This is a genomic window from Nocardia miyunensis NBRC 108239 (genome assembly GCF_001613065.1).
GTDB classification, from domain to species: domain Bacteria; phylum Actinomycetota; class Actinomycetes; order Mycobacteriales; family Mycobacteriaceae; genus Nocardia; species Nocardia miyunensis.
The window spans coordinates 1-115,343 of record NZ_BDBQ01000014.1; the positions used below are offsets into that span (position 1 = coordinate 1).

Annotated in this window: 105 protein-coding genes and 1 pseudogene (1 of these 106 running past the window's edge); 48 read left to right on the plus strand and 58 right to left on the minus strand. The window is 68.2% G+C overall.

Translation table 11 applies throughout. The features are described 5' to 3' along the window. The 3 genes from NM2_RS08070 to NM2_RS08080 form a co-directional block, all read left to right on the plus strand. Nucleotides 1–498 (plus strand): AIR synthase-related protein (locus NM2_RS08070; protein ID WP_245717902.1); only part of this gene is annotated, 498 nt, incomplete at its 5' end. Nucleotides 499–540: 42 nt separating this feature from the next. Next, nucleotides 541–1,389 carry a carbon-nitrogen hydrolase family protein gene (locus NM2_RS08075; RefSeq protein ID WP_067666218.1) on the plus strand — a complete coding sequence of 283 codons (849 nt, stop codon included), beginning with the start codon at nt 541–543 and terminating at the stop codon, nt 1,387–1,389. A gap of 31 nt (nt 1,390–1,420) precedes the next feature. Further along, a complete protein-coding gene (locus tag NM2_RS08080; protein ID WP_067666220.1) occupies nt 1,421–2,554 on the plus strand; it encodes an MSMEG_0565 family glycosyltransferase in 1,134 nt (377 codons plus the stop codon). 79 nt (nt 2,555–2,633) lie between these two features. On the opposite strand, the gene NM2_RS08085 is transcribed toward NM2_RS08080, so the two are convergent. From NM2_RS08085 to NM2_RS52525, 4 genes are all read right to left on the minus strand, one after another. Beyond that, entirely contained in the window at nt 2,634–4,301 is a 1,668-nt protein-coding gene (locus NM2_RS08085; protein WP_067666221.1) for a substrate-binding domain-containing protein, read from the minus strand. Between the two features lie 113 nt (nt 4,302–4,414). Continuing rightward, nucleotides 4,415–4,675: a WhiB family transcriptional regulator gene (locus NM2_RS08090; protein WP_067666222.1), complete on the minus strand. Its 261-nt coding sequence runs from the start codon at nt 4,673–4,675 to the stop codon at nt 4,415–4,417. Between the two features lie 25 nt (nt 4,676–4,700). Then, a complete protein-coding gene (locus tag NM2_RS08095; protein ID WP_067666389.1) occupies nt 4,701–5,267 on the minus strand; it encodes an HNH endonuclease in 567 nt (188 codons plus the stop codon). Nucleotides 5,268–5,327: 60 nt separating this feature from the next. Next, on the minus strand, nt 5,328–5,450 hold the full coding sequence (locus tag NM2_RS52525) for a hypothetical protein (protein ID WP_281182418.1): 123 nt from the start codon (nt 5,448–5,450) through the stop codon (nt 5,328–5,330). A gap of 459 nt (nt 5,451–5,909) precedes the next feature. Here NM2_RS52525 and NM2_RS08100 point away from each other — a divergent pair, with 459 nt between their 5' ends. The 4 genes from NM2_RS08100 (at nt 5,910) to NM2_RS51430 (ending at nt 9,270) form a co-directional block, all read left to right on the plus strand. Next, complete coding sequence (locus NM2_RS08100; protein ID WP_245717903.1) at nt 5,910–7,202, plus strand: lipase family protein; 1,293 nt, start codon at nt 5,910–5,912, stop codon at nt 7,200–7,202. A gap of 267 nt (nt 7,203–7,469) precedes the next feature. Then, on the plus strand, nt 7,470–8,669 hold the full coding sequence (locus NM2_RS08105; protein WP_067666223.1) for an inorganic phosphate transporter: 1,200 nt from the start codon (nt 7,470–7,472) through the stop codon (nt 8,667–8,669). An 11-nt stretch (nt 8,670–8,680) separates the two neighbouring features. After that, entirely contained in the window at nt 8,681–8,974 is a 294-nt protein-coding gene (locus tag NM2_RS08110) for a hypothetical protein (RefSeq protein WP_067666225.1), read from the plus strand. Nucleotides 8,975–9,099: 125 nt separating this feature from the next. Beyond that, complete coding sequence (locus NM2_RS51430; protein WP_245717904.1) at nt 9,100–9,270, plus strand: DUF3349 domain-containing protein; 171 nt, start codon at nt 9,100–9,102, stop codon at nt 9,268–9,270. A gap of 182 nt (nt 9,271–9,452) precedes the next feature. Here NM2_RS51430 and NM2_RS08120 read toward each other — a convergent pair whose 3' ends face one another. Both NM2_RS08120 and NM2_RS52920 read right to left on the minus strand, forming a co-directional pair. Then, nucleotides 9,453–10,172, minus strand: coding sequence for a LysR substrate-binding domain-containing protein (locus tag NM2_RS08120; RefSeq protein WP_218025875.1), 720 nt, complete (start codon nt 10,170–10,172; stop codon nt 9,453–9,455). Nucleotides 10,173–10,245: 73 nt separating this feature from the next. Further along, a pseudogene (locus tag NM2_RS52920) lies at nt 10,246–10,395 on the minus strand (LysR family transcriptional regulator); the annotation flags it as partial. Between the two features lie 53 nt (nt 10,396–10,448). Here NM2_RS52920 and NM2_RS08125 point away from each other — a divergent pair. Next, nucleotides 10,449–11,297 (plus strand): SDR family NAD(P)-dependent oxidoreductase, encoded by an 849-nt coding sequence (locus NM2_RS08125; protein WP_067666228.1) that lies wholly within the window; start codon nt 10,449–10,451, stop codon nt 11,295–11,297. 97 nt (nt 11,298–11,394) lie between these two features. On the opposite strand, the gene NM2_RS08130 is transcribed toward NM2_RS08125, so the two are convergent. The 4 genes from NM2_RS08130 to NM2_RS08145 form a co-directional block, all read right to left on the minus strand. Continuing rightward, the gene (locus NM2_RS08130; protein WP_067666229.1) at nt 11,395–13,578 is read right to left on the minus strand and encodes a malate synthase G; all 2,184 of its coding nucleotides are present in this window, start codon (nt 13,576–13,578) and stop codon (nt 11,395–11,397) included. 347 nt (nt 13,579–13,925) lie between these two features. Beyond that, complete coding sequence (locus tag NM2_RS08135; protein WP_067666231.1) at nt 13,926–14,618, minus strand: DUF305 domain-containing protein; 693 nt, start codon at nt 14,616–14,618, stop codon at nt 13,926–13,928. Continuing rightward, nucleotides 14,618–16,195 carry an LVIVD repeat-containing protein gene (locus NM2_RS08140; RefSeq protein ID WP_067666233.1) on the minus strand — a complete coding sequence of 526 codons (1,578 nt, stop codon included), beginning with the start codon at nt 16,193–16,195 and terminating at the stop codon, nt 14,618–14,620. The genes NM2_RS08135 and NM2_RS08140 overlap by 1 nt, the downstream gene beginning before the upstream one ends. 356 nt (nt 16,196–16,551) lie before the next feature. Beyond that, nucleotides 16,552–16,959, minus strand: coding sequence for a VOC family protein (locus tag NM2_RS08145; RefSeq protein ID WP_067666235.1), 408 nt, complete (start codon nt 16,957–16,959; stop codon nt 16,552–16,554). A gap of 125 nt (nt 16,960–17,084) precedes the next feature. On the opposite strand from NM2_RS08145, the gene NM2_RS08150 reads away from it, so the two are divergent. Next, a complete protein-coding gene (locus NM2_RS08150; RefSeq protein ID WP_067666237.1) occupies nt 17,085–17,864 on the plus strand; it encodes an acyl-[acyl-carrier-protein] thioesterase in 780 nt (259 codons plus the stop codon). 182 nt (nt 17,865–18,046) lie between these two features. Here the strand turns inward: NM2_RS08150 and NM2_RS08155 are convergent, their stop codons facing one another. Continuing rightward, nucleotides 18,047–19,048, minus strand: a complete 1,002-nt coding sequence (locus NM2_RS08155) for a LysR family transcriptional regulator (RefSeq protein WP_084530605.1) — start codon at nt 19,046–19,048, stop codon at nt 18,047–18,049. A gap of 240 nt (nt 19,049–19,288) precedes the next feature. Here NM2_RS08155 and NM2_RS08160 point away from each other — a divergent pair, with 240 nt between their 5' ends. After that, complete coding sequence (locus tag NM2_RS08160; protein ID WP_439956851.1) at nt 19,289–20,545, plus strand: glutamate dehydrogenase; 1,257 nt, start codon at nt 19,289–19,291, stop codon at nt 20,543–20,545. A 110-nt stretch (nt 20,546–20,655) separates the two neighbouring features. On the opposite strand, the gene NM2_RS08165 is transcribed toward NM2_RS08160, so the two are convergent. Beyond that, nucleotides 20,656–21,678, minus strand: coding sequence for an aldo/keto reductase (locus tag NM2_RS08165; RefSeq protein ID WP_067666239.1), 1,023 nt, complete (start codon nt 21,676–21,678; stop codon nt 20,656–20,658). A gap of 128 nt (nt 21,679–21,806) precedes the next feature. Here NM2_RS08165 and NM2_RS08170 point away from each other — a divergent pair, with 128 nt between their 5' ends. Next, complete coding sequence (locus NM2_RS08170; protein WP_245717905.1) at nt 21,807–22,418, plus strand: TetR/AcrR family transcriptional regulator; 612 nt, start codon at nt 21,807–21,809, stop codon at nt 22,416–22,418. Between the two features lie 112 nt (nt 22,419–22,530). Here the strand turns inward: NM2_RS08170 and NM2_RS08175 are convergent, their stop codons facing one another. After that, the gene (locus NM2_RS08175) at nt 22,531–22,962 is read right to left on the minus strand and encodes a nitroreductase family deazaflavin-dependent oxidoreductase (protein WP_067666241.1); all 432 of its coding nucleotides are present in this window, start codon (nt 22,960–22,962) and stop codon (nt 22,531–22,533) included. Nucleotides 22,963–23,162: 200 nt separating this feature from the next. On the opposite strand from NM2_RS08175, the gene NM2_RS08180 reads away from it, so the two are divergent. Next, nucleotides 23,163–23,882, plus strand: a complete 720-nt coding sequence (locus NM2_RS08180; RefSeq protein ID WP_067666242.1) for a hypothetical protein — start codon at nt 23,163–23,165, stop codon at nt 23,880–23,882. 131 nt (nt 23,883–24,013) lie between these two features. Here the strand turns inward: NM2_RS08180 and NM2_RS08185 are convergent, their stop codons facing one another. The 8 genes from NM2_RS08185 to NM2_RS08220 all read right to left on the minus strand — a co-directional run bounded on the left by NM2_RS08185 (nt 24,014) and on the right by NM2_RS08220 (nt 32,777). Next, nucleotides 24,014–24,964, minus strand: coding sequence for a 3-methyladenine DNA glycosylase (locus NM2_RS08185; RefSeq protein ID WP_439956852.1), 951 nt, complete (start codon nt 24,962–24,964; stop codon nt 24,014–24,016). Between the two features lie 8 nt (nt 24,965–24,972). After that, nucleotides 24,973–26,037 (minus strand): hemolysin family protein, encoded by a 1,065-nt coding sequence (locus tag NM2_RS08190; protein ID WP_067666244.1) that lies wholly within the window; start codon nt 26,035–26,037, stop codon nt 24,973–24,975. Continuing rightward, nucleotides 26,030–27,409 (minus strand): hemolysin family protein, encoded by a 1,380-nt coding sequence (locus tag NM2_RS08195; protein WP_067666246.1) that lies wholly within the window; start codon nt 27,407–27,409, stop codon nt 26,030–26,032. The genes NM2_RS08190 and NM2_RS08195 overlap by 8 nt, the downstream gene beginning before the upstream one ends. Nucleotides 27,410–27,690: 281 nt before the next feature. After that, on the minus strand, nt 27,691–29,127 hold the full coding sequence (locus NM2_RS08200; protein WP_067666248.1) for a GuaB1 family IMP dehydrogenase-related protein: 1,437 nt from the start codon (nt 29,125–29,127) through the stop codon (nt 27,691–27,693). A gap of 93 nt (nt 29,128–29,220) precedes the next feature. Beyond that, nucleotides 29,221–29,718, minus strand: a complete 498-nt coding sequence (locus NM2_RS08205) for a DnaJ family domain-containing protein (protein ID WP_067666249.1) — start codon at nt 29,716–29,718, stop codon at nt 29,221–29,223. A gap of 202 nt (nt 29,719–29,920) precedes the next feature. Further along, complete coding sequence (locus NM2_RS08210; protein WP_067666251.1) at nt 29,921–31,339, minus strand: DEAD/DEAH box helicase; 1,419 nt, start codon at nt 31,337–31,339, stop codon at nt 29,921–29,923. Continuing rightward, complete coding sequence (locus NM2_RS08215) at nt 31,332–32,276, minus strand: M56 family metallopeptidase (protein ID WP_067666253.1); 945 nt, start codon at nt 32,274–32,276, stop codon at nt 31,332–31,334. The genes NM2_RS08210 and NM2_RS08215 overlap by 8 nt, the downstream gene beginning before the upstream one ends. A gap of 63 nt (nt 32,277–32,339) precedes the next feature. After that, the gene (locus NM2_RS08220) at nt 32,340–32,777 is read right to left on the minus strand and encodes a BlaI/MecI/CopY family transcriptional regulator (RefSeq protein ID WP_067666255.1); all 438 of its coding nucleotides are present in this window, start codon (nt 32,775–32,777) and stop codon (nt 32,340–32,342) included. Nucleotides 32,778–32,976: 199 nt separating this feature from the next. Here NM2_RS08220 and NM2_RS08225 point away from each other — a divergent pair, with 199 nt between their 5' ends. The 6 genes from NM2_RS08225 to NM2_RS08250 all read left to right on the plus strand — a co-directional run bounded on the left by NM2_RS08225 (nt 32,977) and on the right by NM2_RS08250 (nt 37,533). Beyond that, complete coding sequence (locus NM2_RS08225) at nt 32,977–33,684, plus strand: hypothetical protein (RefSeq protein ID WP_067666257.1); 708 nt, start codon at nt 32,977–32,979, stop codon at nt 33,682–33,684. Nucleotides 33,685–33,939: 255 nt separating this feature from the next. Beyond that, a complete protein-coding gene (locus tag NM2_RS08230; RefSeq protein WP_067666397.1) occupies nt 33,940–34,329 on the plus strand; it encodes a PaaI family thioesterase in 390 nt (129 codons plus the stop codon). Between the two features lie 91 nt (nt 34,330–34,420). After that, nucleotides 34,421–34,723 (plus strand): urease subunit gamma, encoded by a 303-nt coding sequence (locus NM2_RS08235; RefSeq protein ID WP_067666259.1) that lies wholly within the window; start codon nt 34,421–34,423, stop codon nt 34,721–34,723. Between the two features lie 49 nt (nt 34,724–34,772). Next, a complete protein-coding gene (locus tag NM2_RS08240; RefSeq protein WP_067666399.1) occupies nt 34,773–35,084 on the plus strand; it encodes an urease subunit beta in 312 nt (103 codons plus the stop codon). Beyond that, a complete protein-coding gene (locus NM2_RS08245; protein WP_067666261.1) occupies nt 35,084–36,805 on the plus strand; it encodes an urease subunit alpha in 1,722 nt (573 codons plus the stop codon). Before NM2_RS08240 ends, NM2_RS08245 begins: the two co-directional genes overlap by 1 nt. A gap of 65 nt (nt 36,806–36,870) precedes the next feature. Next, on the plus strand, nt 36,871–37,533 hold the full coding sequence (locus NM2_RS08250; protein WP_067666401.1) for an O-methyltransferase: 663 nt from the start codon (nt 36,871–36,873) through the stop codon (nt 37,531–37,533). Between the two features lie 124 nt (nt 37,534–37,657). Here the strand turns inward: NM2_RS08250 and NM2_RS08255 are convergent, their stop codons facing one another. Beyond that, on the minus strand, nt 37,658–38,323 hold the full coding sequence (locus tag NM2_RS08255; protein ID WP_067666263.1) for a TetR/AcrR family transcriptional regulator: 666 nt from the start codon (nt 38,321–38,323) through the stop codon (nt 37,658–37,660). Between the two features lie 90 nt (nt 38,324–38,413). On the opposite strand from NM2_RS08255, the gene NM2_RS08260 reads away from it, so the two are divergent. From NM2_RS08260 to NM2_RS08280, 5 genes are all read left to right on the plus strand, one after another. Then, nucleotides 38,414–39,919, plus strand: a complete 1,506-nt coding sequence (locus tag NM2_RS08260; protein ID WP_067666265.1) for an MFS transporter — start codon at nt 38,414–38,416, stop codon at nt 39,917–39,919. A gap of 231 nt (nt 39,920–40,150) precedes the next feature. Next, nucleotides 40,151–41,017 (plus strand): SDR family NAD(P)-dependent oxidoreductase, encoded by an 867-nt coding sequence (locus NM2_RS08265; RefSeq protein WP_245717906.1) that lies wholly within the window; start codon nt 40,151–40,153, stop codon nt 41,015–41,017. Nucleotides 41,018–41,339: 322 nt separating this feature from the next. Continuing rightward, a complete protein-coding gene (locus NM2_RS08270; protein WP_067666266.1) occupies nt 41,340–41,972 on the plus strand; it encodes an urease accessory protein UreF in 633 nt (210 codons plus the stop codon). Nucleotides 41,973–42,018: 46 nt separating this feature from the next. Beyond that, on the plus strand, nt 42,019–42,732 hold the full coding sequence (gene ureG / locus NM2_RS08275) for an urease accessory protein UreG (RefSeq protein ID WP_067666268.1): 714 nt from the start codon (nt 42,019–42,021) through the stop codon (nt 42,730–42,732). Next, on the plus strand, nt 42,722–43,411 hold the full coding sequence (locus tag NM2_RS08280; protein WP_067666405.1) for an urease accessory protein UreD: 690 nt from the start codon (nt 42,722–42,724) through the stop codon (nt 43,409–43,411). The genes ureG and NM2_RS08280 overlap by 11 nt, the downstream gene beginning before the upstream one ends. A gap of 199 nt (nt 43,412–43,610) precedes the next feature. Here NM2_RS08280 and NM2_RS08285 read toward each other — a convergent pair whose 3' ends face one another. The 4 genes from NM2_RS08285 to NM2_RS08300 form a co-directional block, all read right to left on the minus strand. Beyond that, the gene (locus NM2_RS08285; protein WP_067666270.1) at nt 43,611–44,474 is read right to left on the minus strand and encodes an SMP-30/gluconolactonase/LRE family protein; all 864 of its coding nucleotides are present in this window, start codon (nt 44,472–44,474) and stop codon (nt 43,611–43,613) included. Then, a complete protein-coding gene (locus NM2_RS08290) occupies nt 44,471–45,466 on the minus strand; it encodes a zinc-dependent alcohol dehydrogenase (RefSeq protein WP_067666272.1) in 996 nt (331 codons plus the stop codon). Before NM2_RS08290 ends, NM2_RS08285 begins: the two co-directional genes overlap by 4 nt. Before the next feature lie 130 nt (nt 45,467–45,596). Continuing rightward, nucleotides 45,597–46,547: a U32 family peptidase gene (locus NM2_RS08295; RefSeq protein ID WP_067666273.1), complete on the minus strand. Its 951-nt coding sequence runs from the start codon at nt 46,545–46,547 to the stop codon at nt 45,597–45,599. Beyond that, nucleotides 46,547–47,272 carry a FadR/GntR family transcriptional regulator gene (locus tag NM2_RS08300; protein WP_067666275.1) on the minus strand — a complete coding sequence of 242 codons (726 nt, stop codon included), beginning with the start codon at nt 47,270–47,272 and terminating at the stop codon, nt 46,547–46,549. Before NM2_RS08300 ends, NM2_RS08295 begins: the two co-directional genes overlap by 1 nt. A gap of 75 nt (nt 47,273–47,347) precedes the next feature. Between NM2_RS08300 and NM2_RS08305 the strand changes: the two genes are divergently transcribed. The 5 genes from NM2_RS08305 to NM2_RS08325 all read left to right on the plus strand — a co-directional run bounded on the left by NM2_RS08305 (nt 47,348) and on the right by NM2_RS08325 (nt 53,296). After that, nucleotides 47,348–48,502 (plus strand): mandelate racemase/muconate lactonizing enzyme family protein, encoded by a 1,155-nt coding sequence (locus NM2_RS08305; RefSeq protein WP_067666277.1) that lies wholly within the window; start codon nt 47,348–47,350, stop codon nt 48,500–48,502. A 63-nt stretch (nt 48,503–48,565) separates the two neighbouring features. Then, nucleotides 48,566–49,678, plus strand: a complete 1,113-nt coding sequence (locus NM2_RS08310) for a substrate-binding domain-containing protein (protein WP_067666279.1) — start codon at nt 48,566–48,568, stop codon at nt 49,676–49,678. Next, nucleotides 49,675–50,652, plus strand: coding sequence for an ABC transporter permease (locus NM2_RS08315; protein ID WP_067666280.1), 978 nt, complete (start codon nt 49,675–49,677; stop codon nt 50,650–50,652). Before NM2_RS08310 ends, NM2_RS08315 begins: the two co-directional genes overlap by 4 nt. Next, a complete protein-coding gene (locus tag NM2_RS08320; RefSeq protein WP_067666283.1) occupies nt 50,649–51,428 on the plus strand; it encodes an ATP-binding cassette domain-containing protein in 780 nt (259 codons plus the stop codon). The genes NM2_RS08315 and NM2_RS08320 overlap by 4 nt, the downstream gene beginning before the upstream one ends. Before the next feature lie 299 nt (nt 51,429–51,727). Beyond that, nucleotides 51,728–53,296, plus strand: coding sequence for an alpha/beta fold hydrolase (locus NM2_RS08325; RefSeq protein WP_218025877.1), 1,569 nt, complete (start codon nt 51,728–51,730; stop codon nt 53,294–53,296). A gap of 8 nt (nt 53,297–53,304) precedes the next feature. Here NM2_RS08325 and NM2_RS08330 read toward each other — a convergent pair whose 3' ends face one another. The 10 genes from NM2_RS08330 to NM2_RS08375 form a co-directional block, all read right to left on the minus strand. Continuing rightward, nucleotides 53,305–54,594, minus strand: a complete 1,290-nt coding sequence (locus NM2_RS08330; RefSeq protein ID WP_067666409.1) for a KamA family radical SAM protein — start codon at nt 54,592–54,594, stop codon at nt 53,305–53,307. A gap of 23 nt (nt 54,595–54,617) precedes the next feature. After that, nucleotides 54,618–55,859 carry an ATP-grasp domain-containing protein gene (locus NM2_RS08335; RefSeq protein ID WP_067666285.1) on the minus strand — a complete coding sequence of 414 codons (1,242 nt, stop codon included), beginning with the start codon at nt 55,857–55,859 and terminating at the stop codon, nt 54,618–54,620. Then, a complete protein-coding gene (locus NM2_RS08340; protein ID WP_067666287.1) occupies nt 55,838–57,121 on the minus strand; it encodes an MFS transporter in 1,284 nt (427 codons plus the stop codon). Before NM2_RS08340 ends, NM2_RS08335 begins: the two co-directional genes overlap by 22 nt. Next, entirely contained in the window at nt 57,111–58,169 is a 1,059-nt protein-coding gene (locus tag NM2_RS08345; protein WP_084530609.1) for a GNAT family N-acetyltransferase, read from the minus strand. Before NM2_RS08345 ends, NM2_RS08340 begins: the two co-directional genes overlap by 11 nt. A 342-nt stretch (nt 58,170–58,511) precedes the next feature. Beyond that, nucleotides 58,512–58,916 carry a glycine cleavage system protein GcvH gene (gene gcvH / locus NM2_RS08350; RefSeq protein WP_067666292.1) on the minus strand — a complete coding sequence of 135 codons (405 nt, stop codon included), beginning with the start codon at nt 58,914–58,916 and terminating at the stop codon, nt 58,512–58,514. Next, nucleotides 58,901–59,884: a glycine cleavage system aminomethyltransferase GcvT gene (gene gcvT / locus NM2_RS08355; protein ID WP_157120974.1), complete on the minus strand. Its 984-nt coding sequence runs from the start codon at nt 59,882–59,884 to the stop codon at nt 58,901–58,903. The genes gcvH and gcvT overlap by 16 nt, the downstream gene beginning before the upstream one ends. Before the next feature lie 42 nt (nt 59,885–59,926). Continuing rightward, complete coding sequence (locus tag NM2_RS08360; RefSeq protein WP_067666293.1) at nt 59,927–61,126, minus strand: aldose epimerase family protein; 1,200 nt, start codon at nt 61,124–61,126, stop codon at nt 59,927–59,929. A gap of 204 nt (nt 61,127–61,330) precedes the next feature. Continuing rightward, entirely contained in the window at nt 61,331–62,107 is a 777-nt protein-coding gene (locus NM2_RS08365) for a DUF456 domain-containing protein (RefSeq protein ID WP_067666295.1), read from the minus strand. A gap of 141 nt (nt 62,108–62,248) precedes the next feature. Beyond that, the gene (locus NM2_RS08370) at nt 62,249–63,673 is read right to left on the minus strand and encodes an NAD(P)/FAD-dependent oxidoreductase (protein ID WP_067666297.1); all 1,425 of its coding nucleotides are present in this window, start codon (nt 63,671–63,673) and stop codon (nt 62,249–62,251) included. 104 nt (nt 63,674–63,777) lie between these two features. After that, entirely contained in the window at nt 63,778–64,509 is a 732-nt protein-coding gene (locus NM2_RS08375; RefSeq protein ID WP_067666299.1) for a TetR/AcrR family transcriptional regulator, read from the minus strand. A gap of 53 nt (nt 64,510–64,562) precedes the next feature. Between NM2_RS08375 and NM2_RS08380 the strand changes: the two genes are divergently transcribed. Next, entirely contained in the window at nt 64,563–66,020 is a 1,458-nt protein-coding gene (locus NM2_RS08380) for a cytochrome P450 (protein WP_067666301.1), read from the plus strand. Here NM2_RS08380 and NM2_RS08385 read toward each other — a convergent pair. Both NM2_RS08385 and NM2_RS08390 read right to left on the minus strand, forming a co-directional pair. Further along, nucleotides 66,017–66,907, minus strand: coding sequence for a serine hydrolase (locus tag NM2_RS08385; protein WP_245717907.1), 891 nt, complete (start codon nt 66,905–66,907; stop codon nt 66,017–66,019). The two genes, NM2_RS08380 and NM2_RS08385, sit on opposite strands and share 4 nt — an antisense overlap. Nucleotides 66,908–67,044: 137 nt before the next feature. Next, nucleotides 67,045–67,197, minus strand: coding sequence for a hypothetical protein (locus tag NM2_RS08390; RefSeq protein ID WP_245717908.1), 153 nt, complete (start codon nt 67,195–67,197; stop codon nt 67,045–67,047). A 578-nt stretch (nt 67,198–67,775) separates the two neighbouring features. On the opposite strand from NM2_RS08390, the gene recC reads away from it, so the two are divergent. From recC to recD, 3 genes are all read left to right on the plus strand, one after another. Continuing rightward, nucleotides 67,776–71,162 (plus strand): exodeoxyribonuclease V subunit gamma, encoded by a 3,387-nt coding sequence (recC, locus tag NM2_RS08395; RefSeq protein ID WP_067666306.1) that lies wholly within the window; start codon nt 67,776–67,778, stop codon nt 71,160–71,162. 827 nt (nt 71,163–71,989) lie between these two features. Beyond that, nucleotides 71,990–75,259, plus strand: a complete 3,270-nt coding sequence (locus tag NM2_RS08400) for a UvrD-helicase domain-containing protein (protein ID WP_067666411.1) — start codon at nt 71,990–71,992, stop codon at nt 75,257–75,259. Further along, nucleotides 75,256–77,157 carry an exodeoxyribonuclease V subunit alpha gene (gene recD, locus NM2_RS08405; RefSeq protein ID WP_067666413.1) on the plus strand — a complete coding sequence of 634 codons (1,902 nt, stop codon included), beginning with the start codon at nt 75,256–75,258 and terminating at the stop codon, nt 77,155–77,157. Before NM2_RS08400 ends, recD begins: the two co-directional genes overlap by 4 nt. A 265-nt stretch (nt 77,158–77,422) precedes the next feature. On the opposite strand, the gene NM2_RS08410 is transcribed toward recD, so the two are convergent. Further along, nucleotides 77,423–78,121, minus strand: coding sequence for a TetR/AcrR family transcriptional regulator (locus tag NM2_RS08410; RefSeq protein WP_067666307.1), 699 nt, complete (start codon nt 78,119–78,121; stop codon nt 77,423–77,425). A 131-nt stretch (nt 78,122–78,252) separates the two neighbouring features. On the opposite strand from NM2_RS08410, the gene NM2_RS08415 reads away from it, so the two are divergent. From NM2_RS08415 to NM2_RS08440, 6 genes are all read left to right on the plus strand, one after another. Then, on the plus strand, nt 78,253–79,821 hold the full coding sequence (locus NM2_RS08415) for a succinic semialdehyde dehydrogenase (protein ID WP_067666309.1): 1,569 nt from the start codon (nt 78,253–78,255) through the stop codon (nt 79,819–79,821). A 45-nt stretch (nt 79,822–79,866) separates the two neighbouring features. Next, entirely contained in the window at nt 79,867–80,694 is an 828-nt protein-coding gene (locus NM2_RS08420) for an SDR family NAD(P)-dependent oxidoreductase (protein ID WP_067666316.1), read from the plus strand. 256 nt (nt 80,695–80,950) lie between these two features. Next, nucleotides 80,951–82,147 (plus strand): SPFH domain-containing protein, encoded by a 1,197-nt coding sequence (locus NM2_RS08425; RefSeq protein WP_067666318.1) that lies wholly within the window; start codon nt 80,951–80,953, stop codon nt 82,145–82,147. A 550-nt stretch (nt 82,148–82,697) separates the two neighbouring features. Next, nucleotides 82,698–83,090 (plus strand): hypothetical protein, encoded by a 393-nt coding sequence (locus tag NM2_RS08430; protein ID WP_067666320.1) that lies wholly within the window; start codon nt 82,698–82,700, stop codon nt 83,088–83,090. Nucleotides 83,091–83,173: 83 nt separating this feature from the next. Further along, on the plus strand, nt 83,174–84,331 hold the full coding sequence (locus tag NM2_RS08435) for a TFIIB-type zinc ribbon-containing protein (protein WP_174575613.1): 1,158 nt from the start codon (nt 83,174–83,176) through the stop codon (nt 84,329–84,331). A 3-nt stretch (nt 84,332–84,334) separates the two neighbouring features. After that, a complete protein-coding gene (locus NM2_RS08440) occupies nt 84,335–85,174 on the plus strand; it encodes a hypothetical protein (RefSeq protein ID WP_067666325.1) in 840 nt (279 codons plus the stop codon). A 292-nt stretch (nt 85,175–85,466) separates the two neighbouring features. On the opposite strand, the gene NM2_RS08445 is transcribed toward NM2_RS08440, so the two are convergent. Next, nucleotides 85,467–86,264, minus strand: coding sequence for a putative protein N(5)-glutamine methyltransferase (locus tag NM2_RS08445; protein WP_067666327.1), 798 nt, complete (start codon nt 86,262–86,264; stop codon nt 85,467–85,469). Between the two features lie 27 nt (nt 86,265–86,291). Then, nucleotides 86,292–87,167: a YdcF family protein gene (locus NM2_RS08450; RefSeq protein ID WP_245717909.1), complete on the minus strand. Its 876-nt coding sequence runs from the start codon at nt 87,165–87,167 to the stop codon at nt 86,292–86,294. A gap of 227 nt (nt 87,168–87,394) precedes the next feature. Between NM2_RS08450 and NM2_RS08455 the strand changes: the two genes are divergently transcribed. Beyond that, entirely contained in the window at nt 87,395–88,246 is an 852-nt protein-coding gene (locus NM2_RS08455) for a bifunctional 5,10-methylenetetrahydrofolate dehydrogenase/5,10-methenyltetrahydrofolate cyclohydrolase (RefSeq protein WP_067666333.1), read from the plus strand. A 55-nt stretch (nt 88,247–88,301) separates the two neighbouring features. Here NM2_RS08455 and NM2_RS08460 read toward each other — a convergent pair whose 3' ends face one another. Together NM2_RS08460 and NM2_RS08465 are read right to left on the minus strand one after the other, a co-directional pair. Beyond that, complete coding sequence (locus NM2_RS08460; RefSeq protein WP_067666334.1) at nt 88,302–89,054, minus strand: L,D-transpeptidase; 753 nt, start codon at nt 89,052–89,054, stop codon at nt 88,302–88,304. Between the two features lie 218 nt (nt 89,055–89,272). After that, nucleotides 89,273–89,929: a cyclodeaminase/cyclohydrolase family protein gene (locus tag NM2_RS08465; protein ID WP_067666336.1), complete on the minus strand. Its 657-nt coding sequence runs from the start codon at nt 89,927–89,929 to the stop codon at nt 89,273–89,275. A gap of 168 nt (nt 89,930–90,097) precedes the next feature. Between NM2_RS08465 and NM2_RS08470 the strand changes: the two genes are divergently transcribed. Further along, nucleotides 90,098–91,135, plus strand: a complete 1,038-nt coding sequence (locus tag NM2_RS08470; protein WP_067666337.1) for an LLM class F420-dependent oxidoreductase — start codon at nt 90,098–90,100, stop codon at nt 91,133–91,135. A 57-nt stretch (nt 91,136–91,192) separates the two neighbouring features. Here NM2_RS08470 and NM2_RS08475 read toward each other — a convergent pair whose 3' ends face one another. The 7 genes from NM2_RS08475 to NM2_RS08505 form a co-directional block, all read right to left on the minus strand. Then, nucleotides 91,193–91,573 (minus strand): STAS domain-containing protein, encoded by a 381-nt coding sequence (locus tag NM2_RS08475; protein ID WP_245717910.1) that lies wholly within the window; start codon nt 91,571–91,573, stop codon nt 91,193–91,195. 179 nt (nt 91,574–91,752) lie between these two features. Then, on the minus strand, nt 91,753–94,023 hold the full coding sequence (locus NM2_RS08480) for a SpoIIE family protein phosphatase (protein WP_067666342.1): 2,271 nt from the start codon (nt 94,021–94,023) through the stop codon (nt 91,753–91,755). A gap of 67 nt (nt 94,024–94,090) precedes the next feature. Continuing rightward, nucleotides 94,091–94,723, minus strand: a complete 633-nt coding sequence (locus tag NM2_RS08485) for a SpoIIE family protein phosphatase (protein ID WP_067666344.1) — start codon at nt 94,721–94,723, stop codon at nt 94,091–94,093. Then, nucleotides 94,716–95,138, minus strand: coding sequence for an anti-sigma regulatory factor (locus NM2_RS08490; RefSeq protein WP_067666347.1), 423 nt, complete (start codon nt 95,136–95,138; stop codon nt 94,716–94,718). The genes NM2_RS08485 and NM2_RS08490 overlap by 8 nt, the downstream gene beginning before the upstream one ends. Continuing rightward, nucleotides 95,116–95,505 (minus strand): STAS domain-containing protein, encoded by a 390-nt coding sequence (locus tag NM2_RS08495; protein WP_067666349.1) that lies wholly within the window; start codon nt 95,503–95,505, stop codon nt 95,116–95,118. The genes NM2_RS08490 and NM2_RS08495 overlap by 23 nt, the downstream gene beginning before the upstream one ends. Before the next feature lie 14 nt (nt 95,506–95,519). Then, a complete protein-coding gene (locus NM2_RS08500; protein WP_067666351.1) occupies nt 95,520–96,413 on the minus strand; it encodes an STAS domain-containing protein in 894 nt (297 codons plus the stop codon). A 145-nt stretch (nt 96,414–96,558) separates the two neighbouring features. Beyond that, nucleotides 96,559–97,113 (minus strand): MarR family winged helix-turn-helix transcriptional regulator, encoded by a 555-nt coding sequence (locus NM2_RS08505; RefSeq protein WP_084530612.1) that lies wholly within the window; start codon nt 97,111–97,113, stop codon nt 96,559–96,561. Nucleotides 97,114–97,329: 216 nt separating this feature from the next. On the opposite strand from NM2_RS08505, the gene NM2_RS08510 reads away from it, so the two are divergent. Further along, nucleotides 97,330–99,006 (plus strand): fumarate hydratase, encoded by a 1,677-nt coding sequence (locus NM2_RS08510; RefSeq protein WP_157120975.1) that lies wholly within the window; start codon nt 97,330–97,332, stop codon nt 99,004–99,006. A gap of 21 nt (nt 99,007–99,027) precedes the next feature. On the opposite strand, the gene NM2_RS08515 is transcribed toward NM2_RS08510, so the two are convergent. Continuing rightward, nucleotides 99,028–100,455, minus strand: coding sequence for an FAD-binding oxidoreductase (locus tag NM2_RS08515; RefSeq protein WP_169816135.1), 1,428 nt, complete (start codon nt 100,453–100,455; stop codon nt 99,028–99,030). Next, nucleotides 100,442–100,633 carry a hypothetical protein gene (locus NM2_RS50125; RefSeq protein WP_169816136.1) on the minus strand — a complete coding sequence of 64 codons (192 nt, stop codon included), beginning with the start codon at nt 100,631–100,633 and terminating at the stop codon, nt 100,442–100,444. The genes NM2_RS08515 and NM2_RS50125 overlap by 14 nt, the downstream gene beginning before the upstream one ends. 536 nt (nt 100,634–101,169) lie before the next feature. On the opposite strand from NM2_RS50125, the gene NM2_RS48830 reads away from it, so the two are divergent. Further along, nucleotides 101,170–101,460 (plus strand): hypothetical protein, encoded by a 291-nt coding sequence (locus tag NM2_RS48830; protein ID WP_157120977.1) that lies wholly within the window; start codon nt 101,170–101,172, stop codon nt 101,458–101,460. 171 nt (nt 101,461–101,631) lie between these two features. Here the strand turns inward: NM2_RS48830 and NM2_RS08525 are convergent, their stop codons facing one another. From NM2_RS08525 to NM2_RS08540, 4 genes are all read right to left on the minus strand, one after another. Then, nucleotides 101,632–102,009 carry a nuclear transport factor 2 family protein gene (locus NM2_RS08525; protein WP_067666361.1) on the minus strand — a complete coding sequence of 126 codons (378 nt, stop codon included), beginning with the start codon at nt 102,007–102,009 and terminating at the stop codon, nt 101,632–101,634. A gap of 61 nt (nt 102,010–102,070) precedes the next feature. Further along, nucleotides 102,071–103,048 (minus strand): zinc-binding dehydrogenase, encoded by a 978-nt coding sequence (locus NM2_RS08530; protein WP_067666363.1) that lies wholly within the window; start codon nt 103,046–103,048, stop codon nt 102,071–102,073. Between the two features lie 64 nt (nt 103,049–103,112). Next, on the minus strand, nt 103,113–104,114 hold the full coding sequence (locus NM2_RS08535) for a class I SAM-dependent methyltransferase (protein WP_067666365.1): 1,002 nt from the start codon (nt 104,112–104,114) through the stop codon (nt 103,113–103,115). Between the two features lie 280 nt (nt 104,115–104,394). Then, complete coding sequence (locus tag NM2_RS08540) at nt 104,395–105,573, minus strand: MFS transporter (RefSeq protein WP_067666367.1); 1,179 nt, start codon at nt 105,571–105,573, stop codon at nt 104,395–104,397. Between the two features lie 268 nt (nt 105,574–105,841). Between NM2_RS08540 and NM2_RS08545 the strand changes: the two genes are divergently transcribed. Then, entirely contained in the window at nt 105,842–106,924 is a 1,083-nt protein-coding gene (locus tag NM2_RS08545) for a histidinol-phosphate transaminase (RefSeq protein WP_067666369.1), read from the plus strand. 9 nt (nt 106,925–106,933) lie between these two features. Here NM2_RS08545 and NM2_RS08550 read toward each other — a convergent pair whose 3' ends face one another. After that, nucleotides 106,934–107,548 carry a TetR/AcrR family transcriptional regulator gene (locus NM2_RS08550; protein ID WP_067666371.1) on the minus strand — a complete coding sequence of 205 codons (615 nt, stop codon included), beginning with the start codon at nt 107,546–107,548 and terminating at the stop codon, nt 106,934–106,936. Nucleotides 107,549–107,943: 395 nt separating this feature from the next. Between NM2_RS08550 and NM2_RS08555 the strand changes: the two genes are divergently transcribed. From NM2_RS08555 to NM2_RS08570, 4 genes are read left to right on the plus strand one after another with little or no spacing between them, the layout of a single operon-like run. Continuing rightward, entirely contained in the window at nt 107,944–109,431 is a 1,488-nt protein-coding gene (locus tag NM2_RS08555; RefSeq protein ID WP_084530614.1) for an amino acid permease, read from the plus strand. Then, a complete protein-coding gene (locus NM2_RS08560) occupies nt 109,428–110,519 on the plus strand; it encodes an alpha-hydroxy acid oxidase (RefSeq protein WP_067666373.1) in 1,092 nt (363 codons plus the stop codon). The genes NM2_RS08555 and NM2_RS08560 overlap by 4 nt, the downstream gene beginning before the upstream one ends. Beyond that, entirely contained in the window at nt 110,516–110,896 is a 381-nt protein-coding gene (locus tag NM2_RS08565; protein ID WP_067666375.1) for a RidA family protein, read from the plus strand. Before NM2_RS08560 ends, NM2_RS08565 begins: the two co-directional genes overlap by 4 nt. Before the next feature lie 12 nt (nt 110,897–110,908). After that, a complete protein-coding gene (locus tag NM2_RS08570) occupies nt 110,909–111,811 on the plus strand; it encodes a ParB and winged helix-turn-helix domain-containing protein (protein ID WP_084530615.1) in 903 nt (300 codons plus the stop codon). 31 nt (nt 111,812–111,842) lie between these two features. Here the strand turns inward: NM2_RS08570 and NM2_RS08575 are convergent, their stop codons facing one another. Beyond that, complete coding sequence (locus NM2_RS08575; RefSeq protein ID WP_067666377.1) at nt 111,843–112,847, minus strand: methyltransferase; 1,005 nt, start codon at nt 112,845–112,847, stop codon at nt 111,843–111,845. Nucleotides 112,848–113,171: 324 nt separating this feature from the next. On the opposite strand from NM2_RS08575, the gene NM2_RS08580 reads away from it, so the two are divergent. Continuing rightward, on the plus strand, nt 113,172–115,343 hold the 5' portion of the coding sequence (locus NM2_RS08580; protein ID WP_157120978.1) for an amino acid adenylation domain-containing protein. It continues 1,206 nt past the right edge of the window; only the first 2,172 of its 3,378 coding nucleotides appear in the window; the start codon lies at nt 113,172–113,174; its stop codon lies off the right edge, out of view.

Sequence of the window (115,343 nt, forward strand, 5' to 3'; positions counted from 1 at the left end):
GGCGCCACCTCGACGCCGGTGCGCGCGGGCGGCGGCGCGATCGGGGACCGGGTCTCGGTGATCGCCGATCTCGGCGGCGACTGGCGGCCCGGATACCGAGATCGACAGTGGGACAGCACGAGCCGGCGTGGCGGGACCGAGCTGCGAGGTATGGCGGAGGTGATCGCCCGGCTACGTCCGGCCGCGGCGAAGGACGTCAGCATGGCGGGCCTGGCCGGGACACTGGGAATGCTCGCCGAAGCCTCCGGTACCGGGGCCGAACTGGACGTCGCGGCGATACCGCGGCCCGCCGGAGCCTCGATGGGGGCGTGGCTGGGCTGTTTCCCGGGCTTCGCCATGGTCGTCGCCGATCCCGAACCGGTGCATACGGTCCCGGCCCCGCTCACCGCGGCACCGTGCGGGCGTTTGACGGCCGAGCCGGGTGTCAGGTTGCGTTGGCCGGACGGAACGATCACGGTGGCGGTCGGCTCCGGCGTGACCGGTCTCGGGACCGCCTGACACACAGCCGGGCAATCGACGCGGCCGGATAGGGAGTGCGGAATGACGATGGTGACACTGGGCGCGGTCGCGGGCCATTTCGGCCGTGACCTGGAACGCGGACTGGACAAGGCGCTCGGGCTGATCGACGCGGCGGTGCGCGACGGCGTCGACCTGCTGGTCTTCCCCGACGCGGCGCTCGGCGGGTACATCGGCGATCTGCGCAGTCCGTCACCGGACGATCTGCCCCCGGCGCTCGATCCGAACGGCCCCCAGATCGCCGCGCTGATCGCGGCGGCCGGTCCGGTCACGGTGTGCATCGGATATGCCGAAGCGGCCGGTGACCTGCGGTACAACACCGCGATCTGCCTGTGTGGCGACGGCGTCCTCGGTACGCATCGCAAGGTTCACCAGCCCGCCGGTGAACATCTGGCCTATGCGGCGGGTGACACGTTCGGCGCGTTCGACACCCCCGTCGGCCGGCTCGGGATGCTGATCGACTACGACAAGACCTTCCCGGAGTCCGCGCGGTCCCTGGCTCTGGACGGCGCTACCGTCATCGCGGCGCTGTCGGCGTGGCCGGCCAGCGTCACCGATCGCGCGGCCCGGCTGCCCGCCGATCGTCAATCCCGGCTGTTCGACCTGTACGACTGCGCACGAGCCGCGGAGAACCAGGTCTTCGTGGTGTCCTCGAATCAGACCGGGGTGCAGGGCGAGCTGAGGTTCCTCGGTCAGGCGAAGGTCGTCGGACCGGGCGGGGACACGCTCGCCACCACCAGATCCAAGGGCGGGCTGGCTGTGGCCACCGTCGACGTGGAGGCCGAGATCGCCCGGGCCCGCCGGGTGCTCGATCACCTCGCGGAGCGCCGGGCCGACACTTATCTGATCGAATTACCCTCCCGTACAAGATGATTCACTGTTCCGAGCGCACCGGAGGCGTGCCGTGCGAGTGGCCCTGCTGACCTATTCCACCAAACCGCGCGGCGGTGTGGTGCACACCCTGAACCTGGCCGAGGCGCTGACCGATCTCGGTGTCCAGGTGACAGTCTGGTCGCTGGCGCGCGGCGGTGACGAGGGGTTCTTCCGGACGGTCGACGGCCGGGTGCGGCTGCGGCTGGTGCCGTTCGCGGACGTGCCGGATGAACCGGTCGCGGACCGGATCGTCCGGTCCATCGAGGCGCTGCGGGACAATTTCTCCGCCGCCGAGTACGACGTGGTGCACGCCCAGGACTGCATCAGCGCGAACGCGGTCGGCCCGTGCGTGCGCACCATTCACCATCTCGACCACTTCACCACCCCGGTGCTCGCGCAGTGCCACGAGCGGGCGATCCGCACGCCGTACGCGCGGATCTGCGTCTCCCGGGCGGTTGCCGAAGAGGTCAGGGCCGGATGGGGTTTCGCGCCGACGGTGATTCCGAACGGGGTGCGGGCCGAGCGGTTCGCGGCGGCCGCGGCATCGACGCCGCGGGCTGCCGCGGACCGGCAGCGGTGGCGAGATCGACTGGGCCCCTACATCCTCGCCGTCGGCGGGATCGAACCGCGCAAGGGCAGTATCGATCTGCTCGAGGCATACCGGCTGCTGCGCCGACGGCGACCCGACCTGTCCCTGGTCTTCGCGGGCGGTGAGACCCTGTTCGACTACCGCGACTATCGCGCCGAATTCGAGCGCCGCCGTGCCGAATTCGGACTCGAACCGATCGTGCTCGGCTCCGTCCCCGACGACGACCTGCCCGCGCTGGTCGCCGCCTGCGACGTGTTCGCCTTCCCGTCCGTGCGGGAAGGGTTCGGCCTCGCCGCGATGGAGGCGCTCGCGGCTCGCCGTCCCGTGGTCGCGCGCGATCTACCCGTCCTGCGTGAGGTGTTCGGCGACACCGTCGGCTATGCCGCGGACGTCGCCGATCTCGCGGATCGGCTGGCGGACGCCCTGGCCGCCGATTCGGCCCGTGCCGCAACCGGTTTCGCGCTCGCGGCAGCCCACACCTGGGATGCCGCGGCCCGTGCGCATCTCGACTTCTACCGCTCGCACTCGCTGTCCGCGCCTTCCGAGACCACAGCCGCGCCCGATCGCCGGAGGTGACCGGCACGCCCGGAAGGCAACTCGGTACTCACCGTCGTCCGTCCGGGAGCCGCCTCGCACCGAACGGTTGTGGGCGTGGTCAGGGCGTGGTCAGGGCCTTGTTGACGGCCGTCCCGAAGGCCAGATCGTCGGAGGTGGTGACCTTCGTGTAGGTGCCGCCGGTCTTCTGGGCGACGGTTTGCAGGGTCGACGCGCCTTGGCCGCCGATCACGATGACGTCGACCCGGACGTGGTGGGAGGTGTCGGCGGTGAGGTCGGAGATCAGCTGCTGGCTGGTGACCGAGGAATTGTCGTTGGGGCCGCCGGTGATCAGCAGGACGGAATTGGTTCGGCCCGTGGCGAATCCGCTCACCGCGCTCTTGTACGCCGCCTCCAGCGCAGGGTAGGTCTGGTCCGACTGGGAGCCGGTGGCCGAGATATTGCCCAGTGCCTGAGCCAGTTCGGAGCGATGCTGATCGGTCAGCGGCCCGGTCTTGGAGACGATCCGATAGGGATTGCCGCCGGTTCCACCGGCGTAGGTCCACACGCCGACGCCGAAGTCGGCGGGCATGGTGTCGAGGGTGGACTCCACGGCTCCGATGGTGTTGTTCAGCCGCGTCATCGTGCCGTCGTTGGTGGCCATCGACGCCGAGGTGTCGATCAGTACGGTCGATTGCACGCCGAGCACCGGGTTGGCCAGCACCGAATGAACCTGGTCGAGAACGGATTTGGCCGGAACCTGCGCGGGTTGCGGTGGCGCGGAGCCGAATCCGGCGGCGGTGAACAGCTGCTGCTGCGCCGGGGCGCGCAGATAGTCGGCGAACATCCCGGCGACCACCTGTTGCGTCTGATCCACCCACGAACCGGTCAGCAATGCGGCCGGGAAGTCGGCGACCGGTGCGGAGCCGCTGGGGCGGTATTCGGCAAGGCCGCCATTGGATTTGAGTTGCTGCTCGGTAACCGCAACGGCGTGGATGGGTGCGGCGGCGACATTGTTCGCGGAGGTGGCCACGGTGTTCATCGCACTCGCGACGTCGGCGGACTGCGGTGCGCCCTGGGCCAGGCGGGAGATCGCCGAGATCACCTGCCCGGAATGCGCGGAATCGTCGGTCAGCGGATCCGAACCCGACAACGCCGCCCCGACTGCGGTGGCCGCGGCGAGCGAGCCGTCCCCGCCCGGGAGGGCCATCTTCAGCCCGCCCCAGCTGCCCAGGCCGAGTTTGCTCATCGAGCCCTGCTGCAATGTGGGTAGATCGGACCAGGCGGTCTTGGCGGTGGCGAGGGCCTGACGCAGCTGATCCGGGACGGCCAGCACGATGGGGCTCACCGCGACAGGTTCCGGTGTGCCCTCGATCACACCCGGGATGCGCATGGATTGCACCGAGCGCGAGGAGTCCGGAATCCACAGCGCGGGCGGCGCGCCGAGTTTGGTGTCCCAGGACTTGGCGGTGAATCCGGTGACCATGGCCGCGGAGGGCTGCGTGTTCACCGCGATGGTGACGCAGTGGTCGCGAACGTGGGGTTTGGTGGCGTTGAACCGGTCGGCGGCGCTGCGCACCGGCGCGGCGACGGCCGGATCGACGGTTACGGCCAGGGTTGCGGGGCCCTCGACGCATTCGGCGGCGGCATTGCGATTCTGGTCCGCGGAGTGGCGGCCCAGCCAGAACCAGCCGACGACGGCGACCGCGAATAACAGCACCGCTACCACGGAAATAACCAAACCTTTGCTGATGCCTCGTGATCCGCCGATGCTGCGATGTGTACCCACGCCGCTCAGTGTATGAGCACGCGATATCCGCCGCTCAGCGCGCCCGAACGTGATCGAGGCGGGTAGTGGCGCAGGTCACAGCCCCGGCATCGCACGATGCCGGGGCGGGCCGGTCACTCCCGGATCAGGCGGCCGCGATCGTACTCGTGACCACCCCAAACACCGGTCTGGCCGGTGCGGGTGGCGAAGTCGCCGCAGGCGCGCCGGATCGGGCACCCGGCGCAGATGCCGCGCGCGTACGCGAAATCCTGCGACGGGTACGGGAACCACGCGTCGTGGTTCGGATCACCCCGGCAGGCTGCGGCCTGCCAGTCCTTGGCGTCCGAGAGCGGGAACAGGTCGATCAGGGTCGACTCCCGCACTGCGTTGGTCATAGCGGAACTCCTCGTGTGCGCTGTGTCATGTGGTGGTGGTCGTCGTCGGGTGGGTCGTCGCCAGGCTCTTCCAGATCTGCCGCTGGGCGCGGACCATGTCGCGGGGAGCCCTGGGTTCCCACAGCAGCCGCATGCCCGCCTCGGCGGGCGTGCGATCGGCCTTGCGGGTGTTGCAGTCCGAGCACGCGGCGACCAGGTTGGACCAGGTGTTCGGGCCACCCCGGCTGCGCGGGAGGATGTGGTCGACGGTCCGGGCCCATCCCGCGCAATACCCGCACCGGTGCTCATCACGCCGCAGCACGCCCACGAGAGTGGCGCGGCTCTCGTCGTGCACCAGCGCCCGGCGCTCGAGATAGATGTAGCGACGCAGCCGAATCGTTTCCGGCAGTGCGATTTCCACGTGCTGCGAGCGGATCGGGAAGTGCGGCGCACGTTCGACGACGGTCTCCGCGGCCTCGCTGATCAGCAGGACCACGGCGCGGTCGGCGCCGATCTCGGTGAGCGCCTCGTACGAGGCGTTGAGCACCAGCACTTCGGTGTGTATCCAATTGTCCGAATCGAGGGCCGCGGCGGCGGCACGGCGGAATGGCATGGGCGTCACCATGTTTCGTGAAAATGCGGATTTCGGATCGGGATCGGGGAGGGGCGGCGGTCAGGCCGCGACGGGGAGGCGGCCGAGCGCGAGACCCATGTGCGCATCGCGCGACGGGATATTCGACGATCGCGCCGGATGCACGCAGAACGACTGCGGTACAACGGTATTCATCGAAGACATCGGCCACCTCCTCTCCGTATTCGCCGAAAGTCGCGCCTCGGCCGTACAGGAGCCGAGGCGGTTGTTACATCGTCCTCATGGTGACACAGCGTTACCGGCGCTGTCGGGTCATTTTTCGCCCCCGCGACGGATACGTGCCGCCGAGTTCAACCGGTTCGGCTGCGGAAGTATTCCCGCACCGGTTTCCGGCTCCGATCCGGTCACGGTGTCGCTGAACCTCGGACTTCTCGCACCTGGGGAGCGATACGATCGGCTACATAATTCGCGGCGGTGGCACGGGGTTGGAAGCTGGTGCTACCGCCGTCGTTTCGGTACGCGTGGATTGCGTGGATTGTGGGGTGTCTCGTGTGGGCTCGGTGTGTCGTCGTTCTGGCCGTTGTCATTTCCTGCGGCGGTGTCGCCGCTGTCGCGCGGGCACAGCCGCCCGCGCCGAATCCTCCTGCGTTACCGTCGGTTCCGGTGCCGCACGGGATCGGTATAGCCGATCTGCAACAGTGGATCGATGCGGTGGTGCCGCGCCCGGACATCGCGGAGCCCGCGCCGGGTCCGAAGGCGTCCGCAGAGGCCCGCTCTCCCGGTCCCGCAACGGATCTGGCGCGTCTGCGCACCGCGGTGCTGCCCTCGGACATCGGCGATCCGATGTTCGATGCGCGGCCGCCGGGCCTGGCGAGCCTCGCGCCCGGTGACGTCGTGGAGACACGCGATGTCACCGCGACGGCGGCGCCGCTGCTGACGGCGCCGGTGCGCCGGGTGGTGCAGTTGAAATTCCGCACCACCGGCGCGCACGGTGAGCCGAGTTTCGCGACGGCCTCGCTGGTGCTGCCCGCCGCGGCGTGGACCGGGCCGGGCGATCGGCCGATGCTGGTGAACAATCTGGCGATCGATGGACTCGGGCGGCAATGTACGCCGAGTTACACTCTGGCGCACGGATATTCGGCCAACACCAACAGCGCGGACTTCTTCCCGCCGCTGACCCAGCTGGCCGTGCTGCGCGGATACGCGGTGCTGATCCCAGATCACGAGGGACCGGATATGGCCTACGCCGAACCCTATGTGGCCGGTCACGCGGTGCTGGACGCCATTCGCGGTGCGCGTGAGCTGCTTCCGGGTGAACTCGGCTCGAGCCGATTCGCGATGACGGGGTACTCCGGCGGCGCGATCGCGACGCGGGCCGCGGCGGTGCTGATGTCCGAGTACGCACCGGAATTGGCCGCATCGGCGGTCGGTGCTGCGGTCGGTGGTGTGCCCGCCGACTACCGCATGCTCGCGACCACGATGAACGCCAACCTCGCCACCGGCGTCTTCATGGCGGCGGTATTCGGTATCGGGCGGGAACATCCGGAGGTCCTCGCCTCGATGAACAACCTCGCCCAGCAGGTGACGACCTCCTCGCTGAGGAACGTGTGCATGAACCTGATCGAGGTGCCGGGGGTGATCACTCCGCCGATCGATATCGCCGCCAACATCTCCGATCCGCTGCACAGTGCGATGGCGCAGAAGGTATTCGAGGCCACCGACGTCTCGGCGCGCAAATCGGCCATGCCCCTGCTGGTGTACAACGGCGCCCAGGATTTCTGGATTCCGGCCGCCGGAGCCCGGGAGCTGTACCACCAGCAGTGCGCCCTGGGTGCGACCGCGATCTACCGCGACGTTCCCGGTGAGCATTTCCTGGCGGGCGACACCGGCTGGCCGGGGTTGATCGCCTGGCTGGACCAGCGTCTGCAAGGAGTGCCCGCACCGGACGAATGCTGAACGCGTCGTGTGAATCTCGTGCCGGGCGCCCGGCAGACCGGCGCGCTCTGCCCGAGATCCGTTGGCGAAGCCGCGATCCCGGCGCGAACACATTGCCGAACACGAGGTGATGCGGATCTTCGGAAGGTGAACGCCGCACGTCACCTTGATATGTCACGTGACCTGTGGCCCCCCGCCGTATCACCGGAAGTGAATGTTCAGCTGAACGTCAGGTGAACAGCTTGTTGTGTGGTGGTCACGGGGGCTTGTCAGGATGAGACTGTTCAAGTGAGCGCAGAACTCATTGTCCTTCTCATAGTTATAGTTACGGCGTTGGCGTTCGATTTCACGAACGGCTTCCATGACACCGCGAATGCGATGGCGACCTCGATCGCCACGGGTGCGTTGGGTCCGCGTACGGCCGTGGCGATGTCCGGTGTGCTGAATTTGATCGGCGCCTTCCTCTCGGTGGAGGTCGCCAAAACGGTCTCCTCCGGTTTGCTACGAATCGACAACGTGCACGGTATGGCGTTGTTGCAGATTGTTTTCGCCGGTCTGGTCGGCGGCATCCTGTGGAATCTGATCACGTGGCTGTTCGGTATCCCGTCCAGCTCCACGCACGCGCTGTTCGGCGGGTTGATCGGTTCCGCGATGGCCGCCCTCGGCGTCAGCGGGGTGATCTGGACCGGCAACGAGAAAACCGGCCTGATCAACAAGGTCGTCGTACCGGCCGTCCTGGCACCCGTCGTCGCGGCGATCGTCGCCGGACTCGGGACCTATCTCGTCTACCGGCTGACCAGAGCCTCGGACGAGGCCAAGACGCGCAAGAGCTTCCGCATCGGCCAGATCGGCTCGGCCGCACTGGTCTCGCTGGCACACGGCACCAACGATGCGCAGAAGACCATGGGCGTCATCTTCATGGCCCTGGTCGCGCACGGCGTCTACACCAACAACGACGACATCCCGCTGTGGGTGAAGATCTGCTGTGCGCTGGCCATCGCGCTGGGCACCTACCTGGGCGGCTGGCGGATCATCCGCACCCTGGGCAAGGGTCTGGTGGAGATCGACGCACCGCAGGGTTTCGCGGCCGAGGCGTCCTCGGCGGCGATCATCCTCACCTCGGCGCAGTTCGGTCTGCCGCTGTCCACCACGCACGCCGCGACCGGCTCCATCCTGGGCACCGGCCTGGGTAAGCCGGGTGCGGAGGTGCGCTGGGGCGTGCTCGGCCGGATGGGCGTCGCGTGGATCATCACCCTGCCGCTGGCCGCTGTGGTCGGCGCGGTGTGCTGGGGTATCACCGATCTGGTGCCCGGCCTGGGCGGCGTGCTGATCGACCTGGTTATCCTGATCGCCGCGTCGGCCTACATCTACCTGCGTTCGCGCCGGAACAAGGTCGACACCAGCAACGTCAACGAGGACTGGGACGGTGGGCTCACCCCGCCGTCCGAAGTCGCCGCCCCGGCCGACAAGGCCACCACGGCCGCCTGAGGAGGGAACCGATGCATACTGTCAACGCCATTGCGACCTCGCTCGGCGAGGTGACGCTGATCGCGCTCATCCTCGGTGCGGGACTGCCGCTGATCTTCGCGATCGGGGTGCGGTTCTGGTCGATGGAGACCGCCACCGTGAACGGCGCGCCCGGCGGCGGGCGCAATACCGTCGCTCAGACTGTCGCGTACGTGTGCTTCGCGATCGTGCTGATCGCGGTGCTCCTCGGAATCCTCTACATCGCAAAGGATTTCATCAGCCACACCTTCGACATCCAGCTGTTCGGCGCAAAAAAGAAGAAGTGAGCGATTCCGGGCGAGCCGACTCGCCCGGAATCGAAGAGTCTGTCGTTCCGACCGGCCGGGGCACACCGCATTCGGTGTGCCCCGGCCGGAATCGTGACCAGACGAAGGCGTCCCCGGCCCGACAGGTGACCGACGCGCTCATCGAAGCGGGGGCGCTGCCCGCCGATCGGGTCGACGCCGGAGTCGTGATCACCGAGATCACCGACGAACTGCCCCGCGAATCCGATCTCGACCGCGTCCGCACATACCTGGTCGCCAACGGCTGGCCGATCGACGACGACTGGTCCGAGAGGTAACTCTCCCTTCGGGATCAGCTCGATTGCCCCGCTGGCCAGGGTATCCGGTTTCGCGGCGACGGCCCCTCCCAATCTGAGATAGGCGCCAAGTCGGTGACGTGGTCGAGGGGCGCGCGGTGTCGGTTCCGGGACGGTGCACGGGCCGTCTCATCGAACCCGTTGTGCGCCAACGTCTGCGCTGGCTAGAGCATCGCGTGGGTCTCGATCGCGGCGGTGCGCAGTGCGGCGGCGAGGCGGGCGGCGGGCTCGGGCAGGGGGTGGGGAAGGTGGGCGAGCAGGACGCGGCGTTGTTCGGCGGGGCCGCCGCGGACCGGCAGGATGCGCACACCGTCGGGGGCCGCGGAGGCCAGGGCGGTGGGCACGGTGGTGATGCCGCAACCCGCGGCGACCAGATGCAGTTTCGCCAGCCAGTCGCGGGCGGTGTGCGCGATCGTGGGCCGTTCGTCCAGGCCGGGCCAGACGCCGAGTCCGCCGTCCGGCCCCGAGACCGAACCGGCGATCCACTGCTGACCATGTAGGTCGGCCACGTCGATGAACTCGCCCCGGGCGAGTGGGTGACCGGCTGGCACGGCGATGCAGAGGTCGCGTTCGGCGAGCGTTCGCATGCGCAGCGCCGGGGTTTCGGTGTCCGGCGGGCGAAATGGCGGGACCGAAGCCAAGAGGGCGAGATCCACTGTGCCCGCGCGCAATGCGCGCGCCAAGGCCGGGGTGCTGCCCTCGCGCGTGATCACCGCGATGGACGGATGGGTGCGGCGCAGCGCGGCCAGCGCCCTGGGGATCAGCACGGCCCCGGCGCTGGTGAACCAGCCCAGCCGCACCGTTGCGGGCTCGTCGGGTAGACCGGCGAGTTCCCTTGCGGTGGTGTCGATCTGGTCGATCACCAGGGCGGCGCGGCGCAGCACGATCCGCCCGGCGGGGGGTCAGGCGTACGCCGTCGTGGTGGCGTTCGAGCAGTTGCGTGCCCGCCGCGCGTTCCAGTGCGGCGATCTGGCGGGAGACCGCCGATTGGGTGTAGCCGAGTGCGGCGGCCGCGGCGGTGAGCGTGCCCCGCTCGGCCACCTGCCGGAACACGCGCAGCGCGACGAGCGAAGCGTCGGAGAATGCCATGACATTTACGCATACCATGGTTGAGTTTTTCTCGCTGGTGACATGTCGGACCGATGCCTAGCGTGAGTGTCATGACATCGAAGATCGCTCTGGTCACCGGCGCTACCCAGGGGCTGGGGCTGGCCCTCGTCGAGGGCCTGGCCCAGCGCCTGACCCCGGCGGACACCGTCTACCTCACCGGCCGTGACATCGACCGGGTCAACCAGGCCGTCGCCGCCCTGCCCGGCGGCGGGGCCCGGGTTCGCGGCGAAATTCTCGACGTGGCCCGGCCCGAGGCCGTCGACCGACTCGCCGCGCAGCTGGCGGACCGGCACGGCGGGGTGGACATCGTGTTCAACAACGCGGTCATGCGGGTCGGCCCCGACGACGACCCGCGTGCGATCGTGCACGCCTACACCGAGGTCAACAATTTCGGCACCACCCGGGTGCTGCGGGCCTTCGCTCCGCTGCTGCGGGACGACGGCAGGCTGATCGTGGTGGCCAGTGCGCTGGGCACCCTGCACCACCTCGCACCCGTCCTGCACGACCGGTTCGCGCGACCGCGGACACTGGCGGAGGTCGACGAGCAGGTCGCAGCGTGGCGCGATGCGGTCGCCGACGGCAGCGCCCGAGCCGGGGCCTGGCCCGGTTTCGTCAACATCCCGTCCAAGATCGGTCAGGTCGCCGCCGTTCGCGCACTCGCACATCAGCGTCGCGAGCAGGATCTCGGCCGCGGCATCCTGCTCGCCGCCGTCTGCCCCGGCATGATGAACACCCCGACCTCCGCCCTGTGGTGGGACGTGAGCGATGCCCCCACCCCGGCCCAGGCCGCGGGCGCACTACTGGACCTCGCATTCGACCCGGCCGACCCGGAGCATTACGGCCAACTCGTGCGCTACGGCGAGGTTCTGCCCTGGACACCCGAACCTACGGCGGTATGACCCCGCAAACCAACGATCCCCCGGCCGAACGACGTTCGGCCAGGGGACCGGCGGGGTTGTGCCCCTGTTGGGGCTGGATCGGTGCCCGTTTCGAGACTCAGCCCTTGGCGGCCAGCGCCTTGGCCTCGCGACGACGACGGTGCAGGATCGGCTCGGTGTAGCCGTTGGGCTGGTCGCAGCCGGACAGGATGAGCTCCTTCGCGGCCTGGAAGGCGACGCTGGCGGCGAAGTCCGGAGCCATCGGCCGGTAGCTCGCGTCCCCGGCGTTCTGCCGGTCCACCACGGGAGCCATCCGCTCCAGGCTGGCCACGACCTGATCGGCGGAGACGATGCCGTGCCGCAGCCAGTTCGCCATCAGCTGGCTCGAAATACGCAGGGTCGCACGGTCTTCCATCAGCGCGACATCGTTGATGTCCGGCACCTTCGAGCAGCCGACGCCCTGATCGATCCAGCGGACCACGTAGCCGAGGATGGACTGGGAGTTGTTGTCCAGCTCGTTGGCGATCTCCTCGGCGGACCAGTTCGGGTTCGCGGACAGCGGGATCTCCAGGATCTGATCGACGGTGGCGCGCGCGCCGCCGCGGGCGATCTCGGCCTGCCGCTTGAACACGTCCACCTGGTGGTAGTGGGTGGCGTGCAGGGTGGCCGCGGTCGGGGAGGGCACCCAGGCGGTGGTCGCGCCCGAACGCGGGTGGCCGATCTTCTGCTCGAGCATGTCGTGCATCAGATCCGGCATCGCCCACATGCCCTTGCCGATCTGGGCCTTGTGCGGCAGCGCGGTGGTCAGGCCGACATCGACGTTCTGGTCCTCGTAGGAGGCGATCCACTGCTGCTTCTTCATATCGGCCTTGCGGACCATCGGCCCGGCCACCATGGAGGTGTGGATCTCGTCGCCGGTGCGGTCCAGGAATCCGGTGTTGATGAAGACCACGCGGTCGCGGGCGGCATCGATACACGCCTTGAGGTTCACCGTGGTGCGGCGCTCCTCGTCCATGATGCCGACCTTGAGGGTGTTGGCGGGCAGGCCCAGCACACCCTCGACGCGGGCGAACAGCTCGTTGGTGAAGGCCACCTCGTCCGGGCCGTGCATCTTCGGCTTGACGATGTAGACCGACCCGGTGCGCGAGTTGGTGAGCTTGACATCGGCGCGCAGGCTGTGAAGCGCGGTCAGGGAGGTGAACAGCGCGTCCAGGATGCCCTCGGGCACCTCGTCGCCGTTGGCGTCCAGGATCGCGTCGCTGGTCATCAGGTGACCGACGTTGCGCACGAACAGCAGCGAACGCCCGTGCAGCACAACGTCCGTTCCGTCCAGGCCGGTGTAGACCCGGTCGGGGTTCATGGTGCGGGTGAAGGTCTTGCCGCCCTTGGTGACCTCTTCGGCCAGGTCGCCCTTCATCAGGCCCAGCCAGTTGGTGTAGCCGAGCACCTTGTCCTCGGCGTCGACCGCGGCGACCGAATCCTCGAAGTCCATGATCGTGGTGACCGCGGACTCGAGCACGACGTCCTTGACCCCGGCGCTGTCGGTGCTGCCGATCGGGGAGGACGGGTCGATCTGGATATCGATGTGCAAACCGTTGTGGCGCAACAGGATCGAGCTCGGCGCTGCCGGATCGCCCAGGTAGCCGACGAGGGCCGACGCGTCGGCCAGGCCGATGTCGGTGCCGTCCTCGAGGGTCACCTCGAGTTCACCGTCGACGATCTTGTACGCCTTGGAGCCGATGTGCGAGCCGGTGATCAGCGGCACCGCGTCGTCGAGGAAGTTGCGGGCCCACTCGATGACCTTGTCGCCGCGAACCCTGTTGTAGCCGGCGCCCTTCTCCGCGCCGCCGGTCTCGGGGATGGCATCGGTGCCGTACAGCGCGTCGTAGAGCGAACCCCAGCGGGCGTTGGCGGCGTTGATCGCGAAGCGCGCGTTCATCACCGGCACCACCAGCTGCGGGCCCGCGGTGGTGGCGATCTCGTCGTCCACGTTCTGGGTGCCGATGGCGAAGTCGGCGGGTTCGGGACGCAGGTAGCCGATCTCGGTCAGGAACTGCTTGTAGGCGGTCTTGTCGTACCCGGCGCCGGGGTTCTCGGCGTGCCAGGCGTCGAGCTTGCCCTGGATCTCGTCGCGTTCGGCCAGCAGGGCACGGTTGCGCGGGGCGAGGTCGTTGATGACCTGCTCGGCACCGGTCCAGAACGCGGCGGAATCTACGCCGGTGCCGGGGAGCGCCTCGTTCTGCACGAAGTCGTGCAGAACACTTGCCACCTGAAGCCCGCCGATCTGAATCCGCTCTGTCATCTACTGCCTCATTTCGAGAAAGCCGGATGGAAAAAGTACGACCGTCATGTTACTCGGCGGTAATAGCTCATCGGTACCTGCCCCGGCCGGGTGCGTCCCGCGGCTCGCGTCCTTGCCGCCGCTGAAGGGGATGGCTGTGACCCTTCCGTTACCATGGGGACCGCAAACCGATAACTCGATGTTAGGAATTTGATGGGCAGCACCGCCATCGATCTGGTCAGTGTGCTTCTGGCGCATGCCTCCGCGTTCTGGAACTGGTTCTCCACGGGATCTTCCGGCTTTCCGCCGGTGTAACCCGCCATGACGATGCCCGCCGGGAAATCCGGCGGGCATCGTTGTTTTCGAGGTCAGGGCAGTGGCTGCGCGCCCAGTTGCTGAAGCATGAGCGCGATGATTCCGGCCTCCTGGCTCTGCGCGGTGAGCATCGCGCGGGCCTGCTCCTTGACCGCGCCGGAGTGCAGGGCGTTGTCGGCGGCGCGCGCCATGGTGATGCCGCCCAGATGATGTCGATACATCAACTGCAGGAACAGGACTGCCGCGTCGTGGCCGCGGGCGGCGGCGAGGGCGTCGAGCTGGGCCTGGGATGCCATGCCGGGCATGGTGATCGCGGCGGGAACGGTCGCGGTGTTCATCGACATGCCGGAATGTGCCGGCGCGGTAGTGGTTCCGGTATGCGTCCAGGCCATCGGATGGTCGGACATGGGCGAGGCGCCGGCCAGGCGCAGCCAGCCCAGCATGGTGCCGATCTCCACGCGCTGGGACTGATCGATCTGCTGCGCGAGCCGCAGGACCGTCGGGTCCACGCCGGGATCCAGGCGCTGCACCATGAACAGGGCCTGTTCGTGGTGGGCGATCATGTCCTGGGCGAAGCCGATCTCGATATCGCTGAGAATCGGAGTGGGCGTGGGATGTTCGGGCAGGATCACCGGGCGCAGCGCCGCGCCGAGCACCAGCAGGATCAGCGCCGTGGCGGCGGAGGCGGCGATACGGTAGGCCCGCCCGCTCAGTCGCGCCCAGGATGCCCGAAGCCGTGGGTCCATCAGGACCCCACGATCGAATGTTGGTTCGCGGGAGGCGAATACACGCGGTTGTCCAGCTGCAGGACCATGAATCCGTTGTCGTTGCAGGTCGTCCAGAGCTGACTGCCGTGCCACTCCGGCGGTGCGAAACACCAGTCCGTGGACAGGTCGCCCAGGGCCAGCATCCCCGATCGCGGCGAAAGCGCCTGGGCCGGATCGAATTTCCCGTCCAGCACCGCGCGGGCCATCGAGAAGCCCTCCAGCGCGGGCGGTCCGATCAGTGAGGCGAGCGCATGCGGGGAGTTCCACAGATTCACGTTCTGGCCGGTCCGTGCGGGCGGGTTGTAGTAGGCGATCTCCCGGGCGTGGAACGGATCTCGCACATCGAATACCCGGATGCCCGAGGATTCCCAGCCGCAGGCCAGCGCGGTCGGGTTGTCCGGCCGGTCGGCCGCGCAGTAGTGCGGATCATAGGAGAACACCGAACCGCCCATCGAGGAGGCGAGCTGGCTGTCCAGATGGTCGGGCAGATTGATCTCCAGCTTGATCTTGTTCACCACGTGCGGATTTCGCTCGTCCGATATGTCCACGAGCTTCACCCCGCCCGCGCCCGCCTCGTCGACGGTGAACAGATACGGTGTGCCGCCGTAGGTGACCGGGATGCTGTGCTGGGTGGCCCAGCCGTCCGTCCAGAACACCCGGCCGATGTGGTCCACCCGCGGGTTCGGATCGCGTCGCTGGACCGCGCTGATATCGAGCACGGTGAATCCGGCCAGTGCCGACAGATACATCCGGTTGCCGTCGGGGCTGATGCCGAACCCGTGCGCCTCGATACCGGTCATGCCCTGCCAGATCACATGTGGATTCGAGGGATCGGTGAGATCGACGGCGCTGATGAAACCGGGCGCGATGCCCGAGGCCCAGTAGGTCCGGCCATCGGGGGAGAAACCGCCCTCGTGCGTCGTGATGGGCAGCGGCATCGCCAGATCGGTGCCCGGACCGGGATTGAGCAGCCGAGGATGCGCGCAGTCGGAGATGTCGTAGACCGTCAGGAGTCCAGCGCCTTCCAGGAACGGAACGCCGGTGCCCACCAGCAACTTTCGCGCGACGTTGACCTTCAGGCTCTCCCAGGTCCCCGCCAGCATGGCCGGTTCGGTGAGGGTGGCCGTGAGCGCCGGATGCGCCGGATCGGACACGTCGAGGACCTGCACGCCCTGCGCCGGGCCCAGGATGTCGCCGGGGAAGAACGAGCCGGTGTAGGAGCAGTGATCGAAGGTGGTGGAGGTGATGCCCGCGCCGCGCCCGGTGTAGCCGCCGACCATCGAGACGTTGCAGCGATAGCCCAGTCTGCTGCGGCCGCTGTTGCGGTCCGCGGCCGAAACGTCGCCCTGCATACCGGTTTCCGGCAGCGAGCCCGGTCCGCAGTTCGCGCGCGGGACCGATGTCGTTCCGACGTCGAGGAATTGCTGAACCTGCGAGGCGATATCGGATTGCAGATCGGCCGACGCCCCGCCCAGCGGCAGTGTGGCCGCCGCGAGCAGCGCCGCCAGCACCACCAGAACCGGTTTGGACCGCCGAATTCCCGTGAACCGCCGCATCGCGGAACCCCCAACCTCTCAGCCGGTATTACACCTGGTGTGTGCAATGAAGCCCACTCACCTCGACAACCCGGAACGGTAACTCACGTAACTGGCCAGTAGGTTAGTTTTCGCGGAATCACTTCCGCAGCTCGTGGGCATATTCGTCCCTTTTTCGGGCCGCTGCGGTATGCGGATTCATCGGTCACCTGTGCCGCCGCCGGGCGATCCGGGCGCCAGGCGCCGCCACCGGCCGAACCGAGTCCGTAGTGCGTCTACGGCGGTAGTCCGAACATGTCGGCCATGGAGTGGAGATTCTCGTCCCGCAGGTCGAGATCCGTTACGGCGATCCGCTTTACGAAGAAGGGACGGGAATTCTAGGACAACACAACGGGTTTCGGCACGAGCACTACCCGCCACCCGTCCGGGTCCTCGAACGTCAGCGCGCCCACGCCTGCCCAGTAGGGGTTTTCCGCGTCCACCGGCTCGTGGCCCGCCGCGGCGAGATGTTCCACGACCTCGAACATGCGCGCGTCGCCATGGAAATACAGCACCAGCAGATTGTCCCGCGTAGGGGCGGGACACGGGCTGCCGTGCTCATGCGAGGTGAATTCGAGGTGGCACCCGTCCTCGGGCAGACCCAACATCAGACCGCTGTAACCGGCATGGTTCTCGAAGCGGTAGAGCACCGGAAGTCCGAGGCCTTTCGCGTAGAACTCCTCGACCTGGCCGAGCTTGTCCGTGGGACGCGCGATCCGCACCTGCGCGATGCCGAGTCCAGCCATGACGCGGAGCGTAGAACCTGAACTGCGCTCGAGGTCAAGGGCCGGCTCGCGGAAGGTGCCGTGCCGGGTGTGTGCTCATCGGGTTCGGTCGGTACGCTCGCCTTCGACCTGCGAAAGGAGCGTTCATGAGTGCGGATGCTGCTGTAGACCGGTCCGCGGACATCGCATTTCCACTGCCGCCCTGCGCGGACGAGAGCCGGGCGTTTCACGAGGAATGGCCGGTACGGCTGGGAGATACCGACGGTGAGGCGCGGCTGCGGCTCGATGCGGTGGCGCGGTACCTGCAGGATGTGGGGTACGACCACCTGCAGGCGGTGGACGAGGGGGATCTGCATCAGGGGTGGATCGTGCGGCGCACCGTGATCGACGTGCTGGCGCCGATCGAATTCGGCGATCGGGTGCATCTGCGGCGCTGGCCGTCCGCACTGTCGAATCGGTGGTGCAATATGCGCATCCAGGTCCGCAGCGAGAACGGCGGGCTGATCGAGACGGAGATGTTCCTCGTCCACGTGGACCTCGAGGCCGGGCGTCCGGCCCGGATGAGCGACCGCTTCATGGCGCCGATGCTCGCGGCGACCACCGAACATCGGCTGCGCTGGCGAGCCGCGCTCACCGAACGCACCGACGGCGACGGCGAACGCTGGGAGTTTCCGTTGCGGGTGACCGATGTGGACCGGTACGGGCACGTCAACAACGCGGTGCACTGGGAGGCGATCGAGGAGGCGTTGGCGCGGACCCCGCGCACCTGGCCCTATCGCGTCATCCTCGAACACGCCGGGCCGGTCATGGCGGGTGACGACGTCCAGATCCGCACCTGGCGGGGTGATACCGCGTTGCAGGTGCAACTCGAGGTCGACGGCAGCGCGCGGACGCTGGCGCGGATCGAATCGCTCGAATCGTCCTGAGCGCGGCGGGTGGCGATCCGGCCCGGCTGCCGGGTCGACAACCTTCGAATGTCCTTCACCCCTGACGGTTTCGGCCGCGTCCCGGACCGCCTCACCTCAACTCGTCCGGGTCCGTGGGCGTGTGGGCATCGGTCGTGCGATCCCGGGGGACGGACGGCCGTGAGGCGGTCCCAGTCGTTGAACTAGCCCAGTCCCAGGCCCGTATCGGCGGCTTCGGGCTGGCTCGGCGTGGCACCGGGGATCGTGGCACCGGGGATCGGAGCCGGCAGTTTCAGGTCGGCGGCCAGTCCCTTCTCGGCGGCGGTGGTCCGGATCGCATCGACGACGAGCAGCAGAGCGGCTCGTCGCGCGGTGTTGCTGCGGTAGGCCAGGGATACGGTTCGGGTGAGCGTGTCGCCGAGGGGGAGGATGTCCACCCCCGGTGGGCGCAGCGCGAGACCCAGGTCCGATACCAGGGTCACGCCCAGTCCGGCCGCGACCATCGCCATCGCGGTCGACTGCTCCTCCACCTCGTGGTCGATCCGGGGCGAGAGCCCGGCGGACTGGAATGCCAGCCGGACCGCGTGCCCGAAGTGCGACCGCGGCGGCGCGAGGATCCACGGGTGTTCGGCCAGATCGGTCAGCGTCACACCGGTCGTGGCCACCGCGTCGGCGGGAACCGCGGCGTGCAGCCGCTCGACCGCGATGACCGTGCGTTGCAGGTCGGGGTCCCAGGTCATCGGGTAATTCGAGTAGTCCAGGACGAAGGACAGATCCAGCGCGCCGTCGCGGACCGCCGCGGCCGTCGCTTCGGGAGCCAGTTCCTTGGTCCGCACCAGAATGCCCGGATGGGTTCGCGCGAGGGTGGTGAGCGCGTCGGGGAGCAGACCGGACGCCACCGACGCCCACACACCGGCGGTGACCTTGGCCGTCACCGATTCTCCGGCTTCCTCGAGCGCCTGGGTGGCCCGCTCGACCGCGGCGAGGATCTCCTCGGCGTGCTCTGCCAGCAGCACCCCGAGATCGGTGAGCTGCAATCGGCGTCCCCGCCGCTCGAACAGCCGCGTGCCGACATCGCGTTCGAGCTGCGCCAACTGCTGAGATACCGCCGATGCCGTGTAGTGCAGCGCGTTCGCGGTCGCCGTGATCGTTCCGCGCCGGTGCAATTCACGCAACATCCGCAGGCGGGCCAGCGACAGATCCATGACATCGAGCCTAGAGGCGGTGTCCTCGGGGTGTGGCTGACCGGGCGCTCTGCAGGAACGCTGAACACCTCCATTAATAAACCGTAAATGGACGCGGAATGAGGTTTAGCCGCAGGCTGGAGGCTCCGGGCACGAGAGTTCGGACGGGGACGACGAGGTCCGGTACGGGAGACTACGCGACCCGGTGCCGTAGTTCGGCTGGCGGTGTCGGGCACGAGAACGATGAGGAGGCGATTCGCCGTGACGACGCTACAGGACCCCGTCGAGGGAACCCCGCACGTGACCGCTCAGACGGTTCCGGCCCTACCGACCGAAACGGTCGTCACTCCCGCGATTCGCCGCCCCGAGCCGTACATGCGTCTGCAGTGGACGGATTCGGTCACCGGTGCGGTCGGCTACCTCGTCGTGCACACCCTGCGGTCGGGCCTGGCCACCGGCGGCACGCGGATGCGGGCCGGCTGCACATTGACCGAGGTCGAGGATCTGGCCCGCGGGATGGCCAACAAGACCGCCACGTTCGATCTGCCGGTCGGTGGTGCGAAAGGCGGAATCGACTTCGACCCCAAGGATCCGCGCGCGATCGAGGTGCTGGAGCGGTTCTGTGAGGCCATGCGCCCGTGGATCGACGCGCACTGGGTGACCGCGGAGGATCTGGGCGTCCCGCAGCACCTGATCGATGAGGTCTTCGAGAAGCTCGGCCTGGGCCAGAGCTACCACGCCGCGATCCGCCGCGCCGATGATCCGGCCGCAACGCTGGAACGCGTCCGGAACGGGCTGAACGCGGCGGTCGACGGCGGATTCCTGCTCGGCGACGTGATCGGCGGATACGGGGTCGCGCACGCCTGTCTCGCCGCCGCGGTCTCCTGGGGGCAGTCGCCCGCGGCGACGACCGTCGCGATCCAGGGCATCGGCACCATGGGCGGGGCCGCGGCCTACTACCTGCACGAGGCCGGGATGACGGTCACCGCCCTGGCCGACGCCGCGGGCACGCTGTATTGCGCCGAGGGACTTGACGTTCCGGCGCTGCTGGACCTGCGGGACGGTTTCGGCGAGATCGACCGCGCGCGCCTGCCCGAGGGCATCGAGCAGCTGCCGCGTGCCGAGGTCCTGTCCGTGGACGCCGATATCCTTGTCCCAGCGGCGATTTCGTACGCGATCACGCCGGACAACTCGTTCGACATCACCGCGCGCATCATCGTCGAGGCCGCGAACGCCGCCACCACGCCGGAGGCGGAGGCCATGCTCGCCGCTCGCGGCGTCCCCGTGCTGCCCGATTTCGTCGCGAACGCCGGCGCGGTGGCCTGGGCCTGGTGGCTGCTGCTGGGCCAGGTGGACGACAACCCGGAGAACTCGTTCGACCGGCTGCGCACCATCATGCACAGCAAGGTCGCGGAGCTGCTGTCCGCGTGGACCGAGCAGGGCCGCACGCCGCGCGAGACCGGCCACCGCTGGGCCGACGACCCGGCGCCGCCGGCCGGTCCGGTCGTCATCCCCTGAACACCGCCGAGCCGGGCCGGTCGTCCGCTACTCGTTGCACGGGTAGCGGACGACCGGCCCGCGCGCGCTGATCCGCCCCCTGTCCCCGGCGAGAGTCGGGTGGGCGGCGCTCAGGCGGCGTTGCGTTCGTGCAGTGGGCGGCGGCGCAGGTGCGGATGCTGTAGGGCCGGAGGTTGGTAGGCCTGGTCCAGGGTGCCGATGTCGGTGCCGGGCGGGACGAGCCCGTCGATGCGGTCGAGGATGTCGTCGGTGAGGGTGACCTCGATGCCGGTCAGCAGGTCGTCGAACTGCGCCATGGTGCGTGCGCCGAGCAGGGCGCTGGTCACGCCGGGGTGGGCGATGGTGAACGCCATGGCCAGGTGGGTCAGCGGCAGGCCGGCTTCGGCGGCGAGCGGGATGAGCTGCTCGACCACCTCGATGCGGTGTTCGTCGTTGAGCGCCCCGAGCATTCGGGCGCGTCGCACATCGGTCTGCTGCCCTTTGCGGATGCGGCCGGTGAGCAGTCCCTGCCCGAGCGGGCCCCAGACCAGCACGCCCATTCCGTAGCGTTGCGCGATGGGCAGGACCTCGCGTTCGATGGCGCGGTTGAGGATCGAATAGGGCGGCTGTTCGGTGCGGAAACGTTCGTATCCGCGCCGCTCGGCGACCCACTGGGCCTCGATGATGTCCGACGGCGGGGTATTGGAGGACCCGATCGCGCGCACCTTCCCGCTGCGGATCAGATCGGACAGCACCGAGAGGGTTTCCTCGATATCGGTTTCCGGATCCGGCCGGTGGATCTGGTACAGGTCGATGTGATCGGTTTGCAAGCGGCGCAACGAATTCTCGATCTCGGTCACGATCCAGCGCCGCGAGGTGCCCTGCCGATTGGGGTCCTGCCCCATCGGACGGCTCACCTTGGTCGCGAGCACGACATCGTCCCGGCGTCCCCGAAGTGCTTTGCCCACAACCTCTTCCGAGTCGCCGTAGGCATCGGAGGTGTCGATGAAGTTGATTCCGGAGTCCAGCGCCTTGTGGATGATGCGCGCCGAGTCCTCGGGGTCCGGATTGCCCACGGAGGTGGCGAACATCAGGGCGCCGAGCGCGTAGGGGCTCACCCTGATACCGGTGCGGCCGAGCGTGCGGTACTGCATGGATTGCTCCTCGGGATGGCGGACGGGGTGTGGTCGTCGAACGCGCGATGCCGTACCCTCGACCTAAGCGGAAAGCTATTCCGGAACTATACGGAAAAGTTTTCCGGTTATGCAACCGAAGGATCGAATTGACCGATAAAACGCTGTCCACCAGCGCGGATCCGAGCAGTAGCGCGGGTGTGGCCGCGCCACGCCGACGGCGGGCCGACGCACAGCGCAATGTCGACGCGCTGCTCGAAGCGGCCAAGGCCGTCTTCGCGATCTCGGGCGTGGACGCGCCCGCGAAGGAGATCACCGATCGCGCCGGCCTCGGCGTCGGCACGCTGTATCGGCACTTCCCGCAGCGGTCCGATCTGGTCGCGGCCGTGCTCGAACGCGAGATCGATGCCTGCGCGGAAGCGGGCCCGGCCCTGGCCGCCGCCCACGAGCCGGTCGAGGCGCTGGCGAAGTGGCTTTACCGCCTCACCGAATTCGTCGGAACCAAAAGGGGACTCGCGACGGCGATCCATTCGGGTGACCCGAAATTCGACGATCTGGCCGAACATCTGATGAAACGACTCGAACCCGTACTCGGTGGGCTGATCGATGCGGCGGTCGCGACCGGGGAGGCCCGCGCCGACGTCGGCGCGCGCGAGCTGCTACACGCGGTCGCCCTGCTCTGCCAGCCCGTTCCCGGCGAGGCTCTGGCCTACAACCAGCGCTTGGTGAGCGTCCTGTTGGACGGGTTGCGCCGCCGATGAGGTTGTCGCCGAACCGATTCCGCGCCGCATCGGGTGCGCCGCGCACCCGCCGACGAGAAAGCCGGTCCGGTCCGAGACCGCACCGGCGATGGCTCCCGCGCGGAAGGTTTGGTTACTTCGGGTCGAGTACGAAGACCGGAATCAACCGGTCGGTCTTGGTCTGGTACTCGGCGTAGGGCGGGTACGCGGCGACGGCGCGCTCCCACCACTGGGCACGCTCGTCGCCCTCGACCTCGCGGGCGACGTACTCCTTGGTGACGGTCCCGTCCTGCAGCGGGAACTCCGGATGCGCCTTGATGTTGTAGTACCAGACGGGGTGTTCGGGCGCGCCGCCCTTGGACGCGACGACCGCGTAGCTACCCTCGTGCTCCACCCGCATCACCGGGGTGTACCGCAGTTTGCCGCTCTTCGCGCCGCGCAACGTCAGCAGCACGATCGGACACCCGACCACCTCGATACCAGCGGTGGTTCCCGTCTCGAGGATCCTCTTCGTCTGATCCTGTACCCAGTCCGTGGGGCTCAGCTCTACCGTCTCATTTGTCATATTCAGGCCCAACGGTGTGGGAAGCGTTCTCATTCCCGGCTGGTGAGCGGGCACAGCAAACCCGTGGTCATCGGGTCGACCGCGCCGCGGGTGAACGAGCGCAGTCCGGGGCCGCGCGGTAACTCGGCTCACTGTGGATGTGTGGCGTCGGCCGTCGTGCCGACATGCGAGAAACGGCCCGGTGCCGGATCATCGCAGATATGGCCGACCCCTACTTCTCCCCGGACCAGTTGGACGAAACCGGTTGTCCCACTTGGCTCAGCGCGCTCGCGGGAGAGGAATACGATCCGAACCACCTGGTGCACATCGTGCGCGATCTGGAACCGGCCGATGCGCTGGCAGTTCTGGGCGTCGACCCGCAGGACATCGGGCCGTGTGTACTGCCCGCCAGGGAACCCGGCGATCAGGCATCACTGGCCAGGGCCGCGATCGATCCGCGCAATCCCACCGTGGTGCTCATCGCCGCGCGCGTCGGTGACTGGACGTTCATCTACGACGACCTCGGCGAGACCGGCTATCTGTGGCACCTAGAGCAGCGTCCGCCGGTGGAGGCGGTCGAGGCGCTGTCCGCCGCGGGCGTCGCGGCCGCTAGCAGCATCGTCTCGATGACCGGGCATATCGGATTCAGCTATGCGGTCGACGGGGAGATCCTGTACGGGCGTGCCAACGATGAGTGCTACCCGTCCGATCTCGCAGGGGTACCTGCGGAGGTGCGCGCGGCTGTCGAGGCGGCCGGAGCTTACGACGGTGAGTCCGACGACGGGATCACCATGCGGATGATCTGTGCGCTGGGCGGACTACCGCGTACGTTGGATGAGCTGCGCGCGATCCCGTCGCTGATCGCACCGTACGACTCGCGGCCGGAGCTGTTCAGGAAGACCTCGGTGACCCTCGCGCCGCAGCCGTATCCGTTCCGGTGACTCGTCCGGCGAATACCGCCGTCATGCCACGGCTTCGCTGCGGCGTCCGACGTGGGGCCTCGACAGTCGCCTACGAGTGGACGCCGAATGCCTCGCGATTGTGAGCCTGGGAAGTGATCGATGGGGCTCGGCTAAAGCGCTTCGGATGGAGCGTGTTCGGTTAGGCGGGTGAGCAGCTCCCGGCATGCTGTGCGGAGCCGGTCACGCAGGGTTTCGGCGTGGTCCGCGATATCGGACTGCTGCCGGACGTAGTCGGCTCGCCCGGACGGGGTTTCGATGCGGACCGGGTCGTAGCCGTACTCGGACAGATCGTAGGGGCTCGCGCGCATATCGAGTTCGCGTGCGGTGCAGGCGAGTTCGAAGCAGTCCAGTAGCAGCTCCGAGTCGATCAGCGGGACGAGTTTGAAGGCCCACTTGTACAGGTCCATGTTGGCGTGCAGGCAGGCGGGTTGTTCGCGCAGCAGCTGAGTTTCGCGGGTGAGGGGTTCGTCGTTGCGCGGGACCGCGTCGGGGGTGAAGAAGCGGAAGGCGTCGAAGTGGGTGCAGCGCAACGACATCGACTCCACCACGGCATCGGTGCCCGCGTGGCCCAGGCGCAGGGGCACCTGCTGATGGCGTACCTCCTGGGAGCGGTACACCATCGCCCATTCGTGCAGGCCGAAACAGGACAGGCGGGCAGGGCGGGATGCGGTGGTGCGCAACAGGTTCGCCACGAATGCGATGGTTTCGCGGCGGCGGATCAGGTATGCCGGATCGGCGGTCCAGGCGGGCGGGCCCGAGCCGGTGTCCCGGCAGTGGTACCCGCGCGCGCCGTCGTATTCCCCCGCATTCTCCAGCGCCACACCGTAACCCGGATGCCAGCGGCGCAGCTGGGCCGGTTTGTGCCCGTAATAGGTGAACAGGAAATCGATGACCGGATGTTTCGAACCCGCCGCCCGGCGTTGCAGATAAGGGCCGACGAGAGTTTCGACCCGGTCGCGGTGCTCCTGCGCGCGGGCACGCCATTCCGATGCGGCCAGTAGGCGTATTTCTTCTGTGCCACGATACTTCTCATCACAGGCAGGAGGCCGCCAATCGTTCATCGCGGCCCTCATTCCGCGATCCGGTGGGTGGCGTCGCGGACGGTACCCACGAACTCCTCCACCAGATCCTCGAGCGCGACGATGCCGACGGTGTTGCCGCGACTGTCGACCGCGCGCCCGAGATGACTGCTGGTGCGCCGCAGCCGCGCGAGCGCCTCGTACAGGGTGGTGCCCATGCTTACGGTCGGCAGCGGGCGGATATCGCTGCGGGGGATGGGCGTTGCCGGGCCCGCGTCGTCGTCGGCCACCTTGTCCAGCACATCCTTGACGTGCAGATAGCCAACGATCGAACCGTCGGCGGTGCGCACCGGATACCGGGAGAAACCGGTCTCGGCGACGGCGGATTCGATATCGCCGAGCGTGGTTCCGTCCCCGCGCAGCGGGACGCACCGCGTCTTGGCCAGCGGCACCATCACATCGGCGACGATGCGGTCGGTGGTGCCCAGCGCCTGGGTGAGGCGGCGATGTTCGTCCTCGTCGATCAATCCCTCCGAGCGGGATTCACCGAGCATCTCCGCCAGCTCCACCGACGAGACCGTGGTGTCCAGTTCGTCCTTGGGCTCGATCCGCAGCGCGCGCAGCGACAGATTCGCCACCAGGTTGTAGAACATGATCACCGGACGGGCCAGTCGCAGCCAGACCAGCATCACCGGAACCAGTAGCAGCGCAACACGTTCCGGCCCGGCCAGGGCGATGTTCTTCGGGATCATCTCGCCCAGCAGCATGTGCAGCATCACCACCAGGCACAGCGACAGCGCGAACGAGATCGGATGCAACAGTTGCTCGGGCACATGGCCCAGGTCGAACGGATACGTCAGCAGATGCGCGATGGCCGGTTCGCCGATCCGGCCCAGCAGCAGCGAGGCGATGGTGATGCCCAGCTGCGCGGCGGCCAGCATCATCGACAGGTGCTCACCCGCCCGGATGACCGTGGTCGCGCCGCGTTTGCCCTGCGCCTCGAGGGCTTCGAGCCGGTCGCGGCGGGCGGAGATGAGCGCGAATTCCGCGCCGACGAAGACGGCGTTGCAGCCCAGCAGCACCAGCGTCAGCAGCAGACCGAACAGATCACCCATGGCTGAGCTCCCATTCCGCCACCGTGTCGGCGTCCACCGGTTGCAGCAGCACCCGGTCGATCCGCCGTCCGTCCATGCGTTCCACCCGTGCCAGCCAGCCGCAGGAGTGTTTCCCGTTCGAATTCTGTTGTCCCGTACCGGGATCGGGCAGCAGTACCTCGTCACCGGTCTCCGGGATCCGGCCCAGCCGGGTCAGCACCAGACCCCCGAGGGTCTCGTATTCACCCTCGGGAGCGTCGTATCCGGTGGTGCGGGCGACCTCATCGATGCGCAGCAGACCCGAGCAGTTCCAGCCCGCGGAGGTGCGGCGCACGTCGAGTTCCTCCTCGTCGTGCTCGTCGCGCACATCGCCGAGGATCTCCTCGATGATGTCCTCCATCGTCACCAGGCCCGCGGTGCCGCCGTACTCGTCGACCACCAGCGCCACCTGCATACCGTCCGCGCGCACCCGCTCGAGCACCGCGTCACCGTCCAGACTGGCCGGGACGATCGGCACCGGATGCGCGATGGCGCGCAGCACGATGTGGCGGCGATCCCGGACCGGATGCAGGAATGCCTGTTTGACGTGCACCACGCCGAGGGTGTTGTCCAGATCGCCGTCGATCACCGGGAACCGGGAGAATCCGGTGCGGTTCGCGGCGGCGATCAGGTCGGCGATGGTCTGATCCTGATCCAGGGTCTCGATCTTCACCCGGGGCGTCATCAACTCCTCGGCGCTGCGCTCGCCGAACTCCAGGGAACGGCCCACCACCTGCGCGGTGCGCAGATCCAGTGCGCCGCGCAGGGCGGAGGTGCGCACCAGCGAGCCCAGTTCCTCGGGGGAGCGCGCCGAACGCAATTCCTCGGCGGGCTCGATGCCCAGCTGCCGCACCGCCCAGTTGGCGGTGCCGTTGAGCAGTTTGATCAGCCAGGCGAAGAACGTGGAGAAGGCGATCATCGGTATGGCGGTCAGGCGCGCGGTGGCCAGCGGTGCGCCGATGGCGATGTTCTTGGGCACCAGTTCGCCGTAGACCATGGACAGCGAGGTGGCCAGAACCAGCGAGATGACCAGTGAGATACCCTGTGCCGCACCGGAACTCGCGCCGAGTGCGGTGCACAGCGGTTCGATCAGCCGGGCCAGGACGGGTTCGGCGATATAACCGGTCACCAGGGTGGTGAGGGTGATGCCGAGCTGCGCGCCGGACAGCTGGAACGACAGGCTCCGGTGCGCGTGACGCACCTGGCGGGCGCGGCGGTCACCGTCGCGCGCGTGCGCCTCGACGGTGCTGCGTTCCAGAGCGGTGAGCGAGAATTCGGCGGCGACGAACAGTGCGGTGCCGGCGGTGAGCGCGATGAAGCCCACCAGACTCAGAATCGTGAGCAGGACGGACACGTCTCAACACCGTCCCCGATGTTTCGAACGTCCGGGAATTGCTGCGATTACGGGGGCGCCGGGTATGTCACCCGGCTCGGTAGAGGAGCCCTCCTGAGTGGCGCCCTCGGACGCGGGTGACAACTGGTTCCTTTCGCAAGCGGAAGCTGTTCATTGGATATGGATCCGGTCGCGGGTCTTCCTCGTGCCCGGACCGGCAACCCTCATGTTACCGGCAGCCCCCGCCGAGGTCGCCACCGCGGCACGCGATGGCGACCCGGCTCATCGTGCGATCGGGACTCTCACCAGCCCGACGGCAGCGGACGGCCCTCGGCGAATCCGGCCGCGGACTGCACGCCCAGCACCGCCTTGTCGTGCAGTTCGCCCAGCGTGCGGGCCCCGGCGTAGGTGCAGGCGCTGCGCACGCCCGAGCAGATGTGGTCGATGAGATCCTCCACACCCGGGCGTTCGGGATCCAGACGCATCCGCGAGGAGGAGATGCCCTCCTCGAACAGCGCCTTGCGGGCCCGGTCGAAGCCGTTGTCGGTGGCGGTGCGCGCGGCGACCGCGCGCTTGGAGGCCATGCCGAAACTCTCCTTGTAGGCGTTGCCGTCGCGGTCGACGCGCAGGTCGCCGGGGGATTCGTAGGTTCCCGCGAACCAGGAGCCGATCATCACGTTGGACGCGCCCGCCGCGATCGCCAGGGCGACGTCGCGGGGATGCCGCACGCCGCCGTCGGCCCAGATGTGCACGCCGAGATCCTTTGCCGCCGAAGAACATTCGGCCACGGCGGAGAACTGCGGGCGGCCCACGCCGGTCATCATGCGGGTGGTGCACATCGCGCCGGGCCCGACGCCGACCTTGATGATGTCGGCCCCGGCCGCGGCCAGATCGCGGGTGCCCTCGGCGGAGACCACATTGCCCGCCACCAGTGGCACGCCCAGGCGCAGATCGGCGACCGACCGCAATGCCTCGAGCATCTTGACCTGGTGGCCGTGTGCGGTGTCCATCACCAGGACGTCGGCGCCGGCGTCGACCAGTGCCTTCGCCTTGGCCGGGACGTCGCCGTTGATACCCACCGCCGCCGCGATGCGCAGCTTGCCGGACGCGTCGACCGCCGGATCGTAGATGCCGGTGCGGACCGCGCCGGTGCGGGTGAGCACACCGGCCAGCGTGCCGTCCGCGGCCACCAGAACCGCCAGCTTCGCGTGCTGGGCTTCGAGCTTTTCGAAGATCTCGCGTGGCGAGGCATCGGCGGGTGCGGAGACGAATCCGGCGTCGGCGATGGTGCGCAGCCGGGCGAAGCGGTCGACGTCGGCGCAGGCGGCCTCGGTGACCACGCCGATCGGCCGGTCGTTCTCCACGACGACCACCGCGCCGTGCGCGCGCTTGTGGATCAGCGCCAGCGCCTCGGAGACCGAATGATCCGGGCCGAGCACCACCGGGGTGTCGGCGACCAGGGATCGGGCCTTGACGAAGGAGATCGTGTCCGCGGCCGCGCCGAGCGGAAGATCCTGCGGCAGTACCACGATGCCGCCGCGGCGGGCGACCGTCTCGGCCATCCGGCGTCCGGCGACCGCGGTCATGTTGGCCACCACGATCGGGATCGTCGTGCCCGTTCCGTCGCTGGTCGACAGGTCGACGTCGAATCGGGACGTGACATCCGTCCGATTCGGGACGAGGAAGATGTCGTCGTAGGTCAGGTCGTAGGGCGGCTGATGGCCCGCTAGAAACTGCACTCCGGCAATTGTAGGGGGAATTCCCCTGATGCGCGGACGAGCTCGGCGAACGTGGCGTGGGCCGGTCACCGGCGAGATCACGCGGCGGTCGGGTCAGCGGCGTCGGCGGAACGGGGCGCGCCATCGCGGTGTGGCCGATTCGGCGGGTGTGCGCTCGGCGTCCGCCGGGCGCTCGGGCCGAGCCGCCGGTTGCCGCCGGGCACGCCACCGCGCGACCACTTCGTCGGCCTTCACCGGCCGGACATTGACCTGCGGTCCGTGCGGCATCCGCAACCACTCGATGATCCGGGCGTTGAGCTCGGAGACGTGCTCGCGAACCTGTTGCTCGGAATTCATCGCCCGCACCGCGTCGGGCAGCCGCTCCACATCGCGACGCAGCAGCAGCGACGGCGGCAGCACCCCGTCGCCGGTCACCCCCTCGCGACGCAGATAATCGTTGAGCCACCAGTTCTCGTCGTATCGCTGCCCGGCATCAGGCAGCGGCTTGCCCGCACCGGGCAGATCATCGAATTCGCCACGTTCGGTTGCCTCACGAATCTGCTTGTCCAACCACGATTCGTAGGTCATTCCTGCTGGTTTGCGTTCCGTCATCGGTGCCCCTCCACGATCGACCGAGTCCGAGCCTAATCGATCCGAGTGTCCGAATTATCGGAATATTGCACGGCTGCTACGGAACCGCCGGGGCGATTCGGGGACTGGGCCGGTTCCGGTTATCGGATCGCGGTTGGGCCGAGGTGTCGCGGTTCGTGATGGCTGGTGTGGCGCGAAGGTCGACGCGAGCCCGCGGTGAGGGTCAGCGGGGGTGGCGGTTTCGGCGCGTGGAATGCGATCGGGCGGGGCGGGATCGGCGGTGGTGATCGCCGGGGTCGGTGCGGGGGCGTGGCGGGGGAGCGGGGGCGGCCGGGTCGGGGACCGGGGTGCCGGAGGGGCGCCGGGCTCCGGTGAGATCGGTGAGGTGGCGGTCGCCGGGGCGAATCTCCGTGTGGGCGGGGCGAATTCCGGCGTCGCGGAGCAGTTTTTCGGCGGTCTCGCGCTCATCTGCTGTGACCAGTGTGATCACGGTGCCGGTCGCTCCCGCGCGGGCGGTGCGGCCCGCGCGGTGCAGGTAGTCCTTCGGATCGGCGGGTGGGTCCACGTGGACGACCAGGGAGATGTCGTCGACGTGGATGCCGCGGGCGGCGACGTCGGTCGCGACCAGGACGGGGGCGGAGCCGTCGGCGAAGGCGGCGAGGGTGCGGGTGCGCTGGTTCTGGGCCTTGCCGCCGTGCAGGGTCGCCGCGGCGATTCCGGATTCGCGCAGGCGGCGGGCCAGTTTGTCCGCGCCGTACTGGGTGCGCACGAACAGCAGGGTGCGGCCCTCGCGGGCGGCGATCTCGGTGACCACCGCGCGTTTGTCGGCCTTGCGTAGGTACAGGAGGTGATGGGTGATGTTCGGGGTCGATTCGAGCCCGCCCGGTGCCGGCGTGCGTGCGGTCGTCACGGTGTCGGACGGCTGGTCTGCCGGATCATCCTGTGGCACAAGGAGATCGGGGGCTGCTTCCGCGTTGCTGGCCGATTCGGCGTCGACCGCGTGCAGCACCGGGTCGCGCAGGTACTTCCGCACCAGAACGTCCACCGCGTCGTCGAGGGTGGCCGAGAACAGCAGATGCTGAGTGTTCGCGGGCAGCAGATCCAACAGGGCGGTGACCTGGTCGAGAAAGCCGAGCTGGGCCATGTGATCGGCCTCGTCCACCGCGACGACCCGGACGGCGTCGAGCCCGGCCGCACCCTGTGCGATCAGATCGGCGAGTCGTCCGGGCGTGGCGATGAGCAGATCCACGCCCCGGTCCAGGCGCTGAGCCTGGCGGGCGATCGGCACGCCGCCGACCGCGGTCCCGAGCCGCAGCCCGAGTGCGAGGGCGGGTTCGTCCAGCGCCGTCTCGATCTGCAGGGCGAGTTCCCGGGTCGGCGCGAGAACCAGCCCGCGCGGTCGGCGGGGAGCCGAAGCCGCGCGGGTGAGCCGCACCAGCATCGGCAAGCCGAAGGCGAGGGTCTTGCCCGAACCCGTTGCGGCCCGGCCCAATACGTCGCGTCCGGCGAGGATGTCGGGGACGGTCGCGGCCTGGATCGGGAAGGCTGTCTCGAGCCCGGCCCGGCGCAACGCCTGCACCAGCGGGACCGGCAGGCCCAGATCGGCGAACCGCGGCACGCGAACCGCGCCCGGTTCAGGCACGGAACAGGCGCTTCAGCTCGACCAGCCACGGAATCGCCACCGCGAGGGTCGGCACCACCAGAATGGCCGCGGCCGCGAGATAGGCCGCCATCGCGATGCGTAGATCGCCCAGCGGACCGGCCAGCCGCTGGATGCGGATGAGGGTGGTCGGCCCGCCGACGGCCATCGCGCCCTGCGGCGCGGTCGAATTCGAACAGGCCACCAGCGCGCGGGCCAGCGGCGTCGCACCGGTGACCTTGACCGCGGAATCGTCGGCGAGCAGTTCGATCAGCAGTTTCACCGAGTCGAGCGCGGATTTGCTGCGCACGAACCGGGGGAACGCCTCGTGTGCGGCGGTGAACGCCTCGAGCACCAGATCGTGCCGGGCGCGCAGATGCGAACGCTCATGGCTGACGATCGCGGTCAGCTCCGATTCGGTCAGGCTGGTGAAGGTGCCCTGACTCAGCACCACGCGGCGGCGCAGTCCGGGCAGGCAGTAGGCGATCGGCTCGGCCGCAGCCAGCACGCGGATGTCCGCGGCGCGGTGGCCGCTCAGATCGCCGCCCTGATCGAGCAGGTCGACCAGGATGCGGTGGCGGGTCCGGCGGCGTCTGGTGTGGATGCCGACGCGGATCACCATGTAGATCAGGCGCGCGCCGACGAGCAGGGTGAGGGCCAGGACGATCACATAGGCCAGCCACAGCGGCAGGCCGAGTGCGTGGATCTCCCGGGTGGGCGAGGTGGTCGGCCGCCCGTCGGGGCCGGGGACCAGCAGCAGGCTGGCGATGGCGAGGCCGGAGCCGAAGGCGCTGAGCACCGCGGCGAGGGCGACGGCCTGCCACAGCACCAGGGCTGCCCGTGGCGTCCGGTACGGCCACGAGGCTCGGCTGAGCAGGGCTGGGACCGGTCCCGCCAGAAGCAAAGCGAGACCGGCGAATACCGGCGCGGTTGCGTTCATGCTCAGCTCACTGCGTTGTGGGGCCAGGGCCCGAGATCGCGGCGTCGGGAGTGCCGCAGCTCTCTACTGCGGCGGGGCGACTCCTTTGTCGTCGGACGCGTTGCGCGTGGGATCGGACTCGGTGCGCGCGGCCTCGGTGGCTTCGAGCTTAGCGAGTGCCTCGCGCAGGGCCGCAGCCCCGTCGTTTCCGACCTGTTCGACGAAGTGCACCAGCGCCGCGCGACGGCTGCCGACCTCGTCCGCCTGTTGGAGCGCGTCGACCATGAGGCTGGCGACGAGCTCGTCGCGAGTGTGCACGGGTGCGTAGCGGTGGGCTCGGTCGTCGCGCTGCTGGACGACGAGATCCTTCTTCGCCAGACGCTGCAGAACCGTCATCACCGTGGTGTACGCGAGTTCGCGATGCGCTGCGAGGGCTTCGTGAACCTGCCTGACCGTCTGCGGTTGATCGGCCGACCACAACTGGTCCATGACCGCTTTCTCGAGTTCACCAAGACCTGCCATCCCACAAGCTTACGGAGTCAACGACGCAAATGCGTACTACATATCGTCGTAACCAGTCGGTAGCTCTGTGGGATTTTTCATACGGACCGTCGTGGCGCGACGAATAACTCCTGGGTGATCCCATCCATTGCCTCGTCAAGTCTGGTAAGCCTAACCTATCTTTTGTTCTGGTCCGCACTGTTTCCCGAAGGAGGTTCGAATGTTCGAGCCGATCACCGCCTGTCCGCCACGCCACTGCGAGCCGGTATTCGGGCATGTCTGTCAGCGGTTGCGGGCCCTGCAGCCGGAACATCCGCGCGTGTACGCCGTCGCCGCGATGGCCGATCACGGCCGACGCCGCTGGTGGCGGCTGTCCGACGGCCTGGACGAGGGCCGCATCGCCCTGATGTACCGCCGTCACGCCGCCGAGATGAGCAATGCCGATATCGCCGCGGAGGTGGTCGCGACGGCGCTGATCCACGCGGTGGTCGGCCGCGTGGTCGCGCTGCTGGTGGCCGAGGGGCGCGCCTGGGATCCCGGCCTCGAGAATCTGTGGGTGCATTCGGACAACGACGGCGGTATCGACTGGGCGGGCCTGTCCGACACCACGATTCGCGTCGTCGAAGGTGATCGGCTGGCAGGGGAGCCGGGTGTGGTGGTGCTGCCGTGCGAGCGGGCGTTGCAGGTGTGGCTGGCGCATCGGTGTTCGACCGCGCTGACGCTCGTGCAGGTCGCCCTGTGGCGCTGCGCCGGGCTGGCCCCGGGGCGGTTCTGGTCGCTGGTGGCCGAGAGCGTCGTCGGCGCGGCGACGTATGTGCCGGATCTCGCGGGCACCTCCTCGACGGTGGGCGCCGAACGCGGGCAGGTTCTGCTGGCCGCGATGCAGGAGCGCGGCCTTCCGGTCCGAAAGACTTGCCTAGTTAGGTAAGGCTGCCCTACACTCAAACCCGGCGTCAAGATCGAGCGAGAGTCCCGAGGGCTGCGGTCGACTCCCCGATCTGTTGCCGCGGCGGGTCCGGCCATTGTGCCGGGCCCGCCGCTCTCGTCTCCGGCGTGGGAATATCGCCGGTCACACTTGGTCCTACCCGCGAATCCGGCATCAGCCGGGATATGCCACTGTTTTCGCATGACAGAGAACGATCGGTCCGGGATCCGCTCGCTGGCGGATCTGACTCCCGAGCAGATGACCCGCTTCAGCGAGGGCAGCTTCTCCGATCTGATCGGACTGAAATACACCGAGGTCTCGCCCGATCGGGTGGTCGGGGAATGGGTCGTGTCCCCGCAACTGCATCAGCCCGCGGGCATCGTCAACGGTGGCGTGTACTGCACCGTCATCGAGACGCTCGCCAGCGTGGGCGGCGGAGTCTGGTACGGCGATCGCGGATCGGTGGTCGGGGTGAACAACAACACAGATTTCCTGCGCGCGGTCCGCGACGGTGCGCTGCGCGGCATCGCGACGCCGGTTCATCGCGGCCGTCTGCAGCAGCTGTGGCAGGTGGCGATCACCGATGAGCAGGATCGGGTGATCGCGCGGGGACAGGTCCGGCTGCAGAATCTGCCCGCCGCCGACTGACCTGCGCGTCCGGGCCCGCGAATCCGGCGCGCGATTGCGGGGCCGCCGTGCCAGAATGTCCGACACCGACAGATCCGCCTAGGGAGTCCGCATGCGATTGTCGCCGCACGAGCAGGAACGGCTGATGCTCAGCTATGCGGCCGAACTGGCCCGGCGACGCAAGGACCGAGGACTGCGGCTCAATCACCCCGAGGCGATCGCGATCATCACCGACCACGTGCTCGAGGGGGCTCGCGACGGGCGCACCGTCGCGGAGCTGATGGCCTCGGGACGCACGGTGCTGAGCCGCGAGGACGTCATGGAGGGCATCCCCGAGATGATCCCCGACGTGCAGGTGGAGGCCACTTTCCCGGACGGCACCAAGCTCGTCACCGTCCACCATCCGATCGGCTGAACCGCCCATGACGCACGACGATTCCGCCCGCGCGAACACCGCGACGGGCCTGGTACCCGGCGAATTCCTGTATGCCGCGGAACCCGTCGAGATCAATGCCGGTGCGGACCGGATCGAACTCGAGGTGGTCAACACCGGCGACCGGCCGGTGCAGGTCGGCTCGCACGTGCACTTCCCGCAGGCCAACTCCGCGCTGCGGTTCGATCGGACGGCCGCGCACGGCCGTCGCCTGGATATTCCCGCGGGCACCGCGGTGCGCTTCGAACCCGGTCTGGGACAGCGAGTTTCGCTGGTCCCGCTGGGCGGTGCGCGCGAGGTGCACGGTATCGGTCTGCACGCACCCGGAAAGCTGGACGCCTGATGGTCGAATTGTCCCGTGCCCGTTACGCGGAGCTGTTCGGGCCCACCGTCGGCGACCGGATTCGCCTGGCGGACACCGATCTGCTGATCGAGATCACCGAGGATCGCTGCGGCGGACCGGGACTCGCCGGTGACGAGGCCGTCTTCGGCGGCGGCAAGGTGCTGCGCGAATCCATGGGCCAGGCCCGTGCCACCCGCGCCGAGGGCACCCCGGACACCGTCATCACCGGTGCGGTGATCATCGATCACTGGGGAATCATCAAGGCCGATATCGGTATTCGCGACGGACGCATCTGCGCCATCGGCAAGGCCGGCAATCCCGACACCATGGACGGCGTCCATCCGGATCTGGTGGTGGGCCCCGGCACGGAGATCATCGCGGGCAACGGGCGCATCCTCACCGCCGGCGCGATCGACTGCCATGTGCACTTCATCTGCCCGCAGCTGCTCGAGGAGGCGCTCGGCGGCGGCATCACCACCATGATCGGCGGCGGGACCGGTCCGGCCGAGGGCAGCAAGGCGACCACGGTCAGTCCCGGCGCGTGGCATCTGGGCCGGATGCTCGAGGCCACCGACGCGTGGCCGGTGAACATCCTGTTGCTCGGCAAGGGCAATACCGTCCGCCACGAGGCGATGTGGGAGCAATTGCGCGGCGGCGCAGGGGGATTCAAGCTGCACGAGGACTGGGGCACCACGCCCGCGGCGATCGATGCCTGTCTGACCGTCGCCGATGCGGCGGGCGTTCAGGTCGCCCTGCACTCGGACACGTTGAACGAGGCCGGATTCGTCGAGGACACCCTGGCCGCGATCGCGGGCCGGGCCATCCACTCGTATCACACCGAGGGTGCGGGCGGCGGGCACGCGCCCGACATCATTACCGTCGCAGCGCATCCCAATGTGATGCCCAGTTCGACCAACCCGACCCGGCCGCATACGGTCAACACCCTGGACGAGCATCTGGACATGCTCATGGTGTGCCATCACCTGAATCCGTCCGTGCCGGAGGATCTGGCCTTCGCCGAGAGCCGGATCCGGCCCTCCACCATCGCCGCGGAGGATCTGCTGCACGATCTGGGCGCGATCTCCATGATCGGCAGCGATTCCCAGGCCATGGGCCGGATCGGTGAGGTCGTCATGCGCACCTGGCAGACCGCGCACATGATGAAGCGGCGGCGCGGCGCGCTGCCCGGCGACGGCGCGGCGGATAACAACCGGGTGCGCCGGTACATCTCGAAATACACCATCTGCCCGGCGATCACGCACGGCCTGGATCACGAGATCGGCTCGGTCGAGGTGGGCAAACTGGCCGATCTGGTGCTGTGGGAACCGGCCTTCTTCGGGGTGCGCCCGCACGCGGTGCTCAAGGGCGGCGCTATCGCGTGGGCGGCCATGGGCGATGCGAACGCCTCCATTCCGACACCGCAACCGGTGCTGCCGCGCCCCATGTTCGGCGCGGCCCCCGCGGTGACCGCCGGCACCGCGCTGCATTTCGTCTCCGAACAGGCGATCGAGTCGGGCCTGGCCGATCGGTTGCGGGTGAACCGCAGACTGGTCCCGGTGGCGAACGTCCGGCGGCGCACCAAGGCCGATCTGCCGCACAACGACGCCATGTCCCGCATCGAGGTCGACCCGGACACCTTCACCGTGCGCGTCGACGGCGAGGTCTGGGCCGAACAGCCCGCCACCGAACTGCCCATGGCACAGCGGTATTTCCTGTTCTGATCGCTGGGTCCTCGGGCCGTGAGCATGATCCGGCGATGCGGCGTTCGGAGTGGCAGACTGCGATCATGACGAATGACCAATGGGACGACGTGGATCGGTATCTGGTGCAGACCCTGGTCGGGGATGGGGATTCCGGTGTACTGCAAGCGAATTCGGCAGCCGGGCTGCCGCCCATCGACGTATCGCCCGCACAGGGGAAGTTCCTGCATCTGATCGCGCGCTCGATCGGGGCGCGGCGGGTGCTGGAGATCGGCACGCTCGGCGGATACAGCACGATCTGGCTGGCTCGGGCGGTCGGCGAGGACGGACAGGTGATCAGCCTGGAATTCCAGCCGCGTCATGCCGAGGTCGCCCGCGAGAATCTGGACCGGGCCGGGGTCGGCAAGCGGGTGGAGGTCCGGGTCGGCGCGGCGCTGGACAGCCTGCCGGTGCTGGCGAAGGAGAATCCCGCGCCGTTCGATCTGGTCTTCATCGACGCGGACAAGGTCAACAACGCCAACTACGTGCAGTGGGCGTTGCGCCTGACGCGCCCGGGTTCGGTGATCATCATCGATAACGTCGTGCGTCACGGCGCCATCGCCGACCCGGATTCGTCCGACGAGGCGGTGCGGGCCAGCCGCGAGGTGATCGAACTGCTCGGCTCCGAACCGCGGTTGGAGGCATCGGTCCTGCAGACCGTCGGCAGTAAGGGCTGGGACGGATTCGCGTACGCGGTGGTGTCGGAGTAGGCGTCGGCTCAACCCGGTTCGTCTGACGCCGCCGAATGCCACGGGCGCCGCGGTCGCTCCCGCCGGATCGACGATCGCCGCCGGGTGCGGGAGGACCGTGGTTGCCGGGTGGCTGGAGAGAGGCTCACCGATCCGCGGCGAATCCGTCACACAGTGCGGACAGACCGGTGCGCAGGAGCTGCACCGGGTCCAGTAGATCGCCGCGGCCGGTCCCCTCGAGCGGAGCCAGACCAGACGGGGTCGGCCAGCGCGGTGCGCCCTCGAGTAGTGCGTCGAACGCCGAGGTGTCCTCGTGGTCGTTCTCGCGTTTGGCCAGCATGGCGGCGCTGACCTGCTGCAGGGCGATGCCGGAGATGTAACTCCACACCGCCAGCGACATCCGGGTGGCCTCGCGCGGATCGCCGGTCAGTTCCGCGAAACCCTCCACCAGCCAGGCCAGGCAGACCAGGCTGTGCGGACCGAAGTTGTAGCGCGGCACCGCGAAGGTGAACAGCACCCAGGGATGCTGCTGGTAGAGCCGCCAGTCGATATCGGCGGCGACGCGCACTCGATCGCGCCAGGTCCAGTCCGGTTCCGGTGCGGGATAGGGATTGCGCCGGGCCACCTCGTCGGTCATCTCGGCCAGCAGGGCGTCCTTGTTCGGGACGTGCCGGTACAGCGACATCGCGCCCACGCCCATCCGATCGGCGATGCGCCGCATCGATAACGCGTCCAGCCCCGCCTCGTCGGCCAGGGCGATCGCGGTGTCGACGATGGCAGCGCGGGTGAGTTTCGGATCGTGGCCGTTCACTGGCGTAACTCGCTTTCCTATACCCAGCCGGGTGCGTACGCTGTACCCAGGCTATCGCGTACGTCGTACGCGCGACTCGAAGGATAGGTGATGAACGAGACAGGCACCGGTGTGCCCGCGACGGCGCGGCGCGCCTGGCTGGGATTGGCCGTCCTGATCCTGCCGGTACTGCTGGTGTCGATGGATATGTCGGTGCTGTATCTGGCCATGCCGACGGTGACCGCCCACCTGGATCCCGATGCCACCCAGCAACTGTGGATCCTGGACATCTACGGATTCCTGCTCGCCGGACTGCTGATCACCATGGGAAATCTGGGCGATCGGATCGGGCGGCGGAACATCCTGCTCGCCGGGGCGTGCGTGTTCGGACTCGCCTCGGTGCTCGCGGCGTTCGCGCCGAGTGCGGGTGTGCTGATCGCGGCGCGGGCGCTGATGGGCGTCGGCGGGGCCACGCTGCTGCCGTCGAGTCTCGCGTTGATCTCGAGCCTGTTCCCGGATCCGCGTCGGCGGGCGGCCGCGATCGGCGTGTGGACGGCGTTCTTCGCGGGCGGGTCGGCGGTCGGACCGTTGACCGGCGGTGTGCTGCTGCACCAATTCTGGTGGGGCGCGGTCTTTTTGATCAACACCCCGGTGTTGCTGGTGCTGCTGGTGATGGGACCGTTCGTACTGCCCGAACATCGCGCGGCGAGCCGGGGGCCGCTGGATCTGCTGAGCGTGGCGATGTCGATCGGCGGCATTCTGCCGGTCGTCTACGCGGTCAAACAGGCTGCGGCAGAAGGGATCAACCTGATCACGGTGCTGATCGGGCTGGTGGGGGTGATCGTGCTGGTGGCCTTCGTGCGGCGGCAGCGGCATCTGGCCGAGCCGCTGCTGGATCTGAGCCTGTTCCGGCGCGGGCTGTTCTGCGTGGCGATCGGCTCTTCCACGGCCGGGATGATGTCGCTGGCCGCGATGAGCTATCTGACCAGCCTCTACCTGCAATCGGTCGCCGGGCGCGACGTGCTGTCCGCCGCGTTGCTGGGCGTTCCGGCCGCTGCGGTGGTGTTCGTCTGCGCGATGGGTGGTGCGCGGGTGGCCCGCCGACTCGGCACGCGCACGGCTTTCGCCTGCGCGCTGGGGCTGGCGGCGGTAGGCAACCTGATGCTGTTCGGGCTGGGCGTGGACGGCGGAATCGGCTGGTACATAGCGGGTTCCACGGTGGCGGGCCTGGGTTACGGCACGATGTTCACCCTGGTGTCCGAGGTGTCGGTCTCCTCGGTGCCGCCCGAACGGGCCGGTTCCGCGGTCGGAATCTCCGAGACCAGTTTCGAATTGGGCAACGCTCTCGGGCTTTCGCTGCTGGGATCGCTTGCGGCACTGGTGTTCCGGTCCGGCGGTGACTTCGCGCCGACGCTCGGGGAGACCGTCGTGCGGGCGGGTGATGATGCCGGGCTCGTACGGGCCGCGCGAGATTCGTTCGTCGACGGTATGCACGTGGCGACCACGGCCGGTGCGGCACTGCTCGCGCTGATGGCGGTGGTGGCGGTGTTCGCGGGGCGGGGACGTCCGGTGCGGGAGGAACGCGGCTCGGCCGTCGAGGCAACCGCCACGGGGTGATCGGACGGTTCGGGTCGGTGTGCGGACCGGTGTCACGGCATTCGTGCACTATCCGTCCCGTCGAGCGGTCGGAGCCGAGTCGCGCGAGCGCCGAGACGGCCGTATTCGGCTGTCGGTGCGCGCGATCGTGTGCCGGTGCGCGTGCGTACAGCTGCTGATCGGGTCGTGTGGCCCGGGCCCGCGGGGCGTCTTTTGCGCCCGAAGATCAGGACCGCGGCTTACAGTCGAGTCGTGAGCGACACCTCGTCCGCGAACGGCCGCCCGCTCGCCGAACGACTGGCGACGCGCGTGCTGTATCCGACCTCGCGTCCGCGCGACACTGCGCTGCGCAAGGCGGTGTCCGGCCGGGTCGTCCTGGTGACCGGCGCCTCGCACGGGATCGGTAGGGAGACCGCGCGCAAACTCGCCGCCGCGGGTGCGACGGTGCTGCTGGTGGCACGTTCGCTCGAGGAGATGGCGGAAGTGGCCGCGGAGATCGCCGCGAGCGGCGGCATCGCGCACGTCCACCGAGCCGACCTGAGCGATATGGATGCCACCGACCGGCTCGGTCGCGAACTGCTCGACGAATACGGGCACGTGGATGTCGTGATCAACAATGCGGGCCGGTCGATTCGCCGCGCGATCGATCAGTCCTACGACCGTTTCCACGATTTCACCCGGACCATCGACGTCAACTATCTGGGCCCGGTCCGGTTGCTGCTGACCCTGCTGCCGAGCATGCGCGAGCGTCGCGAGGGCCATATCGTCAACATCTCCACCTGGGGCCTGCGGATGCCTCCGGCCCCGCGCTGGGCGGCCTACGGCGCCTCGAAGGCGGCCTTCGACATGTGGTTGCGCACCGTCGCCACCGAGATCGCGGCCGACGGTGTCACCACTACCTCGGTGTACATGCCGCTGGTGCACACCAGGATGAGCGCGCCCACCGATTTCGGCGGTATGCCCGGCCTGACCGCCGAGGAGGCCGCGGACGTCGTGTGCCATGCCGTCGTCGCCAAACCCGTCGAGATCTCGCCCTGGTGGTCTGGCCCGCTGCAAGCCTGGACCGATCTGACCCGCGGCCCGGCTCAGCGCCTGATGGCCCGGACCTTCCGGCGCTGAAGCCTTGGCGCGGTTCCCGAGTGGGCGCGTTCCCGAGTACTGGGGTGCCCGCGCTGCGGGTCTGAGCCGAGTCGTGGGTAAGGCTGTTGCGTCCGTGTCGGCGCAGACGAGCGCTCGGGGCTGTCGATGTGCTGTGCGCGTCCCGATCCGAGTGCGGCGTGGGCATTGTCTCGGTTCGCGCAGGTGTGATCGGCCGTGGTGTGTGGGCGATGCGACCGACATCAGTCGGGTAGGAGAGACGTGGTCGGTGTCACTCGGCTGTCCGCACAGGTGGGTGGCCGAGCGCATAGGATCGGGGGATGTTCGACCCGGGTGTCTGCCGATGAGTCTGGCGATGTTGTTCACGCTCGCCGACTCGCGGCTGCCGGTGGGCGGGCACGTGCATTCGGGTGGGGTGGAGGAGGCGGTCGCCTCGGGGCTGGTGCGCGACGTCGTGACGTTGGAGTCGTATCTGCGGCGGCGGATCCGCACGTCCGGGTTGGTGGCCGCGTCGATGGCCGCGGCGGTGTGCGCGGGGGAATGGGAGCCGCGGCGCGCCGAGAGTGAGGCCGATGCACGCACGCCCGCGCCGGCTGCTCGGGCGGCGTCGCGGGCGCAGGGGCGGGGTTTGCTTCGTCTGGCGAAACAGGTTTGGCCGCACCAGGATTGGCAGGACCTGGGATCGCGGCCGCATCTGTCGACGGCCTTCGGTGTGGTCGGCGTCGCGGCGGGGGTGAGTGCGCGGGAGATCGCCGGGGTGGTCGTCTACACCACCATGACCGGCGCCGCGACGGCCGCGCAGCGACTGCTGGCGTTGGATCCGGCGGCGGTGGCCGCCGGTACGATCCGGCTCGCCGAGCTGTGTGATCGGACCGCGGCCGAGGCGGCGCTGGGTCCGGCGGCACTGTCCGATCCGCTGCAGGATGTGCTCGCCCAACGGCATCCGGAGCGCGCGATGCCGCTGTTCGCCTCCTGAGGACGTATTGATGACGACCGGTTTCGGTCGCGAAAGGAGATAACCCATGCCACCACATCTGATCGACGGTGAACCGCACGACCACGCGCACGACCGGCCCAAGCGTGCGCGTTCGGCCGGTGAGCCGGTGCGGATCGGCATCGGCGGTCCGGTCGGCTCCGGGAAGACCGCGCTCACCGCGGCGCTGTGCCGCCAGCTGCGTGACGAGCTGTCGCTGGCGGTGCTGACCAACGACATCTACACCACCGAGGACGCCGATTTCCTGCGTCGCAACGCCGTACTGCCGGACGAACGGATCACCGCCGTGCAGACCGGCGGCTGTCCGCACACCGCGATCCGCGACGACATCACCGCGAATCTCGACGCCATAGACGATCTGATCGAGGCCAATCCGCCGCTGGATCTGATCCTGGTCGAATCCGGTGGGGACAATCTGACCGCCACGTTCTCCTCCGGTCTGATCGATGCGCAGATCTTCGTCGTGGACGTCGCCGGTGGTGACAAGGTGCCGCGCAAGGGCGGGCCGGGCGTGACCTATTCGGATCTGCTGGTGATCAACAAGACCGACCTGGCTCCCCTGGTCGGCGCGGATCTGGCTGTGATGGACCGTGATTCGGCCGCGGTGCGCGACGGACGCCCCTTCGTGTTCACCTCCCTGACCGAGGATCCGGCCGCCACGCCCGTACTGAACTGGGTACGCGAACAGCTGCGCGCGATCGCGGAACAGGACGCTGCCGCGGGTGCCGGTATTGCGCACTGAGGTACGGATCGTTGCGAGTCCCGGTGTGCTGCCACGGATTCACGCCACAGGGGGTCTCGCGGCGCGGCACACCGGCCCGGATGTCGTCCATCTGATCGGCACTGCCGCAACGCCGTTGGGCGGTGACGAACTCGACATCGCGATCGTGGTCGAGCCCGGCGCACGGCTGCGGGTGCGCTCGGTGGCGGCGACCATTGCCCTGCCGGGCCTTGCGACTCCACTTTCCCACGCGCACTGGACGTTCGAGGTCGGCGCGGGCGGCGAACTGGATTTCGATCCGGAACCGACCGTCGTCGCGGGCGGAGCCGCCCACGAAACCGTCAGCACGGTCAGCCTCGCCGCCGACGCCCGCTTGCACCTGCGCGAACGCATCCAGATCGGCCGCACCGGCGAGGCCACCGGCCATTGGCGCGGCGACCTCATCGCCGACGTGGCCCGCACCCCGCTACTGCGCCACCGCCTCGAACTCGGCGAGAACTCACCCACAGACGACATGCTCTCCGCGCCCCGCGCGCTCACCAGCGTGCTCCGCTACCCTGACGAAAGACCTTCGTGCACAACGGGTTTGGGTGCCGCGCTACTCCCGCTCGCGGCGGGCGGTTCGCTGTACACGTGGACGGGCCCGAGACTGTCCGCCGAACCCGCCCCTGCCGGCGAGGTCGCGGCGATGCGTGCCTGACCCTGGGGCGTCGCCGTCTCGCCGCACGAGCGGTCGTCGGTGATGTGCTCGGCCAGCGAATCACCGACCGTGCCCGGCAGCGCCTCGACGAAGGCGGCTCTCGCGTATGGCGCGCGCGACCGTCGGGTTCGGTGCGACCGGTGAATAGTGCTTTGCGGCAGGATGATTCGATCATCAGCGAGTTGGCCGACGGGAACGGTCAGAACATTCCGCGGTAGGGAAGGGCCGGCTGGCCCGTGACTCCGGGGGATGCGCGAAACAACGCTCCGGCGGCGGGTTCGGTAATGGGGTCGATGCCCTGGCGGGAGGTGGTGATGTACAGGTCGGTGAGCGTCGGGCCGCCGAATGTGCATGCGGTGACCTGGGATACGGGCAGGTGCAGGACCCCGAGGCGGGTGCCGTCGGGGGAATAGTGGTGGACTGCGCCGCCGCCCCACAGGGCTACCCAGATATTGCCGTCGGCGTCGACGGTGAGACCATCGGGGGAGCCGTGTTCCTCGGGAATGTGGATCGCGGTCCTGCGTTGGGACAGACCGGATTCCGGCGTGTAGTCGAAGGCGTCGACGCACTGGGTGGGGGTGTCGGCGTAGTAGGCGGTGCGGCCGTCGGGGCTCCAGGCCAGGCCGTTGGAGATGGTGACGTCGGTGAGTTCGACGTTCACGGTCCCGTCGAGGTTCAGTCGGTACAGTGCGCCCGCGCCGGGGGTCTCGGCGTACGCCATCGAGCCACAGTGGAAGCGGCCCTGGGGATCACAGCCGCCGTCGTTCATCCGGATTCCGGGATCGGACCACAGTTCCGGCAGGGGAGTGATGCGGCCGAGGTCGTCGTCGGCCAGGGCGAATCCGCGTTCCAGGGCCAGGACGACGCCGCTCTCGGCACGCGGGCGCAGCGCAGCGGCGACCGTGCCCACCGGAAAGCGGCGGATTTCGCCTGTGCCGGAATCGAGTTCGAGGACGTCCCCGGCGAGCATGTCGACCCAGCGCAGACCCGGCCAGCGCGCACACCAGACCGGCCCCTCGCCGTGCTCGGCGACGGGTGCGGTGAGCTGTTCGACGGAAATCATGGTCGCAGCAGCACTTTCACCGCACTACCCTCGCGCAGCACCTGTAGTGCGGAATCGACCTGTTCGAGCGGGAACTCGTGCGATACCAGCGGTGCGGGATCAAGTGCGCCCGCGGCGAATGCGCGCACCGCGTGGGTCCAGGCCCGTCCGGGCGCGCCGAAGACGGTGTGCAGGGTGATCTGATCGAGCACCAGATCGGCCGGAGAGATCGGATCCGGTTCCGCGGCAGGGATTCCGGTGAGCACCACACGTCCGCCACGGCGTACCAGGGAGGTGGCCAGACGTGCGGTCCCGATTCCGCCCGCGGCCTCCAGCACGACGTCGTACCGCTGGGAAGGATCCGCCCCGGTGCTGAAATATGTTGCCCCGCAACGCCGAGCCAGTGATTCGCAATCGGCCCGCCGATCGATGACGGTCAGCTCGCCGGGGTGTACTGCGGCCACCAATTGGGTGATGAGCAATCCGAGAGTTCCCGCGCCGACCACCGCGACACGCTCACCGGTCCGCACGTCCGCAGGTAGACAAGCCGCGGCGGCAACGGCGGCCGGTTCGAGCGCCGCGGCCGCACGCAGATCGGCGTCGGCGGGCAGGGTGTGCAGCAGCCGCGCGGGCAGTGTCAGGTAGTCCGCCCAGGCCCCGGGGTGGGTGAATCCTGTCTCGGCGTATCCGTCGGCACACAGGTTGGTATCCCCGCGCCGGCAGGCGGCGCAGTGCAGGCAGGACCGAAAGCCCTCTCCCACAACGGGTTTACCGACCAACTCCGCATCGACGTCGTCGCCGACCTCGGCCACCGTGCCCGACCATTCGTGCCCGGGGACGACCGGATAGCGCACGTAGGGCGCGGGCCGCGTCCCGGCGACCACCTCGAGATCTGATCCGCAGATCCCGGTCCAGGCGACCCGCACCAGCGCCTCACCGGGGCCCGGCGGCTGCGGCGGCATCGGTACGACCCGCACCTGCCCCGGAGCGTCGACCTGGACCGCGCGTGACATCAGTGCACTCCCGTCGCTGGAAGGTGTGCTCGTGTCCGACAGTGTGCCACGATCGCGGCGGCGGACTGTCGCCGGTCCGGCCGGTGTGTCGAAACTCGGCCGAATACACCGAATATCTCTGTGCACGTGGTCATTTCGTGACCTCTGCGACGGGTGACGGCACCGCCAGTCCCTCCGCGCCGAGTTCCGAGGTCAGCGCATCGGGGGAAAATCTCCGCAGCAGATCCAGCCCGATGCGTGCGCGGCGGACACGCTCCCGGCCCAGCGCCACCGCGGTCGCTTCCAGATGCGTTCCGCTGGGGTAGATGTTCGGTGCGTTGCGCAGCCCGAATTTCAGGTACACCGGCGCGGCCACCCGGACGATCTCGGCGATCTCGTAGTGCCGGACGAAGCCGCCCTGATCATCGGGAGCCTCCACGTAGACGTCGAGCGGGATGTCGACCGCACGCCGGACCTCGGCGAGCTGGGCCAGGCTCAGATCGGTCGGGACGTTGTAGGTGTTCGCGCCCAGATCCTGCGCGATCCGGATCGCGGCCGGATTGGCCAGACCCATCTGCACACTGATCTTGAACTGCATATCCGCGGGCAGGTACCCCTGCTCACGCATTCGCGCGGCGGCGGAGAGCACCCCGATATCGGTGATCAGCACGCTGCGCAGACCGAACTCCGCTGCTCGCTCGATATCCAGCAGACAGTGCGTGAGCTGCTCGGCCCCGCGCGCTTGCGCTCCGAGCGCACCCGCTCCCGACGCCGATGCGGCTGCGCCCGTTCCCCATCCGGCCAGCGGGCGGGCGAACAGGCTCACCTCGACCGGTTCGGCCGCACCCTGCTCGACCATGGCCGACAGTTCGTCATCGGTCAGCAGCAACACCCCGCTGCCCTGTGAGATCCGGTGCACCCGGACGTCCCGGGCGCGCGCCTCGTCCAGCACGGCGGCCAGCACCGCGGGCCCCTCCACGCTCGGTATCTCGACCCGATACTGGGCGCCGTCGGGAAAACGCTTCTCGCTCGTGGCCGCGGGCGGTCCGTCCATCTCGGACATACCGTTGGCCCGCAGGAAATCTCGTACCTGTCCGGACATCAGGACTCCGTTCGGGCCGCCATCGCATCGGCCGTTGTTTCGATGAGCTTGCGGCACGCGCGCGCGGCCGCGTCCGGACGTCCCCGGCGGACCGCGTCGAGTACCGCGCGGTGCATGGGCAGGGTGCGTTCGACCCCGCCCGGCAGTTCACTGGTCGCCTCGAGACCGTGCTGCAGCCCGGATTCCAGCAGCCGGCCCAGCTGCTCGACGAGCTGATTTCCACTGGCCCGCAACAACGTCAGATGGAAGGCGAGATCGGCGGCGACGAATTCCTCGCTGTCCTGCGGCAATCGCGCGGCATGTTCGGCCATCGCGTCGTAGGCGGCGCTCATCGCCTCGACCTGTTCGGAATCCACGCGCTCGGCGGCCAGGCGCGCCGCGCCCGGCTCCACGATGAGGCGCAGTTCGAGCAGATCGCGCACGAATGCCGGATCGGTGTTGTGCCAGCCGATCACCTGCCGGTCCATCAGATTCCAGGACGAGCGGGGCAGGACCCGCGTCCCGATCCGCGGCCGCGGATCGACCAATCCCTTGGCGGCCAATGCCTTCACCGCCTCGCGCACCCCGCCGCGGCTGACGCCCAGCTGTGCGGCGAGATCGGATTCGTTGGGCAGCTGCGAATTCTCGGCGTAGACACCCGACACCACCCGCTCGCCCAGCCAGTCCACCACCCGGCCGTGCATCGTGCGATGCCTGCCCAGCGGGCCGGCGGAGAAACTGTTCATGACTAAATCATCGAATGATTGGATGGTAAAAGTCAAAGCGTTGTATCTTGAACCGACTGCACGACAGGACATCTGATGAAGATCACCAAGCTCCGCACGCACGTTCTCGGCACGGCGTGGCGAAATCTGACCATCGTCGAGGTCCACACGGACGAGGGCGTGACCGGACTCGGCGAGGTCCGCATGCTCAATCACACCGACGCCCTGCTGGGCTTTCTGGCCGAGGCCACCGAGAATCACATCCGCGGCAGCGACCCGTTCGAGGTGGAGTCGCTGGTGCACCGGATGATGCGCCTGGACTACGCGCGGGCCGGTGAGATCGCGATGTCGGCGCTGGCCGCGGTGGAGATCGCGTGCTGGGACATTCAGGGCAAGGCCCTGGGCGTGCCGGTGTACCGACTGCTGGGCGGCGCGGTCCGCGATCGGATCAAGGCGTACGCCAACGGCTGGTACCAGGTCGAGCGGACCGCGGAGCAGTTCGCCGCGGCCGCGCAACGGGTCGTCGCGCGGGGATACCGGGCGATGAAGCTGGATCCGTTCGGGGCCGGGATGTTCGAACTGGACCGCGCCGAGACCACGCGCTCGCTCGAACTCGTGGCTGCCGTGCGCGAGGCGGTCGGGCCCGATGTCGAGATCATGATCGAGATGCACGGCCGGTTCAATCCGGCCACCGCGATCCGCCTGGCCGGACTGCTCGAACCGTACGATCCGGCCTGGCTCGAGGAGCCCGTCCCGCCGGAGAACCTGGCCGCGCTGGCGAAAGTGGCCGCGCACACCACGATTCCGATCGCGACCGGCGAGCGCATGCACACCCGGTACGACTATCGCGAACTGTTCGCGCTGCAGGCCGCGGACATCCTGCAGACCGATATCACCCACTCCGGCGGCCTGTGGGAGGCCAAGAAACTCGCCGCCACCGCGGAGTCGCACTATCTGCTGATGGCGCCGCACAACGTCGGCGGGCCCATCTCCACCGCCGCGAATCTGCATCTGGCTGCCACGACCGTGAACTTCAAGGTGCAGGAGCACTTCAACGATTTCGCCGACGCCTTCGTCAAGGACTGCGAACCCGGCCTGCCCGAGGTGGTCGACGGGTACTTCCCGCTGCCGCAGGGGCCGGGCCTGGGCGTCTCGTTGAATTACGAGGCGCTCGCGCGACATCCGCGAAAGCCGGTGAACTTCAACCTGTTCAGCTCGGGCTGGGAACGGCGTCAGGCCGCCGAGGGCTGATCACAAGACGCCCCGGCCACGGGCCGGGCGACCGAAACAGAGTTGGTAGATGAGGAATCCGTAATGTCAGAACATCTTTCCGATGCCGTAGAGATCTCCCGGAGCGCGAGCAGACGCGGCGCGCTGAAACTACTCGGGGGCGCGGGCGGCGCGGCGGCGCTGGGCACGCTGCTGTCGGCCTGTGCCAGTGCGACACGCTCCGGATCCGGTGGGGTGGGCAACTTTCCGTCGACCCCGGCGTGGAAATTCGTGTTCGTCAACCATGTCACGACGAACTCGTTCTTCATCCCCACCCGCACCGCCCTGGAAGACGCCGCCAAACTGCTCAATCTGCCGACCCCGCAGTGGACCGGTTCGGAGAACGGCACGGTCTCGGAGATGGTCAGCGCCTTCGAGAACGCGATCAACTCCGGCGCGTCGGGCATCGCCATCCCGCTGACCGACAACAACGCCTTCGTCGAGCCGACGAAACAGGCTCTGGCAAAAGGGATTCCGGTCGTGGCCTACAACGCCACCGCGCCGGGCAACTATCCGCTGGCCTATATCGGGCAGGATCTGTACAAGTCGGGCACGCTGATGGGACAGCGGATCGCGCAGTCCGTCACCTCCGGCACCATCCTGGTCGGCATCGCCCAGCCGGGCGCGAACAATCTGCAGCCGCGCCTGGACGGGCTGACCGCGGCCCTGGCCAAGGCCGCGCCGGGGGTGGTGGTCAAATCGATCAATACCGGTGCGGCACAGGCCGGTGAGCTCAATGCGATGACCGCGGCCTATGCGGGTCAGCCCGATGCGGTGGGCCTGTACGCGGTGGACGCGGGCAGCACCGCCTCGATCGCGCAGCTGATCTCGAGCAAGAACATCGCGGGCAAGGTGCACGCGGGCGGATTCGACACGCTCTCGGACACCATCAAGGGAGTCTCCTCGGGCGCACTGGAATTCACCATCGACCAGTCGGCCTACATGCAGGGATTCCTGTCGGTGCTGTATCTGTACCTGTACCGCGTCTCGGGCACGCTGCTCGCGCCGCCGGAGACCGATACCGGGTTGACCTTCGTCACGAAAGAGAATGTGGCGGTGTACAACTCGGGCAGCGCGTACGAGGGCCAGCAGGGCCACAACCTGGGCGCCATGCCCGCATCCATCCCGCTGCCGCAGCCGTCGACGGTGACGCTGTGACAAAACAGTCCTTCGGCCGCACTGTCGCGCAAACGCTGGTGCGGCAGAAGGAACTGAGCATTCTGGTCGCCACCGTCGCGGTGGCGATCTATTTCAGTGTCACCACAACGGGTTTCAACATTTCGGACAACTACCTCACCATTATCCACTACCTCGCGCCGTGGGCCATCGTCGGCGCGGGCGAGGTGATGCTGCTGATCTGCGGCGAGATTGATCTATCCGCGGGATTCATGTTCACGCTGTCGCCGTTCATCCTGATGTCGTTCTACAACGGCGGAACTCCGCTGATCCTCGCGCTGATTCTGGCGCTGGTCGTGTCGGCGGCCATCGGTGCGGCCAACGGCTTCATCTCGACCAGGTTCGGCATCGCCTCGTTCATCGTCACACTGGGCAGTTCCTTTCTGCTGGAAGGTATCTCGCTGCTCATGTCGAACGGCGCACCGGTGGCCGCACCGGCGTCGGGCTGGGTGGTCTCCGCATTCGGCAAGGCGCACTGGTCCGAGACGCTGTGGGTGCTCGGTGTCGTGGTGGTGATGCAGATCCTGTTGTCCGCCACCAGATTCGGCATCAGTACCCAGGCCACCGGCGGAAATCCGGTGGGCGCGGCCGAGGCGGGTATCCGGGTGAATCTGGTGAAGGTGGTGAACTTCTCGATCGTCAGCACGCTGGCGGGTCTGGGCGGCATCATCGACGGGCTGCGGCTGGGATCGTTCGATCCGACCAACGGCGGACCGAACACGATGTTCCTGGCGGTGGCCTCCGCGGTGATCGGCGGCACCGCCCTGCTCGGCGGACGCGGCACGGTGGTCGGGGCGCTGCTGGGAGCGTTGTTGCTTGGCATCGTCTTCGACGGATTCTCCCTCGCCGGAGTCAGCGCGAACACCTTCGATGTCGTCCTGGGCGTCGCGATCGTCATCGCGATGCTGCTGAACGTGTATCTCGGACATCTACGCATACGAGTGAGCCGCGCATGACACAGACAAACGAAAATCCCGACGACGTGGTCCGTGCCGAGCACATCAGCAAACGGTTCGGACCGGTGCAGGCGCTACGGGATATCAATCTGCGGGTCGCCCGCGGGGAGATCCTGGGGCTCATCGGCGACAACGGCGCGGGCAAGTCGACGCTGATCAAGATCCTGACCGGATACCATCAGCCGGACAACGGCCGACTGTTGTTCCAGGGCAACGAGACTCGCCTGCGCTCGGTGGTTCATGCCCGGTCTCTGGGCATCGAGACCGTTTTCCAGGACCTGGCCCTGATCCCCGACCTGCCGGTCTATCTGAACCTGCACCTGAACAAGGAACTCGTGCACCGCCCGCTGCCGTTCCTGCGCCGGGCGGAGATGAAACGCCGCGCACGAGAGTCGTTGGACCGCATCGGAATCAACATCCCCTCTGTCACGGCGGAAGTCGGTTCGCTGTCCGGCGGACAGCGCCAGGCCATCGCGGTGGCGCGCTCGGTCCACTCCGACGCCAAACTGCTGCTCCTCGACGAACCCCTGGCGGCCATGGGAGCCAAGGAGGGCGGCCAGATCCTGCGCCTGCTGGACCGCCTCAAACAGCAAGGCGACCTGGCGATCATCCTCATCGCCCACAACTACAGCCAGGTCGTGGACGTCTGCGACCGGGTGAACCTCCTGCAGCACGGCGAAATAACCTTCGACCGCCCCTCCAAGGACACCTCCGTCGAGGAACTCCTGTCCCTGGTACACGCCGAATACCGCCTACCACCGGCGTCGGGTGACTGACGTCGGCATCGAATGAGGGGGTGCGGGCCGTCGTTCGCGACGGCCCGCACTTGTGCCGGCCGTCGGCGATGCGGAATATTTGCCAGACGACGGGCTCGGATTAGCGCCTGCCGCATGATCAGCCGCTACACTCTGTTCCGCCAACCCACCACGAAGTCCGCGGCATCGGTGCACGACACCGTGGGTTTCCCCGCGATCGCCCGGTCCTGTGGCAGATCGGGCTCGATTTCGCTCGGCTGGGCGGTTGGCGGTGGCTCCCGGTGTGACTCGGTCTCGACTTGCTGAAAGGTCTGGTCCTCGTGGGTGTTGAAGAGCGGGACTCGGTCATGTCCCCTGAGCGTCGTCGTCCCCGTCGTTTGCTGCGTGATGTCGGCGGTGTTGTCGCGACGGTGATCGTTGCCGTTGTCGCGGTGACGGTGACCTCGGCTTCCGGTGTGGCGGTTGCCGATCCGGCGGACCCGTTGGCGCGCTTTCATCACCAGCCGCTGCACTGGCGTACGTGCGAGGACGCCGCCCTGGTGAAAGAGGGCGCGGCCTGCGCGGATGTCGAGGTGCCCCTCGATTACGGCAGGCCGGACGGGCCCCGCATCCCGATCGCGGTCTCGCGGATCCCGGCACGCGACACGGCGCACCGTCGCGGTGTGCTGCTGACCAACTCGGGCGGACCGGGTACGCCGGGGCTCGATGCGTTCGATCTCGTCGGTGACGTTCTCCAACCGGATGTGCTGAGCCACTACGACCTGATCGGATTCGACCCGCGCGGAGTCGCCCGTTCCGGGCGGCATCAGCGATGCGGATGGCCGGTCGCCAGCCCGATCCGCTCGGCAGGTGTCGGATTGCCCGGATTCGTCGCCGAAACAGCCCTGCAAGCACAGCTGGCCGCCGAATGCCTTGTGGGTGACCGGGATTGGATGCGGCAGCTCAGCACCCGCAACACCGCCCGCGACATGGACGTGATCCGTGCGGCGCTGGGTGCGGACCGCCTCAGCTATTACGGCGTGTCATACGGGACGTACCTGGGCGCGGTCTACGCGCAGTTGTTCCCCGGCCGCTCCGATCGCATGGTGCTCGACAGTGCCATCGATCCACAGCGCTATTGGCTAGGGCTGCAACAGGACTGGGGACCGGCCGTGGAGACGGCCTTCGACGACTGGGCGCACTGGGTCGCCGCTCGCGATCGGCAGTACCACCTCGGCGCTTCGGCGCCGGAGGTGCGTCGACGAGTCGAGAACCTGATCGATCGCGCGGCGCTGTCGCCGATCGTGCTCGAGGGCTTCGGCTTCGATGACCATCTCCTGCCGACCGTGCTGTGGACGATGCTGCGTGACGCGCGATTGAACGCGGCCCTGGCGGCATCGGTACAAGCCATCACCGACGCGGCCCGGGGACGCGCACCGCGGGTGCCTCCGGAACTGCACCAGCTGATCGAGTCCGACAAGCATGACGAGAGTTCGGTCATGGTGCAGATCTGGTGTGCGGACGCACCGATGCCCGCCGACCCGGCCTGGTACTGGAACGCGATCCAGGCGGCCCGCCCGACGCAGCCGATCTTCGCCGCACTGGCCAACAACATCCAACCCTGCGCGTTCTGGCCACCGCCCCCGGAACCGCCCACCGTGGTCGACAACGCCGTACCCGCACTGATCCTGCAGGCCACCGGAGACAACCGGACGCCGTACGCACACGCCGTCGCACTGCATCATCAGATGTCAGGATCGCGCCTGATCACCTTGTCCGACACCAGGATTCACATGGTTCTGCGCCCGGGCCTGAGCACCTGCATCCTCGACACCACCAGGCGCTACTTCCGCGACGGAACCTTCCCGGCTCGAGACCGCACCTGCCGGCCCACCACACCGATCGAGTGATCCCCTGCTCAGGCCGCGGCCGCCGGATCGCTTGCGCGGCCGGGAATCTCGCTGCCCAGCGCGGGCTCGAGATCGTCGAACCAGTGTGCGCCCGGGTCGTACCGTGCGAAGAACTGCCGGCCGACCAGTTCCGGGTCACGCGCCTGGAGCACGCGCAGCGCGAAGACCTGCTCGCCGTGCACGACCGGGGCGCCGTCGAGGACGATCTTGCCGATATGGGCCGACATCACCGGCCCGCGGGCGGTGCGGGCCAAACCCGAGACCCGGGAGACCGCGTCCACGTAGATGCGCAGGGCTCGTTCCAGTGGTACCTCGAAGTAGCTGCGCGCGCCGGTATCCCGCTCGACGAACATGTAGTACGGAATGATCCCGGCCGCCACCGACTGCTGCCACAGCCGTGCCCACGTCTCAGCCTTGTCGTTGACGTGTGCGACCAGCGGGGCTTGCGACCGGATCACCGCGCCGGTGTCCCGCACCCGCGCGATAGCCCGCTGCACCGCCGTGGTCCGAAGTTCCCGGGGATGGGAGAAGTGGGCCATCACCGCCACGTGCCTGCCCGCCGCGACACACCGCTCCAGCAGTCGTAGGAGGTCGTCGGCGTCGGGGTCGTCGGTGAAACGGGCCGGCCAATACGACAGTGACTTGGTGCCGAATCGCAGGGTGGCGATGTGCTCGAGATCGGCGGCGAGGAACGGTTCCACCCAGCGGCGCAGCACGTCGGTGCGCATGATCATCGGGTCGCCACCGGTGAACAACACGTCCGTCACCTCCGGATGCTCGCGCAGGTATCCGGCCATTCGGTCCGCGGCCGACAGCGCCTGCCGGGTCTCCGAACCGACGAATTGCGCCCAGCGGAAACAATATCCGCAATAGGAATGGCAGGTCTGCCCCTGCGACGGGAACACCAGCACCGTCTCCCGGTACTTGTGTTGCAGGCCGAGCACCGGATGCCCGTCCAGCATCGGCACGTTGTCCTCGATCTGACCGCCGGGATGCGGATTCAGCGCGTGCCGCGCCGTCGCGGCCGCCTTGGCGAGCACATCGCGCGAAGCGCCCGCTTCCAGCAGCTCGGCGACAGCGTCGAATATGCTGGGCGGCAACATATCCCGATGCGGGAAGGTCAGCCGGAAGATCGGATCGTCGGGTACCGCCGACCAGTCGATGAGCTCGTCGGCGACATAATCGTTGACCCGGAAGGGCAGCACGGTGGACACGACTCGGAGGTCCCGTAGGTAATCGTCGGGCAACCCGCGGCGGCGGGCAAGTTCCGCCAGCCGGTCGCCGGTGAAGAGTTTCATGGTCGTCTTCTCTCGGATCGAGGTCACGATTGTTGCGGTTGTGCCGCTACTGTGACGAATTCATCGGTGGCACAGTCCATTCGGAATCCGGACAGGGTGTGCAGGATGGCCTCGGTGACGGCCTGCGAGGTGTCGGCGCGGAACCGGAAACTTGCGCCGATGTCGACATATCCGGCTGTTTCGGTTATGACCTGTCCCACCGCCGGGATCGCGTGGTGGTAGGGCGCGTAGGCGGGTGCGACCTCGAACCGCGTGGCCGTCACCACACACGGTGGCGGGACGGGAGGTCGTACGAGCAACTGGCCGGCGACCTGACCCGCCCGCAGCGGCCGGGCGGCCGGAGTGCGGCCCATCTGGATGTCCAGCGCCGCGCCGACCAGGTCGTAGCCGTGCACCTCCCGCCACAGATGGGTTGCCTCGGCGCCGGGAATTCGTCCGGCGATTTCCAGCAGTTGCAGACGCGGCGCGCTGACCGGCCCCAGGAAGAGTTCGAGGTGGAACACCGTTGGCGCACCTGGGCTCAGTGCCGTGAGCACCGCGCTCGCGAATGACTCCAGCTGTTCGGCGAGTGCCGGATCGTCGATCTCGACTGTCCCCCAGCTGTTCTCGCCGGTGGCGAAGTCCAGGCAGTTGTGGAAGTACCTCGAGCCACGCCAGGATCCGAGTTCGGCGCCGGTCCAGACTCCATCGATCGAGCCGGTCTCGTCCGGGCAGAACCGTTGGGCGAGAAAGGGTTCGGCGTGCAGATCGGGCATGCCGACCAGATCGGCGGCGGAGGACAGGGTGACGATGTCTCGGCTGGCAGCGCCCAGCCTGGGTTTGACGAGCACAGGAAATCCGTATCGCCGGGCGAATGCCGAGACCGCCACGGTGTCCGTCGCGTCGGCGAATGCCGGTACCGCGACCCCGGCCGCCGCGGCTCGCTGGTACATGACCAGCTTGTCGCGGAACGGCAGTGCGTGCGCGGGCAGGTCACCGGCGATGCCGAACTCCGACCGCAGTTGCGCGGCCGTCAGCAGGTCCGTCTCACTGATCGCCACGATGCGTTCGGGCACACCGTGGCGGTCGGCGAGCCCGCGGACCGCGTCGTCCACCGGTTCGGCGCCGTCGAAGACCACGACCTCGGCCGCCGCGTGCCGCGGGACGCGGTGGAGAACCTGTGCGGCGCACACATAGGTCACCACATGGGCGGTGTGATCGATGCGTTCGAGATAGGGGGCGATGGGACCACGTGAGCGGTGGATCACGAGGATATGGGGGCGCATTGGCTACTCCTGTCGATCACGTCGGGTAGGCGAGCGGTACGGCCGCGCACACTCGCCCACACCAGCGCGGTGGACACCGCGACGAACACCGCGGCGCCGACGAACACCGGGCGGGGGTTGTCGCCGTCGAGTCGGGTGAGCAGTCCGGCGAGCATCGTGCCCGCCGCGGAGGCCGCGAGCACGAGTGATCGGGCCGTGCTGGTAACCCGGCCGAGCAACGCCCGCGGCACCACCCGCTGGCGCAGCGTCCGGACCACGACGACCACCACCATGGACGCCCCCGCCAGCAGCGCATTGGCGACGGCCAGCCACAGCACGCCGGGCGCGAGGCCCACCAGCGCCAGCCCGACGGCCATCAGCGCCACCCCCGTCAGGCACATCGGAAGCGGTGACCAGCGTGGTCCGGCGGCGGCCGCGATCAGCGCACCGAGCGCCCCGCCGACGCCGCCTCCGGCCACCGCGAGCCCTACCAGGACAGCCGACGCGCCGAGGCGTTCGCGGGCGAAGAACGGAATCAACGTCTCGACTCCCAGACCGAGGGAGATCACCGCCTGCACAAGTGTGATGCCCGCGACGCGCGGCGAGGTCACCAGATACCGCAGTCCGGTCCGGAACTCGGAGCCGACGGGCCTGAGAACCCCCGCGCCGAGGAGCGCCGGTCGAATGGCGCTCAAAGTTGTTGCGGTGCTGGCGAATTCGTTGCCAGGCAACCGTCTGTATGTCCGCCACACCGTGACCAGCGACACCGCGAAGGTCCCAGCGTTCGCCAGCAGCGCCGCCTCCTGGCCCGCCGCTGCCACCAGCACACCCACCGTTGCCGGGCCGAGCACGAGCGAGAGCTGTCCGGAGGTCTCGAGAAATCCGTTGGCGCGCATCAACCTGGGTCCGGTGCACAGGTCGCGCACCGCGACGGCCAGCGCGGTCTCGAAGAACACCCCGGCCACCCCGGCGACGCAGGCAAGGCCGAGGATCGCCGCGACCGGGCATCTGCTCACCGCCACCGCGGCAGCCAGCAGCAGGAACACCGCCATCCGCACCGCATCGGCCGCGACGAGTACCCGCCACGGATCGGCGCGATCCACCAGCGGCCCCGCGGGCAGCCCGGCGATCAGGTAGCCGATCACGCGCGGAGCGGCCGCGAGCGCCGACAGCACCGGGCTGCCGGTCAGCTGCAACACCAGCAGGGGAATGGCGAGCACGGCCAGACCGTCGCCGATCAGCGAGATGGATTGGCCGAACAGGAAAAGTCGACTACCGCCCATCGCCTGACACCGTCCACGTGTAGCCGGCCAACTGCTCGAGCCGGGAGCCGTGATCGGTCTTCAGACCCCACTCGAGGGTGCCGTAGTCGATGAGTTCGACGCCGCGCTCCAACGCGGCACGAACCTGCGCGTAGAAAAGCGTCACGAAGTAGGCCCCGCGCGCCTCGGGCAGCTGACCGGCCCACAACAGCCGCAAGGTGTTCCCGTTCCGCAGACCGAGGGCGAAGCCGACGACCCGGCCGTCGCGCTGGGCCGCGGTCACCACGATGTCCTCGCGACGGTAGTGCGTGAGCATCCGATCCAGCGCCGCGGACTGCGTGTCGCGATCGGCGGCGGAGTTGTACTTGCGCAGCAGGCCGAGACGTAGTTCGAGCACGTCGTCGCGAACCTCGGCCAGATCGACCTCGCCGACTGTCATATCTTTCTCGGCGAGGCGGCGCAGCAGCCGCGCGATGTCCCGGCGGCGTGGGCTCCGCAATTGCCGCAGGTATTCGTCCATGCTGCCGAAAGTCATCGGCAGCACGCAGGTCGGGTACAGCTCCACCGGCCTCGCGCCGAACTCGGTCAAGGCCCGGCGCAGCGGTTCCTGCCGCTCGGGTATGTACAGGAACGACACCGATCGCGCGCCCTGCTGTGCGGCCCAGGTGTCCAGCGCGGTCAGAGTCTCCCGCAGCAGCGCCGGCTCGGTGGCGCCGGAACCGGCTGCCGCGCAGGCGTATCCGGGCAGTGTCACCAGCACGGACGGATACAGCGGCGCGATGTCCGGCACCGCGGCCGGAGGTGTTCGCGGCACCGGCGACGGCAGATCGCCCCGCAGCGCGGCCGCGATGTCGAACCGGGCATCCGAAGGTGGAGACCGCAGCCAGCGGGCGTGCAATCCAACCCGCGCCTGTTCGTCCACCGAGATGATCAGCCATCGAGGCTCGCCCGGCAGTAGCGGCCCCATGGTCTCGAGCCAGGGGATCGACACGGTGTACTCGGGCACTTCCGCGGCGAGACAGTCCCATTCGGGGGGCCGGATGATTGTGGCCCTCGAGTCGACACGCATAGCTCACCTGCACATCACGGGATGGATGATCCCCGAGGACCGCCATCATGATCATTTGCCCTAGATAACGGTACTTTATGCAATGTACCGTTATCTAGCGTAACCCTTTCGGTTTCGTCCGGCAAGGGGCGGGCGGCCGAACGGGTCTCTGAAGCTGCTTTCTGCAAGCGAATACGGCGTTCCGTTGCAGGAATGGCTGGAGTCGGCCGCGATGTGGATGCGTCGCTCTCGAAGGTCAGAAGTCTAATGTATCGTTGGATAACGAGACGTTACTTGATGGCATCTCGCTGATCAACGCGGTGATGTTCCGGGCGAAGCCGGTGAACTCGTGGTCCGGGACACTCATGCGTTCGTCTCGTACCTCGCCGCGTATTCCGCGGCGGTCAGCAGGTCCCCGGTGGCGGTCGGCAGTACGGCGAACAGCCAGCCCTGTCCGTAGGGGTCGGCGGTGACGAGATCGGGGTTGTCGACGACGGTGGTGTTGAGCAGTGTCACTCGTCCGCTGACCGGCGGATAGAGCTCGGAGACGGTCTTGGTCGATTCGATGTCACCGCATGCCTCGCCCGCGACGATGGTGGAGCCGATCTCGGGCAGGTCGACGTACACGAGATCGCCGAGCGACTCGATTGCGACAGCGGTGATGCCGACTCGGACCGGGTGGTCCGGAAGCGCCGATCCGGGGTCGAGCAAGACCCATTCGTGGTCGGCGGTGTAACTGCGATCATCGGGAATCAGGTTGGCGGACATGAGAACACCTTCGAGTAACCGGCTTCGGCGGAAGCCGGACGGGATGACGGGAGTGGGCCAGGACCGGTGAGCGGACCAGGATTCAGGATCTGCGGTAGAACGGTGCGGGGGTGAGGGTGAACTGCTCCTGTCTGCCCCGGATATCGACCGTTACGGCGGTACCTGGTTCGCACAGGTTGCCCAGGACCTGCCTCGTACGGGTTGGTGTGCAGCGTCAATTCGTGGCCGTATAGCGCCATCCCGGCTTCCAGCCGCAACGTGTCGCGGCACGCGAGACCAGCGGGTACGCCACCGCGGGCCGTGGTGGCCTCGAGCAGCGCCCGCCACAGCTCTACGGCGTCGGCGCCTGGAACATACAGCTCGAATCCGTCCTCGCCCGTGTAGCCGGTGCGAGCGAGCAGAATCCGCAGCCCCGCGACCTCGGCGGGCGCTACGGCGTAGTACCTCAGGTCGGTGACGAGCTGTGCCTGCTCGCGCGGAACCAGCGCGGTGAGGACGTCCTGTGCGACGGGTCCCTGCACCGCGATCAGCGCGGTCTCGGCCGAGCGGTCTTCTACCGCTGCATCGAATCCCTTTGCACGCGTGGCGAGTTCAGCGAAAACGGCGGACGCGTTGGCGGCGTTGGCGACGACCAGGTAGTGCTCGTCCGCGAGGCGGTAGACGACCAGATCGTCGACAACCGCGCCTTCCGCGCTACACAGTAGCGAGTACTTGGCGCGACCGGCTGGGACCTTCGACAGCTCACCCACCAGGGCATAGTCCAGGACGGCACCGGCGTCAGTGCCCCGGACGCGGATTTCACCCATGTGGGACAGATCGAACAGGCCTGCGGTGGTGCGCACAGCGTGGTGTTCGGCCAATTGGCTGTCGTACTTCAGCGGCATCTGCCATCCGGCGAAATCGGTGAAGGCGGCGCCGAGCGCGGTGTGCTCATCGACCAGCGGCGATACCTGAGCCGTGGTGGTCATGCGAGGGTGTCCTCGGCGGCCGCCCCGATGGCGAGCGGATCCCTATTCGGTGCCGAAGGCGAATACCGTTGTGGAGCTGAAGGTTTGGCCCGGGTTCAGGGTGGTGGTGGGGAAGTCGGGGTGGTTGGGGGAATCGGGGTAGTGCTGGGTTTCGAGGGTGAATCCGGCGCCCTGGCGGTAGACGTGGCCGCTGGTGCCGGTGAACGTTCCGGTGAGGAAGTTGGCCGTGTAGAACTGGACGCCGGGTTCGGTGGTGGAGACGGTCAGCGTTCGGCCCGACTGCGGGTCCTGCGCCTTGGCGGCCTGCACGAGGCCGGTGTTGTCGCCGCGGTTGATCACCCAGTTGTGGTCGTAGCCCTGGGCGAGCAGGAGTTGCGGATCGTTCGCGGCGATGTGCGCGCCGATCGCGGTGGGTGTGGTGAAATCCATCGGCGTGCCTTTGACCGGGACGAACTGTCCGGTCGGGATCTGGGTGGCGTCGGTGGGGGTGTAGGTGTCGGCGTTGAGGGTGAGTTTCTGGTCGTAGATGCCGAGGGTGGATTCACCGGCCAGGTTGAAGTAGCTGTGATTGGTCAGGTTGATCACCGTGGGTGCGTCGGTTGTCGCGCCGTAATCGATCCGGAGCCGGTTCTGCTGATCCAGGGTGTAGGTGACCGTCGTGGTCAGTGTGCCCGGATAGCCCATTTCGCCTGCGGGACTGACGTATTGGAGTTTCAGCCCGACCGTCCCGTTGCCGTTCTGCGGACTGGCCTGCCACACCTTCTGATCGAAACCGTCGGTGCCGCCGTGCAGGCTGTTGCCGTTGTTGTTGACCGGGACGTGGTATTCGGTGCCGTTCAAGGTGAACGCGCCCTTGGCGATTCGGTTCGCGTACCGGCCGACCGTCGCGCCGAAGTAGGGCTTGCCCGAGCCGTTGTTGGCCAGATAGCCGTCGAGCGTCGGGAATCCGAGCACGACGTCGTCGGTGCGCCCGGATTTGTCCGGCACCTCGATCGACTGGACGATGCCGCCGTAGGTCAGGATGCGCACGCGCATACCGTGTCCGCTGGTCAGGGTGTAGCGGTCCACCGCCGTGCCGCCGACCTGACCGAACGGCTCGCTGCTGATCGTGGGCGGCGTCGCGGCCGCGCTCGTACTCGTATTGCCTTCGCTCACGGTGTTCTTCGTCGCGGTGCTGCTGCAGGCCGCCAAACCCGCTATCCCGGCGATCGCTGCCAATCGAAGTAATGTCCTGCCGCGCATGGGAGCTCCTTGCATCCTCATCGAATCCCCCTGTGCTCAGCGATTATCCGCGTGTCGGCGGGTCCGGATCATCGATTTCGGGCAAGACATCGAATCATTCGATGAATAGATGAATTGTGCCTGCGTACAGGCACTCCGGAAACGGCGACGGGCGGGAAGCGGACCCGTTGGTCGCTTCCCGCCCGTGCCGATGCGGGGAGAAATTCAGCCGGCGACGACGCGCGGCGGTGCGGTGAATCCCTGGGCCGCGCCGACGGCGGCGCCGGTTGCCGCACCCGCGGCGGCCCACGGAACCGTGATGACGCCCGCGCCGATGGCCGCTCCCAGGGCGGGCCCGGCGATCAGCCCGGCGGGCAGGAACGGAATCCCCGCCACCAGACCGGCCACACCGCCGACCAGACCGGAGGTGGCCGCGAGCGGCGCCGAGGCAGCCGCGCCCGCGACCGCGCCGATCGCGGCGTCACCGACCGTCGCCGAGGCGATCCGATCCGATCGACTGCGTTCCATGCCGACCGAGTCCAGGAAGGTGGCCATATTCGCCTCGGCCTGAGCGGACTGATCGTTGACGATGATCGCCTGATCGCGGTTGATCCACGTCGGCGCGTCGAACTGGACGTCGCCGAAACGGAATTTGCCGGGTGGCGGTGCGATCGGCGGCACCGGTGCGACCGCCGTCGGCGCGTGCAACTGCCCGACCGGAGCCAGATAACTCTGATCGGGCATCGGCCGTGCGTCCTGCAGTGAGCTGAGCGTATCGCTGGGAATGCGCAGACCCTCATGGGGATGCACATGCGGCACATTGTTCGCCGGCCGCTGCGGAGTCGATTCGTCGTGCTGGGTCGCCGTACTCGGATGCGCGGGCGCCGCGGTGGCCGCACCGCTTCCGACCACGGCCAGAACCAGCGGAACCGCGCTCGCCGCAACGACATTGCCGACGCGGGTACGGTGTGGATTAGGCGCTCTGTGTTTGCCTCCGGCCATTGCGACCTTTCTTCGTGACAGGGATAGCGACGTCCCACATTCGGATCAGGGCAGGCTGCCGGATTGGTCGTATCCGAATATGCGTGGAAATTCGCGTGTCGACGAAGAAGTAGCTGGCTGGATGCCGAGAAGTTCTGTCGCTCAGCCCGCTTTGGGGTCCGGCACCGCTTTTCGCGCGGATTTGCCAGCGCCATTACCGGTTTCGGCGCGCACTTCCTTCTCGTCGTCCTCGTTGCCGTTGAGCGCCTCGAGTGCCAGCCGCGCGAACACCCACTGCTCGGTCGCGGCCATCTGCCCGCGATTGCGGCCGAGGAACGCGACGAACCACTGGAAGACCGTGACCACCCGGCTGCGATATCCGATGAGGTAGTACAGGTGCAGCACCAGCCACATCAGCCAGGCGAAGAAACCGCTGAACTCCAGCTTGCCGATCTGGCACACCGCGTCGAACCGCGAGATGGTGGCCATACTGCCCTTGTCGAAGTACTTGAACGGCACGCGATCCGCGGGCTTCTGCTTACCCGAGACCTCGGCCGTGAGCTGCTTGGCGGCGTAGGTCGCGCCCTGGATCGCGCCCTGCGCCTGGCCGGGCACGCCCGGCACCGACATCAGGTCACCGACCACGAAGACGTTGGGATGCCCCTTGATGGTCAGATCGGGTTCGACGATGACGCGCCCGGCGCGATCGGTCTGCGTCCCGTCGGAGCGTTCGGCGAGCTGTTTGCCCAGGCCGCTGGCCTGCACACCGGCCGACCAGACCTTGCAGGCGGCCTCGATGCGACGCTCGCCGTCATGGTCCTTGATCGTCACCCCGCGCGCGTCGACATCGGTGACCATCGCGTTGAGCTGGATCTCCACGCCCATCTTCTCCAAGCGCTGCTGCGCCTTCGGGCCGAGCTTGGGGCCCATCGGCTTGAGCACCGCGTCCGCACCCTCCACCAGGATGACGCGGGCGTCGCGCGGATCGATGTTGCGGAAGGTGCCTGCCAGGGTGCGATCGGCGAGTTCGGCGATCTGACCGGCCAGTTCGACACCGGTCGGGCCCGCGCCGACCACGACGAAGGTCAGGAACCGGTCGCGCCGCTCCTGCGTCGTGGCGAGCTCGGCCTCCTCGAACGAGCCGAGGATGCGGGCGCGCAGTTCGAGCGCGTCGTCGATGGTCTTCATGCCCGGGGCATAGGTGGCGAAATGGTCGTTGCCGAAGTACGACTGCTGAGCGCCGGTCGCCACGATCAGGCTGTCGAAGGGGGTGACGGTGTCCTCGTTCAGCAACTCCGAGGTGACGGTGCGCTCGACCAGGTCGATATCGTGCACGTCGCCCATGATCACCTGCACGTTCTGCTGCTTGCGCAGCACGATGCGGGTCGCGGGGGCGATCTCGCCGGTGGACAGGATGCCGGTGGCGACCTGATAAAGCAGCGGCTGGAACAGGTGCGTGGAGGTCTTGGAAATCAGGACGATGTCGACGTCGGCCTTCTTCAGATGTCGGCAGGCGAACAGGCCGCCGAAGCCGGAACCGATCACCACCACCCGATGGCGCTGCTTACCGCCGGTTTGGATGCCCATGTCTCCCGCTCCTCGCCCGATTGCGTTGGGTGTTCCGACACGCCATACCGTAGTCGGCCCCCAGCGGACAGTCACGGCGAGCGGAAGGAACCGGCGCGTCCGGGTCACGCCCGCGGACGGCGGGTCGCATGATCGCGGACCGGCCCGGGATCGTGCTCGCCGGGCAGGTCGATCGGCCCGATGAATCGGTCACCGCCGATGCTCTCCACCGACGGCCACAGGAACGCGGTGAGCCGGTCGACGAATTCGGCGCGGTCGCGGACCGGATCGCGGCCCCAGTCCTCGGCGGACATGAGGATCGCGCCGATGGTCGCGCTGGCCCAGACGCGGGCCAGCGCGGGATCCGCGTCGACGGTGCGCAGGATGGATTCGAAGACCTCGGTCGCCCATTCGGACAGCCGGGCGAACAGGGGACGGTGGTGGCCGACGACGCCCGCGCCGAGGGATTCGTCGGATTGCAGGCGCTGCATGAGCAGGTGGTGCCGATTGGGGTTCGCGTCGACGAAATCGCAGACCAGCGCCACGATCGCGCGCAACATCTCGCGCACCGGCAGCGGCTGGGTGAGGATCGCGTCGGCGGCGGCGAGCAGACCCTCCATATGCCGTTCGGCGAGCGCGTCGACCAGGGCGGGCATATCCGGGAAGACCGCGTAGACCGCGGTGCGGGCGTATCCGGCTTCGGCGGCGACCTGGGCGAAGGTGATCGGTGTGCCGGATTCGGCGACGACGCGTTCGGCGGCGTCCAGGATTTCGCCGCGACGGATTGCGGGATCCCGCGACGGACCGGGCGGCCGTCCGCGTGGACGGCGCGATTCGCGCGGTGTATCCCTTGTCACATTGCCATCGTACCGGTAATGTACAAGGTGTACTTTTAATTGAAAGGTCGCTCATGGTCAGCGTCGACGCTGCGGAACGGGAAAATCTCGGACTTCTGCAGATCCCGGACCGGCATCCGATCGACCGGATGCTACGTCTGCTCCCGCCCCGCGAACTGTCGCTTGCCGCCCCACCCGAGGGAAGTGGGCAACTGACCGTCCGCGGCGATGTGGGTCTGCCGTATCTCGGGCGAGCGCTGCAATATCTGCGCTGGGGCACTGCGGAGATAATGGATCGGTACAACCGCTACGGTCCGGTCAGCTACAACAAGGCGCTCGGCATAGACCGGGTGCTGGTCGCCGGGCCCGAGGCCGTGGACGAGGTGATCGGCAAGCGCCGCAACGACTTCGGGCAGGGCTGGGACTACTTCATCGGTCCCTTCTTCCACCGCGGACTGCTGCTGCTCGAGTTCGACGAGCACATGTATCACCGCCGCATCATGCAGCAGGCATTCACCCGCGACAGGCTGGTCTCCTATCTGGCGCAACTGGGTCCGGCCGTCGACAATGCCATCGCCGGGTGGGTGCCCGCGGGTGCGGACAGCTCGCGTGTGGAGCTGTATCCGACGGTGAAGGATCTGGCGCTGGAGACCGCGAGCGAGATCTTCATGGCCGCGGATCCGGGGCCCGAACGTCGTCGCCTGGGCGCCGCGTTCGTCGATTGCACGCACGCGTCGCTGTCGGTGGTGCGGCAGCCGCTGCCGGGCACGGCCTGGAACGCCGGATTGCGCGGGCGCAAGGTGCTCGAAGCGTATTTCCAACGCATGCTGCCGGAGAAGAGGCGTTCGGACACACCGGATTTCTTCTCCGCGCTGTGCCATGCGCGCACCGAGGACGGCGAGCAGTTCAGCGATGCCGACGTGGTCAATCACATGATCTTCCTGATCATGGCCGCGCACGACACCACGACGACGACGGCCACGGCGGCCGCCTACTATCTGGGCCACCACCCGGAGTGGCAGGAGCGGGTGCGGGCCGAGGTGCTGGCGCTGCATGAACGGACCAATGGCGCGCCGCCGACCATCGCCGATCTGGACGAGTTGCACGATCTGGAGCTGGTCATCAAGGAGAGCCTGCGCCTGGTGCCGCCGGTGCCGGGCCTGGTGCGTCGCTCGGTGCGCGACACCGAGATCGCGGGTCACTACATTCCCGCGGGCACGCATATCGACGTGGCCTACGGAGTGAACCACCTGCTGCCCGAATTCTGGTCCAACCCAGCGGTTTTCGATCCGGAACGGTTCGCCGAGCACCGTCGCGAGGACAAATCCCACCGGCTGGCCTGGATGCCCTTCGGCGCGGGCGCGCACAAGTGCATCGGCATGCACTTCGGCATGCTGGAGGTGAAGGTCGTCCTCGCCGCCATGGTCCGCGAATACGAGTGGCGAATCCCCGAAAGCTACCTGATGCCTTGGGGATTCAACACCATCCCGTTCCCCCGCGACGGGGCCCCCATGCACCTGCGGCGGCGCTAGCTTCTGCCGCTGAGGAGGAGTTTGGCGACCTGGGTGGTGGTCTGCTCGCCGTCGTCGTAGCCGCCCTTGTCGCCCAGGTCGTTCATGACGGCCAGGGTGTAGCGCTCGTTGGGACCGGCGAAGCCGACCGAGTTGACCACCCAGCCGCTGCGCTCCTGGGACCAGCCGTTCTTCAGGCCCGGATTCATCGCCGCGCCCGCGCCCCAGACACCCCAGTGCTGGTTGGTGTCGACCTTGCGCATGCGGTCGAGCAGGTAGTTCCGGTCGGCGGGGTTCATATGGTCCAGGACGTTGGACATCAGCCGGTCCAGGTCCGCGGCGGTGCACTTCTGGAAACCCCAGTCCGGGAACACCTTCCCGGCGGGGGTGGGCTGCGGGGCGAGGCCGGTCATGCCGTTGGCGCGGAAGGCCTTGTTGAAGGCTTGGTGGTCGGGTCCGGAGAATTTGGTCCAGAGGATGTCGGCGGCGTTGTCGTTGGAGGTGGCCAGCATCGACTCGAGCAGTGCGCGATCCTGCGGCGTGATCACGATCGCGTGGACGCGCTGCCGGTTGATCAGATCCTCGGCGATGGCGAGTTTGATCGTGGAGGCGGTCCAGATCGGCCTGTTGGCATTGCCGTTGCTGTACACCGCGCCGGTTTTCCGGTCGCGCACAACGTAACCCGTGACACCGGGTCGTCCGGATAGATAGGAGTTGACCTGCGCGATGCGCTGGCTCATATCGCAGTCGAAGCCGTTGACACAGCCCTGGACGCGAATCGGGAAAGCCGTGGCAGGGGCCGGGTGAACGGCCGGTGCGGTGGCCATCAGGCCGGCGGCGAGGACGCAGGCGCCGACGGCCATGCGTGAGGGGCGAGTAGCGCGCGAGGCGGAGCGGGGATAACGCACGGTGGACCACCTTAGACAGGCGGAGGCGTCCGATGCACGTCTTGAGGTCTGCCGCTGGATGTGCTAGGTCGCCGTCGACGTTGCCGCGCAAGGCATTTCGACCGTGGTGCGGTTCGAAACGGCCCGGCGGTGCGGCCTCAGCGGAAGGCGGCGAGCAGTTCCTCGACGCTGCGGCCGTTGAGCCGGTAGCAGTGTGAGAATGCCTCGGTGTGCCGATCGCGAGGCCATGAATTCAGGACGATCGTGCGGCCGTAGTGGCGTGAATTGACCAGTTCCCAGCGGTCACCCATGCGGCGAACCGTGAACCCTGATCTGGGTACGAGGGGAATCACCGACGCAGACATCTACCGAACCAGCCTTTCGAAACCGCTTCTCCCGTTGCCTCCCCGCAGAGCACTGTGGCACATCGCGCAGCGTCCGCCGGGGTGACACGCGGTGGCGAATCCCGGTCGATGCGAGTATTCACCGTCACACATGGATCCGCTTGTGTTGCTACGAATTTGGTATATATCGCGAATCTTGGACAATGCGGTGCTCAGTGCTATTCGCTGTGGAGTAGCCGTTGCCCGGGCGTTTGGTCGGGGTCGGATTCGAGGCGATGTGGTCGTCGGCGTGTCCGGATCGTCACGGTGTGTCGGGCTCGTGGGAGGCTCGCTCGGGTGCACGATTGTCGGGGCCGGTTACTGGTACCGGCCGTCACCTGCGGTTCGCCGGGGCGGGTGTGAACCGTCTCGGGTGCGGGGCCGCGCGGGCGGATTGATCGCGGGCGGTAATGTCGCGTGGTCTATCGGCGGGCGGCCGGGCCGAGACACAGTTCACCGGGGCGCGGCGCCACAGGCCGCGCGAAAACAGACGAAAGAGGCGGTCCATGGCGCTGCACATCCACCGGGCCGAACGGGCGGACACCCTCGCCGATGAGCTCGCGTCGGTACTGGCCAGGCCGCTCGAGGACCCGTTCGCCGCCGAGGTGGTCGCGGTCGGGGCCAAGGGGGTGGAGCGCTGGCTCACGCAGCGGCTGGCCGGGGTGCTCGGCGGCAGCGCCGGTGACGGGGTTTGCGCGAATGTGCGATTCACCTCTGTCGCCGCCCTGACCGCCGACGCGCTGGGCGCGGCGAGCGGTGTCGCCGCCGATGCGGATCCGTGGGCGCCCGAGCGCATGGTGTGGTCGCTGATTCGGGTGCTCGATGCCTCGGTCGGCGAGCCGTGGTGCGCGGTTCCGGCGCGGCATCTCGGTGCGGACGATCCGTCGGGGCGCTCGTATCGGGCGGGCCGGCGATTCGCCACGGCCATGGGCGTCGCGACGCTGTTCGACGGCTACGCCACCCAGCGCCCGACTGTGATCGCAGACTGGGCCGCGGGCGCGGACACCGACGGATTCGGCGCGGAACTCTCGGCGGATCTGCGGTGGCAGCCGCGACTGTGGCGGCGGCTGCGCGAGAGCATCGGCACGCCGAGCCCCGCGGAACGACTGCCGGGAGCGTGTGCGCGATTGCGCTCCGAACCGGGCATCGTCGAACTGCCGCAACGGATCTCGCTGTTCGGCCCGTCCCGCTCGAGCATCGATCAGGTGAACGTGCTTGCCGCGCTGGCCGAACATCGCGACGTGCACGTGTGGCTGGTGCATCCGAGTCCGGTCATGTGGGCCACGCTGAACGCGGCCGATCCGGGGGCCGATGCCGCGCGCCGGTCGGCCGATTCGAGTGCGCTGGCCGTGGCGCATCCGCTGCTGGCCGCGCTGGGACGCGATGTGCGGGAGTTGCAGCAGCGGGTGCGCGCGATGGGCTCGGCGATCGATATGCATCATCCGGGAAGCGGCGGCGAAACATCCTCGGGCACAGTGCTTTCCGCATTGCAGGACGGGATACGGGCGGATGTGTGGCCGCCGCACCCGGACTCGATGCCCGGTGATGACACCGTGCGGGTGCACTCGTGTCACGGGCCCGCGCGTCAGGTGGAGGTGCTGCGGGACGTACTGCTGGGTCTGTTCGCCGAGGATCCGACGCTCGAGGCGCGCGATGTGATCGTGTTGTGCCCGGATGTGGAGAGTTTCGCGCCGCTGGTGCGAGCCGCGTTCGGACAGTGGCACGCCGATCCCCGGTCGGGCGAAACTGCCACGGCCGCGAGCAATCCCGCGCACGACCTGCGCGTGCGGCTGGCCGACCGGACGGCTGGGACCGCCAATCCCGTGCTGGCGGTGCTGCTGGCCCTGTTCGATCTGGCCGACGGCCGGGTGACCGTCACCCAGGTGCTGGATCTGGCCGCGGCCGAACCGGTGCGGATGCGCTGCGGATTCGACGACGACGATATCGAGCGGCTGCGGGAATGGGCGGCCGAGACCGGTGCGCGGTGGGGGATCGGGCAGCGGCAGCGGCAGGCGTTCGGGCTCGGGGACTTCGCGCAGAACACGCTCAACGCGGCGGTGGACCGGATTCTGCTCGGTGTCGCGGCGGGTGAATCCTCCGAGGACTGGCTCGATCTCGCCCTGCCGCTCGAGGACGTCGACTCCGGTGATGTGGATCTGGCCGGGCGATTCGCCGAGTTCACCGACCGTCTCGCGGTCTGCGTGCGCGATCTGCGCGGGCCGACGCCGGTCGATCCGGCCGGGGGATCGCGCCCGGCGCACGAGTGGGCCGAGGTGCTCGGGCGGGCGCTGGATCTGCTGACCGAGGTGTCGTATGCGAACACCTGGCAGGCCGTGCAGGCGCGCCGCGAACTGAGTGCGGCCCTCGAACACGGGGGTGATATCGCGTTGCGGCTGCCCGATATCGCCGCGCTGCTGCAATCGCGACTGGCCGCGCGCTCCGTGCGCACCAATTTCCGCACCGGCGAGCTGACCGTGTGCGCGATGGCTCCGATGCGCTCGGTGCCGCATCGCGTGGTGGTCCTGCTCGGCCTGGACGACGAGGTGTTCCCGCGCGCGGGCGGTATCGACGGGGACGATGTGCTGGCCCGCGATCCGCATGTGGGAGAACGTGATCCGCGCAGCGAGGACCGTCAGATGCTGCTGGACGCCATCATGGCGGCCGGGGAACGGCTGGTCGTGCTGCACACCGGAGCCGATCCGGTCACCGGCGCGCATCGCCCGCCCGCGATCCCGCTGGCCGAACTGCTCGATGTGCTGGCCGCGCAGCGAGGAGGTGAACTCGGCTCGGTGGTGACGCGACATCCCCTGCAAGCCTTCGACAGTCGCAACTTCGACCCGGTGCGGCCGTTCAGCTTCGACGCGATCGCCCTGGCCGGTGCGCGGGCCGCGGCCGGTACGGTGCGCGCGCCGACGGGCTTCCTGCCCGCACCGCTGCCCGCCGCCGTGCGCTCGGATGTCGAACTCGCGGAACTGATCTCGTTCGTCGAGCATCCGGTCCGGGCATTCCTGTGGCAGCGCCTGGGGATCAGGGTGCCCGAGGAGGAAGAGGAGATCGACGAGCGGCTGCCGATCGAACTGGACGGCCTGACGAAATGGAATATCGGCGAGCGCATGCTGACCGCGCGATTGCACGGCGCCGAGCCCGAGACGTTGCGCGCGGCCGAATGGCGGCGCGGGACGCTGCCGCCGTTCGGGCTCGGCGCGGCGGTGCTGGACGAGGTCGAGAGCACCGTCGACCGGCTCGTTCGGGTGGCCCGGCCGATCCACGAATTACCTTCTCGCAGTATCGATATCGCGGTGGATCTGGGTGAGGGCAGGCTGCTGCGCGGCACGGTCGCGGATGTGCACGACGATGCGGTGGTGCGGACCACCTTCTCGCGTCTGGCCCCCAAACACCGGATCGCGGCCTGGGTGCGGGTGCTGGCCCTGGCGGCGACCGAGCGGCATCAGAGCTGGCAGGCGCTGACCTTCGGCCGGGGCAGATTCGGCCGCCCCGCATGGCGTTCGGTACTGGCCGCACCCAATGGCGCTGTGGCACAGGAGATCTTGCGCGATCTGGTGGAATTGCGCGATCTGGGTCTGAGCGAACCGCTGCCGATCGCCACCGCCGCGTCGGCGGTCTATGCCGAACGCCGTTGCCAGGGCGCGAATGTGGACGAGGCCCGCACGGCCGCCGAGCAGGAATTCCTCGGCGGCGCGCACGGCCCCAAGCCCTACGGTGAGCACACCGACCGCTACCTGCGCTACGTCTGGGGCCCGGCGCCCCGCCTGGAACTACTGGAAACCCCACTGGCCGAACCGGATCCGTCGGGCGAACCCACCCAGTTCGGATCCCTCGCCCGCCGCCTGTGGGCCCCGCTGCTCGCCGCCGAAACCCAGGGACAGCCATGAGTGAGGAACTTTTCCCCGTTGAGGCCCCGGCTCACCGTCCCCGCCGCCGGGCCGCGAAATCCCCAGCGCCCCGCCGCTCGGGAACCCCGGTCACCGCCGACCTGTTCGACATGCCCGAGGCGTCCGAATTCGCCGACCTCGTACATCCCGACGCCGACACGCACGCCGAACCATCGACCGGCGAACGCGAACCACAACCGGCCGCATCCGAACCGGCGTCGGACGATGCCGCGGAATTCGCGGTACCGGCCGAGGATAAGGTTCAGGATGCACTCCCGACCCGCGAAAGCCCCTGCCGCGAAACTACTTCCGCTGGGGCGACGGACGATGACAGCGAACGTGTGGCGGACCCGGATCCGGCCCTCGCCGAGAGCCCGATCACCGTGACGCCGGCAGCGCAGAGTGTTCGGACGGCGGCTCCGCGAGAATCTGCCGAAAATTGCTCCGGCTCGAATCCTGCCGCCGGTGCGATCGACCAGGCACGCGAATCTGCGGATCGAGTGACCGCTGCGCAGGCGGTCGATCCTGTGGTGCCGCCAGCAGGTACGAACGGGAATTCGCCGAGCACCGACGATGGCTCGTCGCGAGGCTCCGGTGCTCCGACTGCCTGGCGGCATGAGCCGTCGGAATCGGATGCGAACACGGCTCCCGGGCTTGCCGGTGGGGTTGCACCGCCGGTGGACGAGAACCGGTGGGATTCGCCGGGGACAACGGAACCTTCGCGGCATTCCGACGATCTCGCTGCGAGTCGAAATGGTGCCGGGGAACAGGCCGGACACAGCGCTGCCAGGGCCAGTTCGGCCGGTGGCTCGGGGCGCGGATTCGAATTGTGTGGGGAGTTGCCGGGCGGGACGACCGTGCTCGAGGCGAGTGCGGGGACCGGGAAGACGTATGCGATCGTCGGGCTCGCGGTGCGGTATGTGGCCGAGTGCGAGGTGGATATCTCCGAACTGCTGCTGGTGACGTTCAGCCGGGCGGCGACGCAGGAGTTGCGGGAGCGCACGCGCGATCGCTTCGTCGCTGCCGCGGCTGCGCTGGCCGATCCGGAGGCCGCCGCGCGTAGCGAAGACGAGCTGATTCGTCATCTGGCACAGGCGGATTCGGCCGAGATTCGGTTGCGGCGGTCTCGGCTGCTGGCCGCGCTGTCGGAGTTCGACGCGGGGACCATCGCGACCACGCACAGCTTCTGTCAGCGGATGCTGGACGAGCTGGGGCTGGCCGGTGAGCACGATCCGGGAGTGCGGCTGGTCGAGAACGTCGACGACCTGGTCGCCACCGTCACCGAGGATCTGTTCCTGGCCCGGTACGCGCGGGCGGTGCCGCCCTTCTCGATGAAGGACGCGCACGCGCTGGCCACAGCGGCGGTCCGGGATCGGCAGGCCCGGCTGGTTCCCGAGGAGGAGTGCGGCGACCCGACGGCCTCCGAGCGAGTTGCGTTCGGCGTGGCGGTGCGCGCGGAAACCGAACGGCGCAAACGACTCTCGGGCATTCGCGACTTCGACGATCTGCTGGTGCTGCTGCACGACGTACTCGCCGATCCGGTACACGGCGAGCGGGCCCGCGATCGTATTCGCGAGCGGTTCCGGGTCGCGCTGGTGGACGAGTTCCAGGACACCGACCCGCTGCAGTGGGAGATTCTGCGCCGGTGCTTCCACGGGCACGCCACCCTCGTGCTGGTCGGTGACCCGAAGCAGGCCATCTACGCGTTCCGCGGTGCGGAGGTGCTCAGTTATCTGGACGCGGTGGCCGTTGCGGATCAGCGTCGCGAACTGACCGTCAACCGGCGCAGCGATGCCGGTCTGCTGGGCGCGCTGGACCATCTGATGGGCGGTGCGACGCTGGGGCACAAGGAGATCGGCGTACATCCGGTGGCGGCGGTGCGGCCGCACACCCGACTGTCCGGCGAGGGCGATCGGACTCCGTTGCGGCTGAGGTGGTTTCGGCGCACCGGCGCGGGTCCGCTGAACAAGTCCGGATTCCCGGCGGTCGGCCGCCAGCGTTCGCGGGTCGCGGCGGATCTGGCCGCCGATATCGTGCGGCAACTGGACGCGGGCCTGCGGATCGGCGAGCGGCCGCTGGGGCCCGGCGATATCGCGGTCCTGGTGCGCACGCGCTCGCAGATCGATGTCGTGCGGGCCGCCCTGGACGAGGTGGGTGTGGCCTCGGTACTGGCCGGTGGCGCAAGCGTTTTCGCCACTCGCAGCGCCACGGACTGGCTGTGGCTGCTGCGCGCTCTGGAGCAGCCGCACCGGGCCGACCGGGTGCGTCTGGCCGCGGCGACGCCGCTGCTGGGCTACTCGGCCGAGGAGATCGATTCGGGCGGAGCCGATCTGGTCGGCCGCGTCGGTCAGCAACTGCGCGAGTCGGCCCGGCTGTTCGGCCGGGCCGGATTCGCGGCGGTCTTCGAGCGATTGGCCGCCGAGACCCGCTTGGCGCCACGGCTTCTCGCGGTGGCCGGTGGTGAACGGGAGTTGACCGATCTGCGTCACATCGCCCAGCTGATCGACCATGTGGCACTGCGCGAATCCCTGGGCCTGAGCGCGCTGACCCGATGGCTGGGCGATCGGGTGCGCGATCCGGCCTCCGGCGCGGTCGCCAACCGCAGCCGACGGCTGGACCGCGACGCCGCGGCCGTGCAGATCGCCACTGTGCACGCTAGCAAGGGCCTGGAGTTTCCGCTGGTCTATCTGCCTTTCGCCTGGGACAACGCGCGCAATCCGTATCCGGCGACGCTGATGTTCCACGACGAGCGCGGCAATCGGGTGCTCGATGTGGGCGGCCCGGAAGCTCTGGGCTACAACGATCGCAAGCGCCGCAGCGAGACCGAGGAGGCGGGGGAGGAACTGCGCCTGCTGTACGTGGCACTGACTCGTGCCCAGTGTCAGGTGGTGGCCTGGTGGGCGCCCACCTACGGCACCGCGGCCGCGCCGCTGCACCGGATGATGCTGGGCCGGATGCCGGGCAGCCGGGAGGTGCCGGGCCGCGGCGAGATTCCGGTGGACAACGTTGTGGGGGAACAAATTTCGCACTGGGCGCAGGGCGCGCCGGGCGGTGTCATCGCGGTGCGGGAGGTGCAACACGCCGACCCGGTGCGGCCACGCTGGGAACGTGCCGAATCGATCGCCGCAGAACTCGCCGTGGCGCGGTTCGACCGCGTCATCGACCAGGACTGGCGGCGCACGTCCTATTCCGCGCTCACCGCAGGGGCGCACGATATGCACGTCGCGGAGCCCGAGGTCGATGGGGGTGTCTCGGACGAGCCCGCCGAGCCCTCGGCCGAGATCCCGGCGGAGATCGAAATCGATTCCGCCGCCCCATCACTCATGAACGATCTGCCTTACGGCGCGGATTTCGGCACGCTGGTGCACGGCGTGCTCGAGTACGTCGACACCGACGCTCCCGATCTGGCCGCCGAGGTCCGTACCCGCTGCGCGGACGCCATCGGCGAACTGCTGGCCGATATCGATCCGGACGCCCTGGCCACCGCCCTGCTCGCGGTCTTGCACACACCCATGGAAACCGGCAGCCTGGCCCAGGTCTCCGGCCGGGATCGACTCAGCGAGCTGGATTTCGAACTGCCGTTGGCCGGTGGTGACACCCCGCGCGCCGAGCGGGTGACCCTGCGCCGAATCGCCGATCTGCTGCGTGCGCACCTGCCCGCCGACGACCCGTTCGCCGGCTACGCCGACCAGATCGACACGCTGCCGGACACCCCGTTGCGCGGCTTCCTGACCGGCAGTATCGACGCCGTCCTGCGCACGTCCGGACCGCGGTTCGTCGTGGTGGACTACAAGACGAACCGGCTGGGCACCGGGGATCTGACCGTCGCGCACTACACCCGCGAGCGGATGGCCGCGGAGATGATGCGTTCGCACTATCCCCTGCAGGCGATCCTGTATTCGGCCGCGCTGCACCGCTATCTGCGCTGGCGTCTGCCGGATTACGATCCCGCCCGTCATCTCGGCGGGATCCGATACCTGTTCGTGCGCGGCATGATCGGGCCCGAAACACCGCCTGGCTGCGGGGTTTTCGATTGGGATCCGCCGCCCGCGCTGGCCGGGGAGCTGTCCGATCTCCTGGCAGGGCGGTGGCGATGACCGCGATCCAGCTCGCCCAGCGTGCCACCGGGTTGTTGCGCACCTTCAATGCCGCGGGGGTGCTCGCGGCCGCGGATGTGCATGTGGCGCTTCGGCTCGGGCGCCTGGGCCGCGAGGACGACGAGTCGGTGCTGCTGGCGACGGCGCTGGCGGTGCGCGCGGTGCGATCCGGCTCGGTCTGTCTCGAACTGGCCAGAATGCACGAGATCGGCGTGGACGGTGAGGGTTTCGACACCGACGCGGACACCGCCGACGAACCGATCGACCCGGCGACCCTGCCCTGGCCCGACGAGACGCGGGTGCTCGCGGCCCTGCGGAACAGCCCGCTGGTTCAGGGCAGCGCCGCCGGACCGCTGCGGCCGTTGCGCCTGGTGGAGTCCGCCGGCGCGGGCCCGCTGCTGTACCTGGACCGGTACTACCGGCAGGAACAGACCATCCGCGAGGTGCTCACCGAACGCGCCATGACCCATCCGATGATCGATCCGGAGACGATCCGGCGGCAGCTGGACCGGCTCTTTCCCGATACCGGCGGCCCAGGGGACCCCCCGGACCGGCAACGGGTCGCCGCCGCGCTGGCCGCGACGCAGTGGACGACCGTCGTCGCAGGTGGCCCGGGGACCGGCAAGACGCACACCATCGCCCGGATTCTGGCCCTGCTGGTGGCCCATCAGCAGTCGATGCCCGACGCGCCCGAGCTGCGCATCGCCCTCGCCGCACCGACCGGGAAAGCTGCTGCGCGCCTACAGGAGTCGGTCCGCGAGCAGGCCGGTGACCTGGATCTGCCCGAACTCACCGCCGCGACCCTGCACCGCCTGCTCGGCTGGCAGCGCGGCGGCGCGACGCGCTTCCGGCACAACGAATTCAACCGGCTGCCGTACGACGTCATCGTGGTGGACGAGACCTCGATGGTGTCACTGACCATGACCAGCCGCCTGCTGCCCGCGGTGCGCCGGGACGCCCGCCTGGTGCTGGTGGGCGATCCGGATCAGCTGGCCTCGGTGGACGCGGGCGCGGTACTCGCCGATCTGGTGGCCGGACCCGTTGCGGGCCCGCCGAATCCGCTGCTCGAGCAGGTGCTCGGCGACGATCTCGGCGAGCCGGGGGCGGCGGACCGCACCGAGGCGTTGAGTCCTCGGGAGCGGGATCGCCTGCGCGGCGGCATCATTCGCCTGACCCGCGGTCGCCGGTTCGGCGGCCGGATCGCCGAGCTCGCCGTCGCGGTGCGCGCGGGTGACGCCGAGGCCGCCTTGGCTCTGCTGGCCGACGGCGGCACGGAATTGTCGCTGTGTGAACCCGAGGAGATCACCGCCGTCCGCGACGATGTGATCCTGGCCGCCCGCGAGTGCACCGCCGCGGCCGAGAACGGCGATGCGGCGGCGGCGCTGGCCGCCATGGAATCGCATCGCCTGCTGTGCGCGCACCGGCAGGGCCGATACGGCGTCGAGCGTTGGGACCGGATGGCGGCGGGCTGGGTGGCCGCTTCCGGAATCGGCGCGGAACCCGGTGCCGGACACTGGTATCCGGGTCAGCCGCTGCTGGTCACCGCCAACGACCACGAGGCGCGCATCTACAACGGCGACACCGGCGTGATCGTGCGCGGCCCGGACGGGGGACTGCGCGCGGCCCTGCAGCGCGGCAGCGAACCGTATCTGGTCCACCCCACCCAATTCCCCGGCGTCACAACGGTATACGCGATGACGATCCATCGCAGCCAGGGCAGCCAGTACGGCACGGTGTCCATCGTGCTCCCCGGCCCCGAATCCACCCTGCTCACCCGCGAACTGCTCTACACCGCGATCACCCGCGCCCGCCACCACGTCCGGATCATCGGCACCGAGGATGCCATCCGCGCCGGAATCGGCCGACGTGTCCTGCGCGCCAGCGGATTACGTGGCTGAGTTGGCCCGGGTTCCTGCGCGTACGCGGTGTCGGCCGACGTGTCGTGCGCGCCGGTGGCCTACGCTGTCGAGGCGTATTCCCCGTGGCTATCGCCGTCGTGTTCGAAACTGGTCCAGCTCGGCATTCCGGTCGCACCTGCTGGGCGTGGCGTCCAGCGGCGCGCTACCACCGCCCTGATTCCGCGACGGGCGGATGCGCTGTTCGGCCGGTCCCTCGGCGGACCGGCCGGTCGCGGGCCGTGGCTCGCGACGCGGCCGCGTTCATTCAGCCGCGTTCGTCGAAGATTCCCGGAATCGCCAGTGCCCGTTCGACATCGGCGCGGCCGCCGAGGGTGACCAGCACGCTGCGGATCATGGTCAGGCGCGCCTCGGTGACCTGCGCGGGATCGGGTTCGCTGCCCGGGTTCGCGGCCGAGGAGACGCGATAGACCACGTATTCGCAGGTCTGCAGGGCGGTGTCGAGGTCGAGCGGGCTGGGCAGGGAGCGGCCGAGTTCGGTGAATTTGGCGCGGACCAGGGCGCGAATGTCGTCGAACGCCTCCTCGCGATAGGCCGAGACCGGTGAGGCCGGATCGTGCAGTTCGGCGAAGACCGGACGCAGCATCGGGCCGTGCCCGCGCGCCCATTCCAGATAGGCGTCGATGATCGCGATGCCCAGCTGCACCGGTTCGAACGAGTGCGCCAGAGCCGTCCGGATCCCGCCGACCAGGCCCTCGTTGGACAGGGTCAGCAGCGAGTGCAGTGGCTGTTCGGCATTGCCGAAGTAGCGGTAGAACGTCGGCCGGGAGATGCCGGCCTGCTCGATGATGCGGGCGACACTCAGTCCGCGCGAGCCGTGCTCGGTGAATACCTCGGCGGTGGCCAGCTCGATCCGGGCACGCACCTCGTCGGCCTGCTCGGGGGTCTGCGGCGGACGCCCGCGCCGGGTGCCGTTGTGAGTGCGGACCACCACATCACCGGACATCTGGTGAAACCTCCTCGATCGTCGGCGGCCGCTTGACAGCATGCGGCTTACGCCTATTAATCTAACACCACTGTTCATGTAACATAGGTGTTCAATAAATATTCTCACCTGCTGACCGAGAGGGCCGACCAATGACGACCGCCCCGCAGACCGCCCCCGCGGATGCACTTCCGTCCGAACTGGTGCGGCGTCTGCTGACGCTGGCCACGGCCGGGTCGGCCCCCTCGGTCGAGGTGTTCGCACCCGCGACCGGGGTCAAGATCGCCGATCTGCCGCAGTCCGATACCGCCGATATCGAGAACGCCTTCGTCACCGCTCGCCGCGCACAGCGCGAATGGGTACAGAGGCCTGTGCGCGAGCGGGTCGCGGTGCTGCGCCGATTCCACGACCTGGTGCTCGCCGAACAGGACATCATCCTCGACATCGTGCAGACCGAGACCGGCAAATCGCGCGTGCACGCCTTCGACGAGGTGGGCGACGTGGCGGTCAACGCGCGCTACTACGCGGCGCAGGCGCAGCGGCTGCTGGCCCCGCGCAATCCGCGCGGTGTGCTGCCGGTGCTCACCCGGGTCGAGGTGCGGCATCGGCCCAAGGGCGTGGTCGCGGTCATCTCCCCGTGGAATTACCCTCTGGCCCTTGCGGTTTCCGATGCGCTGCCCGCGCTGGCGGCGGGCAATGCGGTGGTCGCGCGCCCGGACAACCAGACCGCGCTGACCGCGCTGTGGGCGATCGACGCCGCCGAGCGCGCGGGCCTGCCCAAGGGCCTGTGGCAGGCGGTACTTGGGCGCGGGTCGGTGATCGGCGGCGAGATCATCGCCCGCGCCGACTACGTCGACTACACCGGATCCAGCAGCACCGGTCGTACCATCGCGCGGCAGGCCGGGGAACGGCTGATCGGCTGCTCATTGGAATTGGGTGGTAAGAACCCGATGCTCGTGCTGGCCGACGCCGACGTATCCGCGGCGGCGAAGATCGCCGTGCGGGCCTGCTTCGCCTCGGCCGGGCAACTGTGTGAATCGATCGAGCGAATCTACGTGCACGACAGCGTGTACGAGCGTTTCGTCACCGAATTCGCCCAGCACACCCGGAATCTGGCGCTCGGCTCGGCGCGGGACTACTCCTACGAGATCGGCTCGCTCACCTTCCAGCGTCAGATCGATACCGTCACAGCGCATGTCGAGGACGCCGTGGCGAAGGGGGCGACGGTGCTCGCGGGCGGGCGCGCGCGTCCGGATCTCGGCCCGTACTTCTACGAGCCGACCATCCTCGCCGATGTGCGTGACGGGATGACCGTGTACCGGGAGGAGACCTTCGGCCCGGTGGTCTCGGTCTATCGGGTCGGCAGCGACGAGGAGGCCGTCGAGCGGGCCAACGACTCCGCCTACGGCCTCAATGCCAGTGTGTGGAGCCGTGATACGGGCCGGGCGCGGCAGATCGCCGCGCGGGTCGAGGCCGGATCGGTCAACGTCAACGAGGGATTCATCGCCGCGTGGGGAAGCGTCGCGGCGCCCTCGGGCGGGCTGGGCATCTCCGGTGGCGGTCGTCGACACGGACCCGAGGGCCTGCGCAAATACATCGACACCCAGACCATCGCGGTGCAGCGCGCACTGCCGATCGCGCCCCTGCCGGGCATGTCCGAGGCGATGTGGGCCAAGACCATGACGTTGTACTTCGGCGTCATGAAGGCATTGCGCCAGTAGCGATCTCGCGGTTCGGCCGCACATGTACGGATTACAGGAGTGGATATGGATTCGGTAGCGGGCAAGAAGGTCCTGATCACCGGCGCGGCCATGGGGCTGGGCAAATCCTTCGCCGAGCGGGCGGTGCGCGAGAATGCCGCGGACGTGGTGCTCTGGGACGTCAACGAGACCGCCCTGAAGGAGACCGCCGACGAACTGGCGGAGCTGGGGCCGGGCGCGGTGCATCATCGCGTCGTCGACGTCTCCGATCGCGAGGCCATCGCCGAGGCGGGCGAGGCGGTCCGCGACGAGGTGGGCGATATCGACGTCCTGATCAACAACGCGGGCATCGTGCGCGGCAACGGGTACTTCTGGGAGACCTCGAACCGCGCGGACATCGAACAGACCGTGGCGATCAATTCCCTTGCGCCCATGTACATCACGCTGGAATTCCTGCCCGCCATGGTGGCTCGCCGCGCACCGGCGCGGGTGCTGAACATCGCGTCCTCCGCGGCGCTGGTGGCCAATCCACGTATGAGCGTGTACGCCGGTTCCAAATGGGCGGCGCTGGGCTGGTCGGATTCGGTGCGGCTCGAACTCGAACAGTCCGGGAACGAACACGTCAAGGTCACCACTTTCTGTCCGACCTATATCGACACCGGAATGTTCACAGGCGCCAAAGGGTTCCTGTTCACCCCGATCATCGAGCAGGAGCATGCGGTGCGGACCGCGTGGACGCAGATGAAGGAGGGGGCCGCTTTGGTCGTCATGCCGTGGACGTCGCGTTTCAACCGGGCGATCTCCGGTCTGCTGCCGTTGAAGGTGCGCGATCGGTATCTCGACTTCGTCGGCGTCTACCACTCGATGGCGGAGTTCACCGGCCGCAAGAGCTGACTCGCGGGTCCGGATCGGCCACGATCGGGGGATAGCCGAGGCGTTGTGGCGGACGTCGAATGTGTTCGGCGGCGCGGGATTCGCACTGCCCGGGAGAAGCGCGGCACCGCGTGCACAGCCCGTGTGACGGGTCGCGTCGGCGAGTCGATGTGCGGCTCGTCGCCCACGGGATATGGGGAGGCCCGGCCCGTCCCACCTGTGACATACTCGGGCCGGGCGGGTGCGCAGCTGCCCGACGGGAGGACGGAGGCGACGCATGGGCCTGATGGACAAGATCCGCAACGAGTTCATCGACATCATCGAGTGGCTCGATGATACGAATACCACGTTGGCGTGGCGTTTTCCGCGCTACGACAACGAGATCAAGAACGGCGCGCAGCTGATAGTTCGCGAGGGGCAGCACGCGCTGTTCGTCTACCGTGGCCAGCTCGCCGATCAGTACCAGCCCGGGCACTACCAGCTGACCAGCGAGAACATGCCGATCATGGCCACGCTGCAGGGCTGGAAGTACGGGTTCAACAGCCCGTTCCGCTCCGAGGTCTACTACATCAACACCCGGCCGGTGACGGAGCTGCGCTGGGGCACACCGCAACCGGTGACCGTGCGCGATCCGGACTTCAAGATGGTGCAGGTGCGGGCCAACGGCGCCACCATCGTCCGGGTGATCGATCCGGCGGCGTTCCTGCGCCAGGTGATCGGCACCGAGAGCGTCGTGGACATGGAGCAGATCACCGAGATGATCCGGCGCAATATCGCACTGGCGTTCTCGGACATGGTGATGGCCAGCGGCCTCGGCGCCATCGATCTGCAGGGCCGTCAGGTCGAATTGTCCGACAAGCTCCGCGAATTCGTCGCACAGCGGGTGCAGTCCTTCGGCCTCGGCGTGGATCAGGTCACCATGTCGATCTCGCTGCCGGAGGAGATCCAGCAGGCCATGACGCGCGGCGTCGCGCGCGGTGTGGAGGCCGGCGGATTCCTCAGCAACGTCGGCGATCTGAACCGCTACCAGCAGGCCCAGGCCGCCGATGCGATGCTGGCCGCGGCGCAGAACGAGGGCGGCGGCCCGATGGGTGCCGCGATCCAGGCCGGATTCGGCGTCGCGCTCGGCGGCCAGATCGCCGGGAACCAGGGCGGTTACGCGCAACAGGGTTATCCGCAGCAGGGTGGCGGTTACCCGCAGCCCCAGCCCGGCTACCCGCCGCAGCCCGCGCCTCCGCCACTGCCCTCGCAGCAGCAGTTCCACATCGATCTCAACGGCCAGGCCGCCGGTCCGTATCCGGCCGATCAGTTGCGTCAGTTCGTCGCGAGCGGCCAGCTCACGCCGAAGACGAATGTGTGGTCCAACGGCATGGCGGGCTGGGCCGCGGCGGAGACGGTGGCCGCGTTGCAGGGGCTGTTCAACAGCCCGCCGCCGCTGCCGGGCACCCCGCCGCCTCCGCCGCCCGCGCAGTAGGCCGGACCGGTCGTTGTCTGTCAGTACGGTCCCGGGGGAGCCATGAACAACTCACAGCAGCCAGATCGCGCACCGCACACCCCGCCACCGGGCGGAGATCAGCCGCAGCAGGGCCCGCCGGGTGCGCCCGGCGGACCCTACCCGGCATCCGCGCCGACGAGGAATTACGGTGGCGGACAACCGATTCGGCCGGGAGGGAATCCTCCGCCGCCGCCCGGCCCAGCGCCCTTCGGCGGTCCGCCGCCGAGTGGACCGCAGTCGCCCGGGAATCAACCGCCGCCGTTGCCGGGTCGGGGCGGTGCTGTGCCGCCGTTGCCCGGAAAGCCGAATTCTTCTGCGCCGCAACATAACAGCGGTGGTTCCTCGCCGTGGGATGCGCAGCCCCCGGCGAACTTCTCCGTATCGGGTTCCGCGCCGGTACCCGGTGGTCCGCCGCCGCTGCCCGGTGGAGTGAACCCCGGCGTGCCGCAATCGCCCAGCCTCCAGCCGCAGCCTGGCAGCCCGAACCCCGGCGCACCCCGTTCGCCCGGCGGTCCGCCACCATTGCCTGGTGGATCGAATCCTGTTGTGCCGCAGTTGCCGGGCGGCCCGCATCCGCAATCCGGTGGTCCGCACTCTGGTGGTTCCCAGCTGCCCACCGGGCCGCAACTACAGTCCGGTGGTCCGCAGTCACCGGGTGGTCCTCCGCCTTTGCCTGGTGGATCGAATCCTGTTGTGCCGCAGTTGCCGGGCGGCCCGCATCCGCAATCCGGTGGTCCGAACCCAGGTGGGCCCCGTTCGCCGGGTGGTCCGCCGCCGCTGCCCGGCGGTCCGAATCCTGGTGTGCCGCAATCGTTCGGTGGTCCGCATCCGCAGTACGGGGGCGGTTACGGCGGTTCCGCGCCGGCGGGTGGTCCGCAGGGGCCTATGGGGCCGCCGCCGGTGGCTGGGGCTGTCGCGGTGAATTTCGTTCCGTCGGGTGGTGGGGCCGATGTGCAGGCCTCCGGTGGGCCCGTGAAACAGCCTCCGCCGCAAGCGGATCGGGCGATGTTGCATCGTACCGAGCACACCCGGACGTATCCCTGCGCGGCTTGCGGCGGTCAGCTGCAATTCGACATCGCCAGTCAGAAGCTGCGGTGCCCGAACTGCGGCAACTACTCCGAGATCGAGGCGCCGCGGGCGCCCGTCGCGGCGCGGGACCTGCGTGCGGCGATCGGGGAACTGCGTGCGCTGCAGGCCACCACCGCGGGGCCGGAGGTCACCGGGAACCATGAGATCAAATGCCAGAACTGCGGCGGCACAACGTCGTTCGTCGGCAGCCTGACCGCGACCAGATGTCCCTACTGCGCCACGCCCATCCAACGCGACGATGTGCACAACGCGCCCGCGCGACTGCCGGTGGACGGCGTCGTGCCCTTCCGCATCGACGAGAAGAACGCTCGCGTGCTGGTCGAGAAGTGGGTCTCCGGACGATGGTTCGCGCCCAGCGAGTTCAAGAAGTACAAGCGGCTCGGCTCCTTCGCGAGTGTCTATCACGCGTACTTCACCTACAACGCCGACACCTACACCTGGTACCAGGGCGAACAGGGCATCGAGTACACCGAGACCTACCGGGACAGCGACGGTGATCTGCAGACGGTGACCCGGGTCCGGTGGTATCCGGTGCAGGGCGAGGTCGTCAATCAGTTCGTGGACGTTCCGGTACTGGCCAACGAGCACACCGATCGCGAGCGGATCAAGACACTCGAGCCGTGGCCGATCCAGGACGCGACGACCTACTCGCCCGAATATGTGGCCGGTCACCTCGCCCGCACCTACGACCGCGACGCCGAGGAATCGCTGCCAGAGGCTCGTTCGGAGATGGAAAACGAGATCGAGCACACGGTCCGCCGCGATATCGGCGGCGATCAGCAGCGTATCCACTCGCTGAATTCGACCTGGAATTCGTTGGCGTACAAGCATGTGCTGCTGCCGATCTGGTTGTTGACGGTGATCTACCTGGATCGGCCGTTCAACGTGTACATCAACGGACTGACCGGTGAGGTGTCCGGTGAGCGGCCGTGGAGCAAGATCAAGATCGCGATCGCCGTCACGCTGGCGGTACTCCTGGTCGTCGTGATCGTCGTGCTGTACATGAAGTTCGGGCATCATTCGACCGGGCACGGCAGCACCACCACCGTGCATCATTCGACCCATCGGAGGTGAGCGGTGGTACTTCTGCTGATCCTGCTGGCGCTGTTGGTGCTGGTGGGCGGTGTCGTCGCGATCGTGATGGTGATCGCCCGCCACCAGAAGCAGTCGATCGCGAACGACAATCGGATCGTGCCGGGCCTGCCCTCGAACGCGCCGCCGCAGTGGGCGGTCTCGCACGATCCCGAGGCGCGCCTGCACCGGCGCCTGCGGGACGCGATCCGCGCACTGCACGGGGTCAACGCCTACGACACGGCATCGACCGTGAATCTGCGTGCGGGACTGGAACAGTCGGCACTGGCGGTCGACAACCATCTGATCGGCATCGCCAGTCTGCCACCGGCTCATCGTGATCAGGCGTTGCCGGAGGCCACCGCTGCGGTGGAAGCCGTCGAAGCCGGTGTGGCCCAATATGTCTCGGCCACGACCAAGCCGGACCCGGTGGCCCTCGAGGCGGGTCTGCAGGGCGTGCAGAGCAGCATCGATGCGATCACGCAGAATCTCGGTGCGTTGGGACCGGGCCGATCCGCCCCCGGTGCCCACCCGGGCGAGTTCGGCATCCAGTCGCCCCACCCCATGCCCCAGCAGCCCGGGGTCACGTTCCCCACACCTCCCGCGAGCGGTCCGTATCCACCCGGGTCCGGCGTAGGATACCCGCAGCAAGGTCAAGGTACCTCGCAATCAGGGGGATACTCATCCCAGTCCGGCGGAACCTATCCGCAAGCCCCGGCACCCCCGCAGCAGCCGGGCGGCGCGAGCTCCCAGGCCTCACATCCTCAGCAGTACCCCGGCAGAACGAACCCGCCCGATACGGGCACGGGCTCTGCCGACCCCACGGTCGTTCGACGTCAGCTCTGAGCTCCTACGTCGCCGAATGACCGATCACGTCCTTCTCGGGGGTGCCAGTGGTTGCCATCGGTCGGCTGCGAAAATTCGTTGTGGAAAACGGAGGTGTTGCCATGGGGCGGTCGGGTCCGGCTGCGCGCGGGCGGCCTGTGATCGCGCTGTAATGGCGGCGACCCTACGTCGGACCAAGCCCTGGTTGCGACGTCGTCCCGGTCGGCGGGCCGGAACCGGCCATCCGGTGGTGAGCAGATATCGATGAATTCGAGCTGGCGTCCATGATGCCGATCCCCACGCATGCGGGGGGCTATCCAGCGGCGGCGCGGGTGCCGATGACGACGGTGGCGTAGAGTTCCTCGGATTTGGCAATCGTTGGTGTAAGTCCTTGTTGCGCAAGAATTGTCGTGGCGAGAGCGGATTGCTCGCGGCTGGTCTCGACCAGGAGGCGCCCGCCGGGGGCGAGCCAGTGCGGCGCCGCGGCCGCGACGCGGCGGAAGACGGCGAGTCCGTCGGGGCCGCCGTCGAGTGCGGTGTGTGGCTCGTGATCGCGGGCCTCGGGCGGCATATCGGCGATGGCGGCGGTCGGGACGTAGGGCGTGTTGGCCAGCAGCAGATGTACGCGTCCGGCCAGATTCGCGGGCAGGGGAGTGAACAGGTCGCCCTGGTGCACCGGTGCGTCCAGCGGCGCGAGGTTGCGGCGGGCGCAGGCCACGGCGGCGGGTTCCAGATCGCTCGCGCTGAGTTCGACGCGGATTCCGGTGGCGGACAACTCGGTCGCCACCGCGAGACCGAGCGCACCGCAACCACAGCACATGTCGAGGACAACGCACGGGTCGTGCCGATCGCCGATGGCGAGTTCGACCAGGAATCCGCTGCGCTGCCGCGGTACGAACACCCCGGGCGCGACCGCGACCCGCAACCCGCGAAATTCGGTCCAGCCCAGCAGGTGTTCCAGCGGGACACCGGACACTCGTTGTGCCACAAGGCCTTTCAGATCCGACTCGGAGGTCGCCGCCTCGGCCAGCAGCGCGGCCTCCTCCTCTGCGAACACACACCCCGCCGCACGCAGCGTGGTGACCAGCGAACCGATATCCGAGACGATCACCGGTTCATTGTGGCCGAGAGGTGCGGGTTAACCCGAATTCGGCAGGAAGGTGTGGGTGGCGTCCAGGTAGATGCCCCGCTGGGCGGCCTTGGACGGCGGCTTCAGCTGGGAGATGATCTCGTTGGGCGAGGTCATCGCACCCACCACCCGGGTCCCGGCGACGATGAAATCGGTGACCGCGCGGCGGATGTGATTCGGCGAGGTGATCACCACCGCGCCGCCGATGCCGCGATCCCGCATGATCCGGGTGCTGAACAGCGCGTTCTGCACCGTGGAACCCGATCGGTCCTCGACCAGGATGCGGGAGGCCGGGATGCCGTGGCCGATCAGCCAGCCCGCCATGGCGGCGGCCTCGGGGACCCCGTGCTGCGGTGCGCCACCGGTGACGACGATCGGTGAGTTGGGTGCGGCCATCGCCTGCAACCAGGCCGCCTGCAGCCGGTTCACCAGTTCGGGCCGCATCGTGCCGTTCGGCAGCAGACCGTAGCCGAGTACCACCAGCGCGGTGTGCGGATCGATCATGGAGGGCATCGGGTTGGGCAGGGTGCCCACACCCGCGCCGATCGCACCGAGCACGCCACGCGCGCCCGCGGCCATTCCGGGATCGATGCCGTTGAGCCTGTTCAGGGCCGCCTCCCGGGTGATCAGATCACCCGCGTAATCGGCCCAGATGGCCTGCAGGGCGAGCGACTGCGGCTTGTCGGGCGCGGCGGCGACCATGCGCCCGAGGTCCCGCAGTCCGGCTGCGTCGTGGCCGCTCACGAACTGAGCCTGCGCGGAGCGGTACAGGGAAGCCGGAGCCGGTATGTTGTCGGCGGCCGCGATCCCGGAGACGGATCCGACCGTGAGGAGGAAGGCCGAGGCGGCCGTGAGGACGTGGGGGGCACGTCGTGCGATTTTCACTGCTATCGATACCTTTCCGACCGAACGGATCATGCGGTGTAACTGGTAATTGGCTCGGAGACGGACGTCCCCACGATACGGACCGATCCCGGGCCTAGCGAGGATTTGGATGTTGTGAATTTCCCAATATCTCGCCGGTATTCTCTGTATCTCGCCGGTAGCGGAAGGGTAGCGGATAATGCGCGCCGCGTGTCGGGGCCCGTGGCGGGGCGATTAAGGTGTCAGGAGTGGAGACCATTTCGCTGACCGGCAAGGAACTCGCCGCCGCCCTCAATTCCGATACCGCCGAGCGCGCGGCCGCGCTCACCGAGCGGGGAGCCGCGCCGCGGCTGGTACTGGTGGTGGCCAATGACGATCCGGCCAGCGGGTGGTATGTCAAATCGCTCCAGCGTGCCGCCGGACGTCTCGGAATCGATTGCGACACAGTTGATCTGGGAGCCACCGCGACGGCCGACGCGATCCGCTCGCAACTGCGGAGCCTGTGCGCGGACATCGCTGTCGACGCGGTCATGCTGCAGACGCCGCTGCCGGACGGGGTCACCCTCCAAGACGTCAGTTCCGCGATCGCCGCGGCGAAGGATGTCGACGGGGTCAGCCCGCATTCGCTGGGCCTGCTGGCGACCGGCCTGCCGGGCTTCCCGCCCGCCACCTCCGAGGCCGTGGTGGAACTGGCCAAACATCACGAAATTCCGCTGGCCGGAAAGCATGTCGCGGTTGTGGGCCGCTCGAACGTGGTCGGCAAGCCCCTCGCGCAACTACTGCTCGCCGAGGACGCGACCGTGACGGTCTGCCACTCCCGCACCACCGATCTGCCCGCGGTCACCGCCGCGGCGGACATCGTGGTCGCCGCGGCGGGCCGCGCAGGTCTGATCACCGGCGACCATGTGCGCGAGGGCGCGGTGGTCATCGATGTCGGCACGAACGAGGGACCGGACGGCAAGATCGTCGGTGATGTCGACGCGGCATCGGTACAGGGCAGAGCCGGTGCGCTGAGCCCGGTTCCGGGCGGGGTCGGCCCGGTCACCACCGCCCTGCTGATGCGGCACGTCGTCCGGGCGGCCGAGGCGAGCCGGGCCTAGGGTATGACGGCGAGCCGCGCCCGAAACACGCGGCTCGCCAGCGGTTCGTCACCGCTCACCAGTGTGTGGTCACCGGATCGCCGACGCTGACCTGGTTGAAATACCACTGGGCGTCCGCGGGCGCGAGATTGATACATCCGTGACTGACGTTCGAATGGCCCTGCTGCCCGACCGACCACGGCGCGGAATGGACGAAAACTCCGCTCGAGGTGAGTCTTTCGGCGTATTCGCCTTTCAGGTAATAACCCTCGGGCGAGTTGAGCGGAATACCGATGGTGCGCGAATCGAAGATGATGTTGCGATCCTTCTCCATCACGGGGAAGGTACCGACCGGTGTCGGGTGTGCCGGTTTACCCATCGATGCGGGCATCACCCGCGGCGCCTGACCGGGAATGAATACGGTGAAGGTGTGCGCGGACATATTGGCCTCGGCGCGAGTGCCGCCATTGCTGGCGAATTGCGTTTTCGTATGACCCGCCTGCACCGTGAATCGGGCGTTGACCGGCAGCAATCGGTCCGGTGTCCAGACCAGTTCCCGATCGCCGTGCCAGGCGAATGTGCCAGGTAAGCGCTGGTCGGCGGTGATCGTGACGGCTCGTTCGGCCCGTGCGCGATTCGTGACCGGCTGCGCGAAATCGACCGTGACCGGATGGGCGATACCCACCAGTGCTCCGTTGCCGGGTGAAATTGACGTTACGGCTGGAATCTGTTGTGGCGTGACCGATGCCGCGACGGCGGTGCCCGAGCCGATCGCCGCGAGGGCCGCGATGACGATCGCGAACAACAAATGACGAATCATGTTCCGCATGACCCCACCCCTCTCGCTGGTGTGGTTATAAGACATTTATCTTAGATTTCATGATCATGCGGGACCGCCGCATGCGCACGCATCGTAACCGAATTGTCGCATGTCGCTACGTGACGGGTTGCCGGTAATGTGCTGGTCAGGCGGAAATGGTGTGAGTGACCTAACATCCGACCCGGTGGATTACCCGGGTCGATGCGGTTCGGTGGGAATATCCGGTGTCAGCGGTGAACGGCGGCCATCACATCGGTGTAGACCGCGTCGGCGCGGGCGGTGAGCTCCTCGATGCGGGTGAGCACGGGGACGAACTCCGCGCCCTCGCCCTCGCCGAGGGAGGTCACATTGATGGCGATGTTGAGCCGGGAGCTGGTGGCCGCGGCGCGGGCGGCGTCGGCGGCCGCGCCGATGTCGGTGACCACGTTCGGATTGCCGATGGGCAGTAGATCGGCTGCGAGAGAAAGGATTTCGTCGGCCTCGGCGACGACCGCGGCGGGCACACGCGCGGCCTGGATCAGCGCGGCGGTGATCGCATCGCCGCGTGCGGTGCGCTCGGCGTCGGTCTCCTTGGGCAGCTTGTAGGCCGCGCCGACGGCGGTGAAGGCCGCGGCATCCGCGTCGGCCAGGGCCAGCGAACGCTCCCGCGCCGAGTCGGCGGCCGCGATGATCCGATCGATGGCGGGACGGTTGTCGGCATCCTTGGCGCGGGTGGTGTACCGCGCGACCATGGCCACCAGCGCGGCGGCCTGGGCCGCGTGCAGGGCCGCGACGGCGCCGCCGCCGGGGGCCGGGATCTTGGCGGCCAGATCGTCCAGGTACCGCCCGATGGCCGAGGCACCGAGGCCGGTGGTGCCGGTGGACGATGCGGTGTCCTGAGACATGTTGCGGGGCCTCCCGTTTCGGTGCGCGGCTGTCCGGGTGATCGGCCGGGCCGATCGGCGGAGGGGACGCGCAATACCGTACCGGGTCGGCCTTCGCGCCCGGGGCCCGGCACCCGCGGCACGTGCCCGTGCATCCGCCGGACGTCGGTGCGCAGTAGGTTGAGCGTCATGCGTATCGGATTGGGCATCAACTATGCGGGCGGATTCAAGGAGGTCGCGGCCGAGGTCGCGGATCTCGAGCGTGCCGGCCTGGACATCGCGTTCGTGCCGGAGGCGTACTCCTTCGACGCGGTCAGCGGACTGGGCTATCTGGCCGCCAAGACCGAGCGCGTGCAGCTTGCCTCCGGCATCCTGCAGCTGTACACCCGCACACCTACTCTGACGGCGATGACCGCGGCCGGGCTGGACTACGTCTCGGACGGCCGGTACATCCTGGGCCTGGGCGCGTCGGGCCCACAGGTGATCGAGGGCTTCCACGGCGTGCCCTACGACGCCCCGATCGGCCGCACCCGCGAGGTCGTGGAGATCTGCCGCCGGGTGTGGCGGCGCGAGCGCCTGTCGTTCGAGGGCAAGTACTACACGATCCCGCTGCCCGCCGAGCAGGGCACCGGCCTGGGCAAATCCCTCAAACTGATCAATCATCCGGTACGCGAACGCATTCCGGTGCTGCTGGCCGCGCTCGGGCCGAAGAACGTGCAGTTGGCCGCGGAGATCGCCGAGGGCTGGCAGCCGATCTTCTTCCTGCCGGAGAAGGCCCACGACGTGTGGGGTGAGAGCCTGGCTGCCGGTAAGGCGAAGCGTGACCCGGCCCTGGGCGAACTCGAGGTGTTCGCCGGACCCGCGCTGGCGATCGGTGACAACGTCGAGGGACTGCGCGAATTCGTCAAGCCGCATCTGGCGCTGTATATCGGCGGCATGGGGGCCAAGGGGAAGAACTTCTACCACACGCTGGCCACCAAATACGGCTACGGTGACGCCGCGAACCGCATCCAGGAGCTCTACCTGGCCGGTGAGAAGGAGGCGGCGGCCAAGACGGTGCCCGACGAGCTGGTGCGCGACATCTCGTTGATCGGGTCCGTCGGGTTCGTGAAGGAGCGGGTGGCCGCGTTCGCCGAGGCCGGGGTCACGGTGCTGAACGTGGCGCCGATGGCCGAGACCGCCGCGGACCGGGTGAAGTTGATCGAGCAGCTGCGCGATCTGGTCTGAGACGGCCGAAAACCCGTCACCCCGGCCCACAAGGCGGGATGACGGGTGTCGCGGCGTCTAGTTCTGGCGCAGCGCGGTCAGCGCGCCGTCCAGGGTCGTGTGCATCGAGAAGACCTTGTCCAGGCCGGTCACCTTGAGTTGGCGGCCGGTGGCCGGGCCGTCCGCGACGACCATGATGCGGGTGGTCTCGCCGGCTCGCTTGTGCGCGCCGACGAGGGCCGCCATGCCGGCGGATGCCAGGAAGCTCACCTGGGTGAGATCGATGATGACGACCGCGGGCTTTCCGCCCAGTGTCGCCTCGATCGCACTCTCCAGCGTCGGGGCGGTGGCCAGATCGACCTCACCCGCCACCGTGAGCACGGTCGCTTCGTCGTGCACCGAGACCGATGTGGTCATCGCGTCGGCGAGGGGATGCGCGTCTCCGGAAGTGTTGGTCACCTAGACAATCTGCCACGAACCCGCGCCGGATGCCGCATCGTCTGTGGGATTGTCGGTGTTTCGTAGTATCCCCGAACGCGAAAAGCCCAGGTACGCCTGGTAATCCGAATTTTCCGCAGATTCGCTGCCGATACGTGCTCCGCTGGCCCAGATGTGCCATGTGTGCGACGGGGGTGCTCTCAGACTCGGCTGGCCGCCGAGAACGACACCGCTGGAAGTTTGGCGATCATCCGCACATGCGTGCCGACTCCGACGTGATCGATCGTCAGCTCGTCGGTCAGCGCGTGCATCATGGCGATACCGCGCCCGCGATACCCGGGATCCTCCGGGAGCGGTCGCCAGTTGCCGTCGTCGGAGACCTCGATGGTGACGCGGTCCAGCGCGCAGTCCGCGGCCAGCGTCACCCGGCCGGGCGAGCCGCCGAGATACGCGTGCTCGATGCAGTTGCTGCATGCCTCGTTGGCGGCGGCGACCAGATCGGTGGCCAGATCGGCGGGCACCGCCGCCGCGCCCAGCCATTCGGTCAGGCGGCGTCGCATACCGGCCAGCTGGCTCGCCTCGGCGGGCTCGTCCAGTTGCAGCGCCCGCGGCGGTTGACGGTAGACGACCATGGCGACGTCGTCGTCGTAACCGCCCGCCGGCCGCAGCCGGGACAGGACGGCGTCGGCGACCTCCCGCGGCGGCATACCCGCCGCATCGGACAACTCGTCGGCCAGTTCGTCGAAGCGCGCGTCGATATCGACACCGCGCTGCTCGACCAGGCCGTCGGTGAACAGCACCAGGGTCGAACCGGGTTCGATCGTCGTGGTCGCCTCGGGACGCTGCGGGGTGTCGAAGGTTGCCAGCGGCACCGCGAGCCCGCCCTCGAGCAGGCGGCCCTTCGTCCCGGGCGCGGCCAGCACCGGTGGCATGTGTCCGGCGTTGGAGTAGCGGAACGTTCCGCGTTCGGGATCCAGGATCGCCGCGCAGACGGTCGTGCACATCGCGCCCGGGATGCGCGCGGCGACGGTGTCCAGCTCGGCCAGCAGTTGTGCCGGTCCGGCCCCGCGCAGCAGCAGCGCGCGGGCCGCGGTGCGCAACTGGCCCATCACCACGGCCGCGGACAGGCCACGACCGACGCAGTCGCCGACCACCAGGCCGATCGCGCCGTCGGCGAGCTGCACGACGTCGTACCAGTCGCCGCCGATCTCGAGCGGGGGCAGCGCGGGCTCGTAGTGCACCGAGAACCGCGGTGGCAGTTCGATCGGGCCGAGCATCGCGCGTTGCAGCGTCAGCGAGGTGGAACGAGCCGCGTCGAAGTTGCGCGCGCGTTGCACGGCCAGGCTGAGCTGACCGACCAGCAGCGAGAACAGCGCCCAGTCGCCCGGGCTGATCGCGCGGGGCGCGGCAAAACGCAGCCACAGCGCGGCATCGCCGGTCTCGCCCAGCGGCGCCACGATGCCCTCGGAACTGGCCGCGCCCTCGGGAATGGCGAACATCGTGCGGCCGGGGCGCACCCAGGCGCGATCCAGCAGCGCGCGCGCCCGCGCATCGAGCACCTGGCGCGACTGCACCGCGTCCTCACCCGAGACGTACAGTTCCGGTCCGGTCTGCCGATTCGGCCACATCGACACCACCGCGGTCTCCGCGCCGATCGCCATGCGCAGCTCGTCCAGCCCGACGGTGAGCACCTCGACGACGCTCGTGCACGCCGCGACCGCGGTCGCCAGCCGCGAGACGGCCTGGTCGCGGGCCTGGGCGTCGTGTTCGGCGGTGACGTCGCGGATCGTGCCGACGAAGATCCGCTCGTCGTCCTCGGGCCGGATCAGCGAGGACGTGCTGACCGCGAGCCACAGCCGCCGCCCGTCCCGATGACGCACCGGCATCACGAATTGGGCCGCCTCGGTGCCCAGATCCGGATAGTGCGACTCCTCGGAGATCGACCACGGATGCGGCACCGGATAGGGCACGGTCTCGGGCCCGTAGCCGGTCAGCGCGCCGAAGGCGGAGTTGACCTCGGTGATGGTGCCGTGCGAATCGGCGACGAAGAATCCGTCCTGCAGCGATTCGACCAGTGCGGTGCGGAACGTGTCGCGTCCCTCGAGGTCCTCGGCGCGCAGCCGCTGCAACTCGTAGGACCGGGTGCTGTCCAGGAATCCGCGGGTGGCCACATCGAGCGCGGCCAGGGTCTGCAGCAGGAATTCCAGCGCGGTGTCCCCGGCCTCCGGGCCGCCGGGATGTTCGGTGCCCCCCTGCTCCGGGACCGCGGCGGCGGGCGGCGGGGCGAGCAGATTCCATCGGCCCAGCAGCCGGAAGTGATGTTCGGTGAGATCCAGGATGCTCACGCCCTCCACGAGGGCGCGGCGGCCGAGTTCGTATCCCTCGGCGAGGGTGTACTGGGTCGGCGAATCCAGGTGCAGGCGTAGCGCATTCGTGTACGCCTCGCGGAAGGCCGCCAGCACCGTGGTCATGTCGAGGCCTCGCTGCCGCCGCCGGAATTCGCCACCGGTACGACGTGCGTGCGTGGTGTGCGCCGGCTCATTGCACGGGACCCGTATGCCCGCGATGACGCGCGGCCAGCACCAGTGCGTCGTCGGTGTTCTTGGAGTGGCCGTCGAGGATGTCGGCGGTGATCTCGGACGTCGGCCGGGACAGGTCGACGGTGTCGACGAAATCGCTGACGATGCCGTCGGTGGTCATCAGCAGCAGATCCCCCGCGCGCACCGGGACCGTCTGCGTCTGCAGATTCGGCGGCAGCCGATAGCCGACGATGCCCGCGGTGAGCAGTGCGGTCGCCCGGACCGCGAGTTTGCCGGGAGCCTTGGCCAGGATCCGGGACTCGACATTGCCGACGCCGAGCCAGTGCACCCGGTCACCGGAGTCGAACAACGCGAGAGTCAGTGCCGCGCCGCGTGTTTCGGCCAGGGCGCGATGGCACAGCAGGACCAGTACGTCCAGGGGTTCGGCGCGGTTGTCCGAGAGGACCTGGGCCGCGCGATCGGCGGCCTCGGCGGCGGCGGCGCCGTGTCCGAGTCCGTCGAGCACCGCGAACAGCACCGAATCCCCGCCCGCGTCCAGGACCACCGCTCGGTCCCCGGAGACGCGTTGATCGGGAAGTGCACGTCCGGCCGCGGCCCATTCGATGGTGCCGATCAAGCCGTCCTCATGCACGAGGCACCCACTTCCACATCTCGACCAGTGTTCCCTGGCCGGGACCGGAGTCGATGATCAGCTGGTCCATCAATCGGCGCGCGCCCGGAAGCCCGAGGCCCAGACCGCGCCCGGTGGAATAGCCGTCCTCCAGGGCGCGCGGGATGTCCAGGATGCCTGGCCCCTGGTCCTGTGCCTGGACCACGAGTGCCGAACGTCCTTCTCGATCCTCCACAGCCACGCGGACCTCACCGGTACCGGCGTAGCTGGTGATATTTCGGGCGATCTCCGAGATTGCGGTGGAGATCATGGTGATGTCGGTCAGGGAGAAGCCCAGCTTCGCTGCTAGTTCTCGCCCGGCCTGACGTGCGGTGACGATGTCGCTCGACACCTTGACCGCGATCACCACACTGTCACCGACCACGGTCACGACCATCTCGTTGGTTACGGGTGTGTAGCTTGCTGTTCAGCCAGGACAAGCCCTCTTCGAGGTCCAGGGCGGTATGCATGTCCTCGAAGGTGAGACCCAGCTGGACCATCGCGAACGCGACTTCGGGCTGCAATCCGACGATGACCGTCTCCGCACCCCGCAGCTTGGTCATATGGGCGATCGTACGCAGCGAGCGCGCGGCGAAAGAGTCCATGACGTCGATCGCGGTGACGTCGACAATGATGCCCTGGGCGCGATATCTGCTGACGTAGGTCATCAGATCGTCCTGCAGGCGCTCGGTGTCGGCGTCCGTGAGGGCCGATTGCACGGACGCGATCAGGTAGGTGCCCTGTTTCAGAATGGGTACCGGCATATTCCCGCCTCGGGTTACCGTCCGTCGCGATCGGTCAGGCGGGAGATCTCGTATCCGAGCAAACGCTCCGCCGTCTCGATGCCACCCTGCAGATCGCCGACCGCGTTCATCTTGGTCAGGTCCAGGCCGATGGTGACCAGGGCCAGCGCGATCTCCGAGGACAGGCCGGTGAGGATGACGTTCGCGCCCATCAGCCCGGAGGCGTCGACCGTCTGTACCAGGTGGTTGGCGACCGTGGAGTCGATCATGGGCACACCGGTGATGTCGATGACGACAACCTTGGCGCGGTTGGCTCGGATCGCGCGCAGCAACTGCTCGGTGAGCTGGCGGGCGCGCTGGCTGTCCAGCACGCCGATGATCGGCAGAATCAGCAGCTGCTCGCGGACCTGCAGGACCGGCGTGGACAGCTCGCGGATGGCCTCCTGCTGCTGGCGGATGACGCGCTCGCGCTCCTGAACGAAGGAGATGGCCACGGTGTTGGCGATTCGGTTGGCGGCCGGTTCGTAGGCGTCCAGTACCCGTTTGAGCAGATCGAAGTCCGATTGGTATTTCTCGAAGAGGCTGCGCGCGAGCACATCTCGCAGCAGCAGCACGATGCCGATGACCTCTTCGGTCTCGACCCCGCGGGGGATGATGCGTTCGGACAAGTCCCGCGCGTACGCCTGCAGGGCCTCGACGCTACCGGTCTGCAACGCCTCGACGTAGTTGTCGTAGATCGAGGTCGCCTCGGAGAAGACCTCCTCCGGCGTCATCGCGGTCAGCAGTGCGGCGACGCCGATGCGACGGGCCCATTCCTCCCGCAGTTCTGTGCGGTTCTGCCGCAGGTGCTCGACCAGCTGAGGGAGCAGGTCGTCGGCCGAGCCAGTCGGCAGCGAATCCGGCGACAGGCCGATGGACACGTCGGACATGGAAACTCCTGCCCCTTTCGTTAAGGGTAGGTCGGTTACTTCGTCGGGCTCGCTCGCACACGGCTGCTCATCGCATGCCCTGTCGAGCCTAGTCTTACCCGATACCCGCTGGATGCCAAAACAAACATTGCCCCGCGTGGGACGCTCAGCCCGCGCGGCCGTCTCGGTCGCGCAGATGCGGCTCGTCCCGGCGGTCCGAGAGCTGGTCGGATGCTGTGTCGAGGGCGCTGATCCGGGTTCGGGCGGGGCGCCGGTGGTGGGTCAGCAGTGTGTCGTAGATATCGGCGAGCGCGGTGAGCTGATCACGGTCCAGCACATCGATCATGTGCCGCCGGACACTGTCGACGTAGGCGGGTTCGGCGGTGGTCAGCACCTCCGAGCCCTTACCGGTCAGGACGGCAGCCGTGCGGCGGGCGTCATCCGGAATCGATTCGCGCGCAACGAGTCCGCGCTTCTCCATCCGCGTGATCTGATGTGACAGTCGGCTCTGCGACCATTCCAGGACCGCGGCGAGTTCGGCGAAGCTGCGCCGGTGGTCGGGGGCGTCGGCCAGCCTGGCCAGCACCGTGTACTCCACGTAGGTCAGGTTCGAGGCCCGCAGCGAATCGCGGCCCACGGCCGCCGCGATGAGGTCGCGGGTGAACACGAAGCCGAGCCAGGCCCGGGACTCGAGATCGTCGAGCCAACGGATTTCGGTCACGATCTCGTGCCGCCTCCGTGCCGGGTCGAGCTTGGACTTGTCATGCGTTGCCTTCCACCTCGGTCGTGCCCACTTCAATGACAGGTACACCGACCCTGTTGAAGGTGCAACCTGTGTTCCGTACCGGGCAAGATTAGGCTTGCCTGACATCGGGCGGGCAGGCGGCCGGTGGATACAGTGCGAAATGCTCGATTCCAGCCACAAGGAGTGCGATTCGTGACCACGCCTGACTTCCTCTACTCGGATCTGCTGCCGACCGGCGCCGACGAGACCCCCTACCGGCTGCTCACCACCGAGGGAGTCAGCACATTCGAGGCGGGCGGACGGACGTTCCTGCAGGTCGAGCCCGATGTGCTACGCATGCTGACCGCCGAGGCCATGCACGACATCAGCCACTATCTGCGCCCGGGACATCTGTCCCAGCTGCGCAAGATCATCGATGATCCGGAGTCCTCGGGCAACGACCGGTTCGTGGCGTTGGACCTGCTCAAGAACGTGAACATCTCCGCGGGCGGCATTCTGCCGATGTGCCAGGACACCGGCACCGCGATCGTGATGGGCAAGAAGTCCGAGGGCGTGCTGACCGGTGCGGACGACGCGGAGTGGATCTCGCGCGGCGTGTTCGACGCCTATACCAAGCTGAATCTGCGGTATTCGCAGCTCGCCCCGATCACCATGTGGGACGAGAAGAACACCGGCTCCAACCTGCCCGCGCAGGTCGAGTTGTACTCCACCGCGGCCGATCCCGAGCATCCGGCGTACAAGTTCCTGTTCATGGCCAAGGGCGGCGGCTCGGCGAACAAGTCCTTCCTGTTCCAGGAGACCAAGGCCATCCTGAATCCGACCCGGATGCTGGAATTCCTGGACGAGAAGATCCGCTCGCTGGGCACCGCGGCCTGCCCGCCGTACCACCTGGCGGTCGTGATCGGCGGCACCAGTGCCGAATTCGCGCTCAAGACCGCGAAATACGCCTCGGCGCACTATCTCGACGCCATGCCCACCTCGGGATCCATGGCCGCGCACGGCTTCCGGGATGTCGAGCTGGAGCAGGAGGTGTTCAAACTCACGCAGTCCTTCGGCATCGGCGCGCAGTTCGGCGGCAAGTACTTCTGCCACGACGTGCGCGTGATCCGGCTGCCGCGGCACGGTGCGAGCTGCCCGGTGGCGATCGCGGTGTCCTGTTCGGCGGACCGGCAGGCGCTGGCCAAGATCACCCCCGAGGGCGTCTTCCTCGAGCAGCTCGAACGCGAACCGGCGCAGTACCTTCCGGAGCAGACCGACGCCATCCTCGGTGGCGATGTGGTGCGGGTCGATCTGAACCGGCCGATGTCGGAGATCCGCGCGGAACTGACGAAATACCCGGTCAAGACCCGGCTTTCGCTGAGTGGTCCGCTCGTGGTCGCGCGGGACATCGCGCACGCCAAGATCAAGGAGCGCCTGGACGCGGGTGAGGAGATGCCGCAGTACCTGCGCGATATGGCCGTCTACTACGCCGGTCCGGCCAAGACGCCCGACGGGTACGCCTCGGGCTCGTTCGGCCCGACCACGGCCGGTCGGATGGACTCCTACGTCGACCAGTTCCAGGCCGCCGGTGGCTCGTTCGTCATGCTGGCCAAGGGAAATCGCTCCGCGCAGGTCACCAAGGCGTGCAAGGAGCACGGCGGGTTCTATCTCGGCTCGATCGGCGGTCCCGCCGCTCGACTGGCGCTGGACTGCATCAAATCGGTCGAGGTGCTGGAGTATCCGGAGCTGGGCATGGAGGCGGTGTGGAAGATCGAGGTGGAGGATTTCCCGGCCTTCATCGTCGTGGACGACAAGGGCAACGACTTCTTCGCCGAGACCCAGAAGCCCATCGCTCTGCGCGTGCGCACTCGCTCGGCCGAGCGGGTCTGATTCGCTGCCCGGGAACTCGCCTCAGAGCGTGATTCCCGTGCGCAGCAGGCGATTCGGGTCGATGAACCGGGCCAGCGTGCGCAGGCGGGCGACGTTGCCGACGTAGTAGCGATCCGCCGTGACGCCGGGTTCGGTGTAGTTGGCGTACGCACCGGCCGAGGCCGCGCCCAGGGTCCGGTGCGCGCCGGTGATCCACGCGCGCGCGTCCTCGGGTGAGTCGGGTTCGTCGACGATCCACTGCAGCGTCGCGGCGTGCGCGCGCCAGGGGAATGCGCAGGCATCGGCCCGGATGTCCCGCACCGCGCCGTCGAGTGGGTCGACGAGTACGTAACCGGTTGCCCCGCTGCGGGATCGGGCCGTGACGATATCGACGATGGTGCCCGCCACCGCCGCGTCGAGTTCGCGCACGATGTCCGATCCGGCGATCTTGGTCGAACGCGGGATGGTCGATCCGCCCGCGATGTCGTCGGCGGCCGCCAGATGGCCCAGGGTCCGGCGGGTGACCGACGCCGGTGTCGTGGCGGCCGCGGCGGTGAGTCCGGCGGCTGCCGCGGCGCCCTGTCCGGCGGGCGTGACCATCAGCACGGAGCATTCGACAGTGCCTGCGGCAGTGCCGATCTCGACATTCGACCAGACCGATCGGTCGGCGGTGGGCAGCCAGCGGGCCCAGCCGGTGAGGACCCGTGCCGCGGCCTCGGTGGGGAAGCGGAGCCGGACGATATCGCGGTCCTGCGCCGCGTGGGTGCGGAAGGTGAGCGAGGTGAGGATTCCGGCGCTGCCGCCTCCGCCGCGCAACGCCCAGAAAAGTCCGGGCAGTTGGTCGGCGGAGGCGTGCGCGGTTCCGCCGCCGGGCAATACGACGTCGGCGGATTCCAGTGCGTCGCAGGTCAATCCGTAACGTCGCGAGTCGACGCCCAGACCGCCGCCGAGGGTGAGCCCGGCCAGTCCCACGCTCGGGCACGAGCCGACCGGCAGCGATCTGCCGGACTCGGCCAGTTCGGCCAGTACCGTGCGAATGGTCGCGCCCGCGCCGACGGTCACCAGGTCGCCGGTCAGCGTGATGTCGTCGAGGCCGCGCACATCCACTACGACCGTGCCCGTGGTCGCCGACGCGCCCACATACGAGTGCCCGCCCGCGCGGGCGGCCAGGGGCAGGCGGTTGTCACGGGCGAAGGCCACCGCCGCGGCGACGTCGTTCGCAGTCGTGGCCCGGACCACCGCCAGCGGTGAATCGGTGTCGAACTGCGGATCGAAAAGTTGCTTGGCAGAGGCATATTCGCCATCGGCAGGCAGTAACAACTTCGTCTGCAACCGCTTTCGCAGAACACCCCAGTCGAGCGGGGCCGCGGTGGACGTACCGGAGCGTGTGAGGGTGGTGGCCGCGGTCAGTGCGCCGACGCCGCGCAGCAGGGCGCGGCGTCGAACGGGGCCGCCGTCATTCGAAATCACCCGATGTTCTCCCGCCGGAGTAGGGGCAGCGACCCGCGCGTACCGAACTCGATCGGGCTCGGTACGCCCGACCATACCCGGCGTCTGCGCGGGCGGGGGACAGCGCGGTCAGTGTGACCAGGGCCGCGGCGCCGAACGCGGCGGCGGCGATGAAGATCATTTCCGGGGTGGATGACATGGCGGCTCTCGTTTTTCTGCGCAAAGTTCTCCGTCGTTCGGACTCGGCCGCGGGCGAATGCGAGTGCTCGCACGCCCGTGCTCAACGTGATGGGCGCGGCCGTGCCGACGGTGGGAACCAGGAGGCGGTCGAGTGTCCGTGCGCCACGCCGGGCCGGGTGGTCGGCGCGGCCGCGACTGATGTGAGAATCAGTGCGGCGCAGGGTATCCGGGTGGCATGCAGCATCGAACCGTACCTCCTGAGCCTGAGTTCGTGAAGCCGATCACCGATCGCGGTGGCGCACCGGCGGACTGGTGCCGCCGCCGCGAGGTGATCACAGCGTAGCGAATGGTCAGCTATCGGCAGGAACGGCGGTGCGCCGGGATGGATAGGGTCTGCGGTCGTTCCGCCGAGACCGAAGGTCCCATATCGGAGCGAAATTAGGGCAAAATGTATCGACACGCCGAATTCCCTGACCATTACCGGTGTGGCGGTGTGTATAAGTGTGCATTCTGAGTACTCGGCGACGTTCGGGCATCTTCCCCGGATCGGTCGAGATGATGGAGGTTTCGGGCGTGCAACGGCGAGTTGCGGGGGAGTGGTCGGTGCCGATGGGGGAGCCGCGGATGCGGCAGATCCCCGGTGCGGCAGTGGGGGATTCGGGGCGGGTCCTGCCGTGGTGTCCGCCTGGATGGTTGCTTCTGGAGTTACCGACCGCACTGCTGCTCGCGGTCTTCGTCGGCACCGGATGGCTGGGGTACGCCCAGCACGGACGGCCCACGACCGGTCGACCCATTCCCGCGGTCGTCCTCCCGGCTCCGGATCCGGCCGCGCCGGGCATGCGCTGAGCGACAGCGGGCTCGCGCGTCCAGGAGGTCGCCCCGATCGAGCGGTCCGGGGGGATTCGGGGCGCACGGCGCACCACCGCGTTCCGGGAACCGCAGGGCCGCAAGGAGGTTCGCCTCGGTGTAGGGTCGCCACCGCGTGCGCGTCGGCGGACGGGCGGGCGGTGGCGACCCTCACATCAGACGACCGGTGTTCAGCTGTATGTAGCTGTTTCTCTCGACGACTTTCCCCTCCGCAAATTTCCAGAAGTCGGCGAATCGGAGCTGTAGGGGCGCGCCGTCGAGGAAGAAACCGTCGAAATGACCTTGTGTGGCGACGTGGTCGTCACTTTCGAGAATCGTCTCGACCACGTGGTTGCCCTCCCCGACAACTCGTTCGTTCCGGTAGAATTCCTCGATCGCGGTAAGGCCCTCGAATACCGGATATCCTGGCCGGCGATATACGGCTGTGCTCGCGAAGCGCGCCAGCACGGCAGGTATATCTTTGGCATCGACCGCGGTGTAATAGTCGAGTATGATTTCTGCCTGCGTCGATAATTTGATTGTTGACATTGCGGTTCGCTCCTTACCGCTGGTATGTCGGAAATAACTCTCTCATCGGTGACTGATCGGATCACACCATATCGAGAACGATCTTGGCGCGGCCTGCCGAGGGAGCCACGGCCATCGAATAGGCGCGGTCGGCATCCGACGGTGCGAAATGATGGGTGATGTAGCGATCGGCGAGGTCGGGAAATTTCGCGAAGTATTCGTTCGCCGCGCTCAACGCCGCCTGTTTCCGTATCGTGGTGCCCGCCATCAATGTCAGGTCCTTACGCACCAGCGTCTGGAACGGAATCGTATAGTTGAGGTCGTCCGGAATGCCGAAGTAATACAGCACTCCCTCGGGGGCCAGGGCGTTCGCCGCGTGACCCAGCGTCGACTGCTGGTGTCCGACCGCCTCGATCACGATGTCCGGCCGATCGGCGTCGTCCAGGTTCGCCGACCACACATCGGAGGTGGCATGGATCGTTTCGTCGAAACCGAAATCCGCCGCGATGTCGTCTCTGGCGACCCGATCCACGCCACGCACGCTGCGGGCGCCCATCGCCCTGGCGGCATGGCCGAACAGCAGGCCCATCGGACCCAGCCCGAGGACCGCGACGTCGCGGCCCGAGACCGAAGGAATGCGCTGGACGGCCTCGAGGACGCAGGCCAGCGGCTGCAGCATCACCGCCACGTTCGGCGCGAGCGCCGGGTCGTAGGCCGCCAGCCCGGAAGCCGCGCTCTCGACGTATTCCGCGATGCCGTTGTCCTCGGACGCCCAGCCGACCACCCGCTCGCCGACGGCCAGGGCCGCGGACTTCGACGCGACCACTTCGCCGACGATCTCGTGCAGCGGAAACCCGGGCGCCCCCGCCATCGCGGGCGAGGGAGCCGCACCGCCCCACGGCAGCGGGAGCTGCCCGCGGAAGTAGGGCAGATCGCTGCCGCATATTCCACCGGCGAGAGTCCTGAGCAGAACCTCACCCTCGGCGAGGTCAGCCGCCGACGGGGCCGGAACCTCCGCTTCTTCGAAGCGAGCCGGCGCCGTCAGAATCTGCGCCCACATCTTTCTTCCCTTCGGATCTGTTTTGCCTGCTCATGGCCGCGGCCGGTGCATGGTTACCGGGACATCAGCCGCGTTCGAGAATCGTCGTCACCAGCATCTTGTGGTCCTCCATGCTCCGCACCACCGACCAGCCCAGGTCGGCGTACGCCTGCTCGTACTCCTGCTGTGTCCACAACCTGACGCCGGTGACCGCGTGGTAGATCTCGTAGGTCGGGGAGAACCACGGTTGCGCCGTCCAGCGAGGCGCCGCCAGCAGATATCCGTCGCCGACCACCAGTCGCCGCACGTTCGGGAACCAGCGCATCCAACCACGCAGCACCGAGGTGATGCCGTCGCCGTCACTGGCCAGCTGGTGCAGCAGGAAGAAGGTCATGGCGGTGGTGACCGCGTCCCGGTCCACCTCGGCCAGCCAGGCCGGCAACTCGGGCTCGGGCTGAACTGATCCGGGCAGCAGCGTGATGCGATCGGACAGGCCCAGCCGGGCGACCTCGGCGGTGGCGTCCGCGATCACCCCGTCCTCGATGTCGACCCCGATGAACTGCTCCTTCGTCGCGATTCCGGCCAGCGCCTGCACCCGGCCGGAGTCGGCGCAGCCGAGATCGATGGTGGTGCCGGGGGTATCGGCGGCGATGGTCTGCCCGATGCTGGCGAAGATCTCCGGCCGCCGCCGAGCGATATCGGTGCAGGAGCGCGCCACGGCGCCCGGATCGGTGAGGGCCGGGACGGAATTGCGATGCGCGTTGCCGGACAATTGCCGGAATGTCGGCTCCCAGCCTCGGACTACACCGCGCACGAAGCCGCGATTCTTGGCGATATCGTGCCCGCTGTGGGTCAGGTGGTAATGCGATCCCTGTCTGATGAGAAAACCGGCGCGTTCCAGTGCGTCGGCGACGGTGGCCTCGACGCCGGTGGTCGGTGTGATGGTGTCGCCGGCCAGCGCCACGGTCCACCATCCCCAATCGTCGGCGGTGACGATGAGTTGCCCGGCGGTGTGGCCCTCGATGACGTCTCGGATGGTCAACTCGGCGGCCGTGGAATGGGGCTCGAGTGGTGTCACTGCGGTCATGATGGACCTTCCTCGGGTTCGGCGATGAGGTGATGGGATGATGGGGTTTCGGCGATGGCGCCCCATGTCGGAATCTGTTCGCTGGAAATGTTTTTCGAGGTATATGACAAGTAGAACAAACGGTTTTTGTCGTACGGTGAACTCGCGTAACGAATCCATTTCGTGTGCGATGCCGAATACGTCGCGGATTCATTCGACAGGCGCGGGGTATTCTCGCATCATCACCTGTTCCGGTCTTCCGATTTCATGGATTGCGGTCCGGATGTGCGCGGGGCGGTCGCTATGCGGTTGTGGTCGGCTGCGATATGAGGGCGGGGTCCGCTGCGCGCGACGATGCGCGCCGCCGGACGAGGGCGGTGGTCACGGTCAGCACGGCCAGGATCACCGTGCCGGCGAGTACTCCGTCGCGCATCGATGCGACGGTGGCGATCAGGCCGAGCGCGATCGTGGCGATCGCCGCGAACAGGTAGGCGACCGCCGCGAAACGGGAGGTGGCGCGGGCGTGCTGGTCCGGCGGGGTTGCGGCGCTGGCGATTTGGAGACCGGCACGGTAGCCCAGGCCTTGACCGCAGCCGGCCACGATGCCGCCGCACAACAGCAGCGGCAGGCTGTGTACCCAGGACACCGCCAGCGTGAGCGAGACGCCGGCCACGATGATCACCTGTGCCACCACGGGTTCGGCGGGAATCGTCTTCGGCGGGATCACTTGCAGGACGACCCAGGCGGACACGACGTACAGGGTGACCGGGAGGGCCAGCAGCGCGAGGTTGCCGGTATTAAGAAGTGCGGCACCATAACTGGGCAGCAACGCGATCGTGAGACCGGCGGATACCCAGGCGGCGGTGCCGGTCAGATAGCCGACCGCCTTCGGCTCGAGGGCCGGTCCTATCGCCTGCGGCGTCTGCGGTGTGGAGTGGGCCGCGTCGAGTCCCTCGGCCCGATCCGCGAACACCACCAGCGCGGCCAGGGTCAGCAGGACGGCGTGCCCGGCATATGTGACCACCCCCGGGGCGGGCAGGTATTGGGCCACCGTCGCGGCGGCGAAAGTGCCGACCGCGGAACCGAATACGGTAGCCGTCGCCACCGCGGTACGCGCGCGTTCGCCCCGGCGCTCCAGAATCAGCCCGGCCAGCGAGCCGGTGACCAGCCCGACCGAGAGTCCGGAGAGCACCCGCGCCCCGCACGCCACCCACGGCGAATGTGCCAGTGCCATGGTCACATCCGCCCCGACGCCGCAGGCGGCGCCTACGCCGATCCGCCACCACCACGACGACCGCGTCGGGGGGGTGCCCACCACCGTGAGCGCCGGTGCGAGCGCGAACAGGTAGGTCGCGAAGATGACCGTGATGAGCAGCGGCGCCAATGTCCAGACGTGCCGGTAGTACGGCATCATGCCGGTGGCCATATTGGGTTGCGCCATGATCAGCACGAGGAGTGCGCCGGGGGTCGCTGTCCGCATCAATCCTCCCAAGTGAGGAGATCTTCTCGATTGAGAGTAGCCAAATGGGAAGAACTTCTCTACTCGGCAGCGGCTTTCGCTATGATGTGACGACCGTCATACCGTCTCGATTGGGCGCTCCCGGACTCGGCCCGCGCTGCCGGGCGCCCCTCGCGTCGTGCTGCGCGGGCCGCGTCCGGAGATTGCATGCGCGTGAAATATGTTGCGGCGCAGTTATATCCGCAACCAGTGTGGGGCGGGAACGCGGTGCGCTCGTTATATTGGGGCGATGACTCCCCGCTTGCGGCCGGATCTGCACACCATCCCCACCTATGTGCCCCGGCTCGCCCTGCCGGATTCGATCGACCCGATCGAATTGGCCGGTAACGAGACCACATTCGGGCCGTTGCCGTCGGCGCTGGAGGCGGTGTCCGCGGCGGCCGCCGGGTCGAATCGGTACCAGGACAACCGTTCCGGGGAACTGGTCGGCGCCCTAGCGGATGTGCTGGCGGTACCGCGCGACCGGGTGATCGCGGGCTGCGGCAGCGTGTCGCTGTGTCACAATCTGGCGCTGATCACCTGTGGCGCGCCCACCGACGAGGTGCTGATGGCGTGGCGGTCGTTCGAGACCTATCCGATCGCGGCTCGGATCGCGGGGGCTCGGGTGGTGCAGGTCCCGCTGGCGGACGACGTGCACGACCTGGACGCGATGGCGGCGGCGGTCACCGCGAACACCCGGTTGGTGTTCGTGTGTAACCCGAACAATCCCACCGCCACCGCGGTGGGCCGGGCCGAACTGGAACGATTCGTCGATGCGGTGCCGCCGCACGTGCTGGTGTGCATCGACGAGGCGTATCTCGAGTTCCTCCGCATGCCCGACCGTCCCGACGGCGTGGAGATCGGCCGGAACAGGCCGAATGTGGTTGCGCTGCGCACGTTTTCGAAGGCGTACGGGCTGGCGAGCTTGCGGGTGGGCTACGCCGTGGGCGATCCGGCCGTGATCGCCGCGCTGCACCGGGTGCACGTCGCGTTCAGCGTCGGGAGGGTGGCGCAGGCGGCGGCGCTGGCCTCGCTCGCGGCCCCCGGCGAGCTGCGGCGGCGCACCGACGCGGTGGCCGCCGAGCGCGAGCGGGTCCGCGACGCGCTGTGTGCGCTGGGCTATCCGGTGCCGCCGAGCCAGGCGAACTTTCTCTGGCTGGGGTTGGCGGACGAAGCGACGTCGTTCACCGTCGCCGCCGCCGAGGCGGGCATCCGGGTCGCCGACTACGGCGAGGGGGTGCGCGTCACGATCGGGACGCCGGCGGAGAACGACGCGTTCCTGACCTTCGCCGCCGCGTGGGCCCGGACGGCGCAGCAGTGTCGTTCGGCCTGAGGCCGCTGATCAGCGAGCCACGGCCGCTCCGATCCGCAGTGCGCCCTCGGTGGCGTGAGTCAGGTAATCGGTGATCGTCTCGGCGGACCATCCGCGGTGCTCGCCGAGGTCGTAGATCACGCGTTCGTCGAAGATCGTCGTCCAGAGCAGTACGGCCGCTTCAGGATCGGGCTTCGGCATGTGCCCGGTCGCGAACAGATCATCGAGCACCCGGCCGAGCACGTCGTAGAGCTGGACGATTACCGGATCGCCGGCGTGCAGGCGCTCGATCATGCCCTCCGGGCTGCGGATGTGGCGGCACGCCTCGCCCCACGTCTGTGCCTGGGACACCCACATCGCGCAGCTGCGCCGGAAGCGCGTCAGCGGGTCGAGGTTCGTCTCGACCTCGCCGAAGGCGCCGAGCAGTTGCCTGATCGCGCGGGCGCTGTGCGCGTAGAGCGCCTCGGCCGGCGTGGCGTAGTGGCGGTATGCGGTGGCGACACCGACCCCCGCCTCGCTGGCGAGTTCGGGTATGGAGAAATCGACTCGGCCGCAGCGTAGAAATCGTTCCACCGCGTCGGTGAGCAGCGTGCGGCTGCGGAGCGCATCGCTGCGCAGCCGGACTCCTTCGTCTGCACCGGTCATGGCCCCAGTGTATCTGAGAACAACTTCCCACTTGTCCCGGGTCTGTGCTAGCCTCGCCTAACTGGTAAGAAGTTCTCAGTTATCTGGTGGTCGATATGCCCCCTGTACGTCTCCTGGTCGCGTCGGTCTTCCCGATGCGCGCGGCGGTCCCAGTGTCGGTGTCCCTCGTTCTCTCCGTGCGAATCTCGGAGTTCGCCTGATCCTTTTTTCATCGATTACGTTGTGCCGCTTCGGAACAGCCGGAGCGGCTATCGGCACATCCGTGAAATATGTTGTGCCACAACGAGTTTCGTAAAATAATGGTACATCGCGTTTACATCGCGTAATCGCCCGGAAAAATTCGTTCGGTCTCATTGAATGGCGAAAGGCTCCCATGTTCAGCGGAAGGACGCGCCGTGGCTGTCACCATTCACTCCCGTACCAATGCCCTGCGTAGGAGAACACCCGACGCGCTACTGACGCCGACGGCCGGTGCCGAGCGGTCCGCGCTGCGCCGGCGACTCGGCAGGCTCGATCTGGTCGCCATCGGCGTCGGCTCCATCATCGGCGCCGGCATCTTCGTCACCACCGGTGTCGCCGCTGCTACGAAAGCCGGTCCGGCACTGATGATCTCGTTCGTAGTGGCGGGAATCATCTGTGTGCTGGTCGGATTGTGTTACAGCGAGCTGGCGTCGATGTCGCCGATCTCCGGCAGCGCCTACAGCTACACGTATCACGCTATGGGCGAGCAGTCGGCATTCCTCGTCGGTTGGAATCTGTTGCTGGAGTATGTGGTTGCCGGGGCCGCAGTGGCCATCGGATGGTCGGGCCTGTTCGTCGCGATGCTGAAATCGCTGTTCGGCTGGCAGCTTCCGCACGCCATCATCGCCGGTCCGACGGCGGGCGGGGTGATCAACCTGCCCGCCGTGGTGGTGATCGGCCTGATCGTGCTGGTGCTCGCGTTCGACGTGAAGATCGCCGCGGCCGTGGTCAAGGTCCTGGTTTGCGTGACCCTGCTGGCGCTGCTGCTGGTGGTCGTGATCGGCGCCCCGCACATCACCGTCGCGCACTGGACGCCGTTCGCCCCCTTCGGTTTTCACGGCATCGTGGCGGGCGCCGCGCTGGCGTTCTTCGCCTATCTCGGCTTCGACATCGTCGCGACCTCGGCCGAGGAGGCCAAGCGGCCCGCGCGCGACCTACCTTGGGGCATGATCGGTTCGGTTGTCATCGCGACGCTGCTCTACATCGCGGTCACCCTCGTGCTGACCGGCGTGGCTCCGTACCCGAGCCTGAACAACTCCGCGCCGGTGGCGACCGCGCTGAGCGCGATCGGGGCCGGGTGGATCGGCAACGTGATCCTGGTGGCCTCGGTGGTCGCACTCGGCAAGGGTCTGCTGGCGGTCATCTACGCACAGAGCCGCCTGGTATTCGCCATGTGCCGCGACGGTCTGCTGCCGCGGGCGCTGGCGGTCACCAACCGGCGCGGCGCGCCGGTTCGCGCGGTGGTGATACTCGGCGTGCTGGCCGCGGTCATCGCGGGCCTGCTGTCCATCGACACCGTTGCCGAACTGGTCAACATTGGCGCCCTGGTGGCGTTCGCCTTCGTCTCGGTCGGCGTGCTGATCCTGCGCTACACCGAGCCCGAGCGCCCGCGCAGCTTCCGCACCCCGTTGATGCCGGTGGTGCCGCTGCTGGCCGTTGCCGGCTGCGTGTGGCTGGCCACCACGCTGAGTTCGCTGACCTGGCTGCGGTTCGTGATCTGGACCGCGATCGGAGCCGTGCTGTACATCGGCTACGGCTACCGGCATTCCACCGCCCGAAGCGCTGCCGCGGATACCGGAGAACAGCCGGTCGCCGATGAATCCAATACGGGCACAACGACATCCCAGGCGGTGGCGCAGTGAGCAGCACCCTGTATCCCGTCGACGTCGAGTTCGGCAGCCTGAACGAGATTCACACCGCCGCGATGTCCACCATGTCCAGCGAGCTGGCCGACTATCTCGAGGGCGGCGCGGGACTGGAGGTGACCCTGGACGCCAACCGGGCCGCCTTCACCCGCCACCGTATCCTGCCCGAGCCGATGAGCGGCGTGCAGCAGCCCTCGCTGCGAACCAGCGTGCTCGGAATCGAGCTGGCCACACCGATTCTCACCGCCCCCTTCGGCGGCGACGGGCTGTTCCATCCGGACGGGCACTGCGCCGTGGCGACCGCTGCCGAGCGCTCGGGCACGGTGGACATCGTGCCCGAGGCGGGCACCCACTCCTACGAACACGTCCGGCGGGTGGCCCCCGGAGGGGCGCGGATCGCGCAGCTGCACCCGTTCGCGCACGCCGCGCACAACGCCGAGCGGATCGTCGCGGCAGGCTACGACGCCATCTGCGTCACGGTGGACTCCGCGATCGGCGGCTTCCGTACCCGCAACATGCACAACCGGTTCGCGCCGGACCTCTACGCCTTCAGTGGCAACCTGACGGGTCTCGGTGAGGGGGATCCGTCGGTGGCCGAGGTCATGAGCCGATTGGTGCACGGCGGAGCTCAGCCGTGGAACTGGACCCAGCTGGCGGCGACGGCTCGGCATTTCCGGTTGCCCTGGATCGCCAAGGGCATCCTCACCCCGGCAGCGGCCGAACGGGCGCTGCAGGCCGGTGCGGCTGCCCTGGTGGTATCCAATCATGGTGCGCGCCAAATAGATCCGGCACCGGCCAGCCTGGATATGTTGCCCGCCGTCCGGCGCGCGGTGGGTCCCGAGGTGCCGGTGCTGCTGGACAGCGGCGTGCGCACCGGCGCGGATGTCTTCCTCGCGCTGGCGCTGGGCGCGGACGCGGTGATCATCGGCCGCGCCGCCATCTACGGCCTCGCGGCGGCGGGCGTGACCGGGGTGACCGGAGTACTGGACCTGCTCACCGAGGAGTTGCGCGTTCTGATGATCCTCTCCGGCGCCGCGAGCATCGCGGACATCACCGCCGAGCGGGTGCTGGAGGTGCGACCGTGACATCGGGCAATGCAGCTGGGGGAGCCCCGTTCCCGGCCGTGGTGCGCGCGGGCGGACTCGTCTACACCTCCGGGCTGGCGTGCATCGACCCCGCGACGATGGCGCCCCGAGTGGCCGATTTCGACGGCCAGTGCCGCGACGTGCTGGCACAGCTCGACGCGGCGCTGGACGATACGGGTTGTCGCCGGGAGCACGTGGTGAAGCTGGAATGCTTTCTGGCCGAACGCAAGTACTACCCGGCCTGGAACGCGGCGTTCGTGGAGTTCTTCGGCGCGCACCCGCCGGCGCGCACCACCATCGTCACCACCCTCCCGGCCGAGGGACTGCTCATCGAGGTGCAGGCCGTGGCATCCGTCGCGGCGCCGCATCGGCTGTGATGAAGGAATGCCATGCCGAGTATGCTGCTCGACCGCCTCTCGATCGCCGACTCGCCCCGCCTGTCCGGCGTCAATACCGATCATGTTCGCGCACTGGCCGAATCCGCCGAACGGTGGCCGCCGATCACCGTGCACCGGTCCACGCTGCGGGTGCTCGACGGGGTGCACCGGGTGCACTCGGCCCGCCTGCGCGGGCAGCGTGAGATCGAGGTGCGGTTCTACGACGGCCCCGACCGCGACGCGTTCGTGGTCGCGGTGCGGGCCAACGTCGGGCACGGTCTGCCGCTGTCGCTGGCCGACCGCACCGCCGCCGCCGAGCGGATCATGACGACCCATTCGCACTGGTCCGATGCCATGGTCGCCTCGGTCACCGGATTGTCGTCGAAAACCGTTGCGGCCGTGCGGCGGCGTTCGACCACGGATATTCCGGAGTCGAACGCGCGGCTGGGCCTGGACGGCCGGGTCCGGCCGCTGAATTCTGCGGCCGCGCGGATCCTGGCGGGCGAACTGCTGCAAGGCAATCCCGATGCGCCGATCCGGGAGATCGCCAAGGCCGCGCAGTTGTCGGTGTCGACCGTGTGGGACGTGCGTCAGCGCCTGGAACGCGGGGCGGATCCGGTACCGCAGCGCCAGCGCCGACGTCCCGGGAGACGCTCGCGGCAGCCCGCCGATCGCGCGGATCTGCTGCGCACGCTGAGCCGCGATCCGTCGTTGCGCTCCACCGACTCCGGGCGGGCGCTGCTGCGCTGGTTGCATTCGCACAGCGTCGATCCGGAGCAGTGGCGGGCGGTCGCGGGGCCGGGAACCATTCCGGCGCACTGTGTTTCGGCGGTGGCCGAATTGGCCGTCGCCAACGCCGAGGCATGGAGCCAGTTCGCCCGCCAACTGCGCGGCGAGGTGACACGCGCCTCGTGAGCCGGGCCTGCCGACCCGGCCCACGACGCCGTCAAGCCGCGGGGCGGTGGCCGACGACCAGGTGTTTGTCCCGGCCGGACCGATGCACCGCGCATCCGGTGAACCCGGCATCTTCCAGCAGCGCAACCAGTTCCGCGGCCGTGCGGTGCACGCCGCGGGTTTCCACCTGCATGGTCAGGTTCATCACCGCGGTCGACAGCGGCCCGTTGCGGTCGTCGTCGAACAGCCGCTCCATGACCAACACCCGGCCGCCCGGTTGACAGGCTCGGAACGCCTTGTGCAGCAACTGTTTACACTCCGCATCGGGCCAGTTGGACATCACGTAGCCGAACGCGACGACATCGCCCTCGGGCAATTCGTCGGCGAAGAAGTCGCCGCCGGCGAACTCCAGGCGGTCGGTCAGCCCGTACTTGTCGCGGGTGCTCTCCAGATGCGGGCGGATATTCGGCAGATCGAACACGATCGCGCGCAGTCGCGGGTTCTGCTCCAGCGCCGCGACCGAGAACGGGCCACTCGCGCCGCCGACGTCGACCAGTACCTTGCTGCCGTCCAGTGCGGCCAGTTCGGCGAGCTCGCGGGAGACGTCGTAGCTCAGGCTCCACATCGCGCTCATGAATTCCGCGGTGGACAGGTCGTCCTGGTAGAAGTGGTCGTAGGGGGCGGGCAGGTCCGCGTCCACGGTCCGTTTGCCCAGGGCCAGATACCGCTCCAGCCGGGGCAGCTGTTCCAGGGCATCGACCATGTGCTTGACGAATCCGCCGATGTAACCGGGATGGGCGGCATCCAGGTACGGGGCCACCGCCGGATCGACGGCGAAGGCGCCGGCCGAATCGCGGTGCAGCAGCCCCGCCGAGGCGAGTACCAGCAGAATCCGGTCCACGGTATCCGGATCGGCGTCGATCCGCGCGGCGACGTCCGTGCTGGGCAGCGGCCCGTGTGCGAGCAACTCGGCGAGCATTCCGTGTTTGTCGGCCAGTTGGAGCATGGGGGTGACGATCAGTCCGTATACGGCGATCTCGAGACTCGGCGGCAGCATCTCGTACTCCGAATTCTGTGCGGCGGTGGGTGTCCATGAACCAGGGCCGGTGACCCGGTGCGCATGAACACGGTGTGTCCATGAACTTGGCATACGAAGTCGCCGAGAAAAAGGGAACGGCGATTCTGTTCACAGCGACGTCACGAAACGTGACGGTAAAGAATGAGACATTCGCCATAACCGCCATTGGAAACCTCGAACGTTTGACAGTGCGGACGCCGCGTGTAAGCCTGCAATAGTTCGACAGCTCACCCGGGCCAATGGTGCCGACCGGGATTCGCAAACGTCTCGTTCGGCGTGAACGGGGCGGTGTAGGAGAATCTGATGCCATCGATCTCCATGCTCGAAAACGCTGCCGCCGGTTATGACCGTAAGCGGCACGGAATTCACAATATGGGCCGCGCGGATGTCATTGCCGAGCCACAGCGGTATTACCGCGCGATCGCCCCGTTGGGGCCATTGTTCTACGACGAGGTCGGGCACGTGTGGATTTGTGCCGGATATCAGGAGTGCAACGAGATTCTGGGTAATCATCGGGTATTCTCCTCGGCTCGTCCGCACGATCCGGAGAAACTGGCCGGACGGGGTTTCGACGAGGTCGCTCGGATCGTCGATGTACTGCTGGCCCAGCTGCTGTTCTCCGATCCGCCGGACCACACGCGGGTGCGTTCGGCGCTGGCCCGCGAGTTCACTCCCGCGCACGTCGCCGCCCAGGAGGCGATGATGCGTGCCATGGTGGACGATGTGCTCGACGACCTGCCCGAGCACGGAACCCTGGATCTGGTGGGCGATTTCGCCGCGCAGTTGCCCGCGCGGCTCGTCGCCCGTCTGTTGCATATGGACGACCATGCCGACCGGCTCACCGCCTGGGCCGACGCCTACGAGCGGCTGATCGGCAGCCTGTCCACGCTGCCCAAGCTCGGCGACGCACAAGTGCTGCCGACGCTGCAGGAGGCCTTCGAGATATTCCGGTCGGTGGCCGCGGAACGGGCCGGAGAACCCGGTCACGACCTGATCAGCCATCTCGTCGCGGAAATGCGGAAGAACGGGTCGGGGGAGTCGTTCGACACCATTCTGGACACGGTTGCTGCGAATTGTCTGGTGCTGGTGGCCGGCGGTTATCAAACGCTGACCCAGCTCGTGTCCGGCGGATTGGTGCTACTGGATCGGCATCCCGAACAGCAGGCGCTGCTACGGGCCGATCCCGGGCTGATCGGCAGCGCCATCGATGAAATCATGCGGCTGGACGGGTCGAGCACGTATGTGGCACGCCGGGCGCTGACCGACATTACCGTCGCGGGCCATCGGATAATGGCCGGAGATACCGTGATAACCCTGCTGGGCGCCGCCAATCTGGATGCTCGGCGGTTCGCCGAGCCGGAGAAATTCGATATCGCGCGGAAAGAGGGACGGCACCTCGGTTTCGGTATCGGTCGGCATTACTGCGTGGGGGCGCCGTATGCCGAGCAACTCGGCGGCTGGGCAATTCTGGGATTTCTTCGGCGCTATGGCTGGTATCGCGTGAGCGAGGAGCCGGACGCGGTGGCGTGGGGGCCGCACGCCAACACCCGGTGCCGGTCTCGCGCGTTGGCACAGGTCGCGAACCGCGCCCCAGCGACTTCCGTTCCGGTGACTCGCGAACCGGCGACTCGTGCGCCGGTGACTTACCGACCAGCGACTCATGAGCTGGCGACTCACGAAACGGCGACGGAACCGGGGGCCGCCGCGCCCGCTGTCCTGTCGGCTGACGCAACGCTCGAACCGACTCCGGGCGAGCGTCATCTGCTGATCAGCGTATGGAACGACAGCGACGCGTCGCTGGGCGAGCGTGAGTGCTGGCATCGGGTATTCGAGCAGTGGGCCGCGGTGACGCCGGACTCGGCCGCCGTCGACTGCGAGGGCGTCCGCTACACCTACCGCGAGGTCGATCTGCGTGCCAACGCCGTGGCCTGGGAATTGCGCGGGCGCGGCGTGGAACCCGAGGCCAAGGTCGCCATCATGATGGACCGCTCGGTCGAGCTGATCATCGCCATGCTCGGGGTGGCCAAGGCCGGCGGCGCATTTCTGCTGGTCGACGCGCAATGCCCACGCGAGCGCCTGTATGTGATGCTCGAGGAAGCGGCCGTGCACCTCGTGCTCACCGACAGCGGAACCGCGGTCGGCGAACAAACCCTGCCGGTGCCGGTGCTGACGGTGGATACGACCGCCGCCAGCGAATCGACGCCGGTCACCGGGGTGAACACCGGGAATACCGCGTACGTGGTGTTCACCAGCGGCACGACCGGCCGCCCCAAGGCGATCGCCATCACCCATGAGGGTGTGGTGAACCTGCATCAAGCGCAGCGGGAGGTGTTCCGGCTGACGCCGCGGGATCGGGTGCTGCAGTTCCTGTCGCTGAATTTCGACGGCGCGGTGTTCGAGGTCGTGATGGCCGTGCTGTCCGGCGCGACACTGGTGCTCGTGCCGTCGGCGCGCCTGGTTGTCGGCCCGCCGCTG

Excerpts from the sequence above, each read along its gene's own strand:
- NM2_RS08075 (WP_067666218.1), top strand. The coding sequence starts at position 541 with ATGACGATGGTGACACTGGGCGCGGTCGCGGGCCATTTCGGCCGTGAC.
- NM2_RS08090 (WP_067666222.1), bottom strand. The coding sequence starts at position 4,675 with ATGACCAACGCAGTGCGGGAGTCGACCCTGATCGACCTGTTCCCGCTC.
- NM2_RS08095 (WP_067666389.1), bottom strand. The coding sequence starts at position 5,267 with ATGCCATTCCGCCGTGCCGCCGCCGCGGCCCTCGATTCGGACAATTGG.
- NM2_RS52525 (WP_281182418.1), bottom strand. The coding sequence starts at position 5,450 with ATGTCTTCGATGAATACCGTTGTACCGCAGTCGTTCTGCGTGCATCCG.
- NM2_RS08110 (WP_067666225.1), top strand. The coding sequence starts at position 8,681 with ATGCATACTGTCAACGCCATTGCGACCTCGCTCGGCGAGGTGACGCTG.
- NM2_RS08125 (WP_067666228.1), top strand. The coding sequence starts at position 10,449 with ATGACATCGAAGATCGCTCTGGTCACCGGCGCTACCCAGGGGCTGGGG.
- NM2_RS08130 (WP_067666229.1), bottom strand. The coding sequence starts at position 13,578 with ATGACAGAGCGGATTCAGATCGGCGGGCTTCAGGTGGCAAGTGTTCTG.
- NM2_RS08135 (WP_067666231.1), bottom strand. The coding sequence starts at position 14,618 with ATGGACCCACGGCTTCGGGCATCCTGGGCGCGACTGAGCGGGCGGGCC.
- NM2_RS08140 (WP_067666233.1), bottom strand. The coding sequence starts at position 16,195 with ATGCGGCGGTTCACGGGAATTCGGCGGTCCAAACCGGTTCTGGTGGTG.
- NM2_RS08145 (WP_067666235.1), bottom strand. The coding sequence starts at position 16,959 with ATGGCTGGACTCGGCATCGCGCAGGTGCGGATCGCGCGTCCCACGGAC.
- NM2_RS08150 (WP_067666237.1), top strand. The coding sequence starts at position 17,085 with ATGAGTGCGGATGCTGCTGTAGACCGGTCCGCGGACATCGCATTTCCA.
- NM2_RS08155 (WP_084530605.1), bottom strand. The coding sequence starts at position 19,048 with ATGGATCTGTCGCTGGCCCGCCTGCGGATGTTGCGTGAATTGCACCGG.
- NM2_RS08165 (WP_067666239.1), bottom strand. The coding sequence starts at position 21,678 with ATGCAGTACCGCACGCTCGGCCGCACCGGTATCAGGGTGAGCCCCTAC.
- NM2_RS08175 (WP_067666241.1), bottom strand. The coding sequence starts at position 22,962 with ATGACAAATGAGACGGTAGAGCTGAGCCCCACGGACTGGGTACAGGAT.
- NM2_RS08180 (WP_067666242.1), top strand. The coding sequence starts at position 23,163 with ATGGCCGACCCCTACTTCTCCCCGGACCAGTTGGACGAAACCGGTTGT.
- NM2_RS08185 (WP_439956852.1), bottom strand. The coding sequence starts at position 24,964 with ATGAACGATTGGCGGCCTCCTGCCTGTGATGAGAAGTATCGTGGCACA.
- NM2_RS08190 (WP_067666244.1), bottom strand. The coding sequence starts at position 26,037 with ATGGGTGATCTGTTCGGTCTGCTGCTGACGCTGGTGCTGCTGGGCTGC.
- NM2_RS08205 (WP_067666249.1), bottom strand. The coding sequence starts at position 29,718 with ATGACGGAACGCAAACCAGCAGGAATGACCTACGAATCGTGGTTGGAC.
- NM2_RS08215 (WP_067666253.1), bottom strand. The coding sequence starts at position 32,276 with ATGAACGCAACCGCGCCGGTATTCGCCGGTCTCGCTTTGCTTCTGGCG.
- NM2_RS08220 (WP_067666255.1), bottom strand. The coding sequence starts at position 32,777 with ATGGCAGGTCTTGGTGAACTCGAGAAAGCGGTCATGGACCAGTTGTGG.
- NM2_RS08225 (WP_067666257.1), top strand. The coding sequence starts at position 32,977 with ATGTTCGAGCCGATCACCGCCTGTCCGCCACGCCACTGCGAGCCGGTA.
- NM2_RS08230 (WP_067666397.1), top strand. The coding sequence starts at position 33,940 with ATGACCCGCTTCAGCGAGGGCAGCTTCTCCGATCTGATCGGACTGAAA.
- NM2_RS08235 (WP_067666259.1), top strand. The coding sequence starts at position 34,421 with ATGCGATTGTCGCCGCACGAGCAGGAACGGCTGATGCTCAGCTATGCG.
- NM2_RS08245 (WP_067666261.1), top strand. The coding sequence starts at position 35,084 with ATGGTCGAATTGTCCCGTGCCCGTTACGCGGAGCTGTTCGGGCCCACC.
- NM2_RS08250 (WP_067666401.1), top strand. The coding sequence starts at position 36,871 with ATGACGAATGACCAATGGGACGACGTGGATCGGTATCTGGTGCAGACC.
- NM2_RS08260 (WP_067666265.1), top strand. The coding sequence starts at position 38,414 with ATGAACGAGACAGGCACCGGTGTGCCCGCGACGGCGCGGCGCGCCTGG.
- NM2_RS08270 (WP_067666266.1), top strand. The coding sequence starts at position 41,340 with ATGAGTCTGGCGATGTTGTTCACGCTCGCCGACTCGCGGCTGCCGGTG.
- ureG (WP_067666268.1), top strand. The coding sequence starts at position 42,019 with ATGCCACCACATCTGATCGACGGTGAACCGCACGACCACGCGCACGAC.
- NM2_RS08285 (WP_067666270.1), bottom strand. The coding sequence starts at position 44,474 with ATGATTTCCGTCGAACAGCTCACCGCACCCGTCGCCGAGCACGGCGAG.
- NM2_RS08290 (WP_067666272.1), bottom strand. The coding sequence starts at position 45,466 with ATGTCACGCGCGGTCCAGGTCGACGCTCCGGGGCAGGTGCGGGTCGTA.
- NM2_RS08295 (WP_067666273.1), bottom strand. The coding sequence starts at position 46,547 with ATGTCCGGACAGGTACGAGATTTCCTGCGGGCCAACGGTATGTCCGAG.
- NM2_RS08300 (WP_067666275.1), bottom strand. The coding sequence starts at position 47,272 with ATGAACAGTTTCTCCGCCGGCCCGCTGGGCAGGCATCGCACGATGCAC.
- NM2_RS08305 (WP_067666277.1), top strand. The coding sequence starts at position 47,348 with ATGAAGATCACCAAGCTCCGCACGCACGTTCTCGGCACGGCGTGGCGA.
- NM2_RS08310 (WP_067666279.1), top strand. The coding sequence starts at position 48,566 with ATGTCAGAACATCTTTCCGATGCCGTAGAGATCTCCCGGAGCGCGAGC.
- NM2_RS08320 (WP_067666283.1), top strand. The coding sequence starts at position 50,649 with ATGACACAGACAAACGAAAATCCCGACGACGTGGTCCGTGCCGAGCAC.
- NM2_RS08330 (WP_067666409.1), bottom strand. The coding sequence starts at position 54,594 with ATGAAACTCTTCACCGGCGACCGGCTGGCGGAACTTGCCCGCCGCCGC.
- NM2_RS08335 (WP_067666285.1), bottom strand. The coding sequence starts at position 55,859 with ATGCGCCCCCATATCCTCGTGATCCACCGCTCACGTGGTCCCATCGCC.
- NM2_RS08340 (WP_067666287.1), bottom strand. The coding sequence starts at position 57,121 with ATGGGCGGTAGTCGACTTTTCCTGTTCGGCCAATCCATCTCGCTGATC.
- NM2_RS08345 (WP_084530609.1), bottom strand. The coding sequence starts at position 58,169 with ATGCGTGTCGACTCGAGGGCCACAATCATCCGGCCCCCCGAATGGGAC.
- gcvH (WP_067666292.1), bottom strand. The coding sequence starts at position 58,916 with ATGTCCGCCAACCTGATTCCCGATGATCGCAGTTACACCGCCGACCAC.
- gcvT (WP_157120974.1), bottom strand. The coding sequence starts at position 59,884 with ATGACCACCACGGCTCAGGTATCGCCGCTGGTCGATGAGCACACCGCG.
- NM2_RS08360 (WP_067666293.1), bottom strand. The coding sequence starts at position 61,126 with ATGCGCGGCAGGACATTACTTCGATTGGCAGCGATCGCCGGGATAGCG.
- NM2_RS08365 (WP_067666295.1), bottom strand. The coding sequence starts at position 62,107 with ATGGCCGGAGGCAAACACAGAGCGCCTAATCCACACCGTACCCGCGTC.
- NM2_RS08370 (WP_067666297.1), bottom strand. The coding sequence starts at position 63,673 with ATGGGCATCCAAACCGGCGGTAAGCAGCGCCATCGGGTGGTGGTGATC.
- NM2_RS08380 (WP_067666301.1), top strand. The coding sequence starts at position 64,563 with ATGGTCAGCGTCGACGCTGCGGAACGGGAAAATCTCGGACTTCTGCAG.
- NM2_RS08390 (WP_245717908.1), bottom strand. The coding sequence starts at position 67,197 with ATGGGTGACCGCTGGGAACTGGTCAATTCACGCCACTACGGCCGCACG.
- recC (WP_067666306.1), top strand. The coding sequence starts at position 67,776 with ATGGCGCTGCACATCCACCGGGCCGAACGGGCGGACACCCTCGCCGAT.
- recD (WP_067666413.1), top strand. The coding sequence starts at position 75,256 with ATGACCGCGATCCAGCTCGCCCAGCGTGCCACCGGGTTGTTGCGCACC.
- NM2_RS08410 (WP_067666307.1), bottom strand. The coding sequence starts at position 78,121 with ATGTCCGGTGATGTGGTGGTCCGCACTCACAACGGCACCCGGCGCGGG.
- NM2_RS08415 (WP_067666309.1), top strand. The coding sequence starts at position 78,253 with ATGACGACCGCCCCGCAGACCGCCCCCGCGGATGCACTTCCGTCCGAA.
- NM2_RS08420 (WP_067666316.1), top strand. The coding sequence starts at position 79,867 with ATGGATTCGGTAGCGGGCAAGAAGGTCCTGATCACCGGCGCGGCCATG.
- NM2_RS08425 (WP_067666318.1), top strand. The coding sequence starts at position 80,951 with ATGGGCCTGATGGACAAGATCCGCAACGAGTTCATCGACATCATCGAG.
- NM2_RS08435 (WP_174575613.1), top strand. The coding sequence starts at position 83,174 with ATGTTGCATCGTACCGAGCACACCCGGACGTATCCCTGCGCGGCTTGC.
- NM2_RS08460 (WP_067666334.1), bottom strand. The coding sequence starts at position 89,054 with ATGCGGAACATGATTCGTCATTTGTTGTTCGCGATCGTCATCGCGGCC.
- NM2_RS08465 (WP_067666336.1), bottom strand. The coding sequence starts at position 89,929 with ATGTCTCAGGACACCGCATCGTCCACCGGCACCACCGGCCTCGGTGCC.
- NM2_RS08470 (WP_067666337.1), top strand. The coding sequence starts at position 90,098 with ATGCGTATCGGATTGGGCATCAACTATGCGGGCGGATTCAAGGAGGTC.
- NM2_RS08480 (WP_067666342.1), bottom strand. The coding sequence starts at position 94,023 with ATGACCACGGTGCTGGCGGCCTTCCGCGAGGCGTACACGAATGCGCTA.
- NM2_RS08490 (WP_067666347.1), bottom strand. The coding sequence starts at position 95,138 with ATGGTCGTGACCGTGGTCGGTGACAGTGTGGTGATCGCGGTCAAGGTG.
- NM2_RS08495 (WP_067666349.1), bottom strand. The coding sequence starts at position 95,505 with ATGCCGGTACCCATTCTGAAACAGGGCACCTACCTGATCGCGTCCGTG.
- NM2_RS08500 (WP_067666351.1), bottom strand. The coding sequence starts at position 96,413 with ATGTCCGACGTGTCCATCGGCCTGTCGCCGGATTCGCTGCCGACTGGC.
- NM2_RS50125 (WP_169816136.1), bottom strand. The coding sequence starts at position 100,633 with ATGTCATCCACCCCGGAAATGATCTTCATCGCCGCCGCCGCGTTCGGC.
- NM2_RS48830 (WP_157120977.1), top strand. The coding sequence starts at position 101,170 with ATGATGGAGGTTTCGGGCGTGCAACGGCGAGTTGCGGGGGAGTGGTCG.
- NM2_RS08525 (WP_067666361.1), bottom strand. The coding sequence starts at position 102,009 with ATGTCAACAATCAAATTATCGACGCAGGCAGAAATCATACTCGACTAT.
- NM2_RS08530 (WP_067666363.1), bottom strand. The coding sequence starts at position 103,048 with ATGTGGGCGCAGATTCTGACGGCGCCGGCTCGCTTCGAAGAAGCGGAG.
- NM2_RS08535 (WP_067666365.1), bottom strand. The coding sequence starts at position 104,114 with ATGACCGCAGTGACACCACTCGAGCCCCATTCCACGGCCGCCGAGTTG.
- NM2_RS08540 (WP_067666367.1), bottom strand. The coding sequence starts at position 105,573 with ATGCGGACAGCGACCCCCGGCGCACTCCTCGTGCTGATCATGGCGCAA.
- NM2_RS08545 (WP_067666369.1), top strand. The coding sequence starts at position 105,842 with ATGACTCCCCGCTTGCGGCCGGATCTGCACACCATCCCCACCTATGTG.
- NM2_RS08550 (WP_067666371.1), bottom strand. The coding sequence starts at position 107,548 with ATGACCGGTGCAGACGAAGGAGTCCGGCTGCGCAGCGATGCGCTCCGC.
- NM2_RS08570 (WP_084530615.1), top strand. The coding sequence starts at position 110,909 with ATGCCGAGTATGCTGCTCGACCGCCTCTCGATCGCCGACTCGCCCCGC.
- NM2_RS08575 (WP_067666377.1), bottom strand. The coding sequence starts at position 112,847 with ATGCTGCCGCCGAGTCTCGAGATCGCCGTATACGGACTGATCGTCACC.